This is a genomic window from Gimesia sp., assembly GCF_048262075.1.
Taxonomy (GTDB): Bacteria; Planctomycetota; Planctomycetia; order Planctomycetales; family Planctomycetaceae; genus Gimesia.
This window is the reverse complement of the sequence record NZ_JBLXFK010000018.1, coordinates 1-112,000: the sequence shown is the minus strand read 5'-3', so window position 1 is coordinate 112,000 and position 112,000 is coordinate 1. Positions and strand designations below refer to the sequence as shown.

At 51.2% G+C, this 112,000-nt stretch carries 98 protein-coding genes; 34 read left to right on the top strand and 64 right to left on the bottom strand.

Translation table 11 applies throughout. The annotated features are described in order from the left end of the window. Positions 1-127: 127 nt before the first annotated feature. The 6 genes from ACN0YH_RS25225 to ACN0YH_RS25200 all read right to left on the bottom strand — a co-directional run bounded on the left by ACN0YH_RS25225 (position 128) and on the right by ACN0YH_RS25200 (position 6,023). Positions 128-799, bottom strand: coding sequence for a PepSY-associated TM helix domain-containing protein (locus ACN0YH_RS25225; RefSeq protein WP_417382369.1), 672 nt, complete (start codon positions 797-799; stop codon positions 128-130). A gap of 15 nt (positions 800-814) precedes the next feature. After that, positions 815-2,338 (bottom strand): DUF2271 domain-containing protein, encoded by a 1,524-nt coding sequence (locus ACN0YH_RS25220; RefSeq protein ID WP_417382368.1) that lies wholly within the window; start codon positions 2,336-2,338, stop codon positions 815-817. A gap of 83 nt (positions 2,339-2,421) precedes the next feature. Further along, positions 2,422-4,704: a hypothetical protein gene (locus ACN0YH_RS25215; protein ID WP_417382367.1), complete on the bottom strand. Its 2,283-nt coding sequence runs from the start codon at positions 4,702-4,704 to the stop codon at positions 2,422-2,424. 116 nt (positions 4,705-4,820) lie between these two features. Next, positions 4,821-5,021 (bottom strand): hypothetical protein, encoded by a 201-nt coding sequence (locus tag ACN0YH_RS25210; RefSeq protein ID WP_417382366.1) that lies wholly within the window; start codon positions 5,019-5,021, stop codon positions 4,821-4,823. After that, complete coding sequence (locus ACN0YH_RS25205; protein WP_417382365.1) at positions 5,018-5,263, bottom strand: hypothetical protein; 246 nt, start codon at positions 5,261-5,263, stop codon at positions 5,018-5,020. Before ACN0YH_RS25205 ends, ACN0YH_RS25210 begins: the two co-directional genes overlap by 4 nt. Then, positions 5,250-6,023, bottom strand: coding sequence for a tetratricopeptide repeat protein (locus tag ACN0YH_RS25200; protein WP_417382364.1), 774 nt, complete (start codon positions 6,021-6,023; stop codon positions 5,250-5,252). The genes ACN0YH_RS25205 and ACN0YH_RS25200 overlap by 14 nt, the downstream gene beginning before the upstream one ends. 140 nt (positions 6,024-6,163) lie before the next feature. Here ACN0YH_RS25200 and ACN0YH_RS25195 point away from each other — a divergent pair, with 140 nt between their 5' ends. Continuing rightward, positions 6,164-6,379, top strand: a complete 216-nt coding sequence (locus ACN0YH_RS25195) for a hypothetical protein (RefSeq protein WP_417382363.1) — start codon at positions 6,164-6,166, stop codon at positions 6,377-6,379. Positions 6,380-6,584: 205 nt separating this feature from the next. Next, on the top strand, positions 6,585-6,929 hold the full coding sequence (locus tag ACN0YH_RS25190) for a hypothetical protein (RefSeq protein WP_417382362.1): 345 nt from the start codon (positions 6,585-6,587) through the stop codon (positions 6,927-6,929). 114 nt (positions 6,930-7,043) lie between these two features. On the opposite strand, the gene ACN0YH_RS25185 is transcribed toward ACN0YH_RS25190, so the two are convergent. Further along, positions 7,044-7,112 (bottom strand): DUF3470 domain-containing protein, encoded by a 69-nt coding sequence (locus ACN0YH_RS25185; protein WP_417382372.1) that lies wholly within the window; start codon positions 7,110-7,112, stop codon positions 7,044-7,046. A gap of 54 nt (positions 7,113-7,166) precedes the next feature. Here ACN0YH_RS25185 and ACN0YH_RS25180 point away from each other — a divergent pair, with 54 nt between their 5' ends. Continuing rightward, positions 7,167-7,487, top strand: a complete 321-nt coding sequence (locus ACN0YH_RS25180) for a protein kinase domain-containing protein (protein WP_417382361.1) — start codon at positions 7,167-7,169, stop codon at positions 7,485-7,487. Positions 7,488-7,572: 85 nt separating this feature from the next. Here ACN0YH_RS25180 and ACN0YH_RS25175 read toward each other — a convergent pair whose 3' ends face one another. Then, a complete protein-coding gene (locus ACN0YH_RS25175) occupies positions 7,573-8,613 on the bottom strand; it encodes a hypothetical protein (protein ID WP_417382360.1) in 1,041 nt (346 codons plus the stop codon). A 199-nt stretch (positions 8,614-8,812) separates the two neighbouring features. On the opposite strand from ACN0YH_RS25175, the gene ACN0YH_RS25170 reads away from it, so the two are divergent. Both ACN0YH_RS25170 and ACN0YH_RS25165 read left to right on the top strand, forming a co-directional pair. Then, positions 8,813-9,889: a hypothetical protein gene (locus ACN0YH_RS25170; protein ID WP_417382359.1), complete on the top strand. Its 1,077-nt coding sequence runs from the start codon at positions 8,813-8,815 to the stop codon at positions 9,887-9,889. Positions 9,890-10,046: 157 nt separating this feature from the next. Next, the gene (locus ACN0YH_RS25165) at positions 10,047-11,462 is read left to right on the top strand and encodes a sulfatase (RefSeq protein WP_417382358.1); all 1,416 of its coding nucleotides are present in this window, start codon (positions 10,047-10,049) and stop codon (positions 11,460-11,462) included. A 36-nt stretch (positions 11,463-11,498) separates the two neighbouring features. Here the strand turns inward: ACN0YH_RS25165 and ACN0YH_RS25160 are convergent, their stop codons facing one another. The 3 genes from ACN0YH_RS25160 to ACN0YH_RS25150 all read right to left on the bottom strand — a co-directional run bounded on the left by ACN0YH_RS25160 (position 11,499) and on the right by ACN0YH_RS25150 (position 15,281). Next, a complete protein-coding gene (locus tag ACN0YH_RS25160; RefSeq protein WP_417382357.1) occupies positions 11,499-12,626 on the bottom strand; it encodes a C45 family autoproteolytic acyltransferase/hydolase in 1,128 nt (375 codons plus the stop codon). A gap of 5 nt (positions 12,627-12,631) precedes the next feature. After that, entirely contained in the window at positions 12,632-13,666 is a 1,035-nt protein-coding gene (locus tag ACN0YH_RS25155) for a N(4)-(beta-N-acetylglucosaminyl)-L-asparaginase (RefSeq protein ID WP_417382356.1), read from the bottom strand. Between the two features lie 163 nt (positions 13,667-13,829). After that, positions 13,830-15,281, bottom strand: a complete 1,452-nt coding sequence (locus ACN0YH_RS25150) for a sulfatase-like hydrolase/transferase (protein WP_417382355.1) — start codon at positions 15,279-15,281, stop codon at positions 13,830-13,832. A gap of 195 nt (positions 15,282-15,476) precedes the next feature. Between ACN0YH_RS25150 and ACN0YH_RS25145 the strand changes: the two genes are divergently transcribed. The 3 genes from ACN0YH_RS25145 (at position 15,477) to ACN0YH_RS25135 (ending at position 18,772) form a co-directional block, all read left to right on the top strand. Beyond that, a complete protein-coding gene (locus tag ACN0YH_RS25145; RefSeq protein ID WP_417382354.1) occupies positions 15,477-16,967 on the top strand; it encodes a hypothetical protein in 1,491 nt (496 codons plus the stop codon). 76 nt (positions 16,968-17,043) lie between these two features. Beyond that, positions 17,044-17,652 (top strand): hypothetical protein, encoded by a 609-nt coding sequence (locus tag ACN0YH_RS25140; protein WP_417382353.1) that lies wholly within the window; start codon positions 17,044-17,046, stop codon positions 17,650-17,652. Between the two features lie 244 nt (positions 17,653-17,896). Further along, positions 17,897-18,772, top strand: a complete 876-nt coding sequence (locus ACN0YH_RS25135; RefSeq protein WP_417382352.1) for an endonuclease/exonuclease/phosphatase family protein — start codon at positions 17,897-17,899, stop codon at positions 18,770-18,772. A 102-nt stretch (positions 18,773-18,874) separates the two neighbouring features. Here ACN0YH_RS25135 and ACN0YH_RS25130 read toward each other — a convergent pair whose 3' ends face one another. The 6 genes from ACN0YH_RS25130 to ACN0YH_RS25105 form a co-directional block, all read right to left on the bottom strand. Then, positions 18,875-19,138 (bottom strand): hypothetical protein, encoded by a 264-nt coding sequence (locus ACN0YH_RS25130; RefSeq protein WP_417382351.1) that lies wholly within the window; start codon positions 19,136-19,138, stop codon positions 18,875-18,877. 95 nt (positions 19,139-19,233) lie between these two features. Beyond that, the gene (locus tag ACN0YH_RS25125) at positions 19,234-19,716 is read right to left on the bottom strand and encodes a DUF3592 domain-containing protein (protein ID WP_417382350.1); all 483 of its coding nucleotides are present in this window, start codon (positions 19,714-19,716) and stop codon (positions 19,234-19,236) included. Positions 19,717-19,804: 88 nt separating this feature from the next. Then, positions 19,805-20,194 (bottom strand): enhanced serine sensitivity protein SseB C-terminal domain-containing protein, encoded by a 390-nt coding sequence (locus ACN0YH_RS25120; RefSeq protein WP_417382349.1) that lies wholly within the window; start codon positions 20,192-20,194, stop codon positions 19,805-19,807. A gap of 321 nt (positions 20,195-20,515) precedes the next feature. After that, the gene (locus tag ACN0YH_RS25115; RefSeq protein ID WP_417382348.1) at positions 20,516-21,019 is read right to left on the bottom strand and encodes a Clp protease N-terminal domain-containing protein; all 504 of its coding nucleotides are present in this window, start codon (positions 21,017-21,019) and stop codon (positions 20,516-20,518) included. Between the two features lie 236 nt (positions 21,020-21,255). Further along, entirely contained in the window at positions 21,256-21,840 is a 585-nt protein-coding gene (locus tag ACN0YH_RS25110; RefSeq protein WP_417382347.1) for a hypothetical protein, read from the bottom strand. A 116-nt stretch (positions 21,841-21,956) separates the two neighbouring features. Continuing rightward, entirely contained in the window at positions 21,957-22,868 is a 912-nt protein-coding gene (locus tag ACN0YH_RS25105) for a phytoene/squalene synthase family protein (protein WP_417382346.1), read from the bottom strand. A 470-nt stretch (positions 22,869-23,338) separates the two neighbouring features. On the opposite strand from ACN0YH_RS25105, the gene ACN0YH_RS25100 reads away from it, so the two are divergent. Then, positions 23,339-24,241: a DUF1559 domain-containing protein gene (locus ACN0YH_RS25100; protein ID WP_417382345.1), complete on the top strand. Its 903-nt coding sequence runs from the start codon at positions 23,339-23,341 to the stop codon at positions 24,239-24,241. Between the two features lie 413 nt (positions 24,242-24,654). Further along, complete coding sequence (locus ACN0YH_RS25095) at positions 24,655-24,915, top strand: hypothetical protein (RefSeq protein WP_417382344.1); 261 nt, start codon at positions 24,655-24,657, stop codon at positions 24,913-24,915. Here ACN0YH_RS25095 and ACN0YH_RS25090 read toward each other — a convergent pair whose 3' ends face one another. After that, a complete protein-coding gene (locus ACN0YH_RS25090) occupies positions 24,916-27,444 on the bottom strand; it encodes a CehA/McbA family metallohydrolase (RefSeq protein ID WP_417382343.1) in 2,529 nt (842 codons plus the stop codon). 46 nt (positions 27,445-27,490) lie between these two features. After that, positions 27,491-28,540, bottom strand: coding sequence for an aldose epimerase family protein (locus tag ACN0YH_RS25085; RefSeq protein WP_417382342.1), 1,050 nt, complete (start codon positions 28,538-28,540; stop codon positions 27,491-27,493). 755 nt (positions 28,541-29,295) lie between these two features. Here ACN0YH_RS25085 and ACN0YH_RS25080 point away from each other — a divergent pair. From ACN0YH_RS25080 to dnaA, 4 genes are all read left to right on the top strand, one after another. Next, a complete protein-coding gene (locus ACN0YH_RS25080; RefSeq protein WP_417382341.1) occupies positions 29,296-29,928 on the top strand; it encodes an RNA polymerase sigma factor in 633 nt (210 codons plus the stop codon). 6 nt (positions 29,929-29,934) lie between these two features. Then, positions 29,935-30,498 carry an anti-sigma factor family protein gene (locus ACN0YH_RS25075; protein WP_417382340.1) on the top strand — a complete coding sequence of 188 codons (564 nt, stop codon included), beginning with the start codon at positions 29,935-29,937 and terminating at the stop codon, positions 30,496-30,498. A gap of 217 nt (positions 30,499-30,715) precedes the next feature. Further along, entirely contained in the window at positions 30,716-31,651 is a 936-nt protein-coding gene (locus tag ACN0YH_RS25070; RefSeq protein WP_417382339.1) for a GNAT family N-acetyltransferase, read from the top strand. 346 nt (positions 31,652-31,997) lie between these two features. Further along, entirely contained in the window at positions 31,998-33,515 is a 1,518-nt protein-coding gene (dnaA, locus tag ACN0YH_RS25065; RefSeq protein WP_417382338.1) for a chromosomal replication initiator protein DnaA, read from the top strand. A gap of 24 nt (positions 33,516-33,539) precedes the next feature. On the opposite strand, the gene ACN0YH_RS25060 is transcribed toward dnaA, so the two are convergent. The 4 genes from ACN0YH_RS25060 to ACN0YH_RS25045 form a co-directional block, all read right to left on the bottom strand. Next, positions 33,540-35,738: a tetratricopeptide repeat protein gene (locus tag ACN0YH_RS25060; protein ID WP_417382337.1), complete on the bottom strand. Its 2,199-nt coding sequence runs from the start codon at positions 35,736-35,738 to the stop codon at positions 33,540-33,542. Positions 35,739-36,208: 470 nt separating this feature from the next. After that, positions 36,209-36,802: a hypothetical protein gene (locus ACN0YH_RS25055; protein WP_417382336.1), complete on the bottom strand. Its 594-nt coding sequence runs from the start codon at positions 36,800-36,802 to the stop codon at positions 36,209-36,211. A 161-nt stretch (positions 36,803-36,963) separates the two neighbouring features. Then, a complete protein-coding gene (locus ACN0YH_RS25050) occupies positions 36,964-39,210 on the bottom strand; it encodes a pilus assembly protein N-terminal domain-containing protein (protein ID WP_417382335.1) in 2,247 nt (748 codons plus the stop codon). Between the two features lie 455 nt (positions 39,211-39,665). Further along, the gene (locus tag ACN0YH_RS25045; RefSeq protein WP_417382334.1) at positions 39,666-40,253 is read right to left on the bottom strand and encodes a hypothetical protein; all 588 of its coding nucleotides are present in this window, start codon (positions 40,251-40,253) and stop codon (positions 39,666-39,668) included. A gap of 500 nt (positions 40,254-40,753) precedes the next feature. On the opposite strand from ACN0YH_RS25045, the gene ACN0YH_RS25040 reads away from it, so the two are divergent. Next, complete coding sequence (locus ACN0YH_RS25040; protein WP_417382333.1) at positions 40,754-41,410, top strand: hypothetical protein; 657 nt, start codon at positions 40,754-40,756, stop codon at positions 41,408-41,410. A gap of 19 nt (positions 41,411-41,429) precedes the next feature. Here the strand turns inward: ACN0YH_RS25040 and mtnA are convergent, their stop codons facing one another. After that, a complete protein-coding gene (gene mtnA, locus ACN0YH_RS25035; RefSeq protein ID WP_417382332.1) occupies positions 41,430-42,512 on the bottom strand; it encodes an S-methyl-5-thioribose-1-phosphate isomerase in 1,083 nt (360 codons plus the stop codon). A 326-nt stretch (positions 42,513-42,838) separates the two neighbouring features. Here mtnA and ACN0YH_RS25030 point away from each other — a divergent pair, with 326 nt between their 5' ends. Together ACN0YH_RS25030 and ACN0YH_RS25025 are read left to right on the top strand one after the other, a co-directional pair. Continuing rightward, the gene (locus ACN0YH_RS25030) at positions 42,839-43,510 is read left to right on the top strand and encodes a 3-keto-disaccharide hydrolase (RefSeq protein WP_417382331.1); all 672 of its coding nucleotides are present in this window, start codon (positions 42,839-42,841) and stop codon (positions 43,508-43,510) included. A gap of 38 nt (positions 43,511-43,548) precedes the next feature. Beyond that, a complete protein-coding gene (locus ACN0YH_RS25025) occupies positions 43,549-44,838 on the top strand; it encodes a Gfo/Idh/MocA family protein (RefSeq protein ID WP_417382330.1) in 1,290 nt (429 codons plus the stop codon). A gap of 105 nt (positions 44,839-44,943) precedes the next feature. Here ACN0YH_RS25025 and ACN0YH_RS25020 read toward each other — a convergent pair whose 3' ends face one another. Beyond that, entirely contained in the window at positions 44,944-45,816 is an 873-nt protein-coding gene (locus ACN0YH_RS25020) for a sugar transferase (RefSeq protein WP_417382329.1), read from the bottom strand. Between the two features lie 296 nt (positions 45,817-46,112). Beyond that, the gene (gene glgP / locus ACN0YH_RS25015) at positions 46,113-48,266 is read right to left on the bottom strand and encodes an alpha-glucan family phosphorylase (protein ID WP_417382328.1); all 2,154 of its coding nucleotides are present in this window, start codon (positions 48,264-48,266) and stop codon (positions 46,113-46,115) included. Positions 48,267-48,683: 417 nt separating this feature from the next. On the opposite strand from glgP, the gene ACN0YH_RS25010 reads away from it, so the two are divergent. Next, positions 48,684-49,562, top strand: coding sequence for an NAD(P)H-hydrate dehydratase (locus ACN0YH_RS25010; protein ID WP_417382327.1), 879 nt, complete (start codon positions 48,684-48,686; stop codon positions 49,560-49,562). Positions 49,563-49,681: 119 nt separating this feature from the next. Here the strand turns inward: ACN0YH_RS25010 and ACN0YH_RS25005 are convergent, their stop codons facing one another. Beyond that, complete coding sequence (locus ACN0YH_RS25005; RefSeq protein ID WP_417382326.1) at positions 49,682-50,896, bottom strand: C45 family autoproteolytic acyltransferase/hydolase; 1,215 nt, start codon at positions 50,894-50,896, stop codon at positions 49,682-49,684. Between the two features lie 344 nt (positions 50,897-51,240). Here ACN0YH_RS25005 and ACN0YH_RS25000 point away from each other — a divergent pair, with 344 nt between their 5' ends. After that, positions 51,241-53,706: an MMPL family transporter gene (locus ACN0YH_RS25000; RefSeq protein WP_417382325.1), complete on the top strand. Its 2,466-nt coding sequence runs from the start codon at positions 51,241-51,243 to the stop codon at positions 53,704-53,706. A 292-nt stretch (positions 53,707-53,998) separates the two neighbouring features. Here the strand turns inward: ACN0YH_RS25000 and ACN0YH_RS24995 are convergent, their stop codons facing one another. From ACN0YH_RS24995 to ACN0YH_RS24900, 20 genes are all read right to left on the bottom strand, one after another. Beyond that, positions 53,999-54,796 carry a phytanoyl-CoA dioxygenase family protein gene (locus ACN0YH_RS24995; RefSeq protein ID WP_417382324.1) on the bottom strand — a complete coding sequence of 266 codons (798 nt, stop codon included), beginning with the start codon at positions 54,794-54,796 and terminating at the stop codon, positions 53,999-54,001. 165 nt (positions 54,797-54,961) lie between these two features. Continuing rightward, on the bottom strand, positions 54,962-55,672 hold the full coding sequence (locus tag ACN0YH_RS24990; protein ID WP_417382323.1) for a HEAT repeat domain-containing protein: 711 nt from the start codon (positions 55,670-55,672) through the stop codon (positions 54,962-54,964). Between the two features lie 43 nt (positions 55,673-55,715). Then, a complete protein-coding gene (locus tag ACN0YH_RS24985; protein ID WP_417382322.1) occupies positions 55,716-56,117 on the bottom strand; it encodes a hypothetical protein in 402 nt (133 codons plus the stop codon). 39 nt (positions 56,118-56,156) lie between these two features. Continuing rightward, positions 56,157-56,555 (bottom strand): hypothetical protein, encoded by a 399-nt coding sequence (locus tag ACN0YH_RS24980; protein WP_417382321.1) that lies wholly within the window; start codon positions 56,553-56,555, stop codon positions 56,157-56,159. A 40-nt stretch (positions 56,556-56,595) separates the two neighbouring features. Continuing rightward, positions 56,596-56,997 (bottom strand): hypothetical protein, encoded by a 402-nt coding sequence (locus ACN0YH_RS24975; protein WP_417382320.1) that lies wholly within the window; start codon positions 56,995-56,997, stop codon positions 56,596-56,598. Between the two features lie 103 nt (positions 56,998-57,100). Further along, entirely contained in the window at positions 57,101-57,559 is a 459-nt protein-coding gene (locus ACN0YH_RS24970) for an NUDIX hydrolase (RefSeq protein ID WP_417382319.1), read from the bottom strand. A gap of 89 nt (positions 57,560-57,648) precedes the next feature. Beyond that, positions 57,649-58,107 (bottom strand): NUDIX hydrolase, encoded by a 459-nt coding sequence (locus ACN0YH_RS24965; RefSeq protein WP_417382318.1) that lies wholly within the window; start codon positions 58,105-58,107, stop codon positions 57,649-57,651. A gap of 53 nt (positions 58,108-58,160) precedes the next feature. Continuing rightward, positions 58,161-58,559 carry a hypothetical protein gene (locus ACN0YH_RS24960; protein WP_417382317.1) on the bottom strand — a complete coding sequence of 133 codons (399 nt, stop codon included), beginning with the start codon at positions 58,557-58,559 and terminating at the stop codon, positions 58,161-58,163. Positions 58,560-58,631: 72 nt separating this feature from the next. After that, positions 58,632-59,108: an RDD family protein gene (locus tag ACN0YH_RS24955; RefSeq protein ID WP_417382316.1), complete on the bottom strand. Its 477-nt coding sequence runs from the start codon at positions 59,106-59,108 to the stop codon at positions 58,632-58,634. Between the two features lie 174 nt (positions 59,109-59,282). Continuing rightward, positions 59,283-60,029 (bottom strand): carbon-nitrogen hydrolase family protein, encoded by a 747-nt coding sequence (locus tag ACN0YH_RS24950; protein ID WP_417382315.1) that lies wholly within the window; start codon positions 60,027-60,029, stop codon positions 59,283-59,285. Between the two features lie 46 nt (positions 60,030-60,075). Then, entirely contained in the window at positions 60,076-60,792 is a 717-nt protein-coding gene (locus ACN0YH_RS24945; RefSeq protein WP_417382314.1) for a DUF4261 domain-containing protein, read from the bottom strand. Positions 60,793-60,919: 127 nt separating this feature from the next. After that, positions 60,920-61,585 (bottom strand): dual specificity protein phosphatase family protein, encoded by a 666-nt coding sequence (locus ACN0YH_RS24940; RefSeq protein WP_417382313.1) that lies wholly within the window; start codon positions 61,583-61,585, stop codon positions 60,920-60,922. Further along, on the bottom strand, positions 61,586-62,092 hold the full coding sequence (locus ACN0YH_RS24935) for a DUF5662 family protein (RefSeq protein WP_417382312.1): 507 nt from the start codon (positions 62,090-62,092) through the stop codon (positions 61,586-61,588). A 245-nt stretch (positions 62,093-62,337) separates the two neighbouring features. Beyond that, the gene (locus tag ACN0YH_RS24930; RefSeq protein ID WP_417382311.1) at positions 62,338-63,126 is read right to left on the bottom strand and encodes a macro domain-containing protein; all 789 of its coding nucleotides are present in this window, start codon (positions 63,124-63,126) and stop codon (positions 62,338-62,340) included. 13 nt (positions 63,127-63,139) lie between these two features. Further along, positions 63,140-63,622, bottom strand: a complete 483-nt coding sequence (locus ACN0YH_RS24925) for a hypothetical protein (RefSeq protein ID WP_417382310.1) — start codon at positions 63,620-63,622, stop codon at positions 63,140-63,142. A 70-nt stretch (positions 63,623-63,692) separates the two neighbouring features. Next, a complete protein-coding gene (locus ACN0YH_RS24920) occupies positions 63,693-64,082 on the bottom strand; it encodes a hypothetical protein (RefSeq protein WP_417382309.1) in 390 nt (129 codons plus the stop codon). Positions 64,083-64,238: 156 nt separating this feature from the next. Further along, positions 64,239-65,582 (bottom strand): restriction endonuclease, encoded by a 1,344-nt coding sequence (locus ACN0YH_RS24915; protein ID WP_417382308.1) that lies wholly within the window; start codon positions 65,580-65,582, stop codon positions 64,239-64,241. Between the two features lie 154 nt (positions 65,583-65,736). Continuing rightward, complete coding sequence (locus ACN0YH_RS24910; RefSeq protein WP_417382307.1) at positions 65,737-67,245, bottom strand: glutamate synthase subunit beta; 1,509 nt, start codon at positions 67,243-67,245, stop codon at positions 65,737-65,739. Positions 67,246-67,353: 108 nt separating this feature from the next. After that, on the bottom strand, positions 67,354-71,967 hold the full coding sequence (gene gltB, locus ACN0YH_RS24905; RefSeq protein ID WP_417382306.1) for a glutamate synthase large subunit: 4,614 nt from the start codon (positions 71,965-71,967) through the stop codon (positions 67,354-67,356). A gap of 262 nt (positions 71,968-72,229) precedes the next feature. Further along, the gene (locus tag ACN0YH_RS24900) at positions 72,230-73,219 is read right to left on the bottom strand and encodes a LysR family transcriptional regulator (protein ID WP_417382305.1); all 990 of its coding nucleotides are present in this window, start codon (positions 73,217-73,219) and stop codon (positions 72,230-72,232) included. Positions 73,220-73,815: 596 nt separating this feature from the next. Between ACN0YH_RS24900 and ACN0YH_RS24895 the strand changes: the two genes are divergently transcribed. After that, positions 73,816-75,036, top strand: a complete 1,221-nt coding sequence (locus ACN0YH_RS24895; RefSeq protein WP_417382304.1) for a hypothetical protein — start codon at positions 73,816-73,818, stop codon at positions 75,034-75,036. Between the two features lie 108 nt (positions 75,037-75,144). On the opposite strand, the gene ACN0YH_RS24890 is transcribed toward ACN0YH_RS24895, so the two are convergent. After that, positions 75,145-75,384 (bottom strand): hypothetical protein, encoded by a 240-nt coding sequence (locus ACN0YH_RS24890; protein ID WP_417382303.1) that lies wholly within the window; start codon positions 75,382-75,384, stop codon positions 75,145-75,147. Positions 75,385-75,567: 183 nt separating this feature from the next. Next, positions 75,568-75,723 carry a hypothetical protein gene (locus ACN0YH_RS24885; protein ID WP_417382302.1) on the bottom strand — a complete coding sequence of 52 codons (156 nt, stop codon included), beginning with the start codon at positions 75,721-75,723 and terminating at the stop codon, positions 75,568-75,570. Between the two features lie 170 nt (positions 75,724-75,893). Between ACN0YH_RS24885 and ACN0YH_RS24880 the strand changes: the two genes are divergently transcribed. Further along, entirely contained in the window at positions 75,894-76,217 is a 324-nt protein-coding gene (locus ACN0YH_RS24880) for an antibiotic biosynthesis monooxygenase family protein (protein ID WP_417382301.1), read from the top strand. A gap of 10 nt (positions 76,218-76,227) precedes the next feature. On the opposite strand, the gene ACN0YH_RS24875 is transcribed toward ACN0YH_RS24880, so the two are convergent. Together ACN0YH_RS24875 and ACN0YH_RS24870 are read right to left on the bottom strand one after the other, a co-directional pair. Beyond that, the gene (locus tag ACN0YH_RS24875) at positions 76,228-78,654 is read right to left on the bottom strand and encodes a M1 family metallopeptidase (protein ID WP_417382300.1); all 2,427 of its coding nucleotides are present in this window, start codon (positions 78,652-78,654) and stop codon (positions 76,228-76,230) included. A 155-nt stretch (positions 78,655-78,809) separates the two neighbouring features. Further along, complete coding sequence (locus ACN0YH_RS24870; RefSeq protein ID WP_417382299.1) at positions 78,810-79,817, bottom strand: glutamate cyclase domain-containing protein; 1,008 nt, start codon at positions 79,815-79,817, stop codon at positions 78,810-78,812. A 485-nt stretch (positions 79,818-80,302) separates the two neighbouring features. Between ACN0YH_RS24870 and ACN0YH_RS24865 the strand changes: the two genes are divergently transcribed. The 11 genes from ACN0YH_RS24865 (at position 80,303) to ACN0YH_RS24815 (ending at position 91,486) form a co-directional block, all read left to right on the top strand. Continuing rightward, positions 80,303-81,658 carry a c-type cytochrome gene (locus tag ACN0YH_RS24865; protein WP_417382298.1) on the top strand — a complete coding sequence of 452 codons (1,356 nt, stop codon included), beginning with the start codon at positions 80,303-80,305 and terminating at the stop codon, positions 81,656-81,658. Between the two features lie 93 nt (positions 81,659-81,751). After that, positions 81,752-82,588, top strand: coding sequence for a cytochrome c oxidase subunit II (coxB, locus tag ACN0YH_RS24860; RefSeq protein ID WP_417382297.1), 837 nt, complete (start codon positions 81,752-81,754; stop codon positions 82,586-82,588). Then, positions 82,585-84,405 carry a cytochrome c oxidase subunit I gene (locus tag ACN0YH_RS24855; protein ID WP_417382296.1) on the top strand — a complete coding sequence of 607 codons (1,821 nt, stop codon included), beginning with the start codon at positions 82,585-82,587 and terminating at the stop codon, positions 84,403-84,405. The genes coxB and ACN0YH_RS24855 overlap by 4 nt, the downstream gene beginning before the upstream one ends. Positions 84,406-84,435: 30 nt before the next feature. Continuing rightward, complete coding sequence (locus tag ACN0YH_RS24850; RefSeq protein WP_417382295.1) at positions 84,436-85,395, top strand: COX15/CtaA family protein; 960 nt, start codon at positions 84,436-84,438, stop codon at positions 85,393-85,395. Position 85,396: 1 nt separating this feature from the next. Then, entirely contained in the window at positions 85,397-86,329 is a 933-nt protein-coding gene (cyoE, locus tag ACN0YH_RS24845; protein WP_417382294.1) for a heme o synthase, read from the top strand. 75 nt (positions 86,330-86,404) lie between these two features. Continuing rightward, on the top strand, positions 86,405-87,418 hold the full coding sequence (locus tag ACN0YH_RS24840; protein ID WP_417382293.1) for a cytochrome c oxidase subunit 3: 1,014 nt from the start codon (positions 86,405-86,407) through the stop codon (positions 87,416-87,418). Between the two features lie 18 nt (positions 87,419-87,436). Then, a complete protein-coding gene (locus tag ACN0YH_RS24835) occupies positions 87,437-87,838 on the top strand; it encodes a cytochrome C oxidase subunit IV family protein (RefSeq protein WP_417382292.1) in 402 nt (133 codons plus the stop codon). Continuing rightward, positions 87,828-88,796 (top strand): ATP-binding cassette domain-containing protein, encoded by a 969-nt coding sequence (locus ACN0YH_RS24830; protein ID WP_417382291.1) that lies wholly within the window; start codon positions 87,828-87,830, stop codon positions 88,794-88,796. Before ACN0YH_RS24835 ends, ACN0YH_RS24830 begins: the two co-directional genes overlap by 11 nt. After that, positions 88,793-89,644: an ABC transporter permease gene (locus ACN0YH_RS24825; RefSeq protein WP_417382290.1), complete on the top strand. Its 852-nt coding sequence runs from the start codon at positions 88,793-88,795 to the stop codon at positions 89,642-89,644. The genes ACN0YH_RS24830 and ACN0YH_RS24825 overlap by 4 nt, the downstream gene beginning before the upstream one ends. Positions 89,645-89,711: 67 nt before the next feature. Further along, positions 89,712-91,085, top strand: a complete 1,374-nt coding sequence (locus tag ACN0YH_RS24820) for a DUF420 domain-containing protein (protein WP_417382289.1) — start codon at positions 89,712-89,714, stop codon at positions 91,083-91,085. Positions 91,086-91,171: 86 nt separating this feature from the next. Next, on the top strand, positions 91,172-91,486 hold the full coding sequence (locus ACN0YH_RS24815; protein WP_417382288.1) for a hypothetical protein: 315 nt from the start codon (positions 91,172-91,174) through the stop codon (positions 91,484-91,486). A gap of 19 nt (positions 91,487-91,505) precedes the next feature. Here ACN0YH_RS24815 and ACN0YH_RS24810 read toward each other — a convergent pair whose 3' ends face one another. After that, a complete protein-coding gene (locus tag ACN0YH_RS24810) occupies positions 91,506-92,435 on the bottom strand; it encodes a hypothetical protein (RefSeq protein ID WP_417382287.1) in 930 nt (309 codons plus the stop codon). Positions 92,436-92,755: 320 nt separating this feature from the next. Here ACN0YH_RS24810 and ACN0YH_RS24805 point away from each other — a divergent pair, with 320 nt between their 5' ends. Continuing rightward, the gene (locus ACN0YH_RS24805) at positions 92,756-93,076 is read left to right on the top strand and encodes a Dabb family protein (RefSeq protein WP_417382286.1); all 321 of its coding nucleotides are present in this window, start codon (positions 92,756-92,758) and stop codon (positions 93,074-93,076) included. A 19-nt stretch (positions 93,077-93,095) separates the two neighbouring features. On the opposite strand, the gene ACN0YH_RS24800 is transcribed toward ACN0YH_RS24805, so the two are convergent. The 12 genes from ACN0YH_RS24800 to hpnC form a co-directional block, all read right to left on the bottom strand. After that, a complete protein-coding gene (locus ACN0YH_RS24800; protein ID WP_417382285.1) occupies positions 93,096-93,872 on the bottom strand; it encodes an ABC transporter ATP-binding protein in 777 nt (258 codons plus the stop codon). Positions 93,873-93,886: 14 nt separating this feature from the next. Then, positions 93,887-94,924: a FecCD family ABC transporter permease gene (locus ACN0YH_RS24795; protein ID WP_417382284.1), complete on the bottom strand. Its 1,038-nt coding sequence runs from the start codon at positions 94,922-94,924 to the stop codon at positions 93,887-93,889. 24 nt (positions 94,925-94,948) lie between these two features. After that, positions 94,949-95,953, bottom strand: coding sequence for an ABC transporter substrate-binding protein (locus ACN0YH_RS24790; protein ID WP_417382283.1), 1,005 nt, complete (start codon positions 95,951-95,953; stop codon positions 94,949-94,951). Between the two features lie 130 nt (positions 95,954-96,083). Then, positions 96,084-98,408 carry a 5-methyltetrahydropteroyltriglutamate--homocysteine S-methyltransferase gene (gene metE, locus ACN0YH_RS24785; RefSeq protein ID WP_417382371.1) on the bottom strand — a complete coding sequence of 775 codons (2,325 nt, stop codon included), beginning with the start codon at positions 98,406-98,408 and terminating at the stop codon, positions 96,084-96,086. 689 nt (positions 98,409-99,097) lie between these two features. Continuing rightward, positions 99,098-99,442, bottom strand: coding sequence for a hypothetical protein (locus ACN0YH_RS24780; protein WP_417382282.1), 345 nt, complete (start codon positions 99,440-99,442; stop codon positions 99,098-99,100). A gap of 423 nt (positions 99,443-99,865) precedes the next feature. Further along, on the bottom strand, positions 99,866-100,378 hold the full coding sequence (locus ACN0YH_RS24775; RefSeq protein WP_417382281.1) for a hypothetical protein: 513 nt from the start codon (positions 100,376-100,378) through the stop codon (positions 99,866-99,868). Positions 100,379-100,490: 112 nt separating this feature from the next. Continuing rightward, positions 100,491-101,522 (bottom strand): DUF1559 domain-containing protein, encoded by a 1,032-nt coding sequence (locus ACN0YH_RS24770; protein ID WP_417382280.1) that lies wholly within the window; start codon positions 101,520-101,522, stop codon positions 100,491-100,493. Between the two features lie 511 nt (positions 101,523-102,033). After that, the gene (locus ACN0YH_RS24765) at positions 102,034-102,282 is read right to left on the bottom strand and encodes a PF20097 family protein (RefSeq protein ID WP_417382279.1); all 249 of its coding nucleotides are present in this window, start codon (positions 102,280-102,282) and stop codon (positions 102,034-102,036) included. Between the two features lie 188 nt (positions 102,283-102,470). Beyond that, on the bottom strand, positions 102,471-103,961 hold the full coding sequence (locus tag ACN0YH_RS24760; RefSeq protein WP_417382278.1) for a leucine-rich repeat domain-containing protein: 1,491 nt from the start codon (positions 103,959-103,961) through the stop codon (positions 102,471-102,473). 443 nt (positions 103,962-104,404) lie between these two features. Further along, entirely contained in the window at positions 104,405-105,484 is a 1,080-nt protein-coding gene (locus ACN0YH_RS24755) for a ribonucleotide-diphosphate reductase subunit beta (RefSeq protein ID WP_417382370.1), read from the bottom strand. 72 nt (positions 105,485-105,556) lie between these two features. Further along, entirely contained in the window at positions 105,557-108,406 is a 2,850-nt protein-coding gene (locus tag ACN0YH_RS24750) for a ribonucleoside-diphosphate reductase subunit alpha (RefSeq protein ID WP_417382277.1), read from the bottom strand. Positions 108,407-109,211: 805 nt separating this feature from the next. Then, complete coding sequence (gene hpnC / locus ACN0YH_RS24745) at positions 109,212-110,183, bottom strand: squalene synthase HpnC (protein WP_417382276.1); 972 nt, start codon at positions 110,181-110,183, stop codon at positions 109,212-109,214. A 321-nt stretch (positions 110,184-110,504) separates the two neighbouring features. Here hpnC and der point away from each other — a divergent pair, with 321 nt between their 5' ends. Continuing rightward, positions 110,505-111,911 (top strand): ribosome biogenesis GTPase Der, encoded by a 1,407-nt coding sequence (der, locus tag ACN0YH_RS24740; protein ID WP_417382275.1) that lies wholly within the window; start codon positions 110,505-110,507, stop codon positions 111,909-111,911. Positions 111,912-112,000 lie beyond the last annotated feature (89 nt).

The following is a 112,000-nucleotide window of genomic DNA, read 5'->3' as shown; positions in this document are numbered from 1 at the left end:
TGCGTGCAAATTGACCAATTTACAAACCACGAACGTCACGAAATACACGAAAATTATCTGTTCGCAGTGATTTTAAAAAGGTAGCATAAACTGTGCCGAACAGGATTGGACCTGCCCCCTTTTTTAATCAGGGCACCCAGAGTGCCCAGGCGGCTACCAGTAGAATTGTGCCGGCGAGGGCTGTCAGCAGCCCCTTAGTACGGCGTTTCTTCAGATAAAACAGCAGACCGAAACCGGAAACCGACATCAGGATTGTGACGATCGCAGACACGTCGATGACCCAACTCCACTGCAGTCCCGAGTCGCGGCCTTTATGCAGATCATTTAACACAGAAATCACGCCCGTTGTGGTCTCTGTCAACGTGTATTGGTTCGCAGTCGGATCGATAAAGATGTCCGCTGAATAGCCGGGGCCTTTAAAGACCACCATGATGTCATACTCATTGACTTCGAATTCGCGGACACGTCCTTTCAATCCATGCTCACTCCGTAACCATTCAGCGATGTTCAATTTGTCGACTTTGAATGGGGCGCTGGCTGACACTGATGCTTCTGCTTCGGCATTTGGTTGATGCGCAACAATGGCGAGTTCTTCCGGCAGCGTCCCTGAAGCATCTCGGACCGACTGCTCACTTGCGCCGAACCAGGTCGGGTGATTGAGTGTGATGCCGGTCACCGCAAAAAAGATCAGCATCGTAAATCCGAGCATGGAAATATAGATATGCAACCAGCGAAACAGAGCTGCGCTGGTTGCATACCACGATCGTTTACGCCGGGGCGGCGCGGAGGGATTACTCATCTGAGAGGTAAACTCTTACTTTGTCGACCAGGGGGTGTATTCAAATGACGCATTACCGATTTCGACATTACCCTGCAGCCCCTGTTTGCTGATCGGATCGGCCCGCAGTTCTACTGGCTTGCGGATGATCTGATAGGTTCCATGTTCCCGAGCTGCCTCGATGTATAATGTGTACTTCCCGTAAGGCAGAGGTTTGCCCTGGTTGTCGGTGCCGTCAAAGCGAGCCTGATATTGACCGGGTCCCCGGGTGGCAGCCGAGATGGTGCCGATCAGTTCTTTGTCTTCGGCCAGTTTACGAAAACGATCATTACGATACCAGCGTGTGAGATCACGATGCCAGCGGGGACCGGGCTGCTTGGTCTGCATCCAGAGCAGCGCAGTTTTGACCGGGAAACCATCTTCGTCTTCCAGCCAGACAGCCACATAGGGTCGACGATAGCGGCCTCCTTCGGGACGATTCAATGTGAAGTCCACATTCAGACCAGCGGTGGTCTTTTCATTTGCTTTACTCTTCACATCTGCCGCGACTAATGCTGCCTGCCATCCCGCATTGCCTGCTGGCCAGCCGGATGACGCCCGAACGGTTCCATTGTTCGTCAACAGCATGCACTCGAATCCGTCCAGCGATTCAATCAACGCCAGTCCCGCCGTGATGCCGAGTACCGAGACGGCCGTCGCAGCGGCATCCGCGTCCATTGCAGTGGGAGCGATTACAGAAGCACTTTGAATCTGTTCAGCGGGAAATCCCGTGCGAGGATCGATGAGATGCGAATACTTTCGACCGGCAATTACAAAATAACGCTGGTAACCCCCGCTGGTCGCCAAAGCGATTTCGCCAGCTTGCTGGAAAGACATGAAGGGGGCTGCATTCTCGGAAGTGTCAACCGGGTTGGCAATCGCGATCTCCAGGGGCACCGCTCCTACCTTGCGGAGATCGCCACCAATATTGATCACCAGTCCGCTTACCTGGGGACACTCTGCCTGAATCTTTTGACAGACAGCATCCAGAATATACCCCTTGCCCAAAGCATCCAGGCTGATGACCAGCTTATCATTTCGCTGAATTGATCCCGAAGCGTGAATGTTCCAGGGCGCTTTCGTCAGAGTCACCGCTATTTGACGTCGCTGTTCTTCCGCCGGCAGTTGCTGCAATTTAGCTGCCTGTTTCCAGAGTTCGGCAAACGCACCGGCACGGATATCAAATGCACCGCCGGTAAGCTGTCGCCATTTTTCTGCCCTGGTCAGAACAATCAGCAAGTCTTGAGAAACAGATTGTTGCGGTGTGCCGTTCTGCCACTGCATCAACTCACTGGTCGGATTGTGTCGACTGAGGATCTTCGCCAGTCGATCGATTTCTTTCAGCGCCGCTGTTTCGGCCTGTTCTGCCAGATCAGCAGAGTTCGTATGCACACGCAACTCGAGTGAAGTCCCCAGTACATGTTCGTGTTGAAAAAGGTATTCCCCTGCATTCGCCTGGCGCGCGAAGACCAGGCTGACAGGCATGACTACAGTCAGCAGTAGCAATCTTGAAACGTTCATTTATAGAAATCTTTCAATGTGTTAACACGTGTTATTGAATAAAGGATTGAATAAAGAATGATTAAAGGGGTCAGGTCTCTTAACTAAGGGACCTGACCCCTTTTTTTGTCCTGATTCTCTTTCTCGATGATGGTAGCCGCTTCTTCCACGGTTACAAAACCGTCAGTATTCTGATCTGCCTTCTTGACAAAGTCCGCCATACGTTCTCCCAGTTCGGCACTGCTGAGTTTGCCGTCTTTGTCGGCATCTTTTCGCATCAGGCTCATTGCTTCCTGTTTGGCCTGTTGCGCCGGATCACGGCGTCTGCTCCCAAAGCTCATGGAGGCAACCTGTTCCGGGGGCGTTTCAGGAGCAGGATCCAGCAGTACAAATCGCGCCAGGCCATCTTCTTTTTTATCAATGCCATAAAACAGCAGACGACCATTCATGGCAAACATTGACATGGAAGGATCAACGCCCGCCAGCTCAGCGGCGACCACGGTCCATTCATCCGCCTGGGAATCATACATTTCCAGTGATCCGGCAGGAGAAAAATGACCGTCGACATTGGTAAAGCCGCCAAACAGATACAGTTTGTCTCCCGCTGCTACCAGGCTGGGAAAGACACGCGGTGTTTTGGGAGCAGCTGTGGTTTTCCATGTTCGTTCTTTGAAGTCGAACACATCCACGGTCTCTGCGATTCCCGAAGAGTTTGTCAAACCTCCGACGAGATAGTATTGATCATTCAGGACTGCGCCTCCGAACGAACGACGAGGTGTCGGCAGACTGACGTCGGGCAAAGGAGCCGGTTTGGAATCATCGCCCCACCAGTGCACAACGGTTTTCAACAGTTCACGATCTTTGCCGACAATACTGCCTCCAAAGCACCAGATAGCGTTTTCGTATGTCGCCGCATGGAACATGGAGCGTGGCTCGGGAAGCTGTACCGGGCTCTTGCTCCAGGATTGGGACTCGGGTTCAAAGCGGAATATTTCTTTGAGTGAAGCGAACTCATTTCCCTTAAAGCCCATGCCTCCGGTTACAAATATTGATTCGTGCTCACTGGTCTGTGACAGGGAAACGGCACTGCCACTCTGAACTGCCTGGGGCAATGACGGAAGCTTCTCAACGGTTTGCCGGGCGATGTCAAACACAAACGCTTCATCGACCAGTGTTTCTTTGGTAAAGTTGTGTGGTGCGCGACTGTTATTCCCGCCGAAGGCGTAAAGTTTGAGTCCATTGAGCACCAGCATCTGACTCTGCTTTGCCTGTCCGTCAAACTTGACTGACCACGAAACCTGTTTGGAGAATTTGTCTTTGCCTGAATCCACGCGCAGCGATTCGACAATACCGATCCGCCCCGCATTCATCGAAGTTCCCCCCAAGGCGATCAGTCGCTGCTCTGACAGAGGCAGCAGTCGTAAAAACATGCGAGGAAACAGAAGACGGTCTGCCACTTCCCAATCGGTCTGATCAGCATTGAGGCGATAGACGATGCCCGAACCGCCGGTGTAATAGAGATGTCCGCCGGTGGCAAAGGAGCTGGTAGCAAAACCGGCGGTGGAACTGTCTGCTTTTAATTCGGGACCGTTTGACCAGCTGTCGGTCTGCGGATCGTAGACGGAGACTTTTCGTGAGATGCCCCGTTTCCCGATTCCTCCCAGCAGATAAATTTTTCCATCATATGCTGCCAGTGAGATTGCCCGCGTGTTATATCCGGGCCCTTTCATTGTCTGCCAGCCTGCTTCAGGATGATCCAGGTCAAATCGCAGAATATTTTCATGCCAGGGGGCATCCCGCGATGATTTCCCCTGCAGATTCCAGCCTCCCGCGACATAAACTGATCGACCGAGCACTGCAGCATCGAGCGAAGAACGTGGTTCCGGCAGCGGAGCCAGTTCCGTCCACTTGTCTTCATTAACATCATATCGAGAGAAAAACTGAGTCGAATTGAAGTTGGTCTCTTCCCCACTGGAGTTCAAAAAAGAAAGACCGCCGATTCGGTAAAGATATTTTCCATCGGTGACCAGCGCCGTACTTTGCGCCGGATGGTGCTTCGCCAGCTCTTCCCAGTTTGCCTCGGGATCGTCCACTTTGATTCTACGGAAGTGATCGGCCAGCAGATCGCGGCCTTCGCCGTGGGCGTCGCCGTCGTGACCACTGAAGACATATAAATAATCACCCAGCACAGCCGCTCCAAAACTGGTTAAGGGCTCCGGCAATGCTTGATGCAGGGCCACCCGTTTACTGTCTGTTTCAGACTGCGAAGCGGGTTTGGTTTCCTGCTTTGATTTCTTCTGCTGCGGCGTTCCTGCCTGCGTCAGAGGGGGCGCTGCCAGGAGCATAACCAGCGCCAGCATTCCCACGCTGATTCGATAAGTGCTCACTGCATTTCCGGAGTCAGTCATAGTTTTCAATGCCTTCCGTTAGTGTAGATTGAATTGATAATGAACCAGCGACTGGTTCTGCTGTTATTTTTAATTCCTGCGATCAGAGATGAAATTCAGTGGCTGGCGTGACTCCTGAACTGCCGAGGCATTTTTCCAGGCAGACTCTGAGGCAGACGCGGAACGACTGCTGAACGGCGCAACCAGGCACGTAGTCGTAACAGGATCTGATTCAAAGCCACTAAAACCGCCAGCAATAATCCAATCGCGATGAACAGTACAAAATGGATGACGAACAGTTGTATCAGACTCATCATTTTCCCCCTGCTGTTCCCTGCCCTGGCGGCAGACATTCTACAACCAGATAAGCATCCAGAAATACGCGGTTTTCAGCGCCGGAACAGGAGAAGTCCACTTCCAGAAATCCATCGGCACGGACAGAGCAAATGAGCCCGGTTTTTCCCTGACAGGATTCATAGCCGACCACTCCCTCCTGCAGTTTCACATAATAAGGTTTGCTGACCGGCTCCGACTTGATGGAACTTTCACTCTTCATCATTATTGATACACTTCCTATTTCTCTGTGCACGTTTTACTTCCTCGACTCGGTCCATGCAGGCCAGTAGACGTCTATGGTCGCCGCCGGCGTGAAATACTTTCACCAGCCGCTCCAGGCAACACTCACACTCCAGTCGAGAGATCTCCTGCAATGAAAGCCCGGCGACATACTGGTAACCTTCCTCGGCCCGATGTACCTGGCTGAGAAAACCTGCCAGACCAATGCGGTACTCCAGGCAATCCGGTGCCAGCTCAATCGCACGCAGGATTTCCTGTTCAACGCATTCCGGGGGATAACCCAGGTACCCCATCGAATGGGCCAGGTTGTAATGATGCTCGGCGGTCAGTTTGGGTCGCTGGAGTTCTGCCTGATCCCAATCTTCACCCTGATGCTCAGAGTCAGTAAGTTTCTGCAGCCGATCTTTGAGCTCGGAATGCAACTGCGGAGCGATCCCTTCTTTCTCATACAGGAACTGAAACATCTCCCCCGCCAACTGTCTCTGACCGAAGTGCAGATAACAGTCAGCCAGCGCCAACTGCGCCCGGTCTGAGAGGGGGATCAAAGTCGTGGCTGTCTCCAGCGCGTTCTGGGCCAGTTTAAAACTGGTCAGTTCGCGGAACAACATGCCGCTTAATTCCCACACGCGTCCATCGTGCGGAAACTGTTTCAGCAGCGATTGAGACAGGCAGAGCCCTTCGTCCCAGCGTTGTATTTCGTAACAACGCGTCAGTTTGTCCAATTCTTCATCTGTTGCATACATGATTCCGTTTCTCCTGATTATTTTTGCGATTGCAGGAGAGAGATCGATTGAAGCAGTAGCAGGCAAGCTATTCTGGAATCTACCCGGAATGTGTCTCTGGAAAAGGATCTCTGACATTGATCCATCGAAGGAGACATGGGGTGAAGAAAGCAAGTTACCATCAAAATACCTCTTTAAATACAGGTTGGGGTGAGGTGCTTGCTGGCAAAAAAGCTGGCGGGCGATACGGTTTAATTGAGACTGAGTCTCAGTATCTACATAGTCGGCCAAAATTGCAAATCAAATTGAAAGCAAAATTTGAATTTTTCCACATTTCGAAAATGGGCCGAAACCCAGGAAAACCCGTGACAAAATGACCTTCTAGTCACATATCACTGTCAATAAAACGAGATGCGGCGGTAGTCCTCCCGGCTCCCGATCGCATCCCCCTTGGTACTTTTGCCCAGATCACTTTAAAACCGGCCGGTTTTAAATTTCGTTATTAATTAAACACTTGACAAACCAGGAGCACCCCTAGAGCATCTGGACTTTTAGCCAGATGTGTACGCTTGGAGGCATAAAGTGCTCAACTCAGTAAAAGCGTTACTTTGCGTTGTGTTTCTTCTCGCTCTGATTTCAGTGCCATTGATGTGCGAAACCGACGCGCGTAGAACGGCCAGGTCAATCGAACTCATCAGGAAACATGCGCAAACTGCCGCGGAGCACAAAGATGCCATCGCAACAAATAAAAAGGAATATACTGATGCATGGAACCGGACCATTATTTATGAGTTTGGTCCCGATGTCATTGTTGGAACGTCATCCGGCTTTGATGGAAAAATCGGGACTGACGACGACATTGTTGTCGTGATCAATACCAGCAAATTAAAAAAGATGCCTCTGAAATTACCGCCGACTGAAAAGTAAAAGCCCCCTTTCCAGAGCGTCTCACATTTAACCAGAGCGTCTGTCGATCTGTTATACTCGGTCTAAATGGTCTTGGAGACGCGACCGTAAAACGGGACACCGTCTAACTCCGCCTCATTTTAAAGGGGCTTTCCTCTCAGTAATCGGGGGTGTCTTAGCCGCCATCTCTGCATTGATCTGGATATACTCCCTCCACTGGTCCGGGACATCGTCCTCGTAAAAAATGGCAATGTTCTGGTGACCGATTTCGGGTTCGCTTTCCTGATCGCCGATGGTACTACTGTGGAAAACAGCATTGGAGGCACAGCGGGATTTATCGCGCCAGAAATATTGAGCCGCCAGAGTCTGCCCACACCGGCAACAGACATTTACAGTCTGGGTGTACTCTTATGGACGCTGATCACCGGCAGGCTGCCCGAGAAACCGTTCACACACTGCAGTAGGGAAAAGGAGCTGAAATCCGTTTTCCGTGTGGTAAAACGCTGTCTCTCTGATGATCCCCGGAAACGCTATCAGACGATTGCCGAATTGCAGCAGGAACTGATGGCGTTACTATGACGGGAAGAGGACTCATTATCAGTAAACCCTGGCCCCTTTTAATCCCTGATACCTGCATTGATTTCTATTGATGCGGAAAGGCCCGTCACTTCTGCTCCTCACTCTTTTTATCCCCCACTGTAAACTCGCGGGCGTAGCCCAGGTTGCGGGTCTCTTTCAAATCTTTCACTTGCGCGGGGGTCAGTTGTGATAAATCGGTTACCTGTGTCCCGGGGGCGAATTCGAAATAGGTATCACGCGAAACATCCTGGTTGACTTTCGCTTCCAGCACCTTCATTGTCGTGCGGGTGATTAACTTGCCGTCCCGAAATGACTGTTCTTCCACTTCGTAAGGCAGCCAGATCTCTTTGGCGACCTCGCGAAAATCGCGACACTCGCAGGAGGAAATGAGCTGGTCCTGGGGCATCCGGTACCACTCCTCGCTTTTCACCCGAAAGCCGAATTTCTTACTGATCGTGAAAACCTGCCGGGCTTGCCTTCCGTTGGCTGGAATTTTCCTGGTCCAGCTGATGACGAATTCATCCGCGTCTTCTTTGAGCAGCTGGAAGTCGCGGAGTGTGAGAGCCTCGGGCAGTGATGACCATTTCGCATTGCTGATGTCCTCCTGCGAAGCCAGTGGATCTTCGACACAGAGGGCGATGGCACGCATGTAAGTCGATCGTTGAATCAGGTTGCGAAAGGGATAATAGTTTTTTCCATACTGCATTCCCACGTTGCCAGGCAGCGGGGCATTTCGATTGAGGCCCCCTTCCGTCGCGGTCACCCATTCGAGGCCACGAATCGTTTCCAGCGTGTAGTGACCCTGCTCATCTTTCTTCGCGTGCTCCTGTTCATCCCACTGGAATCGTTTGAGCTGACGCTCTGCATCAAAGGCAACAATTTCCGTTGCCTTCACAAAAGAAACCCGCCCCGTCATCCGGGCAAGTTCGGTTAACTCGTAAGGGGATGTGGTCTCATTGCGGATTTTGAGATACAGTGACTGGATCCGGTTCCGGGAGGCCTCCCAGGCTTTGATCAGCCGCTGGGGAACCGCGTCCTCACCGCGCGCTGTTCTCTGCCCCGACAACAGCAGCAACGAACAGGCACAACAGAAAACCAGTGGGATTCGTATGTGATTTTGTAGCATGGCGGCAGCCTTTCGCTGACAAACTGAGCTTCGGTATTTGACGCACATGAACAGAGACGCCATAATGTGCAATTGTACCAAGGCTACCTCTCTGCTGGAATAAATATATTTACCAGAATACAGTTTTGCTTTGAGTACAGACGTTTTTCATTCGAGAGTTGCTGTTCCTTTGCCTGTCCGATTCCCGAGGAGAAGAGTCATGAATTGCAACAATCACGTACCTCTGGCTGTGCTGGCAGTGATGCTGGGTGCTTCTCTGTCAGGTGTTTCTGTCTTGGCAGCCGATCCTTTGAAATGGCCCGAGAAACTGCCCGACTCGATACTCAAACTCAAACAGGCAAAACCCCCTGAGATTCCCAGGGATTCAAACGCCTCCCCAAAAGAGGGACTGGAGCGGCTCAAACAAGCGATGCGTCCCGACAGTCACCTCAAATCGGGAACCGTAGTCATTGAAACGGAAAAGTTTCTGCCACCGCGTTTACAACGGGGACGGGTACCGCAAATTCTGACCACGCTCACCTTTGATACACAGGTCAAACCATCGCTCTGGGCGCAGTGGACCAGCACCGCTGAAAAAAACTGTGCCTTTGTCCGATCAACAGAGGAGACGTTTCTGTCAGAGAGTTTCCCGACCTATCGTGGCAGACAAAGAATTTCGATCCGAAAGAAAGACTATATTCCCACTTCCAAATACTGCGACCTGTTTCCTGTTTTTTCATTAACCTACGTTCCCCATTTCCTGCTGGGCCGACCGCAGATGCATGAAGTGTTTGTCCAGAAATCAGTTTTTGAAGGGGGGCAGTTCTTTGTTGAAAAACAGGCAGACGAGCCCTGGATCATTCACAAGGTAATGGAGAACAGTAATCCCGAAAGTATGCATAAAAGATTTCATGCGATTTTCGAAGTCACCGCAGATGAACCCTGCTACCTGAGCCGAATGATTTTCTGGTCACAGCGAAGGGAATCGGGTGACTGGGAAGTGAATTTGGCGCTGAAGAACGATTTTGTTGAAGTCGATGGCGTTAAAGTTCCCGGGGAAACGCTGTCCTATTTGCTGTCCTATTTAAGGAGAACCAAGGGAAATGAGGATGAAGCACAGCGATTGACTCTCACCTGGAAAGATGTCAACAAACCCTGCGATCCGAAAACGTTCAACGAAAAACTACTGGAACCGACGCCAGAGACGGGAATCTTTGATCTTAGACAAATATCGGATGGCGTCGTAGGCGTTCCTTATAGCGAATTTCGAAAGACAAATGGAACTTCAGACGAGTAGCATTCATGCAGGAGTTTTTCTTTTCCAGTTCCGTTTGTGCCGTTCACGTTGCAATCGGCATGGTCTCTGCCAGATAATTGAGACTTCACATTGATCATTCAACAGATCAGTCCTGCCTGCACCGCGGGTACGACGAAATTTGCTAAGGACGCTCGCCATGCTGATTCGTATTTCTTTTTTCCTGTTACTCTGTTTGCTGATGACTCCCACCTGGGTTCAGGCGGAAAAGCAGCAGCCGAATATTTTATTCATTCTTACCGATCAATGGCGGGCCCAGTCGATCGGCTATGCGGGAAATGAGCAGGTCAAAACGCCGAATATTGATGAACTGGCGCGTGGCAGCGTCAACTTTAAGAACGCCGTTTCCGGCTGTCCCGTCTGCTGTCCTTTTCGAGCGACATTCATGACCGGACAGCGGCCCCTGACACATGGAGTATTTCTGAACGACGTGCAACTGCCAGCCAAATCCGTCACGATTGCCGAGGTGATGGACAAGGCCGGTTATGAAACCGGATTCATCGGGAAGTGGCACCTGGACGGGCGGGGGCGGACTGCTTTCACGCCGCCGGCGCGTCGACAGGGCTTTGAGTTCTGGCGGGCGCTGGAATGCACGCATAACTACAACAATTCCTTCTACTATGCCGACTCGCCCGAGCGACGGACGTGGGAAGGCTACGACGCGTTCGCCCAGACGCGGGTGGCCCGGCAGTTTATTCGCAACCAGTCGAAAGCGGGTCAGCCGTTTCTGCTGGTGATGTCATACGGATCGCCTCACAATCCCTATCACACGGCACCACCGGAATACCAGAGCATGTATGAGCCCGAGAAAATCAAGCTGCGTCCCAATGTACCAAAAGACCAGCAGGCCGCCGCGAAAAAAGAACTGGCAGGATACTATGCCCACTGCAGTGCGCTCGATGACTGCGTCGGCGATCTGCTGGCGACACTGAAAGAAACCGGCGTCGACGACAACACGATCATCGTCTTCACCTCTGATCACGGCGACATGCTGCATTCCCACGGACAGATCCGCAAACAGAAACCGTGGGATGAATCGCTGCGGGTGCCGATGCTGTTCCGGCTCAATGGAGCCGAGCACGCGAAAGGTCGCACCCTCGATACTCCCATCAATTCCGAAGACCTGATGCCGACACTGCTGGGTCTTTGCGAGCTCAAAATCCCTGCCAGCGTCGAAGGACTGGATTTCAGTGGTTATCTGCGTGGCGGTGATAATCCTTCCGACGGTGCGACGGTCATCATCTGCCCTTCCCCGTTCGGTGAATGGCAGCGAAGTCGAGGCGGCAAAGAATACCGGGGCCTGCGAACGACCCGATACACTTACGTCCGCGATCTCAAAGGCCCCTGGCTGCTGTACGACAACCAGGCGGATCCATTTCAACAGCGAAACCTCAACAACGATCCTGGTGTCGCACAAGTCCAGGCCGAACTCGATGCCCTGCTCAACAAAAAACTGGCTGCCCAGAATGACCAGTTTCTACCCGGTAGTAAGTACATTGCCAAGTTCGGCCACAAGGTCGATCCAAAAACAGGAACGGTACCTTATACGAATTGAGAGCAGCGGAGTGATTGCCGTTTATCGACGCTGCGTTTACTTCAGATAGTCTTTCAGTTTGAAGTGCACAAAGGGGCGTTGATAAGCTTCGGTCTGCTTCTCGGCATAGGAGACCCAGAACTCGAGCGCGGTGGCATCGTAAACCACGTCCAGTATATTTCCCCCTTTGATGGGAATCTGGCAGGCAATGTCAATCATTTCCGGGGCACCGATTTTGCCATACACTTTTTGCAGTGGCTGAAACGCCCCGCGACCTTCATCCTGGTACACCAGGTTTTTCATGACTTGCGGGGCCAGTTCATCTTTCGGGTCATTATCGTTCCAGATCACGAGATCAGGCGCATGGGCCAGCATCTTCACGGCTCGCAGGTTCGCACCGTCGCCGACCACATAGTGATACTTTTTCATCCGTTTCGCATTTTTAAAGATGTCAATCGCGGGTTCCAGACCATCTGCATCGTACATCACCTGACGAAACAGCGTGGTGAAATGCACGCCATTCATATTGAATGGATAATCTTTCCCGGGGGAATCCCCCATTTCCGACAGCACAATTCCTTTCGCATTCATGCCGGTATTGGCGCCGATGAATCCCGCGAACGTGATATTCACGTGGGGGATGCCTTCTGAGGGAATGTAAACCGTAATACAGGGATAATCCTGCGCCCCCAGTTCCATCGTCCAGTCCAGATTTCTCGTCTGATAAAGATGACCATCCTTCGTGGCTGATCCCCAGGCGGCGATACTGCTGCAGGAATAATCCATTACCACAGGCAGCGCATGCGCCCGCTGCAGCAAAGTTAACGACATCCCGGTGCCTTCCGCAAAACCACGCAGCTCTGCTTTAAAACGGGCATCCGTATGCGGTGCAATCGCTTTCCAGGCCGCATCCAGACTGGCATTCGAGCAACGCTCGGGCTCAGCGGTTTGAATCTTTTTCATCAGGGATTGAATCATTTCCGTCGCGTCGGCTTTGATCAACTCTCCCTGCTGTTTCCCCATTTCATAAGGCGTGCCTTTGACCACGACAACCGGGATCCGATCTGCGCCTTTGCCGATCGATGTCAGATAGCCTTCCGCCTGCACGACTCCGGAAAGACTCAAACAGGCGATGGCAAAAGTGAATATAAGCTGGCTGAATCTGAGCATGACGAATTTTTCCATATCAATTACCTGGTTTCGATCAGGTAGGAACCTTCGATGATTTCGATCCCCGAAGCAGTAATGATCGCTGCTTGAGGGGGCTTGGCTTTCGAGCCACGGATTGCTGCGCAGCCGGCTTCCCCGTTTTTATTGATGGCGACGATCTTGTCATTGAAGTCAACATTGTCTGCGCCGCCGTTGATCTTCACAATTCGCTGGCACAATGCCTCGCATGCTTCGCGGGGGCTCTTGCCTGCCCGCATCTGTTCGACGACGAAAAAACTGCCACAGGTCCGCAGAATTTCTTCGCCCCGCCCCGTCGCGCCTGCGGCTCCGACTTCGTTATCCACGTACAACCCCGCGCCGATGATAGGGGAATCGCCGATCCGGCCCGGTAGTTTGCCGAACAGGCCCGAGGTCGTCGTACAACCGGCCATGTCGCCCTGGCTGTCCAGCGCCAGAATATTGATGGTGCCCGTCGGTCGTTTATCGAGATCGTAGTTCCCGTCTTTGGGAGGCAGCCAGTCATCTTTGTCGCTCAGGTTCTCCTTCCAGCGGAGCCACATCTTTCGCGATTGATCGGTGAGTAGATTTTCTTCCTTGAATCCGTGTGCCCGGGCAAACTGCCGGGCGCCTTCGCCGACCAGGTGAATGTGATCGGTCCGCTCCATCACCAGCCGGGCCACGGAGGACGGTGTCTTAATATTCTCCAGCGCGCCAACCGAACCGCAATTATGCGTTCGGCCATCCATGAACGAAGCATCGAGCTGCACGACTCCGTTTTCGTTCGGAAGTCCACCGTAACCGACGGACTGATCTTCGGGATCCAGCTCCGTCACCTGGGCTGACTTCTCAACCGCATCGAGAATGTCGCCTCCGGCTTCCAGCACATCCCAGCCGGGACGGAGCACCTTCTCGGCCCACTCTTCTCCGCGACTGCAGAGGATCAGAGGTCGGCGGGGAGCAGATCTCTCCTGCGCACGCGCCTTGAAGGAAGCGAACAGTGAAAACGAAGCACCCAGCCCCGCTGCCGATTTGATAAAGGTTCTGCGATTTGTCATGGCTCGATTATACGGTCCTTTTTATTTGCAGAGCAAATACTTCCTGAATGAAACGCCCTGTTTCTACTGAGATTAAGAAGACAGGCTCGACAGTGTACCCGCCTCTTTTACTTTTCTTTCGTGCCGTTTCGTGCTTTTCGTAGTAGCATCAAATCAACGGCTGTTACCGCTTTGATTTCCCTTTCCCCTTTTGCTTTTTTTCCGCTCCCGGAATCCCTGGTTTCTGATCCCACTTTTGCGGCGGATTCTTCTTGTAAATCGGTGCACCGTCTTTCTCGGGAAATTGTGCTGCGATCGCGGTCAGTCGCTGCAGCGCGGCGGTGACTTTAGGAAGTTGCAAGTCAATCAGGTTCTGCTCTTCCCACTGGTCTCCGTTGATTTTAAACAGTTTGCTCGGTTTCCGGTTTGAGTCGATCCACAGTTTATAATCTTTGTCGCGGATCACGCGGTCGTCGTATTCCAGCGCCGGCTGCACGCGTCCGTCCCGCAGAGCCGCCGGGCCGCCTCCCATTGAGAGAATCCACTCGCGTGGTCCCTCTTGCGTTTCGCCCAGAACCAGCGGCGCGAATGACTTTCCATCCACCACGCGACCGGCCGGCAGCGTGCCGCCCCCCAGTTCTGCGAACGTGGGGAGAATATCGGTGAAGTCAATCAGCGCGTCGGTCTCCACGCCGCCGGGAACGGTCCCCGGGCAGTTGACGATCAAGGGCATTGCGGTCCCGTTGTGTTCCGTCATTTTTGTCTTGCCCCCCCGCACGAAGCGGCCGCGAAATTTAATGTTGCTCTGGCCGCCGGTACCGTTGTCTGTGGTGAAGACGATGATCGTGTTCTCGCGGAGGCCCGCTTCGTCCAGCGCTGTCATCAGTCGGCCCACCAGTTTGTCGGCATAGCGCACCATCACCGGAAACAGGCGTGTCTTGTCTGTTTCGTCCTTATTTAACGGCGTCGTAGTCAAAGGCGTGTGCGTCAAAACCATCGGGTAATACAGCAGCATCGGTTCGTCTTTGTGCTTGCCGATGAACTCGATCAGGTAGTCACAAAAAATATCGGGGCCGAACTGGCCGGGGTAGCTCCTGCTCCCCTTCCCTTTGATATTGATATAAGGGTCCCAGTAGCGATTCGCACTCGGCGGGTTCTGTGCTTCATAGCCGGTCCACATGCACCAGTCATCAAAGCCGGCTTCCTGCATCGCATTGGGTTCCACGCGGAAGTCATCAATCTGCCACTTCCCCGCGGCACACGTTTTGTAACCCGCATCGCGCAGCACATTCGCAAAGGTCGTATTCAACTGCGGATCGAAATGGGCGCCCGCGCCCCAGCGGGGGACATCCCAGTGATTAGTCCAGCCATGCCGAAACGGATACTGCCCGGTGAGCAGTGTCACCCGCGTCGGCGTGCATTGTGGCATGCACCACGCATTCTCGAATTTCATCCCGGTCGCCGCCAGTTCGTCGATCGCGGGAAGTTGTATCCACTCTTGACCGTAGCAGCCCATCCATTCCTTGCCCAGATCATCGACCAGAATGAACAGGATGTTCGGTTTTTTAAGCTCGGCAGAAACAGTCGGCTGCACCATCAGAAGGAACACGATCACAGACAGCAGGGCACGCAACATGGCAGAAACCTTCCAGCATCAGCGAGGTCATTGGTCAATCAGTCTTTTCTGATTTTAGTCCCTCTACTGTGTCATCACAACAACAAACAGGCATGCGATCGCATCACATGTTGCAATCTACCCGTGGTCAGGCTAACCTGAAGAGTGATCTCAATCCGTCATTCAAAGCCCTCAACACACCCGGAAACCAGACTGATGAATATGATGAGAGTATGCTTCCTGCTGATCCTGTCTGTTACTTTCTCCACCACTGCAGCTTTCGCAGCCGATGAGTGGGTCATCGATACACAAAAAGAATGGCAGGCTGCCGCAGCCGGAAAAGACAACATCGAAATCCAGGACGGCACGGCGATCCCCACCGACAAAGTCGCCACCTTCACCAGTAAAATCAAACGCTTTAACCAGAAACAAACAGCGAAATCAATCACCATCGAACAGTCACCCGTCTGGCAGAACTGGGAACCGGTTGCCAACCTGGGTCCGGTCAATCTGCAGGACGCCCCCGTCTTTCTGGCGATCGGACCGAACAACTACTGGGTCTTCGGTCGCTATGGCGGCGCTAAGAAAAAGAAAGGCTTCCAGGCAGAGCCTGCGACGCTCAACGGTTTCGATGTGAAACTGCAGACCACTCCCTGGAAACATCAGTTCGATGCGCCGGGTGGACTGGAAAAGGGGCTCGGCGGATATCATGGCTGGCAGAGCCGCGACATGGTCAACTGGGTGCATCACGGCCCCGTCACCGAAGATTTTTCCCGCTGGGTGACCAGTGCCGAGTATAAAGACGGCAAAGTTTATATCTACTACGATTACCCCAACGATCAGGACCCGCATGTCTACATCGACGAAGATCTCACCGATGGAAAACCCGGCAAAAACATGGGGCTGGCGGTCAAAGATCCCTCGCACGGTTCCGATGCCGGCTTCATCCGCGACAAACAGGGGTACTTCCATGTGATCCTCGAAGACTGGAGTCCCATCAATGCCAGCAAACGCTCCTGGGACTCCCCCCTCGCCGCGCATGCTGTCAGCGAAGATGGCGTCAAAGACTGGAAGTTCCTCGCGCCCCCGGTCGACAACCGTACGCAAGATACCGGCAAGGTCGCCGAGTACAAACACCCACACTGGCTGCAGCATCCGGACTGGAACACCAACATCGGCAAGTACAACGTGCACGAACCCGAACAGGAAGCGTACGGCGACTGGGCCCCGATCTGTGTCGGCTCACAATACTACCTGTTCGGCGATTACGATCCTGCCGGCGGGGGACACATGAGTGTCGGCTGGTTCACGAGTCCGAACATCGACGGACCTTACTCCTGGTGCGACAAGATCGGAGAAGGACACCCGGATCCCGACATCGGCTTCGCCGAAGGTCGTTTCTATCTGTTTACACAGCAGCAGACCGACTATGTCAGCCCTGGCCCGTGGGTGGAACAGGTGGAAGTCCGCGTTGGCGTCGATACCGACAACGACGGCAAACTCGACCAGTGGACCGACTGGACCGAAGTCAAAGAGACCTACGATTATACCCCGGGACTGTCGAAGCATGTTAAAAAAACACCGGCCAAGCTCGACCTGAAAGACCTGCCCGTCGGATATGGCTTCGGCTTTGAACTGCAACTGACGGACACGACCGCGAATAAGTCGAAGCCGATGATTGATCACGTGCAGGTGAAGTTCGAATGAGGATTTTAAAAGGGGCAGCGACGGTCTTGACTTTACTCCCCCCTTTTTATCATTCTTAACTTGAATCGGACCAGTTATGAAAACGCGTCACATTTATATCGTTCTGGGTCTGCTCACACTCTCCCTGGGCTATGTCGTGGCCTCGGCGATACAGGATACCCGGCAGGAAGTATTTATTTCCGTTGCCAAAAACAAACTCAAGCAACTGTCACTGGGGTTTCATAACTACGAATACTTAAAACAAAAATCGGTATTCAACGATGCCGTCGAACGCAACATGAGTTGGAGAGTTTTGTTATCGGAAACCTTTGCCGACGATTTTCTGGAGGGAAATTCAAACGACATCCTCAACCAGCCGACTCCGGAACACCTCCGCAATCCGCGAATGTCGGGCATCTTCAGAGGCTTTTCTGAAACTGATTCATCCACGTTAACCAGCTTCCGCGCCATCCACATGAAAGCAGGCTACGAAGATGTAAAGGACAAAGTCAGCGAGTGGGTCGTCGCTTTTCTACCGGCGAACCGAGAGCAATGGACCTCACAGGAAACTCTTTCGGAAGAGGACTTTAAAAAGCTACTCTCCCGTCAGGATGAGTCGAAGGCTCCCCCCGTCTTTATCGTTACTGAAGCAGGAAAGGTCATCAAAGCCGAACAGTTTATGACGGAATTCAGATCACTGAAATAAGACAACTAGATTCAAGGACAGGTAGAAATGTCAGACTCAGGGTCAAAAAGGTGTCCGGAACCGATTCCTGCCTGGTTATGCCTGTTCGCTTCGGCTGTTTTGAATTCTCTTTTCCTGAAATACCGGAACCATAATAGCTGTCCGGCTTCGAATTTGTCCCAGACAATAAATAGGGTGCGTTTTTATTTTGTCCTGTCGCTTTATATAATTTCTGCATTTTCCAAGAACATAAGGACGTACAACGATGACCATTTCACGACGCCAGTTCTGTGCTGCGCTGGGGGTAGCCGGGCTATCGGCAACTGCTTTTCCGGTATTTGCAACTGACAGTAAAACAGAACCGCTGCGGGTGATCACCTACAATGTCTATGGTTGCAGGGGGTGGCCTGCCAATCGGTCTCTGGCCAGAAAAGCGGTTGCGAAAGACCAGATGGTAGAACGGTTCTCAATGGAACTGGCCTTGTTCGATCCAGATATCATCAACTTTTCAGAGTCACCCGGTGAAGCAGTCACCAAAGCGATTGCTAAAAAACTGGGCATGAACCATGTCCGCTTTCCCAGCGGCGGCAACTGGCCGGGAACTCTGCTCAGTCGGTTCGAGATCACCGATTCAGAGAACGTTCCGCTCGGATATGCGCGTCCGCAGAATCTCTTCACACGTCACTGGGGACGCGGCACCATCAAGCTCCCTACCGGCGCACCACTCATCGTCCACTCCGCCCATCTGTATCCGGTTGTCGATCCCACAATTCGATTGAAAGAGATCAACGCGATGCTAACGTCAATGCAAGACGATTTCGATTCCGGCCAGTCAATGCTGTTGATCGGCGATCTGAACCACAGTCCAGAGACCGAGGAGTATCAACTCTGGAAAGATGCCGGCTGGATCGATACGTTCGCCAAAGTCGGCAAGGGGGAAGGGATCACGTTTCAGGCAGACGTGGAAAACGAGCGCATCGATTATGTTATGGCATACGGTCCGATTGCGAACCAGATCGTTGAATCGAGACCGCTGTTCGAGGGCGCGTTTCGATTGAACCTGGCAGACGAGAACGCGTTCGCACTCAGCGATCACCTGCCACAGTTGGCGATATTTGGTGAGCAGAAACGAGACGACTAGTGGAGTGTCATTTTTAATTTTGGGTTGATCGATATCCCGAGAGTGCGATCACGGAGCACATAAACAATTCCCCCAATCCTCAATTTCCAGCTTGACAAAGCACTAGATTGTGTCCTGTTTTATTGTCGCGTCTCCAGGGCTGTTTACTTTTCTCTGATAAGCATCGAAATAGATTAAAAATGCCGAAGTCATTATAAAGCTGATAACTGCTAAAATAACTTTCATGTACGTAGGCCAGGGATACATCGGGACCGTAAATGCCATTTCATTGGCGTCATAATACTTCAAATCAAAAGCAAGTAGCACTGCCAGATAGCTTTGTGGAAACACCAGCATGAACATCAGAAGATATTTCAACTTACTCATCAATTGAATTCCTTTTAGAAGTTAAAAGTCGATTTTGATCGACCAAGCTTCAAAATAACAGCTGATAGAAATTTCTGCTGACACTTTTGTTAACTCTATGACTTCTTCAATAACCAGTACTTGATTCGAAAAAACAAAGGACCAAGAATGCCAATTCCAATACCCAGGACCAGAAACAAATAGCCATGGCTTGCCGATCCGGGCTCAAGGACGGCATCTGCTGGATTGCCGGGATTGTAAGCGACCACGACATCCCCACCTTTCGGATATTGAGCTTGTTTCGCTTTGGTATTTGAAATTGAAGAATATTGCCCCTTTGCACCAAACCGATACACATCGGACGTGTATCCGATTTGATTGACAACAAATTCATAAGCGATGCGGAACGTCGCTGAGTTTTTGTCTTCAGCGCTGATGACCACCTCTGATTGCGTAATTTTCCCGGCGGTGGTCGGCCATGATGCACTCTGTTGGGCACGTATTACCAGATAACTGCCATAGGAAATCATAACGAGACTCAGGGCCAGTATGAGCAGGCTGAGGGCTTTCATATTGTCATACAGCTTATCGTCATACATCTTCGTAATGACTCCCCACAGCTATTGAATCATATTGCGTTTACGCCTGGCTTACCTATTGCCATGCAAAGCCTGGTTTGACAGACTTTCACCAGAACTTCCACCATGGTTTCTGTTCTCGTACCGGATTATTGTTCCCAAAGATCTGACATTCAGCGATGCGGGCCTCTGGCGGCAGCTCACGAGTGGAGAACGGAAGCATGTCAATACCCTGGTTGGCAGGCAAAACAAGTTGCAGCTTGCTCATGAGGTCCTGCATAATCCCGGGAATGCGGCTCTTGGATTCAACGCCGAGCACCAGCACCTGTTTCGCTTCTTCATCCCCTTCCAGGTAGCACTGTGGCAAATACGCTTCAACGATCCCTGGAACTTGAGCGACGACCTGACCGATGGCGTCTGCCATGATCTCCGACATGGGATTGGCGGGAACCCCAAAGTACAGGGTCGTGCCGGCTTGAAGCTTTCGCTCACGATTCATCTTCTCTTGTCCTGCCTCTGCATATGCGGAAAGCTTACAGATACGCTACCGTGATGACGTAACCTGCTGCGAGTCGTAAAAAATCGTACCAGACAGTCGTTGCCTGTCAACAGCGAGCCTGATGACCGCATTATTCTTAAACAACATTTCCTGTCTCCCGTTTTCCTGTAATGTCTCTCAAGAAATTGGACCGGATGTCATAGTACGCGCGACGATATACTAACATGGGGTGCGATCTTATTCGATCTGTCGCCGACCACTCCAGCGGTCCAGTCAATGAAAAACGGTGAGAACCGCGCTCTATTAGCGCCGGTACGATTGTCAGGGGACGGGCACTTCTGGTGAATCAAGCAGTTTGAAGATACTCGTGCGAAGCTGATGGAAATCCAGATCCAGGGCGGCAAGTGATTTTGCTGCGATTCCCTCTTCGACCATCAGCAGCCCGAGCAGAATATGCGCCCAGACGGCCACGGGATCGCGGCGCTTTATCACTTCTAAACTTCCTTTCCTGAAAGCTTGAGACGCCTGCTCTGTGCTGGGCTTCTGGTCTGCGAGGGCAGCCGTTTTCGATTCAGCGTCGGTTGAGCGTTTTTGTGTTTCACACACTCCTTCCGCCATGACCTGTTTGATCGCGGCTTCTGCTTTTTCGCGGGTGACTGCATACGAACTAAGAATACGAGCGGCGCTGTTTTCATAGTCGCCCAGGAAAGCAAGCAGAATGTGCTGGGTTCCTAATAATTCGCTTTGCGCGTCAGCAGCCTCCTGTCGGGATAATTCCGACAGGGTCACACGTATTGAAGAACTGTCTCTTGCGTGATCAGACATTTATTATCACAGCCATGCTGTTTGTCAGTAGTGATTTTAAGACGCTACGTTGCAGAAACTCTCTCGACTGTAAAATATTGTATCAGGTACTGGTCAATTAAATAGTCTGTGAGGGGACATTAATAAATGCAGTTGATTTACTCCAGGGGACTCCGCTTGATCTCATCCCTGAAATACTGATTTTGAAAATTCAGATTGCCGATAAAGGGGGCAGTGATGAGCGTTTCAAGCTGAGCTTATTCTCCAGGCGGGGCCTGTGGCTTCGGGGTTTCGCGATGCTGACTGGGATGCGGATCGACTGTCACGAGCAGGAATTGGTACCAGACATTATCTTCCGGCCTTCCCTCGGTGATGCGAAGATAACACCATTTCATTGGCATGAATTTCGGCTTTTGATCTTCTGCTGAAAGCTGGAGCAACACTACTTCGGTTTCAGGATCATAGATCCATTCACTCTTCTTGACCGTTTTGATGACCTCACCAATGTAGGCACCCCAGAGAGAACTGCGGGCCGCCGGAGTGAGAGAGCGTTTGGCGTCCGGATCCTGCAGATACCGTTCGCGAGATTTCGCAAGTATCTTTTCGACTTCCTGGACTGACTCCGGCGAATAATCTAAATCGACATCGTACAGATCATGAGCCAGTTCGACTGCCCGGTCTGCCTGTTTTTTCATGTGGCCAGACACCCCCAACCTCTGAATTTCCGGCAGGCGGACATAATAATGACTCAGTTGCACACAGCTGGCCACCCCAAGGATTATGAACAGGATCGTCACATAGATCTTGAGGTTACTTTTTCTGGGCGTGGCTGTATCATTCATGGATATGCTTTGTCTGTCATAGTAAAAGTGATCCCCGGTGATTACATTTTATGGTACAGGCCAGCCACGGAGAATGACAGATATTTCTTCAGACCGAACTAAAGGGGTCAGGTCTCTTATATATGAGACCTGACCCCTTTAGTTCCCCCCGAAAACCAGCGGGCGGCGACGATGGCTTCGCCGGCGATCAGCAGTTTGCGCCAGCGGGGCAGGCCGAAACGGGTGGTGTAGACGTTATAGTCCATGCGCTCCATTTCCGTGAGTATGCCGCCGTAAATGCGGTGCATGGCTTTCAGGATGCGTTGCCCTTCCGGTGAAAGATAATCAAACAGACATTCCGAACTCTGGTAATAACTTTTCGCACGCTCGACTTCGAACTGCATCAGGTCGCGAAACCGCTGGTCATAAATCTGTGACTGAATATCAGAACGGGTATATGCGAAGCGGTCTAAATCTTCCTGGGGTAAATAGACGCGGCCCATCTGAATGTCTTCCCCCAGATCGCGCAAAATGTTGGTCAGCTGAAACGCGAGGCCACATTCGACCCCGGCTGCAAAGGCCCGCTCATCATGAAAGCCCCAGATATGAATACAACACAATCCGACCACCCCTGCCACGTGGTAACAGTACTCCTGTAACTGCTCAAAGGTGGCGAACGCGACCGGCTGCAGATCAGACTCCACACCAGTGATCACCGCGAAAAAATAATCCCGAGGGATCCGATAACGTTCAATCACATCCCGCAGCGCGGGGAAACAGGGATGATAAGGCGGCGCGTCGGGATCACTTTGATGTTCGAGGACCTGCTGCAATTCCAGCCGCCAGTTTCGTAATGCATCTCCACGGTCGACCAGAGTCAGTTCCGACTGGTCGCCCAGGTCGTCTACCGTGCGCATGTACGCGTACAAAACACACATTGCCTGAAACTGCTCTTTCCGTAACGCCAGAAACGAATAGTAGAAGTTGCCCGCAGTCTGTTTTGCCAACTGCTGGCAATAGGCATAGGACTCGGACAGGCGTGTATTCATCGAATCTCTGGGAACGGTCACGAACAGGGAACAGGTGATTACGAACTACTATCTTAACTACACAAACTTCAATTTCAAATACGACCACCCGCTTCGCCAGAGTATCCCTTCATAAATATTTCATAATTCATACTCCCGGCACGCAATCCCGACTGGCCCGCCAGCGGTCTGCCCCGGAAAACCTGCTCTGCATGATTCCGCGGCTGAAAGATTCCCCTTGATTATGCCTGAAACCCTCGAAAAACAGACAAATCCTCCCCTGTTCTCTTTCTTTCCATCAGATCATTTTGTGACTACGTATAGTTAGATATTCCGGTCGCCTCTTGACGAAAATCGGGACGAATCGCGCACACAATACTCTTTTGCAATTTACTTGCATTAGACATTGACTTCTGCAATCGTTATGTAATAATGATTGCATTGTCATTTTTTGCTCAGATTATCTATTCGTTAAAACCTGGAGTCGCGTGATGAAGAAAATCAAGCCAACACGACGTGGATTTACCTTGATTGAACTTCTGGTAGTGATCGCCATTATTGCGATCCTGATTGCCTTACTGTTACCGGCTGTCCAGCAGGCACGCGAAGCCGCCCGGCGCAGTACCTGTAAAAATAATCTGAAACAGATCGGGCTGGCCTTGCATAATTATCATGAAACCCACAGTGTCCTTCCTTCCGGTTGGATTGGCGTGCAACCCGGCGTGGGCCCCAATGTGGAATATGGAAGTGGCTGGGGCTGGGGCACGATGATCCTCCCCTTCATGGACCAAAGTGCTTTATACAAACAGATCAACTTTAATCTCGACATCAACGATAGTGCACAGACCCCAGGCTTGATTGACATCGTCATGCCCGCCTATCGATGCCCTTCTGATCCTGCTGACAACACATTCGAACTGGAAGAAGAAGGCAGCCCGGGAACTGTCCTGGCCCGCCTGGCGACGGCCAACTATATCGGTGTGTTCGGCAGTGAAGAACTGGATGACTGCGAAACGGTAGCGCCGGGAACCAACTGTCAGAGTTCAGGCCTGTTTTATCAGAACAGCAATACCCGCTTCCGGGATATTACCGATGGTACTTCGCAGACCCTGTTTGTGGGAGAACGCAGAACCGATGCCACGGCCGGCTGGTACTCCACCTGGGTAGGTGCGGTCCCTGAAGGAGAAGAAACTTTCTCCCGCGTACTTGGCGCCACCGACCATGTTCCCAACGATCCTGCTGCTCATTTTGATGACTTCAGCAGCCATCATACGGGGGGTGCCCAGTTTCTGTTCGGCGATGGGCGCGTGCGGTTCATCTCAGAAAACATTGACAAGAATGTCTACCAGTCATTGTCGAGTATCCGTGGGGGCGAGTTGACCAACTTCGAATAATCTCACATCAAAGTTTGCTACGCGAACAGCAGGCTCTGCCAGCAACGACCAGTCATTTCATTCTATGACTGGTCGTTTTTTTGTTGCCGGAAAATGAACTCGCGCTTTGCTGTCGCACATTCCGCCGTTGATCTGCTTCGATAATTTTACTTTTTGCTGACTCAGGGTTCTCAGCCATAATCACTGTCAGGTTGGTGCCCTTTTATCTGAATCGACCAGATCCCTGTGTTTTCAGCGGTTGAGTGTGGCTATCTGTTTTGATTGATGCGATCCAGATATACACTCAACAATGAAAAACTGAGTCGTCAGATTGCACTTCGGCACTTGAGTCTGAGGCAGGATTCACCTAGAATGAGCAGCCGGGCAGTCACCGTGATAATACTGCCGCCTCTGTATTCAGAAAGAGTTTTGAAATGAACCGATTCAAACTGACACTGGTGATGCTGTTTACTCTGGTCCAGTGCCCCCAACTGTTTGCTCATCCGGGACACGGTACCCAGGAAGCCGCCAGTCCCCATGGTATTCTGCATTACCTGACAGAACCACTTCACCTGATCCCGTTCATCGGCGTCGCCGCATTTGTTGGTCTTTTGATTGCCGGAAAAAAGCTCGTGCAACGCTCACGCGATCAACGTCAGAAAGTGGCAGTTCGCGTACAGAATCGCCGCAGATAATCAGCGTCCCTGCGCAGCTGCTTCTTCCCCGCGCTGCAGGTAGGTCCGAATGGCTCGTTGATAAGTCTGCTCGGCAGCCTTGCGTTCCGGCTCTGCGATTTTCAGATGGCGATTTTTCCAGAGCAGCTTGATGGTCTCTGCACACCACAGCGCGCTGTCGAGTGAGGCGCGAATGGGTTGCTCCGCCACGATGACATTTACCGGATTGGTATGCAGTTGAGGAAACTGACGCAGGGCAATCCAGCTACTGGCTTCCACCGGCACTTCAAACTGCAGGGAATGGATTTTCCCATCCGCGGGTACCGTCTGCTCCGCGACGACTTCTCCATTCACCACGATTTCAACTAGACGCTTGCCCGTGGTCACATACTCGGCATTGCGCGGTGCATGCAGTACTCGGGTATCTCCCAATGCCCGGCGGCCCTCGGGCGGATCGAGCAGTCCATAGGCCACCGCCCGCGGGGTTTCAGGCGCGAACGCGACTTTCGCTGCGATCTTCACCTTGCCCGGCTGATTCAATTGAATGTCTGCAAAACCGGGCGCGACTTCATTGACCTGGAATTCCAAGGCATGCGCATAGCCGTCCGAAACATAGGAGCGCCCCTGTCGAATTCCCTGACACCACTGTGTAAAATCCACTTCCGTCTGCTGCCCGAGTTGCACGTAAACGCGTCCCTGTCCGACTCGACGGCTGCTCATGCAGGGGAAATCGGTTTCGCCACTGACCTTCAGCGGAAATCCGCAGTTTAAAATATGGTACCACGTATTCCATTCCGGTATGCGTTCGGTATCCATGGCACTGATGAAATCACAGACCCCTTCCGCGGTACTGACGCAGATTTCCATCGCACCGCCCCCGTTCATTTCGGGGACCGCCAGGTTCGGCAGTTGGTTGGCGGCCTGTTCCAACGCCTGCGTTAATTCAGCCAGCGACAACTGGCTGTTGCCATCTGTATCAATTGCTTGAAATGAACCGGGCAGGAGTCCTGTTGCTGCTTCTTCCGGATTGAGCGTTTTTGATTGGTCCTGATCCAGCTCCTGGATTAACCGTTGTGCCGCGAGGGGCGGATTGACGCGCAACGCCGAATGCGGAAATCCGGTTACGCCCCCCTGCTCTTTACACCACCGCAGTACAGGCACGGTCCAACTGGGCCAGCCTGTCGTAGTGCCTAAAGTGCCGGGATAAGTCTGATTCTGTAAATTCAACAGACACACATGCCCCAGAGCAGCAGAGCCGAAACCACTGATTTCGAGGTCATATTTGAGCAGAGTCAGGGGCTCACTGACCCGGTCTGCCGTCGAGGCAAAAAACTGGCGCTGGACATCAAAGCAGGGCCCCCAGGTCAGAACACAGCCCACATTCAAACCTTCTCCCTTGACCTGATTGAACATGTCCTGAGGCGTGACTCCCTTAGTCGGATTATCATAATGGGCACAGCCGGCGGCATGAATGTGATGATCGCCGGAATAAAATCCAAATGCGCGCGGGTTCACCCAGCGTTTCAAATGCACTTCCAATGTCTGCTCTGAACTTGCCGAGATTTTGATTTTTCGCGTCAGCCTCTGGTATTCCGGTCCACGACTGAATTCCATCTCCAGTTCGCCGGCCGGCAACATCACGGCTTCACCATCCAGCCGATAAATCTGGGGTTGAAAAAAGAAGTCAGGAGCCAGTCGCTTGGCCTGCAGTGGATAGACGCGCTCCTGCGCATCACGAAACAGGAGCCGCGCTGCGGTCGGCTTTCCGTCGTAGTCTGTAATGGAAAGTTTTACGGGAACTGCCGGTTGCACATTAAACAGGATCGGCACTTCGCCCCGAAAACCAAGGTCCTGCGTGCCCGCTCCCACATTGAACCCCAGAGTAGCTTCCCGTTTTCCTGACTCGTGGCAGTAGATGAGGGCGAGCACATATTCTACTTCCAGACCACTCAGCTGGACGGTCAGCGGACTTGCCTGAAACAGCTCGACTTCCAGAAAGCGATCTTTCGCGCCGGCTTTGTTTTCATTCCGATTCAATTCCGGTTGCGCCTGCCGCTTGAGTGAATTCAAGGCGGCTCCCGCATAGACGGGTCCTGCCTGGGGACTGGTGATCTGTAACTGCCGGGTGACCGTACTTCGATTCACCACTTTCACCACAAACGGCGTAAAGCCCCCCTGCTGTAAGACAGCGGCCGCGGGTCCCAGGGTTACTTTGGTCCGCACTTCCGGGTTCAGGGAAACGAGGCACAAGACTTCCGGGTCGAGCAACTTCTGAATCGCGGCAGCGTTTCGCTGCTCACAGGCGGTAGTAAGTTTCTGAATCAGCGGCGCGGGCAAGGGCGCACCCAGATAATCCAGCGCAGAAATAAGCCGCTTTACATTCGCTGCCAGCGGCTGTCCTTCCACCTCTTTCACAGCCATTTTTTGTACAGCCGATGATTCCGCCAGCAGAGGACTTGAAGTAAAGGACGACCACAGGCACACGATCATGATAATTACGCAAACCAAGCGTCCGGGTTTGCTGTCAGCAGCGGTACGTTCGGCGTTCATCACACTATTCCCGTCAGATGCACAGCATGGCAAGCCGCTGCTGTTTTTACTCTACTGAAAATTTATGGACGGTGGTCTGCTCGTAAACTTGCCCCGGCTTGAGGATTGTGCTCGGGAACTCCGGTTGATTGGGGGAGTTCGGGAAATGCTGGGCTTCCAGGCAGAGCCCGCCGTTTTTGGGGTAGCCGCCACTGGCCGGCGTTCCATCCAGAAAGTTCCCCGTATAAAACTGCACGCCAGGTTCGGTCGTCATCACTTCCATCACCCGGCCCGACTCGGGATCTTTCACCCGTGCACAGAAAGCGGGCTGCTGTTCGCTTTGATTGACGACCCAGCAATGATCATAGCCACCTTCCACCTGATCAATGCGTTCGCCTATCTTGTGAGCAGACGTGAAATCCATGGGCGTACCTTGAACCGACTTCAGTTCCCCGGTGGGAATCGCTTCCTCTGTCACCGGCAGATACTGGTCGCAGTTGAGTAGCAGTTCATGATCCAGGATCTTGCCTTTTCCGGCCAGATTCCAGTAACAGTGATTCGTCACGTTGAGCGGAGTTTCCTTGTCGCTGGTCGCGGTATAATCGATTTTCAATTCGTTACTGTTATTCAGCGAATAAACCACTTTCAAAGTCAGCTTACCCGGGTAACCTTCTTCACCGTCCGGGCTGATCAGACTCAAACGCACTCCAACTTCTTCTTTGGTACTGAAACTTTCTGCGGCCCAGACCTTTTTATCAAAGCCTGCTTCCCCGCCATGCAGATGATTGGGAGGAATATTCTGAGCCAGCTGATACTCATTCCCGTTCAGGGAGAATTTTCCATCCTTGATTCGATTGGCATAACGGCCGCAGATGGCACCAAAATACGGTCCTTTGTTCTCATAAGCGGCCAGGGAATCAAATCCCAGCGTAATATTTTCCGATTTTCCATCCCGATCGGGTAAGTATACCGCAGTGACAATTGCGCCGTAGTTGATAATGTTGACGCTCGTCCCTTTATCATTCGATAGCAGGAATTGTGTAATTTCCTGGCCATTGGCAGAAGTTCCATAGGGTTCACTTTGCACTGTCAACTGATATTCATTTCCGGTATTCATGTCTGCATCCTTCGCACTGGTTTGATCTGAAGCGGCCTTTCTGGAATCCGGAGAGGGAGACTTTTCCTCTGAACAGCCTGTAAGCAGAATCAAAGCACTTGTTATTCCACTCCAATATTTCCATTGCATCATCAAATGGTCCTTTCGCTTTGACGGGATATAAATGACAGGCTCAGCTCTCATGTCTCTGGAAACCAGAATAACAAATCCCCATGCAAATGTAATGCAGAAACGGATTCGCATGCTGACGTGATTCCCCCGAGAAAACAACAGGCTCCCGAGAATGAATTTCAGACACAAAGCCGGCGGCTGACAGGCAGCCCATGCCCCCAGTCCGAGAGCAGAACACCTGGCTGATATTCAGGATTGCGGTCAGTACGGGAAATTCCTCACATATTCTCAGAGAAAAAAATCCCTGCGTCGAAATAGAACAGAATTTATTTCCCTTTTCTGAATCCCGAAACAGCTGGGCCCCCATGTATTCGCACGGACACTAATTTTAGGTTAATATTTCAAGACATTGAGGTTAACATACCACATAACCAATTTATGAATAAGGATTTACGTCTTTATTAAACAGAATCCTTGAATCCTCCCCAAAACAAATGAGAGCAAGTTATAATTAAAGACAGGCGATTTGATTTGGAGAATGTATGATTCTATTCCAGAATCTTTACTTAATTCCCATCATTTCTCCTCTCTCTGGCGTAGTAATAAACAGAGCGTGTCAAATAACGCGGAGAGGGGAGGTAGACATGCAGTTAGAAATGGTCGATAAAAAAATTGAGGAACGAGGCTCTTTGCCATCGGGGGGTGTTACCAGTGATGCCCGTCTGGTCGAAGCAGCTCGCAAGGGTGACGACAGCGCATTTGGCGAATTAGTCCTGCGTTATGAGCGCAGATTAATCCGTGTGCTGATTCAGTTCGTCAAAAGCCCGGACCTGGCAGAAGATCTGGCACAGGATACATTCCTGAAAAGCTATGAGCGACTTGATCAATTCGATACATCCAGGAGATTTGGTCCCTGGCTGTTCCGGATCGGAGTCAATCAGGCTCTGGATTACCTGCGAAAACAGAAGCGAAGAGGCTGGTGGCTGTTGTTCAGTGACAGTCCTTCAGACACTCCTTTCGATCCTTCAGTCCCGGATCCAAGGAACAAAATTGATATCAAACAGGAAGTTCAGGCCATTCTGGAAGAAATTCCTGAGAAGTATCGGACCGTGCTCGTATTGCGTGACCTGGAAAACTTTTCCACTTCGGAAATCGCTGCGATCCTGGACCGCAAAGAAGCAACCATTCGCTGGCGACTGGCAGAAGCAAGAAACCGTTTCCAGAAGCTGTGGTCTAATCGTCAAAATGTTGAAAGCTCCATGTCGGGCAAGGAATAATAAGACATGTACTGCGCACAATGTAATGGTTTGAAATCAAGAGTCGCTCTGGCAGTCGGAAACGATCTGTCGGATGACGAGCTCAGACTTCTCGAAAAACAGCTCAAAAACTGTGAGCAATGTCGCTTACAATATGATCAGCTGCAAAAAAGCTACGAGGCCCTGCAAAATCAGTTTGACAGTGCCCCCGTACCTTCTTTGCAGGATAGTGTCTGGCCTCAGGTGTCTGCCAAAATTGCTGCCCGTCACCGGAAAAACAGACCAACCCGTTTTAACGCCCTGCTGCCGACACTGACAACGATTGCCTGCTGCCTGGCTTTAATGCTGGTCACGAACAACCCGCGATCAGAACTGCAGCCTTTTGCCCCCGCTACGGAATCGATTCATCCTGTCAATATTCAGGGGAATCATAATTTTACGAATGTGAATCTGCCTGATCTTTCTGATCAACAATGGGATTCGTCGCCAAAGCAACAACTGGAACATCAGATGAATCCTTATGGATACGAGTTACCTCGTCTCAGGCACGATTCTGTGAATACTCACCAGTTACATTCCGTTAAATTCTAAGTTCAACACTTCATTCCTGAACTCAGGCTGGTCAATCGACCAGCCTTTTTTTTATGATATCGATAGAATCACCTCCCCGCTTCGATTGTGTCCAGTTTTACTGTAGCGTCTCCAGGGCTGTTTGGCCCGAGTATATTAGATTGAGAGACGCTATACTTAAATGTGATGCGATCTAGAAGGGGTGACATAAATCTATCTCAGGAAATGAACTCTGCTTATGTCGATTACTGTCTCCCTGGCGTCACCCGAAGAGTGGCCTGAAGTATCTGCCTTCATTTTTGCTGATGCAGCAGCAGAGGACCAGGACCAGCAGATCAACGAATTTCTTGAAACAGTCAAGGCCGATCAGAATGGTCATAAACTGCTGCTGATAGCCCGCGAAAATAACGTGCTGCTGGGAGCGGGTGTCCTGATATTTACAGATGCGTCCACCGCATTTTTCTGGCCACCTTTTACCGCACGTACTGATTGTGCCGCTGCGTTACTGCAGGAAATGGCAACTCGAATTGATCAGTCTGAGGTGAGTATCGGCCAGGCGCTGCTGGACCCCAGACAACTGAACGTGAGACGGTTATTGACTCAAAATGGATTCCCCCACCTCACGAACCTGGTGTTTATGAGACACCCGCTGACCGACATCCGCTCTCAGGGACTGCTGGCAGACAAACACATTCAAAGCATCCCCTTTGATGAACAGATAAATCGTCATCGTTTTCTGGCTATGCTGGACCTGACTCATCAGTTCTCATTTGACTGCCCTGCTCTCAATCACTCCCGCACAGCAGAAGAATCTCTCGAATCCCATCGCAGTTCTGGGGACTCTGATCAGCAGTACTGGTATCTGTTTCAACACGAAAATACCGACCTGGGGGTCATTTTGTTATCTGAACATCGGTCCGAAAATCTCTGGGAAGTAGTCTACATGGGGGTCGCGCCGGAGCAGCGTGGCAAAGGTTATGGCGCTGCCTTGATCGAATTTGGCTTGCAGCAGGCATTGGCCCATAACCAATCTGCTTTGATGCTCGCTGTCGACTACAAAAATTCCTATGCGATAAAGATTTATGAAGAGTCAGGTTTTATCAGACAGAACACATTAAGCGTGCATGCGCGAATGCGTTCGCAATTCTCAGAAAAAAAACCGAAAATTCATTAACATGTTTTGAACAGGCAGAACTTCAGTCTGGTAAATATTTTTTTGATGAAAACTGTGATTTTCTGCTGGTAAAACAGCTTTTGATTTCGGTCTGAAAATTCTGAAAAATTTCCGCCGCGTTTCTGTTTGACTCTCTGACGATTCAAGCTAGTATCAGAACCACTGAATGAGTAAACGCAGTGTCGACCAGACCAATGCCTTAAATCTTTTCGGCACTGCAAACAATGGAGCTTTTTAGCGCATCATTTCTTAATATACCTCACAACCATGATCGATACGGAACGAGCAGGATTTCGCTCTTCCCGTATTATGGCCGGGAATGTTGCGCGCGGGGGGAGGGTGCAAGATGCAACCCACGTCTTTGGCAGTGGAGGGTGCGCTTAGTGCTGATTCAGCCAAGCGACCAACGGAAGCCAAGCTGGGGCCTGTTTTAACCGAATCGGACGAGCAAGCAGCATTTCAACTGCTTGCGCAGCAAGTCGGTCAGCGCAGTTTCCAGAACTGGTTCGCAGGGAAAGTCAGTCTGAAGTTGGAAGCAAATCTCCTCATCATGGGAGTTGCCAGCCCGTTCTTACTGACCTGGATGCAGAAGAAGTTTTCCTCCGAGATCTATGCAACAGCCATCGCCTGTATTGGCCCGGCAGCCGAATATCGCTTTGAGGTCGATCCGAAACTGACCGGCCAGGAGTTGAGTTCTAAAGAACAATCTACGTCTTCTCGAGCCAATACGGAAACCTCAGATCCCAAGCCGCTGCTGAATTCCGACCAGAAATCAGAACGCGTCGACAGTGGACACAAACCGGCTCAACCGTCCCCCTACAAGGGAAGACGTTTTGCAGATCTGTCGACTTTCATCACCGGAAAATCGAATCAACTTGCCTACATGGCAACACTGCAGTCGAGCGAACAGCCGGGGGCCTTATATAACCCGCTGTTCATCCATGGCGGAGTCGGACTGGGAAAGACACATCTACTGGAAGGGTTCTACCGGAAAATCCGTCAGCAGTACCCTTCTCTGCAGGTTGTATTTCTGACGGCAGAATCGTTTGGAAATTACTTTTCCAAAGCATTACAGGAACGGTCTCTGCCCAGTTTCCGTCAGCGGTTTCGAAACGTGGATGTCCTGATCATCGATGATATCGATTTTTTCGAATCCAAACGCATATTTCAGGAAGAACTGTTACATACGATTAAACACCTGGAAAGCCATGGCAGACAACTGATCTTTTCCTCCGACAGGCATCCCCGCCTGTTAACGAAAATGAGTGAAGAACTCACAACCCGTTTTCTGTCTGGTCTTGTCTGTCGAGTGGAATCCCCCGAAACAGAATTACGACTGCAAATCGCCCGCCAGCGGGCCTTACAGCTCAAAACTCCGATCACCGACGGTGCGTTGGAGTATGTTGCCAGACGTTTCTCGCATAATGTGCGGGAACTGGAAGGCGCCGTGAACTGTCTGCAGACCTGGCATGTGATGACAAAGCAGAAAATCACCACAACACTGGCGCGTCAGGTTCTGGCAGATCTGGAACGGGACTGTATCCGTATTATTAAAATGGATGACATCAAACAGATTGTCTGCTCAACGTTTGGCATTTCGGAAGCCGACTTGAAATCTTCGCGGCGGTCGAGAAATATCAGCCAGCCTCGCATGCTGGCGATGTTCCTTGCCAGGAAACTGACACAGGCTGCCTACAGTGAAATCGGAGATTTCTTTGGCGGCCGCAATCACAGTACTGTGATGTTCGCCGAGAAAAAAGTGCGTCAGTGGCTGGAAAATCAGGATTCCATCCGGGTCGCATTACAGGACTGGTCTACCGAAGAAATTATCGAATCTCTGGAACAGCAACTGCTGGCCAGTTAATCAATCGAGGATACGAATTGAGACTTAATACTGTCCCTGTGTTGTCGGGTATTGACCGGGAACCGGTGTAGACTGAGCCCCCCACTGGAATCGCGAGGGAGCAGGTTGCCCCTGATTCATGAGGGACTGCCGATTCTGGTCTGCCGCCTGTTGACTAGACTGATAAGCCCCCTGCTGTGCGCCCTGCTGCAGATTAGGATTTGCGGTACGAATATTGGCCGGAGCAAAAGCCGGATTCGTGGAATACATGGCCGATTGTGGAAGTTCCGAAGGAAACTGGGGAAATCCGCCCGCATTCTGGATGGGCTGCATTCCCTGCCCCTGAGATCCATTCTGCCTGCCAGGCTGATTCGTATATTGATAACCCGCCTGACGAACAGCGTTGGCTGGCTGCTGTTGATGTTGCTGATAAGCCGGCTGATCAAATTGCACCTGGCGAATATTCTGTCCGCCCGGTTGAAAGACATTCTGCTGCGGAACCTGGGCAGACGCCGGCATCAAGTTTCCGACCTGCATTTGAGAACTCATTAAGGGTGAATTACCGTCTGTATTCTGTTGCACTTCCGCGACCGGGAACATCTGGCCGGGGCCGGCGTTCATTCCCGTACGTGCCGCTTCCCGGATCTGTGCCTGATCCGCATTCTGCTGCAGGTTTTCTGAATATTGATTTTCACGATTCAGATTCTGCTGAGTCGAATTGATGCGATAATCGGGAAACTGTCCCGGTACCTGGTACTGATTGCCATACATGGGTTGTCCTGCCTGGGGCATATTGACCGGCATCTGTTGCTGATACTGGGGTGTGTTCCCCTGAGGCATATTCTGATACTGCCCCTGCTGCGTCTGAGGGAAACCCTGTCCTGCCTGATACTGCTGATTTTGATATCGACTTTGAGGTGCCTGCTGGACTGGTTGATTCTGCTGCTGTTCCTTCATGGCCCAGTAGTTGGATGCATCCACGGCCTGGCTGATTTCCGGATCTCCCGCTGGCGGCCAGGCCTGAATCTGTGCGTCCGGATCCACGTATTGAACAGGAGCAGGTGCAGGCTGAGGGGCATGAACCAGATGTTGACGATTTTCCTGATACGGTAAAGTGTTCTGTGGTACGCTGGCAGTTTGCCGCATCATCGATGGCTGAGGACTGATGGCAGGCAGTTCCTGTCCGGCATCGCGGGCCTGGACTGCTTTCTCGCGCTCGCGTCTCATCATTTCTGCAATCTGCAGTGTCGGATTCAGGTCTGCCTGGTTCGTGACTGGTGCTGTGGGCTGTACCTGATTTTGCACCACGCCGTTCTCTCCCGTCGCATACAGCACTGGCTGTTGTGGAGCTATCTGGACCTGTTCCACAGGTTGGATGTTGGATGCCAGATTCGCAGGCGCCACCCGCTGCACATTGTGTTGTCCCGTTCCTGACTGGGCAAGGCTCATCTCAGGATTGACGCCTGGGAACAACTGCGCAAATTTCTGCCGGGCCTGTGCCTCGCCGCCGGTCATGCGAAACAGCGCCAGCGCCTGGTCATACTGACCTGAACGGCCATAGTACCAACCCAGGTGATCCAGCGAACGCACGTGGCGCGGTTGATATTTAAGTGCTTCCCGCAGATATTTTTCACCATAGTCATCCCGTCCCTGCAGCATGTACGAATAGCCGATATCACTCAGCAGATCGGAATTGGCAGGATCCAGTTTCAAAGCTTTCAGATAATATGCTTCTGCCGCTGGAAAGTTTTTCTTTTTATCCTCGATGATTGCCAGACGATGCAAGGCTTCAAAATGACTGCCATCCATCGCCAGCACTCGTTGATAGTACCCCTGGGCTTTTTCCAGATTCCCCGCCCGATCCGCATCGTAAGCCAGGCTTAATTCCTGCTGTAACGTCGTTGCATCTACTTGTGCGGTCGCAGTCTGCGGAGTACTTATCGGCAGTGCCCTGGACTCTGTGGGCTTTGGGGAGGGATTTGTTTGTTGATCCAGAATCGGAACCTCTGCCAGCTGCTCTGAAGAATCCTCCAGGCCGTTCCGTCGCTGTCGGTCCTGTCGTCCTTTTTTTCGCTCTGCCGCCATGGCGACTCTCAGCTTCTTCTGGATGTCAGACTCTTTCTTTTTCGCTGATACATTTTCAGCCAGATCATCAGAGGATTGTGAACTCCGCGCAAAAGGTCCGGACTGACAGCCATTGAATAAGAGAATACAACAGGACAGGATCACTAGATGTTGAAACATTCGAGCTTTCATCGGGCATCAACCTTGATTCAGCGAGGGAGGATCGCTCAGTTTAATTCGACTCAATTTGAAATGAATTCAGAGCCCTCAATCATCACCAGAATTGGCTACGGGAATTTCAGAAGTCTGATTGAGAAAAATTCAGACGTATTTGGACTGAAACACCAGTGCGTAATATTCTGCAGTTCGACTGACAGCTGAGAAAAATGATAATGTGATTTGGTTGGATTAGATATGAGAGAGAAAGGTATCAGGCGCGGATTCTATGTCGATCTGCAATTCATGTCGATACGAATCTTGGAAACGAAGTTCAGACAGGCTGATCTCCGCAACCGCAGACATACTGGAGCACCTCGAATGCACGTAAACTACTACTGCAAAAACACTTAAAACGCCGCAGCACAAATCTTGCTGCGGCGTTTTTGTATCGGTTATTTAGTGTTCCCTGGTGCGAAGTGACTTAAAATTGATTAGAAACCAACGCCGCCGCCGCCACCACCGCCGCCGAAGCCGGCTCCTCCTCCGCCACCGCCGCCGCCGAAACCACCACCGAGACCACCTCGAGTCGAGATGAATCGATAGTAGTCGATCTCTGCTTCGCGTGAATTCAGCGATCGCCCATAGGGAGTCGAGACAATGGTCCGCTGATCGGCGTCCTGATTCCCCAGATCGGTCAGAATGCGGGCGATCAGCTGGCGTCGATAAGCGTCCAGTTCCGGAGCATAATTATTATCACTACGTTCGACGATCACAGGATAAGGGGCACTGCGCATGCGGGCCCCAATTTCGAGAATATGATCTTTTCCGTTTGTCGTCAGCTCGGCACTGTTCTCAATAAATTCGTTGCGATTAATTATAAAATCAACGGCTTCCGCATTGGATTCCATCGTATGGTAATGCGCCCGGTTCACGCTGCCCAGAGGATAAACATCGGGAATGGCAAAAGATCGTTTATGAACACCCCAGTTGCCTCCACCACCTCCCCAGCGGCAGCAACCGGCAACCAGCAGGATACAGCTGGATGTCAGAATCACTTTTTGAATTATTGAAAAACGGGCCATCATGTCCCTCAGTTATTTTACGACAACGTCGTTACTGTCTGAATATTGAAAGTACGAACACATCTCCCCTGAGAAGACCAGTCGTAGCTCTATTATTAAAATTCGTTTTTTACATCAGCACGCACTCTATCTGCTGATGTCAGCATTTATTCAAAGCTGAATTCTCATTCCCCACCAAACAGGGAAAAGCGGGAACGAGCAGGCTGCGGTTCCGCTGAGTCACGTCTCATTTTCGGATCGACGTATCCTGCAGGCTGGATAAATGAATTGCTCTGGCCTTCCGCTGAACCATTCTGGAATCGGTTTTTGATCATTTGTGTAAATCTGCCGGACCGTTGTGGTGCCTGAGCACCCTGATATTGTCCGGGAGCGTAAGCCTGTGGACCACTGGCCGCGGGTGCTGGTGGCGGAGGCAATGGATTATGTTGGTTCGGGTGTACTGGATTTCGTGGATTCACCGGTTGCCTCGGAAAGGAACTACGAGGCTGTGGAATCGGCTGGTTAACAGGCCCCTGCTGGAAGGTTCCGGTACTCGCTGGTGGATAATAAGGAGAAGCAGGAGCCGGATTGAACGGCTGGTAACCGACTTCGACTCCCTGACCTGCACCGCGACCGTAGGGCTGCAGCTGATAGACGGCTGTGTCCGGAGCCCCTTCAGTCATCGCATATTTATACAATTCTTTATCCTGAGGCACGGTCACTTCAAAACCGGGATAAGGAGGCACTTCATCCTCTTCCATCGGTCGTACCAGCTGGGGAGTTACTGTAATCAGTAATTCCGACTCTCCCTGGCTCGACTGCTTTGAACTGAACAGGTAGCTCCCCACCAGCGGAATTTCTCCCAGCCACGGAATTCGGGTTACCCCGGTAGAAGCATCATGTCCAAATAAACCGGCCAGAACAATGGTTTGCCCTTCACGCAGTTCGACAGTCGTCTGTGCCCGTCGCGAATTCAATCCGGGAATTCCCTGTACTGAGTTACTGTCGTTAATCTGGCTGTATTCCGGCACGATTCGCATACGAATCAAATCTTTATCAATCACAATCGGCGTCACGACAATGGATGTACCAAAACCGCGGAATGTCGTTGAGGTCCCCTGGGCACCACCGACACCAACAATCGTTGGAACGGCAAATTCCCCCCCCGCCAGGAAGCTGGCCGAGTGACCGCTTAAGACCGTTAAAGTCGGGCGCGCCATAATTTTTGTGGTACCATTCTGAGCCAGTGCGTTGATCAGTACATTCACTTCACCGGCTTCAAAGATACCCGTTAACGTGGAAGGCACTCCCCCCATTGTAGATCCGATAAACTGCCGACCTCCGTCAAACAGCACACTCAAATCCACACCCAGCTGCCTCATCATTGTACGGTTCATTTGCGCAATCGTCACATGGATCATCACCTGGAATTCTCCCGGGATATCTAACATGTTGACGATAAATGAAGAGGCGTAGGCATTGTTTCCTACCCCATCCAGTAAACCCCCTCCTCCATAACCGCCCCCATAGGCGGCGCCGGCTCCATTAGGCTGTGGTCCACCCAGGTTTCCTTCGTAGTTGATCACTTCACCGCGAATGACCGACAGAATGTTAGCCGCTTCGGTCGCATCAGAGGCCTCTCCTTTGACAATAATTTTCCGCGAGAGAGGAATCAGATACACTTTGCTGTTCGGAAAGAGAACCGCTATTTTTCGCTCCAGCTTCCCGTAATCAATCCGTCGCTGGCCTTCCAGACTGGGATCCTGAATTGTATGCACCAGATAAGTGATCGGTGTATCGTCACCTTCAAACCACAATGTTAAAGTCGTCGTTCCCAGTTCCAGACCCACAATTGAGATTTCCGTGGGAGAATAGGTCACGAATTCAATAATGGAAGGGTCGGCGATTGCATACCGCCGAATTCGCGAATTGGTGATGATCAGCTGACTGCGACGGATGATAATTTCCATCTCATCGAAAATGCCGGGGGTCGACCGAATTTGAGTCGGCAGAGGTTTCCGGGTAATGCGTCCCGTGTCCTGCACCATCTGAATTTTTGGTCCGTTCGATTGGTCAACTGCCTCCTGAATGGGAACCACACCTTGCGGCGCAGAACCATACTGTGCCTGGGGTTGATACTGTGTTTGTGGCAAATATTGAGGGGAGACTCGATGTTGAACTTGTGCAGGCGGTTGAGAGTATTGATGTGGTTGAGAGTATTGGCGTTGAATCTGAGAGGGGGGCGCTGCGGTTTGTGTCCCACGCTGAAGAGCGCGCGGAGGCATCTGCAGCATTGAAGGTCCCTGTGCGAGCGCAAGGTGAGCAAGCGACGATAGACTCGCGATGCTGATCGCGATTATTTTTATGGCATTTTGAAAACGAATCGTTTCAAAATTTCGAATTGCCGATCCATGGCAGTTCTGCTTGAACATCCGCTGTCGCTCCCCAATTGCCTGTCTTCAGGAAAATGGTAATTTGGCGTTATACTAAGGCTCGTACTCAGGGCTGATTAGCGCCCGATATTCTCTACGACATGATTCAGATTTAGTAATAACATGTATTTACTCATAACAGGTTATCCTTAACCTGTTATCTGTTCTTATTTGATTCACGTATCAGCTCACCACGTTCCTGTTAATAATGGGGGAAGACCCACCGACTTTTATTAAGGTACGAACGCATTTTGGGTAGATACACAACACTTTGTATTGTTTGTATCGGCTAATCATGAAATCAGGATTAGAATGGTTCGACTTATTTTTCCTCTTTCAGTCTTCAAGTTAAGGGGAAACACTTAGTTATGACAAAAATAAAACCCAGGCGCCGGGCCTGGGTTCATCACACAGATACATGCATATCAGTGTTAATTTATTTCAATTGCAGCATGTTACCAGCGATAATTTGTATCCCGGTTATAAGTCGGTGCACCAGGGTTGTACCAGGGACGTCGATAGCTATAGGAAGGGAAGCGGTAATGGCCATACTCATTCGAACGGTAGAAACCGGGGCCAAAGTGCTTGGTATAAGGGTCTTCCGATAACGCCTGCGTCTGCATGCCTGTATTCGCTTCATTATAACCTCCGAACCAGGTCTGCCCCGCCTGCATGCCCACCTGGGGACTGGTCATTCCATAAGTGCCGCCTGCCCCCTGGGTCGCACTATAATAATAAGGCGACCCGACCTGAGGCACGACATTATTGGGCAGCCAGTACTGATTTCCACCTTGAACATAGCCACCTCCCTGGTAACCGGGAACGGGGTGGGTCAGCGCATCACGGTTGGCAGCCCCGGGTTGCTGCTGCATCTGCTGTTGCTGCATCTGAGGCTGAACGTTGGCAGCAGGATCGGGCAACGGCCTGACTGAACTGGGAGGGGGCGGCAGTGTACCTGATTTTCCCAGATCCGCACCCGGTATGATCACATCATCTGCATACACGGCAGCACAGCTGACGGCCAGCAGCGCCGTCACTTGCATGAGTTTTCTATTTATTCCCATTGCTCTCTCACACCTCATGTTAGTATTCAAAAACATCATCTCTGATGTAAAGCAAAAAACATTCGCCGAAAAACGCAGTACGCCTGGCGCAGCTCTGTCAGATCTATATGAAATCGCGAGTACCTTCTCTCTTAAGGCTGCTGAAGCCACTCGCGTTGATACTTAAACCTACAACCTGTTTCTGGAGAGAGACCAGAATCCACACAAAACTTCATACTCCACACCCTCTTTCGGCAGTTCCTGCCGGTTCATTTTGACTGGTTATACTAACCCGATTTGAAAATATGCAGGTTGTATCGCGCTTATGTGATTTACATCCTGCGATTTTTATGATGAACCTGTAGGAAAGGCGCTTTGATATTCCGATAAATATGAAAGCGTGGGCCTGTCTCGCGCTGAGGACGCTGAGAAAATAGAACGTTTATTCAATTCATAAACAGATCTGCATTTCTGATTTATGATCAAGAGGGATTTCGGATATGACATCTACCTTAATTGCCATCGCCATCGCAGCATCCGTCGGCGGAGATCCGATGTATTCAGACGGAGCGTATGGTGCGGATGTACTTCCCTATGAATCCAGTTATCCCATGACCAGTTCCGGCGTCACAGGTGGAATCTACGGCGACCCCCGGTTCCCATTCGATTCACAATACCCCTGGCAGCACGGTTACTTTCAGGAAATTTCTCCGTACAGTGGATACCACTATTTTAAGCCTTACAACTATCGGCACGTGCTCTCGCAAACACAGACAGCCAATGGATGGGGAATCACTCCGCAACTGGCTTATTCACAGCATTTCTGGAACCGCTATCAAGAGCAGGCCACCTGGAAAAATTACGCACTCCCGCCGCGGGAAGAAGATATCGAAGAAATTCAGCAGCGTAAACGAGATTTCCAGGAACGACGCGCAGAAGAACAGAAGTCTTCGTACTATCAACCCCAGCAGACGATGGTGCCGGTTGACTATCAGCGACAGATTCCCTACCAGCAGCAACAGTATCAACAACCCCAATATCAACAGCAGCCGCGACAGCCCCAGTACCAGCAACCCTACCAGCAACCACAAACGCAGACCCCTTACCCCCGCAACTCTGTGGGTTATGAACAAAACCCGGTTTATATCAATCGCTGAAGAATGGGGCGTTCACAAGTTAATCCGGGTCTGTTGAAAGGACCCGCGCGACTTCTTCGGTTGTCACGGGTTGAATCAAACCCCGCTCCGTAATAATACCGGAAATATATTTCGCTGGCGTCACATCAAAAGCAGGATTATAAACATCCACTCCCACAGGCGCCGTCTGTTTTCCAAACCCATGTGTGATCTCTTCCGGCAGACGTTCTTCGATGGGAATCTGACTTCCGCTGGCCAGACTCAGATCAAATGTGCTGGACGGGGCCGCAATATAAAACGGAATATCATGCAGATGCGCCAGCAGCGCAACGGAATACGTTCCGATTTTATTCGCGGAATCCCCATTGGCGGCGATGCGATCGGCACCGGTCACCACAGCCTGAATTTTCTGTTCCTGCATCACCCAGCCCGCCATTGAATCGGTGATCAGCGTGACCGGAATACTACGCTGCATCAGTTCCCATGTCGTCAGCCGCGCTCCCTGCAAGAGGGGGCGTGTTTCGTCAGCATAGACGCGAATCTCTTTTCCCTGCCGCGCCGCCTCGAAGAACACGGACAAAGCAGTTCCCCCACCCGATGTAGCCAGTCCGCCTGCGTTACAATGTGTGAGTACGCCATCACCTTTGGAAAGCAGTTCGGCACCGACTTCGCCAATCTTGTGACACATCTCCAGATCTTCCTGTTCAATGCGTTTCGCCTCTTCCAGCAGGCGCGTATGCAATTCGGCATTGGAAAGCGTCGGTAAACTCGCTGCCAGATTCTGCAAGCGATCCAACGCCCAGAACAGATTCACGGCCGTCGGCCTGCTTTCTGCCAGAAAGGTTGCCGCTTCGGTCAATCGCTGATCAAAGTCGGGACGCTCAGAACCGGTTCCTGTCTGTAACGCAATCACCACGCCGTAGGCAGCGGCAATGCCAATCGCGGGAGCACCCCGCACGCGCAGTTTTTTAATCGCCTCCCAGACTGTCTCTACATCCCGGCATTCGATTTCGCGAAACTCCATCGGCAACAAAGTCTGATCGATCATCTGCAGATATCCATCTGTTCCACCAATCCAACGCATCGTTGCGACATCCGACGCCATTCGATTCTGTAGATTCATATTCGAGTCTCTTCCATCTTAAGAGGAGTGGGAAATTCGTTTTGCAAGCGAACTGTCGTTCAAGAGCGCATCATCTTTTACCATAACATCTCACATTTTATCGTAATCGATCCAATTGTCCTTGAGGACGCTACAATAAAACTGGATACAGTCTAGCCGAAATGGCCTCAAACAAAAAACCCAACGGTTTGACGGGGTTTTCCATTGATTCTGGTAATTACACTTTGGTATGCTCAAATCTGCACGCCTTATTAAAGATCCTTAAATATCACAGGATTTTCCTTCCTGATTAACCGTCAACTGCTGAATTTCAAGGAAACAAAGTTATGCTCCCCAAAACTGCCCGGAAATTATTCTCGCTTGGTCTGATCGCTGTTTTCGCTTTGTCTGCTCCCCTGCTCGCTGAAGAACATTGCGACAGCGACTTCAAAAGCATCTTCAATGGTAAAAACCTGGATGGCTGGCAAGGTGCCACCGACGGGTATTACGCGGAAGACGGAATGCTGGTCAGCAAGAAAGACAGTGGTGGAAACCTCTTCACCGATAAGGAATACAAAAACTTTGTGCTGCGGTTCGATTTTAAACTGGAACCAGGTGCCAACAACGGTATCGGATTTCACGTTCCGCTCAACCCTAAAACCAGTCCTGCTTATGCTGGCAAAGAAATTCAGATCCTGGATGACACTGCAGACAAGTATGCCAAACTGCAGAAATATCAGTATCACGGTTCTCTGTACGGAACAGCTCCTGCCAAACGCGGTCACCTGAAACCTGTCGGCGAGTGGAATACCCAGGAATTGCTGGTCGATGGCAATAAAGTGAAAGTCACATTGAATGGCACAACCATCGTCGATTTCGATATGACCGACGCCAAGAAAAACGGCACAATCGACGGCAAAGACCATCCCGGCCTGAAACGTGAATCCGGTCATCTCTGCCTGTGCGGGCATGGCGCCAAAATCGAGTTCAAACATCTGCGGATCAAAGAACTCGAGTAAGCTGCTCCCCAACGAATTGTTTAACAGGAAAAAGTCGTATGAATTCTGAACAGAAACCAGCTTCCTCTGAAGTGACGCGTCGCAGCTTCCTGCAGACCGGTAGTGCCGTCGCCGCCGGTCTTGCCTGGACGGCCAAAAGTTATGGTAATATTCTGGGCGCCAACGACCGGATCCGTGTCGGGTTTATCGGCGCGGGTGGCATGGCGAATGCTCACATGAATACGTATAACGCCATTCGTGAAAAGAATAACGTCGAAGCGATTGCCGTTGCTGATTGCTGGACCACACGCGCCAAAGAAGGAAAAGCCAAAATCGGCGCGAAGCACGCATTTTCAGATTACCAGAAGGTTCTGGAAATCAAAGATATCGACTACGTCACGATCGCGACGCCAGAACACAGGCACGCGCAGATGACCATCGATGCCCTTGATGCGGGCAAAGCCGTCTACTGTGAAAAACCGATGACCCACAGCATCCCGGAAGCACAGGCCGTCATCAAAAAACAGAAAGAGACGAAACTGCCGATCCAGGTAGGCGTGCAGGGCATGTCTGACGACTCCTATTCATCCGCTGCTAAAGCCATTGAAGAAGGGGTACTGGGACAAGTCGTGCAGGCCCAGATTGAATACGTACGTCGCTACGGCGAACAGGGCCCCTGGCGTCGTCCCGGTCTGAAAGACGATGATGCGAAACCAGCCGACCTGGACTGGAATGCCTGGCTCGGTCATGCTCCCAAAATCGACTGGGACCCGCATCACTATTTTGAATGGCGGAACTACTCACAATACTCGGGAGGCATCTGCACCGACCTGTTCATCCATCGTATCACCCGAATCATGAAAGCCTGTAATCTGCTTTACCCCCGTCGCGTCGTCGGCATGGGTGGGATCTGGCAGTGGAATGACGGACGCAATCTGCCTGACAATTTTGAAATGATCTGTGAATATCCCCGCGGCATGACAGTCTATGTTCTGGGAACCATGAGCAACCGCGTCGGCATCGATCATCTGATTCGCGGCTATCGAGGCACGATGTACTTCACCCGCGAAGGCTGGGTTGCCAAAGACAAAGATGGCAAGGTACTGGCCGAACATAAGAAGTCTGGCGCAGAAGACACCAAACTGCACCATACCAACCTGCATAATCATCTCCGAAATGGCGAAGCATTGAACTGCCCGACGGAACTGGGACTGGCTGGCGTGGTTGCCGTCAATATGGCCAACGAATCATGGCGATCCGGCCAGATGATGGGTTGGGATACCAAAAACGAAAAGATGGCTCCCGCCAATACCCTGGAATTGAGCCACTTTCCGGAAAGCAGTTCCTGAGTCCGATTGTTTGGTCATGGTAATTCAATATCAAAAACAGAAACGCCCTGGAGACAGGGCGTTTTTTCTTATGGTGTGAAAAGCGCATTGAGCCTGCAGCAGATCTTATAATGCGCCACTGCCGGTCAGAATGACGCGGATTGTTTTGAACAGAATTTTAATGTCGTTCCAGATACAGCAGTTCTGTAGATACATCAGGTCCAGCGAAACCTTGCGGCGGAAACTTTCTACATTGTTGTCGTAACCATTCACAATCTGTGCGACACCGGTCAAGCCCGGTTTTAATCCCAGGCGATTGATGTAATTGGGAATCTCTTTACTCAAACCTTCGATGAATTCCGGGCGTTCAGGTCGGGGGCCGACTAAAGTCATTTCGCCTTTAAGCACATTCCAGAGTTGAGGCAATTCATCCAGTCGTGTTTTTCGCATGAAGCGACCCAGCTTTGTCACCCGTGGATCTCCCTGTACGGCAAATTGCGCACCGTTCTTTTCCGCATCCACAGTCATCGTCCGAAATTTATACAGGGTGAACGGCATTCCATAGCCCGATTCATCACGGCGGTCAGAACCAGGTTGACGACGATCGGCTTCCAGATCCAGTTCGGCTAGATCCACCTGCAACTGACGACGGTCATGCTTCGTCTGATTTCTCAAGTTCAATCCCACGCGTGTCTGTTTGAAAATGGCCGGACCGGCAGAAGTGAGTTTCACCAGCACGAAGAGAAACAGTAATAACGGCGAGAGCAAAACCAGCATCGTAAACGAAACCGCGATATCCATCAGCCGCTTGAACAGCCGCGTACGTTCGGTCAGATTCCGGACATCCACCCGTGGTTCATCCAGATGCAGTCGCGTCAGCCAACCGGTTGAACGCCACAGCTCGACATCCATGTAACCTTTCACCAGGTCCGACAGCTCTCCTGGCGGAATCATGGCTTTACTTGCCTGACTGGTCTTTCCTTCGATCACTGAGCTCATGACAAACACTTTCTTCCGTTATTCGTAATCAGACGGAACCCTGGATTGTCAGACGAGAGGCACAGTCTGAAGCGTCGGCGATACAGGGTCTGCCTTTAGTTAAGTACTTACACTGTAAAGCTAGCTCGTAAATGACACCCCTGTTTCAGGAAGTCATTCAGATACTCACAGGTCAGTCGAGTCCCTGACGCTCTGATACAGGTCGTACAAACAAAAACGGTTACAGGAATCAGAACGAATCTGTTTCCTGTAACCGTCATAACGATTAACAGTACCGAGGCAGCGGTGATCAGATCCTACAAGGAGGAATCCCCTTTGATCTGGCTGGACAATCCACCAGCGGCGGGCAGATACATTTTCTCCGCATAATCCATGACCATCCGGTCAGCGTTAAACCGCCAACCCAATGTGCGGATTCCGTTTTTCATCCGGGAAATCCACTCCAAAGGCAAATCGTCGTAGTTCCGGTCGTAATACAGGGGAATCACTTCTTCCTTCAGAACCTTCATCAGGTTCAGACCATCGCGGTCATCCTGGATCTCCTGGTTCACATGGGTCCGGCCTTCACCAATGGCAAATCCGTTACTGCCATCAAAGGCTTCCGCCCACCAGCCATCCAGAATGGAACAGTTCAAGCCACCGTTCAACACCACCTTCTGACCACTGGTACCGGATGCTTCCAGGGGACGTCGGGGATTATTCAACCAGACATCCACACCCTGTACCAGATGTCGACCGAGATTGATGTCATAATCTTCCAGAATCACAATCTTGCCTCGGAACGGCGGTTCCTGGGTCAGTTTGAATATCCGCTGGATGATCTGCTTACCCCGTTCATCCGCGGGATGCGCTTTCCCGGCAAAAATAAACTGTACGGGCCGATCCGCATCTTCGATGATCTTGAGGAAAGTTTCCATGTCCTTCATCACGAGGTCGGCACGTTTGTAGGGAGCAAACCGGCGGGCAAAACCAATCAGCAGGGCATCCGGATTCAATGCTGTTTTCAAGTGGCCGATTTCAGTTTCAGAACTGCCACGACGCTTCGCCTGTTGCACCAGCAGATCTCGGGAGAAATGGATCAGGCGATTTTTGAGTGCCTGGTGGGTTTCCCACAAATCGCCGGGGGTGATCTCTTCAATCCCTGCCCAGACATCGGCCTGACCGGTTTTATAATACCACTTGGTTGGCAGGACGCGGTCATAAATCACACGCATGGGTGCCGCCAGCCAGGTCGGCATATGCACACCGTTGGTAATGTGACCGATGGGAATTTCTTCCTCACTTCGCCACGGCCAGAGCGAGGCCCACATCCGACGGCTGACCACGCCATGCAGGCTCGAGACCGCATTGGCCAGGCGACTCAGTTTGAATGCCAGCACGGTCATACAGAAGGTTTCACCTTCATTCTGGGGGTCAACCCGGCCCAGACCCATCAAGGCATGATGATCCAGACCCAACTGGTCGCCCAATGGCCCTACGTGTTCTTCCAGCAGACCCGCGTCAAAACGGTCATGCCCTGCGGGTACGGGAGTATGGGTGGTAAAGACACAAGACGCCGCAACCTCCCGTAAGGCGTCATCGAATGAAAAGCCGTCTTCATGCATCCGGTGGCGTACGCGTTCCAGGGGAGCGAATGCCGAGTGACCTTCATTCATATGAATCACACTCGGTTCAATGCCGATCGCCTCCAGCGCTTTAACGCCACCAATTCCCAGCATGATTTCCTGACGGATACGGGTTCGCTGATCGCCGCCATACAGTCGTGCGGTCAGATTCCGGTCTTCCTGACTGTTTTCCGGAACATCCGTGTCGAGCAGATACAAAGGCACGCGGCCCACGTTAATCCGCCAGACCTTGGCAAAAATTTCTCCCGATCGGGTCGAGACCGAAATCATCACCGGCTTTCCCTCGGGTGTGTAGGCTGGAATGATTGGCAGATTCTCTGTCTTGGCTTCCGTATAAGATTCCTGCTGCCAGCCTGCTTTATCGATATGCTGTGAGAAGTAACCTTCCCCGTAAAACAGACCGATGGCAACCAGAGGCAGCCCCAGGTCCGAAGAACTTTTCAGATGGTCGCCCGCCAGCACACCCAGGCCGCCGGAATAGATATGTAAGGATTCATGAATCCCGAATTCAGCTGAGAAGTACGCGGCACAGCGATGTCCCAGAATCGTCGCATTGGTCGAGCCCCAGGTATCAGAACGATCCATGTATTCCAACCAGCGACGATAAGCCACATTCACACGAGAGTGCAGGCTCAGGTTGCTTAATTTATCTTCCAGTTGGTCCGGAGTGTATTCTTTCAACAGCAAGACCGGGTTATGATTCAGTTCAGACCATTTATCGGGATCAATCAGATGAAAAATTTGAGTAACATCAGGCTGCCAACTCCACCAGAGGTTGCTGGCCAGTTCACAAAGTTTCTCATAAACAGTTTTTTTCTTAGCCATTTAAAGATCCATCCAATCCATTGCAGTTGTTTATCGTTCGGTCATTCCTCAGCATTCGTCTGAGGGTGATACTGATGTTGCTCTAGAACGTCTCTACCTGCCTGATCGCACAGAAGCGAAAGAAATGAGTTCTCAACGAAACAATTCGATTCAAATACAGGCATTTAAAGTATAATGAACTCAGAGATAAGTGGGAGTCTTAGCAGTCACACTTTCAACAGGATAAATTGAACTAACACACAAACAACAATTTTCCAGTCAACCTATTTACCCTAGATCAACTTCAAAAACCGCGTTGATTCTCAGCCCTGTCCAGTTGGAACACAAACATACAAATTCACTGCAGACCACTTACATATCTGCAGAATCGTTTTCACATTTTAGTGATCTCGAATTAAATTGAAAGAATTTTTAGCAATGAATTTGCAACGTATCTCAGACCTGCCTCCACTGCCCCAGCGCCCCGCGAATTCTCATAAAGGTACGTTTGGAAAAGTTCTGGTGATTGCCGGCAGTTCCGGAATGAGTGGAGCTGCCTGCCTCTCTGGAATGGGAGCCCTCAGGGGAGGCGCCGGTCTCGTTTTTCTAGCCGTACCCCAGGAAATTCAATCCATCGTCGCTGCCGTGAATCCCTGTTACCTTACCCTGCCGCTGCACGTCGAACCGTCAGGTCAATTGACGGGCCCGTCAGCAAAGACGCTGCTGCCTCAGATTCACGACTCCGCAGCCATCGCGATTGGTCCCGGACTCGGGAAACTTCCCTGGGTGCAGATGCTGATCTGGAAACTTTATGCAGAGCTCAAACAGCCTTTAATCATCGACGCGGATGCTTTAAACGTGATTGCAGCATCGGACCAGAATCTGCCTGCTGCCGCGGGACCACGTCTGTTTACACCCCACCCCGGTGAGTTCGCACGGCTCACCGGAAAAAGCATCGTAGAAATCAGTAAAGATCGAGAAAAGTATGCGAGTGAATATGCTCAACAACATCAGATCGTATTGCTGCTGAAAGGCGCAGACACAGTCATTACGGATGGCACCCGTATCGCCATCAACAAAACGGGCAACAGCGGCATGTCGACCGGCGGCACAGGTGATGTCCTCACCGGATTGCTGACCGCATTGTGTGGTCAGGGAATGCCCCCCTTTGCCGCAGCGCAACTGGCAGCACACCTGCATGGACTCGCCGGCGATCTGGCGGCAGAGGATCTTTCGCAACCCGCGCTCATCGCCTCGGATCTGCCCGACTACCTCCCCGATGCCTGGCTGCAGGTACAGAATGAAACCGAAGACTGAACTCAGAAGCCTGGTGGGATATCAATCCCGTTATGACACGTGATCCAATATCAGGCAATCACGCCAACGAGCGTGCGAACCATTTCGGAAAACGTGTCATCCCAGGTCTGAATGCGATACTATTTGGTTTTCTGAGAGACAGCCTGGCCTGTCGGCATGGGATAAACGGGTGCACTGGAATCCGGTTTGCGTTTCAGCAGTTCCGATAATTGAAAACCGTAATACTTCTGATTGGCTGCCGGCTTCCCATCGGGACTGGCATTCGCGACCCACAATTTCGTCGACTTGGGCTCGAACAGCACATTGTGCAGATTGGACTTCATCGCCACCGGGCGGCTCATCAGTTCAATCGCAGACTCGGCAGTGAACTTACCATAACCCTGTTTGACCCGTTTGGACAGTTCCTGGTAACGATCGCCGGCAGACAGCAGCGCGGCATCTTTTACCGGGTTCGGCAGCAGGGGATGCGATTCGCCTGGTTGAATCAGTTCCATCTTTTCCCAACTGGTCGCCATCCCTACAGAGCGGTTGGTTTTGCCATCCGCGATCACATAATAATATTCGCACGTGCGATAGTTATCGCGGAATACCGCGATCGCCTCATCCAGATCTTTTGCCGTCTCCAGTACTTCGCGAACCAGGAACGCCATCGGCACTCCCGACCAGTGCCCCAGTCCCCGGCCTCCCATTTCACCGATCGAAACGGACTCCATATTCATACCTGTGACCGAACCGATAAAACCGGCATAGGAGACATTCACAAACGGAATTCCCCCTTTCGGTTCGGCAACGACCAGCACTGCGTGATCCTGCAGACCCCAGTCGCAGGCATAGTCCAACACGCGACCATGATACAAGGTCCCGTCTTTGGTCGCAGAATTCGCAATCGAAAACCCACTACAGTGAAACATCTCTGGAATAAAATTGGTCGCGCGCACATCCTCGTACGCGATCTCGGCACCTGCCGCCAACCCCCGCATCTCATCTACATATTTCTGGGGCGTGTAAGGTTTTTGAATTTGAACCACTGTCTCAATGGCCTGTCGTGGTTTCAGTTTCACTGGACCCAGATCAATCAGGGTTGTATCCCCTTTTTCATTGAGCAGGTTGTACATGTTCTTCCGCACGTCTTCTTTCAGTAAGACTCCCTGCTGGTAACCCATCTCGTAATGAGTCCCCTTCAGATGCAGGACGTAATAGCCGTCAATCTTTTCCAGCCAGCCTGCCCCACAGCGGGCAATCGTCTGGGCAGATGCGACGACCGGACTGAAACAGACCACCGTCAAGAACAACAAAAAACATAAACCAGAGAAACGGCGAGGGTTACAAAGCATAAGAAGATCCTTTTCACTCATCAGAACGATTGGGAAACCGGGATGTGACATGTTTCCGATCAGACACACATTATGACAAATATCATGTGAGAAACAAAATTAATTTGATCACGTAGATCAAAAATGAACATAAACACACTTTTCAGTTTCACATTACAATTACAAGTCCCTTAGACTTGCATTCAGTCACTGTAATGTGTGAAGATTGACGGCGCGAAGACCTGAAGCTACTGTAGATACCTCACGCCTATGGATCCGGTTTCAAAGAACTGCTTTAGAAACTGTTTAGTGTCTTCCCAGATTGTATTTTACGTCTCTTCATTCGCTCTTTGTTAGCAATCTCTATGTTTCGAGTTTTAGGCAACACTGTAGTCCGTTACTGGCAAATCATTCTTGTATGCTGGGTTGTGGCAGTAGCAGGGATCTCCTACGTCGCACCAGAATGGTCTTCAGTTGTTCAAAACGGCGAATTTGCGTTTCTACCGGCTGACTCACCCAGTCTGCAGGGCGAGAAACTGTTCAAGCGCGCCTTCCCCGATGATCTGCTGGCCAGCAGCATTGTGATCGTGGTCCGGCGCGAACATGGCGACCAGGGACTCCGGCCGCAAGACCTCAAATTTATCGAGGACACCCTCAAACCACAGCTTGAAAATATTGTGGAAGAACAGGGAGGCTATGCCACCGAGAGCAAAGAGCACGGCATCGATTCCAATAAGTCGAATATTTCGCGCATTCGAACTTATACCGATAAATCCATCGGGGACCTGCTGCAGAGCGAGGATAACAAAGCCTCACTGGTCATCGTTGAACTCTCTACAGAATTTCTTGATCAGAGTAACGCGAAAACCGTTGAAAGTATTGAGACCCTCCTCGATAAGGATGAATTCAAAAAAACGATAGAGCCCGGACTCGATATCACCCTCAGCGGCATCGCTACGGTGGGCCGCGATATGATCCGGGCGGCGAACCAGAGCGCAGAAGCTACCGAACTCTGGACGGTGCTCCTGGTCATCCTGCTGCTGATCATCATTTATCGCGCGCCGATTCTAGCATTAATCCCTCTCTTCACCGTATTCGTCTCAGTCAAAATCGCACTTTCCGTCCTGGCGATTCTGGGCGACTGGGGCTGGGTGGGCCTGTTCTCCGGCATCGAAATCTACGTGACTGTCATTCTCTACGGCGCGGGTGTCGACTACTGTCTGTTCCTGATCGCCCGACATCGGGAGGAACTGGACAGGGAATGCACCTTTAAAGAAGCCGTATCCAACTCCATCGCTACCGTCGGCTCCGCCCTGGCTGCCAGTGCAGGCACCACCATGTGCGGCATCGGAATGATGTATTTTGCTGAATTCGGCAAGTTCCAGCAGGCCGGCATCGCCATGGCACTCAGCCTGTTCTTCGTACTGATCGCCTCCCTCACACTGTCACCAGCTCTGCTCTGTCTGGCTGGTCGTTTTGCTTACTGGCCGCAGACATTCAATGAACGCGTCGCGATTTCCGCCGGCTGGCTGACCCCTTCCAGCGTCATGGCACGCCTGATGCAACGCAACTGGGCCGGTTCCCTCTGGGAATCTGTTTCGCTGGCACTACTCAAAAAACCGGGAAAGATCTGGCTCTCCACCTTCCTGATTCTCTTCCCCTTTGCCTTGATCACCCTGGCCTGTTATGGAAACTTAAGTTACGGACTCTTATCCGAACTCCCCAGTGAAGACCCCAGTGTGGTTGGCACGAAAGCCGTTCAGGGACACTACCCCGCGGGAGCAACGGGCCCCCTGACCCTGCTGTTTGAAAATCCCGACGTCAATTTTTCCGATTCCAAAGGTCGCGAAGCCATCGAAAAACTGACCGATGACCTCTTAAATAATAAAGAGGAACTGGGCATCGCCGATATCCGCAATATGACCAAACCATTCGGGATCGGTGCCGCGGATGAGATGGAAAAGGCAAAAGACCTGCGCGGCCTGGCAAAATTACGCGCCATCAGTCGCATTAAAGTCATCAAGAATTATTACGTCAGCTCCGAGCCCGAACTGGAAAATCATGTCACCCGCATGGATCTGATCCTCGAAAAAGATCCCTTCTCGCATGACAGTATGATACAACTGGAACGAGTCAAAAAAGCAGTCAGTAAATCGCTGCCCGCACATCTGCGTGACAACACGCAACTCTATTACATCGGCGCGACGGCCAGCATTACCGACCTTAAAAATGTAACCGACCAGGATCAGGCCCGTATTGATATCCTGGTACTCGCCAGCGTCTTTATCATCCTGGTGATCCTGCTGCGTAGACCTGCGATCTCGGCTTACCTGATCTTGAGTGTCTTCTTCAGCTATCTGGTGACACTGGGAGTGACCTTTACCGTCTTCTGGGCCCTCGATCCACACAACTTTACCGGCCTCGACTGGAAAGTCCCCATGTTCCTCTTCACCATCCTGATTGCCGTCGGCGAAGACTATAATATCTACCTGATTACACGCATCGATGAAGAACAGAAAACCAGAGATCCCGTTGACGGTGTGATCTCGGCTCTGAAAAGTACCGGCGGCATCATCTCCAGCTGTGGGATCATCATGGCCGGCACCTTTTCCTCGCTGATGGCGGGCACCCTGGTTGGCATGCAGCAGCTGGGCTTTGCCCTCGCATTCGGCGTGCTGCTCGACACCTTTATCATCCGCCCCATTATCGTGCCCGCTTACCTGATCATGCTCTATCGTGGCTACTTCGGCTCCTGGGGAAAATACCTCGGTGCCGCTCAATTCCTCGATACCAAACCGCAGCCCGAACTCGATTCCAGCCACGTTAAGTAACACAGGGTCCTCATCTAAAAGCAGGGAGAGACCCCAGTGTCCGCCTGCCAGCTCACAGCCAGAGCTTATTTGACCGGGAGAAATCAAAAACAATCGGGTGGCCTCGAATGCAATTCGAGGTTGTCGCAGGGTACACGTTGACTCGTGAGAAATCGCACTGCAGAAACTCTGACTGATCGCACGGTAGACGCTGCATCAACTCGCACGATCATACCACAACCTCCTGCTCGCTCCGCTCGGCCCGAATACTATGCGGACCCACCCACGGATGAGGAAAAGTCAAACGCGTGAACTACGGATTCGAATGAATCACCAGTTCCGGTAGACTGGCTGACCGCGTTCCACTGATCGGCGGATTATCCGCAGGTCGAAACGTGAAGACCACCGAGAACTTGGCCTGGTCGGTAAAATTGCGGGTCGCTGCGTGAAACGTCCGGCAGTGAAACAACAGGATGTCCCCCGGATGCAGTTCCGCGGACACACTGGTCTGAATCAATTCCTGGTTTTCCGGCTGGTCGGGACGCAGGAAGATCCGCTCGTCCAGGCGATGCGGTTCGAAATTCATACGATGTGTGCCCGGTATCACTTTCAGGCAGCCGTTATCCGTGTTCTCTTCGCCCAGCGCCACCCAGACGCTGATCAGCTCTCTCCGCTCAAAGGACCAGAACCGGATATCCTGATGCCACATCGTGTCGCTGCTGAACTCGGGCTGCTTGGTCATGATGCAGTTATGATGTGCCAGCGGCATCACGTAATCGGGTCCCAGCAACTGTGACAACCGATTCACCAGCGCCGGATGGTTCACCAGTTGCGTGAAGCTCATCCCGCGGCTGTGCGACTGCAGCAGACGCCGCACGGTTTCACCGCCGGCCACATTCCGCGAACTGGGAGAACCGGGATATTCCACGTCCGCTTCATACTCGACCGGCTCCACGACCCGCGACAGTCCGTCCAGTGTCGCCGCCAGCATCTCCTGCCGCAACGCTTCGGGACAGAGATTACGTAAAATCAGGTAGCCGTCCTGCTCGAATTTTTCAACTTCTTCTGCAGACAGCCGCTCCTGGGACACGGACTGTGGTGATGATGACATAGTTCTCAACTCTGATCATAAAGACACACGCCGACAACGAAGCTCAAAACACAAGCCCCGCTCCGGCAGACACGCCTATCATACAATTCCAGTTCTGAAAATTAAAGTAGTGAATTTGTGTAATCTCCTATTCTGTTGCCCGACCAGGCAAGCAATCGGCAGCGATCACTGCAGGTACTTTTCAAGCTCTGGGCTGTTCTCAAGCAGTTGATCAATTTGTGTCTGTATTTCAACTGGTAATGGCTCCATTTTACGCAGTGCATCAATCGCTTCTACCTGATAACCCAGGGAGGTATCCCCCAGTAACGCTGCGATATCACCGGCTGACTCTCTGGCCCGCAAATTGCCGAGTGCCCGCGCTGCCATAAAACCCATCCGCTGATCTGGAAGGCACTTGACCAGAGCCGGTATAGCCTGTTTGCTCTTAAATCTTCTTTCGCTGATGGAATAAGCAGCAGATAAACGCACGGAGCAGTTTTTATGAGACAGGGCACGCACCAAAGCATCTGATATCTCTAACTGTGAAACAGAATTACTGCCAGAAAGACCTGTTCTCTTAACGCTGCCCAGTGCCCTTGCTGATTCTGACGCGACTCTTGGAACGTCTGAATTCAGCTTTTCAATTAAAGCTGATACGACAGATGTATTTGCCTGCCCAATCCTGCCCAACCCTCTTGCGGCAGCAGCGCGCAAGTGGGGGTCATCTGAATTAAGGTACTGCATCGCCCATGGAATTGAACTTATTTCCCGGGACTCAAGCCGATGCAGAGTCCACACGCGATACTGAATCTGTACCAGATTGAAAAAGCCCATCATCTGCAATCCGATAAAAACACAGAAGGCAATCAGTAACGCCAGAACATAACGTGTCACCATCAGGCACCTGTTTCATTAAAAGCCAGTTAAAGAACATCATATCTTACCGAGCTTTCTTGAGCGAATCAGTAGAAGTGGTCCCGGCCCACTTCTCCCTATAGCGAGCATTCGATTTGATCATCAGAAAAATCGGTCCGTAAAATATCACATAAGGCACCCAGCCCAGGGTAATTACCAGCCCCGACAACATATTATCGACCTGCCCCGGCTGCATGCTCAACTGCTCCCACACGATCGGCGCGCCCCAGAAAAATATGAACCCGATCAAAAATCCGCGATCATGCCAGGCCCCGATTAGAATCACAGGGACAGTCAGAAAAACAATCAGAAATGGCAAACGGGCCTCTACCAGCAGCCAGAGTACCAACGGAACTACCAGGGCGATCAGCAGTAGCAAGAGCCCGGTTCGCGTTGAGATATTCCTTTCAAGAGAAGTCTTCAACATATCATGTCCCGATTTTTCGAGGTTCGAAGATATGAAGGTTCAGCGATTGTTTGAAAGAATATAAAACCAACCTTCGTGATTTTTGAAGAAACCAACTTTCGATTTACTGCAATAACCAAGCACCTCAGCAGTGTGCCATAATTGTGCCTTTATAAATGGTTCCAGAGACTGCTCTGTACCATCATAATCGTCATCATCACTTATGATATAGACTACGTTTTTAACTCCAAGATTTTTGAGCCGATCTATAATCGTCGCTGGACTTTTATCCTGACTCGTTAATTCTTTACATGACTCCTCATCAAAATAACGTGTGTCACGCAGGTCATCAAAAATTTTATTTCGTCGTTTAGGCGACTCCAGCATCCAAAGAAATCGATCCACCTTCTCTTTACGGAGAAAGCGTTGAAATAGTTCTCTTTCGAGTTGCAGGTTCATATCGTCAAGCACTAGCAGAACATCTTAACACATGAAGTGGTTAAATACGCGTTTCAGTTTCCGTTGGGTCATTCACTTCAGTACAACGGTATTCATCGATCAGTCGGAAAAATTCCAGTACCGCTTCCTTGTGCAGTTCCGGAGTGACTCCCTGATTGTAATTTTCCCATGTTACATCCTGGGGATTCAGCCCCATTGTTTTCGCCAGGATTAGATTTGGCCAACCCATTGAGGAGCCTGGGAATTGAAATTTATCTCTGACAAATTCATGAAATCCCGAGAAGTCCGGCGTAGATTCATCACGGACTCCCTGTTCCATCATCGCATGTCGATAACCAGCCAGATACAAAATAATTCGTTCCAGCTCAAAAGAGCCAACATACATGGCAGGTCGTTTTTGAATTTGCTCCAAAAGATCATAGATACTATAAGACTCTTTCATCCAGCATCGTTCTCCCGACTTAGCTCTGTATATGGATATTACAGCCAATCCACTTCAATAACTGCACACCAAATCAACCCGCATTAGCAATCATGAATTTTGTCTAGACTGTGTCCCGTTTTACTGTAGCGTCTCCAAGTCCACTTGGACCGGGTATATTAGATTGACAGACGCTATGGTTAAATGTGATGCGCTCTAGATACAACCCGTCGGCACCATTCAAGGATACCTTCCCGCGAAGTGGAACCCAATACAATTCAAACAGAATCGGCTGCAAACTTCCATCACCGGGCGTCTGCTCTGCATGCCGCCAGCGTTTTTTCCGTTCTCCCTCATACTGCAAATGGTAAAACCAGGCATCAATGACTTCCTGTTTTCCGAACGGTTCCAGATCCATTTTCTGGCGTGCGATCAATGCAGGCGACGAAAAATCACTCAGCCCTGTCTCCTCGCGTGCTTCCCGCAGCGCCGCGGCTTCCGGTGTTTCGCCCGGCTCAATGGTGCCTCCCGGGATCTGTGGTGCCTCCCGGGATCTGTGTCCCCGCGTCCGGGAAATCAACATGGTCAAATACCAGTAGGTGATCCCCGTTCGTGATATAGATAAACACGCGGTTGCGATAGGTCATGCGAACCTGCTTTGTCTGCTGAAATTCATTTGTTCTCTCGATTCACAATCAGTTCCAGTTCCGTTTGCGGATTCAAAATCCGCTGTTTGATCAAATCAGGCTTGAGTACTACATCCCTCAATTCCGCCAGTGAGAACCAGTCGAACTCTTCCTGCACATCATCCACTGTCGCCGCAATCAAACCGCCGTGCCAGGTGACTTCGTAAACCGTACAGATTTCGTGAAACCGTCGATCTTCCAGATCAAAGAAGTTCTCTACGATCACTGTCGGTTTCCGCACTTCAAAGCCCGGCCCGATTTCTTCGGTCAGTTCCCGCCGCATCGCGGTCAGCGAATCTTCGTTGACCTTGATCCGCCCGCCCGGCAGAAACCACCAGTCATGTCCAGGCGGACGGCACAACAGCACCGCGTCCCCCCGCCGCACAATCGCCGCCACCCGCAGGTTCACACGGTACTCATTCATATCGAGGCAGATGTCAGTCATGAGCTGTTTCATCACAGGTATTTGGTGACTCTTAAATTTACGTCGTGAAGAAATCACATGAACCGGAAGCGCTGATCCGAGTCATCGTCCAGCAGGGAACTGAACGCACAGGGATCCGGAAGTTCCAGCGCACAAGCCAGGCGGAAGCCCAGCGGGATTACCCAGAACGGCGCATCACTGTAATAAGGCGAAGCCGGTTTCGACATATTATAGAGTGTTTTTGCACAACTCTCTTCGAACGCATATTGTGCCAACGCGCGGCTCTCATTCTTTTTACGGGCGATGACCGTCTTTTGTCTGATCCGCTCATACAGCGCATCTGCCTCATCCCAGGGTTCCAGGCACTCACTCATCCTGAGCAATATCTGCAGCGTGATTTTGTCATCACAGTAAGGCAGGAAAAAAGCGATCATCTCGCGAATCGAGTCGGACGTTTCATAGTGTCTCATCATCAATCCTCCAGTTTAGAGAGAGCTCACTGAAGTCAAGCTACCACGACTTTCCCAAACCAGCACAGTCCAGTATTACTCAAAGTGTTCCTGCAGTCGGGATTCTCCATGAACCACATCGGTCTTGGCCAGTATGTCATGCCAGCCATGCTTCTGCCGGGAACCGGCAACCCAGAAAAAACCCATCAGAAAAGGGATGTAAGAGGTAATCTTCGACAGGTTTCGAATCATTGAACAGCCAAAGGAAATCCGGTTTCCCATCCGGTCCACCACACGAATCCCCACCAGCCGTTTCCCCAGCGTTCCCTGAAAAGAGGAACCTTCCATTAACCCACAATAGACCAGCCAGACGCCAAACGAAATTTCCCAGATCCAGTTCCGTTCGGTCATGAACTGCACGCGTGCATCCACGTTCGCACGATCCGCCTGATAGGCAATCCACGTCTGCCCGAAATCCGTATAGAGAAAAAAGAGCGTCACCACGACGATACTGATCGGAACGATATCAATCACGTACGCGGCCGTCCGGATCCAGAACCCTGCGTATTTCATCCCTGTCAACTCCCTGCTGCCTGTTCCCGCGTGGTATTTTGTTGTTGTCTATTTATAGAACTTCTTCTGTTGAGAATACCCGGACTCGGGCCGTAAGTTCAACTCGAATCTGGACTTATTCAACTATTTCCGTTGAACACAGCAGCCAATGCAGCGTAAAAAAGCCCTTATGATTTATAAACTTTCATACCGGATTTCCTGCAGGAGTAACCCTTCTTCCATCAGGGGGACTTGCGCCACGACGGTTCCACACGGGTCAATCACCGCCGTCGGACCATAAGCAATCTGTCCGTCGCGCGTGCCGGTCACATCCGCAGAAAGCAGCCAGAGTCCGGTTTCCCGCGTTCGTTCGGCCCGAATCGCATTGTGGCGATGCTTCCACCATTCGGCATTCTCCGGGTGCAGCATATTGTAACAGGGGCAGACCATCAGTTGTGCCTGTTGAGAGGCAATCGTCGCTGCACACTCGGGAAGATTCAGCTCATAACAGATATTCACACCAAACCGCAGTCCCTCAACTTCAAACGTCGGCGTCTCGGTCCCCGGATCAAACAATCGTTCCCCGGGCGCCAGCCGGGTCTTGCGGTAACAGCCCAGCAACGTTCCCTGCCTGACAACGGCCGCGGAAATAAACAGTTGCGCCCCGGCTTTCTCAATAAAACCAATCACCAGGGTCGGCTGCAGCGACTCCAGCCGTTTCAATATGTCAGCAAACTGGGGGGAAGAAATATCCAGCGCCCGCTCTCGCGCGGGTGTTTCCTTTGTCGTGTAACCCTGCAGATACGATTCGGGAAAGCAGACCAGCGCCGCGCCCTGCTCACTGGCCTGCGTTGCATACTCTTTGATCTTTGCCAGCGACTGCTCCAGATCATCCTGTACATCAAACAACTGACACGCCGCGATCGTGATTCTGTTTGTCATCGACTCAACACTCCTGCCTCAGAACAGAGCGAAATTCTGAATCACGCTAAAGCGGTTCGAGCAGAAATCGTCCATACGGGTTGACGAAACATTCCTGACCCGCATTGATTTCGTCCTCTTTTAGATGCAGGCGGAAGTGAGGTGTATCTGCTGCAAGCGAGAAGGTCTGACCATCTTTGATCTGCGCCGCTTCAAAAATGCGGTAATGATTGAACTCAGTCAACAGTCGCGCCGCAGCCTGATTTTCGATTGTCGCAGGCACCGTCGCGTCAGGCAGACCAAAGATATGCATACCCGTGCTGTAGAAACAGTGTTCATCGCCGGCCAGCATCACATGCGACTGCAACAGGTCCAGGTTGTTTTCACAGAATCTCTTCTGCTGCCAGGAACCAAGGCTGTGTGCGACGCCCGAATTTTCAAACTTCACTCCCAGTCCGCCACATTCCAGCGTGACATCAATGAAGGTGTGTAACTGATGCAGTTCGGTCAAACCGGTGCGATCCGCAATCAGATACATCACCGAGCGATGACCGGCAATCACAGCGAGATCATTCTCGGAAATCGTCCCCTGCCCACCAAGCTCAAACGCCAGCGTCATGTTGGGATCTGCTTCATACAGCTCACACTTCACCGCGGCACTGTTTTCCGTCGACATGAGAATCTGCCCGGCGAACAGAAACCGGTCGCGCGCGACCGACAGCACCTGATCGCGAAACGCCTCATAACTGTCCAGAACAAGAGGGATACCGACAACTACTTCCACGGTGCGACTTTCTGATAGAGCAACTGAAATGCATCGAGCCGACACTCGTCATAGGCTCTTGATCCGCTGGCGGTTTACTCATCATGCAGCATGCCATTTCATTTTGCAACCAGTAACAGGTTACCACTCAATGCCCATTCGAAAAATCTTCTAAGATTTGTTTTTGCTCTCGACTCAATCGCACGCGAGGTCTCTGTCTCTGAATCAACTGCAATGCTTCTGCGACTGTCTCTGCCTGCCCGGAATCAAGTAATAATGCAGCTGTGAACAACCCCGTCCGACCATGACCTTCTGCACAGTGAACCAGAACCGTTCCTTCAAGTGATGCCGTTTTCTCGATCCAGGTTCGCAGTTCAACTTGAGATGGAACTGAGCGGTCCAGTATGGGAAAGCAGAAATAGCCTACCGACCGCAGCGCCTGTGATTCATTGAATTCACAGGTCAGATCGATCACATGCGCAACCTGACCCGGCAACTCTTTCGATAACAACCGTCGACTGATTAGTAGAGTATCAGTAAGCTGATGAATAGCCTGTTCCTGCCTGATCAGCCTCGACAGATGCCAGATTCCAATCAAATATAACAGGTAAGGCAGCAGCAAGAACTGATTTCGTAGCGGGATCAGCCCCTGTTCCGATTTACCGAACACACAAGGACCGAGATAAAAATACCCCGCCGCTACCAGTGCAAAACTGAATGCCGGCCAAAGCAGCAGCCACCACCAACCCTGATGTATCCCGGCAGCCAGCACCAGTAGAAATGCAATGATCAGAAGTAGAAGTCCGATTTTCACTTAACCATCATCCTTACCAGCCCGCAACCAGTCCAGCTGCTCAATCACCGAAAACACAAACCGCGCCTTCTCGTCATTGAATGCCACGCGATGTCCAATCGTTCTCTCGGCCCAGCCTCGGGCGCTGCCTTCATCCTGGTTGAATTCCTGTGACATGGCCGTCCAGTCACAGACCATCTCTATCAGATCGATGTCGGTCATCTCATTGGGATCGTTGTGAAACTCAGGGTGATGTCGATTGCTGGTGACATGATGGTGAATCGCAGACTGTACCCGCTCTTCCATTCCCGGCGGATATTGAAAGGGAATCTTCCGCCAGCGACAGCGATGAAATTCGGTCAACCAGATATAAGGCACCCGCTCTTCTGGACCAAACTTGGAGGCATCATGTACTTGCGCCCGTTCCAGGAGTTCCGCCCCACACTCGGACTCAGCGGCCAGCAAAGTCAGACAGCTGCGAACACGCTCAATATGAGCCTGCGTGCGGCGTTCATAAAACGCAATCATTTCTGGCGTTGGTTCCTGCAATGTGCTTACCTCACTCTGTCAGTATTATTTGCTTCTGTTCTCGTTCGACTACAATAATACTGGCTGACTCACATCCAGCATACACGAAGAGGTAAAAAATGGGTGGGCCCGAATGCAATTCGGGCCGAGCGCAGCGAGCAGGAAACTGAGATTAGAGTTCACGGAGTAAATTAACAGAAGACGACACAAGCAGGCATATAGATTCACCAGGAAAATAAATTTCCTCACTTCCCCAGTAACCGATCATGCCGTTTACGGATCTGTGACGTACTGTCGGGAAACTGAAATCGATCCAGCAGGACATCCTCAATCGCAGCACGTACCTGCTTTGCACATTGCACCGGCGACATACGACCCACGCCGGTTGCCAGACCGGGTACCGTGATGCTTTTCACATACTCGCGCACCGGCTGCCCCGCGTTCTCTCCGGAGGAGATAACGCCATTACGAATCAACAGGAAGATCGCACGGGCGGCGAGGAACGCATTGATTGACGACTCCACCGGCATGGGTACCCGCATCGTGGGTGCGGCGATCAGAAACGGGAATTCAGGATCTTCTGTCTTAACAATCGTTGCTGCACCGACCAGGAGTTCGCCCCCATGATCTTCTCTGATCTGATTTTGAACCCGGTCCTGCAATGACTGTCCAAACCGTTCCAGGTAGAGTCGATCAATGCCGCCATCCATGAATCCAAAACTGTTGGCCGGGCTGATAATCGCATCCGCCGACCCATTGAAGATCGAATCCTGGTGCACTTCCACAAACGGCAGATCGCCGCACCACCGCTGCCATGACTGGTAAAGTGGTTCATCGATGGCAGTCAAGCGGATTTGCAGCCGAAGTTTTTTCTGTAAAGGATCGGGGGACATGGCGACGGTCCGTTTCAATGGGTCAGTTCTGATCTGGAAAACCGTTTGTGACAATTCAGAACTGACACCAGCAGGACGTTTCAGGTTCGAATCAGATCGTTGTCCTGCCTGAAGCCCTGCAATAGAGAGTGAGGTGGTCATCACGTCGATACTATCAAGTCCGTGTTTGATGATAGAAAACACCAAGGTCATTGGGATTATATTGTTCCCAACTGGCATTCTCGTATCGTACAAAAACCTCGCGCGCCTGCAGCGTGTCCCACCAGAGGTTTAACTTCGATAGAAACTGTTCGATTTTAAAATCTGGTTGTAAGTCATCCGGGAAAAATGAGAGCTCGACAGCACACAGACCTTCTTCCTCCCAATCTAAAAACAGCTTTATTTTTCTAAAAAGAGCCGTTTCTGATTCTAAATCTCCATATACAAAAACCGCCCCTCTATCAAGTGAGCTGCATATTGCCTGGGAATCAAATTCAATTTGCACACCGTCCTGGTTAAAGAAAATCCCCTGCTGGTAGTCAGCCATAAGCAAACGGATCAATGGCCCCACGTTTGCTAATACTGCGGGAGTAAAAGTGATATCTCTTGTAGTGCTGTCATTGTCTAAGAGATATTCTGTGATTTTCTGAAGATCCATTTTACTTTTGCCCTGGCTCGCGCACACTGCATCTCTTTGTTGTTCAACATTGATGTAGCACTCGAACCAGCTAACCCTCAAGCCGTTCCAGCCAGTTAGAAAACCACTCAGCGGGTAACCGGACCTTTGAGAAATCCAGGTTCTGCAGCTCTTCGCGGGTATAGGTATGGTCCAGATGCATCTGCCATTGCAGATGGAGATCGAGGGCGACGTCGGCGACCGTTTCATCAATGGGGTTCTCAAAGTCGAACTGCGCCTGATGAAAATTGTCGGCCCACCAGGCGATTTCCTGATGGGTATATTGTGACTGCTCTGCATCCAGTGCGCTGCGCAGGACCAGAACCAGGGATTCTTTTGTCAGCGGCAGCTCAATGACCTGACAGTTCGTTTCCGTCCAGAAACCTGTCTGCTCATTGCGGCCCGGCTGTTCTGGATCGGGTTGAAACTCATTATTTGACACTTCAGAACACCTTTTCTTTTTTTCAGAATGCCTTCAAAAACAGTCCCAAATACGATTCAAGCCAAGTGCAATTAGGGGGAGATAGTTAGGTAAGGCGTATGTAATAAAAAATAACGCTCCCAGGCATGTCAAGTAAGTTCGAGCATACCTATTAATTTATCGAATTTTCACACGAACTATACAGCTTTTTCGCTCCTGATCTTCGTGATAGTAAAGATGAAAAATGTATTCATCATTACCAATAACAGCAAAGTCACCAACCGAGCCGCCAAGTCGAAATGATGCGATCTCATGCAAATCTTTTCCATGAAAGTCTACCGATTTAAGTCGTACACCATTTTCCAGGAAAAGGATTCTATTTCTATCAACATTGATAGCGGAACAATTTATTGAGTCGACATGCCATACTTCTTGATTATTTCGGTAAAGTCTGACTCCGCTTGAACCGCATATTACATATTCATTTTCATTTACGATTGCTGCATCACTCCCGGTCGACACTTTATAATCACAACAGACCTCTGATTGCTTCCCATCAACAAACTTCAAAATCCGTGGAGGAGAATCAAATAACTCCCAGCCATTCGAAAACAGATGAATATTTTTTCCAGATTGAAAAAGTTGAATAGAACCTGGATATGCTTTTGTCAAAGGTTTAAGTGTTCCATCCTGACATGCTTCTAAAACACTGCCTGGATAAATAAATAAAAGCGAATTGCGTGATTCACTGAAAAAAGCTCGGTTATAAGCCAAATCATTATCAATAATCTTTTTGAGATCATTCTGTTCGAGCAGGTAAACACCATCATCAAGTGTCAAATAACATTTTGAATTACAGGCACTTATGCCGCACTTTTTGGCAGGGAGGTTACTAAAGATAACATCATACTCTGAAATATTTCCATCAGGTCTGAGTGCTTCGATCAACTCTGAAGAAGGGTTTTGACAAAAAGAGCTCGGATCTATTCGAAGAGCTTTCTTCGATGTCAAAAAATGCATCCGAAATATATCCTGCAATGTTGGGCAAAACAATCCTTCAAATGAAGCCAGGTCAACTAAAGAATCAAATATCTTTTCAGCATCTATTGTCCCGAGTAACAGGGCCTCAAAAATATCCGCCCCCAATAAAATGATATTCCCCATACTAGAATATTTTACTAGTTCCCGGGCATCTCTTGTAAATCCACTCATCGAAAGCACAAAACCATAGTTACCAGGAACCCGCAGATTTATTCTTCCAGCAAGTTTATCTACTGGATCATTATTAATGGGTGAACTTTCCCACTTAGCTTCCAAAAGGTAACGCTTATCCTCTATTCGAAAACTAACGTCGATTTCTCCTATAGATCGATGATTCGCGAATGCAAGCACATTATGCGCCTGTAGTACATCTGCAATAAGCTGATTAAATTTTTGACCTCTTGATTGAGGCGTATCATTTTCCAACTTCTTGAGTGATTCATACCGTTTAATACAGGATGCTTGTGCCTTGTAATCCATTAGAGGAAACCTCTTTTTTGAGACTGATCTACAATTACCTTCAATTACAGTGTAAGCACCGATTATGGTAACATGAATCACACTCGGCGCAATAAAAAAAGCACCCCCACTATAACAGGGATGCTTTCTTTGTTTTCACTTCAGCCCCGCCCAATTATGGCAGTTCTGTCGCTCCCATCAGGTAGCGGTCGCATTCGCGTGCGGCGCCGCGGCCTTCGTTGATCGCCCAGACAATCAGGCTCTGTCCACGTCGGCAGTCACCAGCAGCGAAGACACCTTCCAGACTGGTCGTGTACTGCTCATGCTCGGCTTTGAAGTTCGAGCGGCCATCCAGGTCGAGACTCAGCTGTTCGCTGATGATATGCTCGGGACCTAAGAACCCCAGTGCCAGGAAGACCAGATCACATTCCAGTTCCTGTTCGGAACCTTCAACGAGAGTGAACGGTGCGCCGTTGGCGGCGGGTTTGGACCAGTCAACTTCGCAGATTTTGATCCCTTTCAGGTTGCCGTCATCATCGCCGACAAATTCGACAGTCGACATCTGGAACATCCGCGGATCTTTACCGAAGGCGGCAGCCGCTTCTTCGTGGCCGTAATCGACGCGGAAGATTTTCGGCCATTGAGGCCAGGGGTTATTCGCAGCCCGCTCGTTCGGAGGTTGCGGCACGATTTCCAGGTTGATCACGCTTTCACATTTCTGCCGCATCGCGGTACCCAGGCAGTCGTTCCCGGTATCACCACCGCCGATGACCACGACTTTTTTGCCTTCGGCATTGATGAAGTTTTCGACAGGAGAGTTCTGGTAGTGTGAGCTTTCTAATCCAGACTCCAGCAGGCTCTTCGTATTCTTCGACAGGTATTCCATCGCGAAATGCACACCGTTCAGCTCGCGGCCGGGAATCGGCAAATCGCGGGGTTTGGTCGCACCCGTGCAGAGTACCACCGCGTCGAAGTCTTTCATCAACTGGTCGGCTGTGATGTCGACGCCGATGGAGGTGTTCGTGATAAATTCGACCCCTTCATCAGCCAGTAGATCGACGCGACGCTGCACGATCCACTTTTCCAGCTTCATGTTGGGAATGCCATACATCAGCAGACCACCAATGCGGTCATCGCGTTCGTACACAGTCACACTGTGACCGGCATTATTCAACTGTGCGGCCGCAGCCAGGCCGGCAGGACCGGAACCGACGATCGCGACTTTTTTGCCCGTGCGGACTTCTGGCGGATTGGCGACGACCCAGCCTTGATCGAAGGCGTGATCGATGATGGAGTTCTCGATGTTTTTGATCGTGACCGGGGGTTCGTGAATCCCCAGCACGCAGGCACCTTCACAGGGAGCCGGGCAGACACGACCGGTGAACTCGGGAAAGTTGTTGGTCTTATGCAGACTGTCCAACGCATCCTGCCAGCGACCGTGGTAGATGTGGTCGTTCCATTCCGGGATCAGGTTATTGATCGGACAACCCGAGGCCATGCCGGCCAGCGTTTTGCCGGTGTGGCAGAAGGGAATTCCACAATCCATACAACGGGCACCCTGGTTGCCCAGTTCTTCGTCTGTCAGGTGATCGTGAAATTCGTTCCAGTCCAGAATGCGCAATTCGGGTTTACGGTCTGCACCCAGTTCTCGGGGAAATTCCATGAAGCCGGTTGGCTTGCCCATAATTCTATCTCACTCTAAATAAATGTTAGCTCTGTTATTCGCTGATGAAATGGACTCGTGAAGCGTTCCTCTCACCCGATTTGAAGTTCGAGGAACGCCCGATGAGTCTTAAACGACGACCTCGGCTTCTTCAGCCGCCATTTCCTGTAAGGCCCGTTTATAATCGACGGGCATTACTTTCTTGAAGGAATCAAGTTCCGATTCCCAGTGATCCAAAATCTTCCGGGCGATCGTTGAGCCGGTGAATTTACGATGATTATCGATCAACGCTTTCAGCTCTGCGATATCATCGGCTTCTTCCACCGGTTCCAGTTCCACTGTTTCCAGGTTGCTGTTCTGCAGCAGCAGCCCTTCGGGATCGTAAACATAAGCCACACCTCCGGACATCCCGGCAGCAAAGTTTCTGCCGGTCTCACCCAGAATGACTGCCCGACCACCGGTCATGTATTCACAACCATGATCGCCAATCCCTTCGACGACTGCGGAGGCACCAGAGTTGCGTACACAGAAGCGTTCGGCTGCCTGGCCGCGGATATAAACTTCACCCTGGGTGGCACCGTACAGGTTCACGTTACCCACGATGATATTGTCTTCCGGAGCAAATGTGGAACCTTCCGGCGGATAGATAATGATTCTACCACCACTCAAGCCTTTGCCCACATAGTCATTGGCATCGCCTTCGTGCTCAATGGTAATCCCATGTGCCAGCCAGGCCCCCAGACTCTGTCCGGCGGAACCTTTACTGTTGATGTGAATCGTTTCATCGGGCAGTCCGTCTGCACCATGAGCTTTGGAAACTTCATGGCTCAACATGGTTCCAAAGGTACGGTCGGTGTTTTTGAGTTTGACGTCAATCGTCACCGGCTCCCCTTTTTGAATCGCAGGTTGGGCTTCGCTGATGAGCACATTGTCCAGCACGATTTCCAGACCATGTTGTTGATCCATCGTGCAATAAGTACCCACATTCGGATGTGGTTTTTCAGCCAGTCGCAGGATCGGAGTCAGGTCCAGATGCTTCGCTTTCCAGTGCGCGACTTCTTCATCCAGTTGCAGCACATCGCTGCGACCGACCATTTCATCCATCGTACGGAAACCGAGTTCGGCCATCAGTTCACGGGCTTCTTCTGCCAACAGGAAGAAGTAATTCACCACGTGTTCCGGCTGACCGGCAAATTTCTTGCGGAGTTCGGGGTTCTGTGTCGCAATCCCGACCGGGCAGGTATTGAGGTGACACTTCCGCATCATAATACAACCCATGGTGATCAGCGGGCCGGTGGAGAAACCGAATTCTTCGGCCCCCAGCAGGCTGGCAATCACAATATCGCGACCGGTTTTCAACTGACCATCGGTCTGCAGACGCACGCGGCTGCGGAGGTCGTTGAGAACCAGGGTCTGGTGGGTTTCGGAAATCCCGAGTTCCCAGGGCAGACCGGCATGCTTGACGCTGGTCAGCGGAGAAGCCCCCGTTCCGCCGGAAGCACCGGAGATCAGAATATTGTCGGCGTGACCTTTGGCTACACCGGAAGCAATTGTACCGACGCCGACTTCCGAAACCAGCTTCACGCTGATCCGTGCTTTCGGATTGGTATTCTTCAGGTCGTAGATCAACTGCGACAGGTCTTCGATCGAATAAATATCATGATGGGGCGGAGGACTGATCAACCCCACACCCGGAGTTGAGTGACGTACCGAAGCAATGATCTTATTGACCTTATGCCCGGGCAGTTCGCCCCCTTCTCCCGGCTTTGCACCTTGAGAAATCTTGATCTGCAGCTCGTCCGCATTCGTCAGATACCAGCTGGTGACACCAAAGCGACCAGAGGCAATCTGCTTAATCGCAGAGCGTTTGGAATCGCCGTTCTCCATGGGCTTGAAGCGGGCAGAATCTTCGCCCCCTTCACCGGTATTACTCTTACCACCCAGACGATTCATGGCGATCGCCAGTGCTTCGTGTGATTCCGCAGAGATCGAGCCGTAGCTCATCGCTCCCGTGCAGAACCGCTTGACGATTTCCGTAACCGGTTCGACTTCTTCCAGCGGAATCGAATCCCGCTTTTTGAACTTCAACAGACCACGCAGATGACACTCGCGGGTTGTCTGCTCGTTGACGGCTTTGGCAAATTGCTGGTAGGCTTCTTTGTTGCCGGTTGTAGCAGCAGCCTGGATGTTCGCGATATTCTCGGGAGACCAGGAATGCTTTTCTCCGTTGGCACGCCAGTGGTACACACCGGGGTTTGGCAGCACGGGCAGGCGATGCTGTTCCCGATGCGGATAACCGATATCATGACGCATTTCGCATTCTTTCGCGACTACGTCGAAACCAATCCCCTTGATGCGGCTGGCAGTTCCGGCGAAGCAGGTGTCAATGACTTCCTTGTTCAGACCAACGGCTTCAAAGATCTGGGCTCCCTTATAACTCTGCAGAGTCGAGATCCCCATCTTGGCCATGACTTTCAGCATGCCTTTGCTGACACCTTTACGGTAGGCAGCGACAATGGACTCGCGGTTCCATTTGGCCGCATCCAGTTCGCCGGCTTCCAGGGAATGCCAGAGCGCTTCGAATGCCATGTAAGGATTGATCGCGTCAGCACCGTAACCAAACAGTAGACAGTGATGATGGACTTCGCGGGCTTCGCCGGTTTCCAGAACGATCCCGATCTGTGTACGCTGTTCGTTGCGGACCAGGTGATGGTGAATGGCACCACAGGAAACCATGGTCGGCAGACCAATCCGCTCGCGCCCTACGGCCCGGTCGGAAAGAGTGATCAGGCTGAAGCCATCGGCTATCGCCTGTGACGCTTCTTCCCGGATGCGATCCAGGGCCGCACGGAAACCGGCTTCCCCTTCCGACTTGGGATAAGTCACGTCAATGGTTTTATTCTTCCAGCCACGATAGTCCATGACTTTGATGGCTGCCATTTCCTCGTTGCTGATAATCGGTTCCGGAATCAGCAGGCGATGACACTGCTCTTCGGTCGAGTCCAGCAGGTTCCCTTCCGGGCCGATATAGCACTCAAGGGACATGATGACTTCTTCGCGGATCGAATCGATAGCGGGGTTCGTCACCTGGGCAAACAACTGGTGGAAGTAATCGTAGAGCAGGCGTGACTGATCACTCAGGCAGGCCAGGGCGGCATCGTTCCCCATCGAACCAATCGGATCTTTTTTCGCTTTGATCAGCGGGATCAGCATGAACTTCAGCGTTTCAAAAGTGAAGCCGAAGGCCTGCATCCGTGAGAGCAGTTCTTTTGGGGGAACTTTTTCCACTTCCCCTTCCAGGGGCAGATCACTCAACTGAATCCGCTGCTCCTGCAGCCATTCCTGGTAGGGTCGTTTGGTCGCGTATTTTTCCTTGATCTCTTCGTCGGGGATCAGGCGGCCTTCTTCAAAGTCGACCAGGAACATTTTCCCGGGCTGCAGGCGGCCTTTTTCCTTGACGATTTTCGGATCGACTTCCAGGACGCCTACTTCACTGGCCATGATCACCCGGTCATCGTGGGTGACGTAATAACGACTGGGTCTCAGGCCGTTCCGGTCGAGTACCGCGCCGATACATTGACCATCGGTGAAGGAAACGGAAGCGGGTCCGTCCCAGGGTTCCTGCAGAGCAGAGTGGTATTCATAGAAGGCCCGTTTGGCGACGGAGATGGAATGGTGATTCTGCCAGGCTTCGGGAATCATCATCATCATGACTTCCGGCAGCGGACGGCCGGACATCAGCAACAGTTCGAGTGCATTATCAAAGTTCCCGGAATCGGAACAGTGAGGCTCGATGATCGGGAACAGCTTTTTCAGGTCATCCCCGAACAGGTCACTGGACATCATTCCCTGCCGGGCATACATCCAGTTCGCGTTCCCCCGCAGTGTGTTGATCTCGCCGTTATGAGCCATGAAACGACAGGGCTGGGCGCGATCCCAACTGGGGAACGTGTTCGTGGAGAAGCGGGAGTGAACCATGGCCAGGTGACTGGTAAAATCATCAGCCTGCAGGTCGGGATAGAAGGGCATGACCTGATCGGGAGTCAACATCCCTTTATAGACGAGCACCTTACTTGAGAGTGAGCAGTAGTAGAACATGAGCCCCTGGGGCAGATTGCTGCCTTCCCGCAGCAGTCGGCTGGAGGCTTTCAGAATGATGTAAAGCTGGCGTTCCAGATGATCCTGATCAGCGACTTTGCCGTTGGAGGTCGAAATAATGACCTGCTCCATATGTGGCAGAGCCCGCAGCGCGGAAGGACCGATGTCGGCGACATCAGGACAGACCGGCAGCGGACGCCAGCCTTGCACGACGAGCCCCTGCTGATGGGCAATTTCCTCAACTGCCTTTTTGCAATGTTCCCGCTGGGAGGCATCGGTCGGCAGGAAGACATTACCCAGACCATAGTTACCCTGTGCAGGCAGCGTCAGGTTTAGATCTTCCTTGACGACGCGCGACAGGAAATCGTGAGGCATGGAGATCAGAATCCCGGCACCATCGCCTGTATTTTCTTCGCAGCCACAGGCACCACGGTGAGTCATGTGACGCAGCATTTCGTCGGCGTCCAGCACTATCTGATGCGAACGTTCGCCTTTAATATGGGCGACAAACCCGACACCACAACTGTCATGCTCGAATTCCGGATCGTAGAGCCCGTGCGCTTCCGGAAGTTGCCCCACCTGAAAAATGGAGCTTCGTGCTTTGTTCTCGGAATCAGTTCCACGCCGAACGGTTCGACTTGTCATCTTACTTCACCATTCAAACTAATGTTTAACAAAATCAATGCCTACCAGGCATCCTGTTATTGCGAACAGACGTCGCACTCTTGTTTCTTCATGGCACCTCGTCCTGGAGAGACGAATACCTGATTGTGACCGGTTGAACACCGGAAAGTTTTCTGTCAAAGATCAACCATCAATCTGTTGGAGCCATTTTCAGGGAGAGTCCTCTCCTGACTCGAACCGGGTGGATCCATCCCAACAAGAAAAATGCAGACAATCAAACTGCTTATTCACGCGCTATCAAAGGACCGAACGAAAACGCATCCATGCTGGGAGGTTTATCACTCCCCGATGCTGATACCTCGGTCGATTCTCTGCGAGCGGTAGAGAAATTCGCGGGGTCTTCATGCAAGACTTCTATGAATCTGGACACCATATCAGGTGTCGATTTCTGTTTTCTCTGAATGATTCCGATCGGGCGGGACCATTCGACTTCTTCCAGACGTACCACTTTCAGTGACTGGTTATGAACTTCTTTGGAGACGGTCGGTAAAGGCAGGACAGAAATACCAGCCCCGGCTTCGACAGCCCGTTTCATATTCTCGATGTTATCAAATTCATGAATCAACTGGACGTGGACGCCAGCTTTTCTCAGCCAGCGATCGATCTTTTGCCGAACGACTAATTCTGATGTGAACGCCACAAAAGGTTCATCTTCGAGGGCATCCACCGGACAGCTTTCGCGTTCTGCCAGCGGGTGACCGGGATGAACGACCAGTACCATCGGCTGTTCCTGCCAGAGGATCCTCGTCAGATCTTTTTCTTCCTTGGGGAAGGAAACCAGCCCCAGATCCGCCTGGTTTTCGCAAATTCGCTGATAGACTTCATCCGGGTGCAGATAATCCAGGGTCACCATCACGTCCGGGTACAACTGCTGAAAATGCTCGACATAATCATGCATCTGAGCCAGTCCGACCGAATAGATGGCGGCGATTCGCACGCGACTGCGAGTCTGACCGACGGCCCGGCGGACCTGCTCTTCGACCTGTTCGAACGACTTCAGCAACTGTTGGCATCCATCAAAATAAATCGCACCGGCGGGAGTCAGTTCAAAAGGTCGCTTGGAGCGATCAATCAACTGGGCCCCCAGACGCTTCTCTAACGCATGCACCGCCTGACTGGCAGCAGACTGGGACACACGACGAACCTCAGCAGCTTTGGAGAAGCTGCCTTGCACGACGACATCACAGAAAAGTTCAGCATTACGCAGATGCATGGAAGTGAAACCTGCCCTATTTATAAGGAATACTAATAATAGCCGGTCCTCAGTATTTAAATTTCGAATACGGCACAGTGTAGGGTTCAAAGAGTCATGAAGTCAAGCGCACGACTTTTCGAAAAAGACAGTCCTTTAACTTAGGATTATTTCGTTATTCCCAAGGCATTTCTATATTTACACTTATGGACCGACCTCTGAACGGACCTCAAAAACGGATTCACTCACGCCCAGAGAAGCAGTCTGGCCAATAGCTCCCGTCACTTTGAATTAAACACGCGAAATTCGAAATAGTTTCATCCTGACACTTATATCTCGCGTTGGTTCTATTCAATTTGCTTATAGTAGCAAGAAATGCAGACGGACCGCTTATTTTGATCTATGTTCTACAGTAGATGCCCTGTTGAAAACACCGCGCCTGCTGAAAACACCGCGCCGCAACCGCCGCTCATCTCGTCAGCGAATTTATGAATCTGAAACGACAAAGCGACCTGCAAACCTACTCATCTCCCTCGAGCAGAGATATGATCATTTGTAATGAATTGCAGCGGCACATGCTTTCACATCCCTATTTTCTCTCACTTAAAGGAATCCTCATGAAGAAACTGATCCCGCTTTTTGCCCTTCTCTTTATAGTCGGCACGCTTCCCCTGCTCTCTGGATGTGGAAAACCCGCTGAAACGGCGCAGAATTTGGGCCCGGATGAGTCCATTCTGGCCATGCTGAATGGTGTCAACAATCAGGAAATGGAAGCCGTCTGGAATTTCCTGCCTGCCAGTTATCAGCAGGACGTGAATAGCATTGCCCACGATTTCGCATCCAAAATGGATCCGGAAATGTATAACGGCACATTCCAGACCGGACAACGTCTGGCCAAAATCCTGAAAGATAAAAAAGAATACATCCTCAAAAACCAGATGATTCAGAGATTGCCTGTGCCTCCGGAAAAAATCGATGAGTTCTGGGGTCCGACGACCAATATCATTTCGGCCCTGGTCAACAGTGATCTTTCCAGCCTGGATAAACTAAAGAGCTTTGACGGAGGCAAATTCCTTTCGATAACCGGCAACCAGCTGGCGAAGAACGTTGTCGAGATTTCCGATCTGGTGCCGCAAAAAGCAGGCGAACCCAGTTTTTCAGAGAAACTGAAACAGACCAAAGTCACCGTTTTAACAACTGAAGGCGATACCGCAACCATCAAAATTGAAGCACCGGGTGAAGAGCCTAAGGAAGAAGAGATGGTCAAAGTGGAAGGAAAATGGATCCCCAAAAATCTGGCAGACAACTGGCAAACGAAAATGGACGATGTCCGTAAACAACTGGCAGAGCTGACACCGGAAAAAGTGACTGCTCAAAAAGAACAGACCCTGGCCGGCCTCAAACAGGTTAATGAAACACTGGCCAAACTGGAAAACGCCAAATCGGAAGAAGAATTCAATAACACCCTGTCACCAATTATTGCACCGGTAGCGATGTTTGCGCCGATGCTGATGATGCAGTTGGGACAGCCAATGATGGGCGGGCCTGCCAATCCCAGCCTGGGGGAAAACAAGCCTGCTGACCCGAATGAGATCGTCACCATCGTGATTGAAAAGAAACTGAGCAATGCAGAACAGGACCCGATTATTGAACAGATCCTGCTTTCCGTTGATGACTCCGAACAGGTCAACATCGTCCCCATGGCGGAGGGAGAAACGACCATTTTCAAGATTTCTCCCGTGACCGATGTCGAGGCGTTCGCCAAAAAAATCAAATTTGGCAAACCTGCCAAAGTCGATGCTAAAACACGGTCAATCACAGTGGAACTCGATAAATAAAGATTGAGTCCCTTCTGAAAAACGAAAAAAGGCCACTTCTCGTGAACAGGAGAAGTGGCCTTAAGTTTTGCTGGTTTGCGCAGCAATCAATGATCTTGCAGGGAAGGATCAGGCAGCTTCAGACAGATCTTCTTCGCCTTCGCCGCAGGCTTCCACTTCGGAATCCAACTCTTCTTCGCCTTCCTCATATACGAGATAGTAAATCTCGTTCATCGCTTCTTCCAGAAAAGAGCGAATGTTTTCGCTATCGGTTGATTCGATCAGTGCTTCCAGTCGTGCGACAACGCGGTCGACTTCTTCACTGGTGATCTCTTCATATTCTTCCTGGCTGTTTTCTTCTGACATCATTACCTCCATGTCCTGAGTTTGACTACAATAAGCAGGAAAACCACGAATTTATTTATCGGTCTTCCGGGCTTAAAGCATTAGCACGGCCCTGTGCAAAAATAACCAGGCGAAACGACAGAACATCCTTTTCTGAATTTCGCCTTCCGGATCTATTTTCAACTGACTCTGTCGGAAAAAGAACGACTATTTTTTCTTCTTTTTCGATTCTTTCTTAGCGGTGGTTTTCTTTTTGGCTTTCTTTTGTTTCTTCTCTTTTTTGACGGTTTTCTCACCAAAAATGCGGTCCCATCCGTTAGAGAAATCTTCGGTTGAACCTGTGTGGACCGTATAACCCGTCACTTGCACTGCCTCCTCATGAAATAAACATCGAAATAGAATTGATCACTGGATAAATTATTTATGAAAGCAGATTCTGTAGCAAGGCTGAAATCGCCCGACTCCCCACCAATTCCCTGTTTTCAGACGAAATAACTCCCCGGTAATCAGCCGGTTGAAAGCAGGCTTCTGACATGAAACAGCCCCGAATAATACCCTGTTATGCGGTCATTTTCACATCGACCCTGTCCGATTTTCAACAGGGATATGACATCATGTCAGACCGCATGCGGGAACTGGCTGCCCAACAGCCAGGCTACCTGGGCATAGAGTCTTTTCGTTCACCAGACGGAAAAGGGGTGACCATCTCCTATTGGGAGGATCTGGCAGCGATCCAGGCCTGGAAACAGAATCCAGAACATCAGACAGCGCAGGAACTTGGGAAAAATCTGTGGTATCAGAACTATTCCATTGAAATCGCCCGGATCGAGTCCGGTTACTCCTTCGATCGGCCCTGAAAACTCCCGTTTACTCCTTCTTCTCTGCAGGCTTCTGGGGTTGCTCCGCTGTCTTTTTGGGCTTGGATTTATCCGCTTCCGCTTTCTTCTCCTGCTGTTGTTTCTGCATTTCGTTCTTTGACTTTTTCGATTTTTCCAGCTGGAAATAAGATTTACTGATTTTCCGGGGATACTCATTATTCGACAATTGAGTGTCCGCTGTTTCTCGATGGGGATCCAATATAAGACTTTTCAGAGGTTTCTCCGTTAAGATCAGTTTGGACACACTTTTATTATTCAGCCTCCAGATTTCCGCAGGTATCCGCAACATCTCTGAGCTATCATCATCAAAAGTCAGTTTCAGGATCACAGGCATCACCAGCCCCCCCTGATTTTTGAGATCGATGAGATAAAAGTACTTCTGTGTTTCCAAGAGTTTTTTCTCATGTGCCTTCAGCTCTTTGAGATGATCTTCAAATTTCTTTCGATCTGCGTCGGTCACGTCCAGATCGTCATACTCGTTATAGAAATCTTTGAGCTCCGGATATTTATGAGTCCGTTTCGGCAGACTTTTATTGCGGATATCAGACAGGGATTCTGGTTCGGCCTCCCGCTCTTTTTTGCGGCGGACTTTGTCGACATAGGGGTCACCGGTTTCCAGCAGATACTGTCTGACATTCTCTACAGCCAGATCGGTGTGGTCGGTCGTATAGAACCAGCCACGCCAGAACCAGTCCAGATCGACGCCCGAAGCGTCTTCCATCGTGCGGAAAAAATCTGCCGGTGTCGGGCGTTTGAACATCCAGCGCCGGGAATATTCTTTGAATGCATAATCAAACAGTTCCCGCCCAAGTACGGTTTCCCGCAGAACATTCAAGGCCGTCGCCGGCTTGCCGTAGGCGTTGTTGCCAAACTGCAGAATCGATTCCGAGTTGGTCATGATGGGAACCTGGTAGTCCCCCTTCATGTAACTCACGATGTCCCGAGGCTCTCCCCGCCGCGACGGGTAATCGGGCTCCCATTCCTGCTCCGTTAAAAACTGCAGAAACGTGGTAATCCCTTCATCCATCCAGGTCCACTGGCGTTCGTCACTGTTGACGATCATTGGAAAGTAATTATGCCCCACTTCGTGAATGATCACGGAAATCAGCCCATACTTGGTCCGTTTGGAATAAGTCCCATCTTTTTCGGGCCGAGGTCCGTTAAAGCAGATCATCGGGTATTCCATGCCACCCACCGGTCCATTGACTGAAATCGCCACCGGGTAAGGATAGGGAAAGGTGTACTTCGAGAAGACATCCAGGGTATGAATGATGGCATGCGTCGAATACCTGCTCCAGAGAGGCTCCCCTTCATTCGGATAATACGACATCGCCATCACCGGTTTCTCTTTGCCTTTCAACTGATGTCCCTGGGCATCCCAGATGAATTTTCGAGAACTGGCGAAAGCAAAGTCACGGACGAACGGCGCCATGAAGACCCAGGTCTTCTTTCCTTTCGAACGGGACGCTTCATTTTTCTTTGCTTCTTCCGGCGTGATGATAAACATCGGTTTCTTCGCCGTCTTCGCCTGTTCCAATCGTGTCTGCTGCGTTTCGGTCAGGACTTTTTCCGGGTTCTGCAGTTCGCCGGTTGCTGCCACAACATGATCCGCGGGTGCCGTAATCTTCACCAGAAAAGACCCGAATTCCAGAGTAAATTCGCCGCGTCCCAGAAACTGCTTGTGCTGCCAGCCGGTGTTATCCGTATAAGCCGCCATGCGAGGGTACCAGTGGGCAATTTCGTACAGAAAATTCTTATCTTCCTCGAAATACTCGTAGCCGGTTCGCGCGGGGCGGCTTTGGGAATCGTTGATCAGATAACTCCAGTCAACCGAAAAAGACATGCTTTGACCACTGCTCAACGCCCCGTTCAAATCAATCCGCATCATGGTTTTGATGATCTGAAAAGGGAGAGGATCCCCCCGTTCATCACGGACCGCCGAGATCTTCATTCTGCCGTCAAACGTCTCTTTCGCCATCAGTTGCTGCATCGTTTTATAACCGACTTTTCCCAGATGAGAGCTGGTATCAGTCAGATGGGCATCGGAATCAAACGACAGAATATTGGTATCCAGTTGCATCCAGAGATAATTCAACTTGTCGGGTGACTTATTGGTGTAAGTAACTTTTTCCGTCCCGACAATCTTCTGCAGCTTGTCATCCAACTCCACATCAATTTCGTAATCGACTTCCTGCTGCCAGTATTTTTCTCCCGGCGCGCCGGAAGCCGTGCGAAACTCATTCGGTGTAGGCAGCGCTTCTTCCAGTTGCCGGAATTTATCTTCCTGTTTGAACTTATCGTTACTGACGACCTGGGCATGCAGCAGGGAAGTCGAACACAAAAACAGAGTCAGGCACAACAATCTCAGAACAGGCTTTTCGTCTGAATGGAACACGCTGGTTTTCAGGAAGTTCATCAAAGTACGTTTCTGTTGAGGACACGAGTAGGTCGGCGAGCGGTATGGTAAACAGTCATAAAAACCATTTTAACCGCTGAAACAAGTCAAATTGCAAGTCATTTCGAGACCGCGGAAGGGAGTTTCCCCGGATGTCTTACGCAAAAAACGGGAATTCAGCGAGTCAGAATTGACAGGATTCCTTCCCAGGGCTGCATATACGTGAGGAACGGCAGTCCATCTACGGTCGGTTCGCGCTGTTTGGTCACCCCATCGACGGCGTTTGCTTCTCGAACCATGAATTCGAGAACTTTCAACTGCTCATCGCGCTGCCAGTCAAACAGAACTTCCGTCTGATCATGTAATAACGCGACCGCAGCCGCCAGCGCGCCAGCCCCCCAGTTGCTGGTTCCCGCGACAATATTCCAGTCAGTAGCGATACGGCAGGGAATCAGGCCGGAAAATTCGGAAGCAATGCGACGGTCCAGTTCTTCCCAGGTGATGGCCCCCATTCCGATTTCATTTCCACCATCGCCGATGCCAATAGTAATCGCAGCCGGAAAAAACTCAGACAGACGTTCAAATAACTGATGCAGGGGCGCCGTATAGGAATCGATGATTTCCCCACGCATATTGTGACAGCGGTCAAAATGCACTTCCGGTACACGCTGCTGAAACATGCTCCTATCCGCACTGTGATCGGAAAACTGAGACAACCAGGAATCTGTCGTGTGGCTCGGCCCTACCCGCTCGATCGAAATCAGATGACTGATTTTTTGTCGACTGAAAAATGTCTCAATCCAGCCCGGCTGATCGGGATCCAGAACAACAAGCTGTGATCGATCATAACCGCAGGCATCCACCGTTGCACTCAGAACGGGGGCACACAATGCATCAGTCACCACTAATGTTTCGACTCCACAGGCCTCCAGAATCAGGGCCAGCAGGACAGCACCGGGAGGTCCATCCGTTTCCGCGGCAGGAATAGAAGCCCCCGGAACATAAAATCCTGTAGTAATCACAACTTGTGACGCGCTGGTCCCGATGGCATGGGCGGCCTGCAGCAGGTGATCCTGACAGAGCGGCCCAAACTGGCTTTCTGAATCAATCAGCCCCCGTTTTCCCGGATCCCTGCGAATCAGGCGGTCAAATTCCCGGATCATGTCTGTTTGTGAGGTGCCCATTCAAGCCTGTTCGCACTGGAGCTGTAAAAACAGAGAGTTCGCCTCTGCAGAAACAGTTTACTCAGGATTGTAACGAAACGACAGCCTGTGCTGATTGAAAAAGAGAGTCAAAGAAAATACGATACTATTAAGTGTGATTCCCGCGATTGGGACCTCACCGAGGGGGACCTTCCTGCTTGTGAGAAAAGGCTTTCTAAAGGGAAACGCTGGTTGTCAGAACGCCTGAGCATTGCCAGAATTACTTGAGTATTCAGGCTGTTAAGCCTCCCACCCCGCACAAGCAAACCTGTCAGAAAACGATTGCAGACATGAACAGATCAATCTCAGAATTTTTCCAGTGAATTGAAATACCAGCGTCACTGCATCGCTTAAGGCATAAGGAAAATGGAAACTCCCGGGATCATTTCGATCTCCCGGGGAGAACGGACTCGACAGACTGCGATCGATCAACTGTCAGAATATGTATAAAGTGAGGATTCACTTCCGTGAGATTTGGGTATCGTCATTTCATTTTGTTGCTGTTATTCCCGGTATTAACCATCTCGGGATGTGAACAGCCTAAGGTCGAGTTTATCTTCTCAAAGAAGACCAATGAACTTATGCCTGCCGCCGCCAAACCTGTCAAAGAAGCACTGGTTGAACAGTTCGGCAATCCGCTGGCCCTCACTCAATTTGAAGGTCTGCCTACAAAATTCGGCGACGTGGAAGGCAAAGTCAAATCAGTAGAAACCGCGGCAGCCGACTCACCGCTGATCCACTTTCAGGCAACCGGCCTGGAAAATGCGTACGACAAACTTCAGGGGCTGCCTCTGGAGTGGACCTCTGGTAAAGCCCAGGGACAGATCTCACGCATCAAAGAATACGATTTTGAGACCGGCACGATCGCGGTCGAAAAAACAGCAGAGATCTCGCCACAGGCTGGTGATACCTTTCTAGTTGAATGCACGCGGCTGCAGTTTGGTCGCGATCTTTACAATCGGCATTGCATGCACTGTCACGGCATGTCGGGAGAAGGCACTGGCCCGACGTCCCGCTATCTGAATCCTCCGCCGCGCGATTTCCGTTTAGGAATTTATAAATACACGTCCACCAAATCGACTGACAAAGCACAGGTACACGACCTGGAACGAACCGTGAAAGAAGGAATCGCGGGGACGTATATGCCTTCCTTCAAACTGCTGACCGAAGACGAAGTCTCTGCCATTGTGAACTATGTCATCTGGCTCTCCATTCGTGGCGAAACAGAGAAAAAACTGGTCGACGAACTGTTCCTCGATTTTTCCAAAGAGACCTTCGCAGAACGCACCAGTGAAGAAGGTGGAGAAACGCCGGAAGAAATTGATGAAGAACTCAAAGAGTACATGGAACTGGATTTTCCGGACACGCTTGACTTTGCCACATCCAGCGTCGCAGAAGCCTGGGAAGAAGCAAACCTGGAAGACGCGCTGGTAATCCCTGAGACTCCCCGCGTGCCTGACTCTCCGGAATCCCGCGAACGGGGACGTAAACTATACCTTAGCGATAAAACCAAGTGTGCGACCTGCCATGGTCCCCAGGGACGCGGCAACGGGTCTGCCACACAGGATTTCTGGACGAACCCGGTTACCAATGAAAAATATCCCCATCGCGGTCTGCATGATATCTGGGGGAATCAATTACCTCCCCGGGATCTGCATCGCGGGATTTATCGAGGCGGACGCCGACCGATTGACATTTATCGACGGATCTTTGCAGGCATCAAGGGAACACCGATGCCCGCTTTTGGCTCCTCTGCTTTGACGGACGAAGAACGCTGGGACCTGGTCAACTATGTGATGAGCCTGCCTTACAGCAGCAACTAATCGCTTCGAGCTGTTTCACTGAATATTTTGTTTCTGAACTCATTTAAGACAACCAATTGAATCCTCAATCAAAGACCAAACGGGAGACCTTTCGTGGGTAAAGGATGGTGTTTATTTTTTCTGTTCTGGCCTGTTGCCGCAGTCGTGTCCTGCGCAGCTGCTCCTTTCATTGGCTGGTCTTTTCCATACGACAACGCGCAAGCCGCCAGTAACCTGGGGATCCGCATCGATAGCCTGTTTTATTTAATTCTGGCCATTACGGCAGCGGTCTTTATCGGCACACAGGCGGTCCTCGTCTATGCTCTCTGGCGCAGTGCCAACAATCGTGACGAACGCGCCCTGCATACACACGGCAATCATAAACTGGAACTGATCTGGAGCATCATCCCGGGGATCATTTTGTTATTCCTGGCCCTCTATCAGATGAACCTCTGGGCGGACTTTCGCTTTAAGAATCATTACCCGGAAGCAGCCGTCAAAGATCCCCTGGCAGAAGTCACCGCCCGCCAGTTCGAATGGCGGTTCCGTTATCCTGCGATGGGAAAAAAACTTCAGCCCAAACCGCAGCCCGATGACCTCTATACCGTCAATGAACTGCATGTTCCCTTTGGCAAACCGGTGTTGATCCAGCTTCGCAGTGACGATGTGCAACACTCGTTTTTCCTGCCCGCACTGCGGATCAAACAGGATGCCCTGCCCGGCCTGCAGATTCCCGTCTGGTTTGAGGCCAACAAACCCGGCGTGTACGATCTGGTCTGTGCCGAGCTGTGTGGCTGGGGCCATTACAAAATGAAAGCCCACGTGATTGTGGAACCCGAAGAAGAATACCAGGCTTATCTGAAAAACCTGACCCAGCAGCAATCCTATGATGGACTGGGAAAAATTGCCGCCAACGAAAACGGCTCAGAGAGTGAGGCCGCTGAGAAATGAGTGTTTTGAATCCTTCACCCACCGGACTGCAACCCATTACGACTCACCAGTCGCATGAGGGTCCGGGCAACTTCATCACGAAGTATATCTTTTCGACCGATCATAAAATCATCGCGATCCAGTTTCTGTTTACGACCTTGCTGATGATGATTGTCGGCGGTGCACTTGCCCTGGCAGTCCGCTGGCAACTGGCCTTCCCCTGGGAATCGATGCCGATCGTCGGGCCATGGCTGTTTGCCGCGGAAGGCGGACAGATCTCACCTGAATTTTACACGATGTTATTTACCATGCATGCCACCGTGATGATCTTTCTGGTGATCATCCCGATCCTGGCGGGAACCTTCGGAAACTTTCTGATCCCACTGATGATTGGTGCGGACGACATGGCATTTCCCAAGCTGAACATGTTGAGCTACTGGTTCATGTGGCCTGCGATCGCCTGCTTCGGGATCAGCTTCAAATACGCCGGTGGGCCGGCAGCGGGCTGGACTTCTTACCCGGTACTCGCTGATCTGGCGCAGGCAGCCCCTGGGTCCGGAACCGCGCAGACGTACTGGTTGCTGGGAGTCACCTTTGTCGGTTTCTCATCCATGATGGGCTCCATCAACTATATGACGACCATCATCAACATGCGTGCTCCCGGCATGACGTTCTTCCGGTTGCCCATGACCATCTGGGGACTGTTTATCACGGCCATTCTCCAGGCGTTCGCTCTCCCCGTGCTAACCGCCGGCGGATTCATGCAGGTTGCCGACCGATTATTTGGAACCTGTTTCTTCTATCCCTCCGGACTGGTCATCAACAATGCGGCAGCGACAGTGGGTGGCGGACAGCCTTTACTCTGGCAGCACCTGTTCTGGTTCTACTCGCATCCCGCGGTCTACATCATGCTGCTCCCGATTATGGGCATGGTGTCCGACATGCTGAGCTGTATGTGCCGAAAACCACTGTTCGGATATAAGCCGATGGTCTTCTCCATGTCAGCCATCGCCAGCCTCGGGTTCATCGTCTGGGGACACCACATGTTTACCAGTGGAATGAATCCCGCCGTCGGGATGGCATTCATGGTTTCCACCATGATGATCGCGCTCCCGTCCGCGATCAAAACGTTCAACTGGACTGCAACGATCTGGGGTGGGAAACTGGAATTCAATACGGTCACGCTGAACTGCATCGCCTTCCTCTCGATGTTTATCGTCGGCGGGCTCAGCGGAATCTTCATGGCGGCTGTCCCCGTAGACGTCTATTTTCACGACACCTACTTCATTGTCGCCCACTTCCATTACATCCTGTTCGGTGCCACCCTGTTTGGCGTGTTTGCCGGAATCCAGTTCTGGTTCCCGAAAATGTTCGGCCGGATGATGAATGAAAAGCTGGGCAAAACGCATTTCGTGCTGACCTTCATCGGTGCCAACGGCACATTCTTTCCAATGCACTTCCTGGGAATGCAGGGTATGCCCCGCCGTTATGCAGATCCTTATCTGCACGGTTACCTCGAACACCTGTTGCCGATGAACCAGTTCATGACCCTCTCAGCAATCCTGATGGGTGCAGCCCAGATTCTGCTGTTCATCAATATCTTTTACAGTATGTTCTTTGGACCTAAAGCAGGCCGAAATCCCTGGAATGCCACCACCCTGGAATGGGCGGCACCTTCACCCCCGGGGCATGGAAACTTTGACTTTGTTCCGATGGTCTATCATGGACCCAATGAATATGCCGTCGTCAACGGCGATCGTGATTTCCTGATGCAGAATGAACGGGAATGTCAGCCGGCAAAAACGACCAGCTCTTCCGATACCGAAACCTCAGCCTAAGTTGAAACGTAAGTAATAAAGTTATCCCTTATGAACCAGCAACAATATCATCCCTGGCTTTTCAGACTGGCACTGGCGACCGCAGTCACCACGCTACCGCTGATGATTGTAGGCGGTCATGTCACGACCGAAGGGTATGGCATGGCTTTCCCCGACTGGCCAACCTCCGATGGGCAGAATATGCTGACCTACTCCTGGTTCCACCGGGCCGCTGATAAATATTACGAGCATGGACATCGCCTGCTGGGAATGCTGGTCGGCTTTTTATCGATCGCACTGGTCATTGTCGCCTGCAAAGTTGCTGATCGAAAATGGATCCGTAATGTCTGTATTGCTGTCCTGGCCTGTGTGATCATTCAGGGAATACTCGGTGGCACCCGGGTGACAGAGAACAGTAAAGGTCTGGCGATGGCCCATGGCCTGTTCGGCGCCTGTGTTTTTACACTGATGTGTTTTCTGACCATGGTTACGGGGAAACGCTGGATTGCCATCAGCAACGATCCCCCGGTTTTACCGGCTGGCTATGGTCGTCGGCTGGCAATCGCGGTCCCGCTGGTCGTACTGTTTCAATATTTTCTGGGCGGGTTTCTCCGACATTTCCAGGTGGGTCTGCATCCACACATGAGCTTTGCGTTTGTCGCCTTGATCTTTGTAATCATTGAATTTCGTAGTGCGCGTAAATCAGGGATTAAATGGTTAAAACGTCCCGCCATGGGCATGCTGCATATCGGCATCTTTCAGGTACTGCTGGGCTTCGCCGCCTGGATCACCAAATACGGACTACCTGCTGCCGGTTTTGTTGCCACCGCCGGTTCCTGGCAACAGTCAGTCTCCCGCACCGCGCACCTGATTACCGGAATCCTGTTCCTGATGACCACGGTCCTGTATTCGGTCCGTGTCTTTCGACTCCATCAATTAAATAAAAACAGATCGTCAGAGCAATCTCTCTCTGCTACTGATTCCTTACCGAATGCCGAAGGTAACGTTTGACATGTCTACAACCCAACAATCCTATATCGCTGTCGAAGAATCGAAAACTGCCGCCAAACCTGTCAGTCTGGCCCGGTTAAGCGATTATCTCGAACTCATCAAACCGAGAATTTCGACGATGGCCCTGATCTCGGTGGCTTTAGGATATACGCTGGCCAGCGCCCATTCCTGGTCACTGCTGCCTTTAATTCATGCCCTGTTGGGAATCGGCCTGGTTGCCGTCGGCTGTAACTCGCTGAATCAGATGCTGGAAATGAAGAGTGATGCCCTGATGCCTCGCACGGCCAATCGCCCGCTACCCGCCGGTAAAATCTCATTGCCTGAAGTTCTGGTTTTCGGAATTGGTGCCGCTCTGACTGGTATTTTTTACCTGGCAACAATGGTCAACCTGCTGACTGCATTTCTAGCGATGATGACCCTGGTGCTCTACGTGCTGGTTTACACGCCCCTCAAACGGGTGACCTCCCTCTGCACCACCATCGGTGCCATCCCCGGTGCCATGCCTCCCATCCTGGGCTGGACGGCTGCGGGAGGCAACCTGAATACCTCTTCGTTTGCGATTTTTGCCATCATGTTCTTCTGGCAGTTCCCACATTTTCTGGCGATTGCCTGGCTGTACCGGCATCAATACCACCAGGCGGGATTGAAAATGCTGCCAGCCCCAGACCCGGCTCCGCGCATGATCGGCTGGATGTGTGTGATTTATGCAATAGCGCTGATCCCCGTCAGCCTGCTGCCTCAATATGTTTCCCTGACGGGGACGTTTTACTCTGTTGTCGCACTGGTCCTGGGAATCGGCTACCTCGCCTTTTCTATTCGTTTCCTGAGAAACGAAACACGCCAGACCGCCCGTGAGTTAATCTGGTTCTCACTGATTTATCTCCCACTGCTGTTACTCACCCTGACCTGGGACCGGCTGCAGCTGTTTATCTGATCAAGCAAAATAAGAGTACGTATTTCAGAATTCAACAACTGTTTGATTGTCTGCAATGTAAAGTGAAAGATTGCAATGAGTCACGAAAGTAATTCGCCACAATATCGAATGGGGCTTCCCATACCACACTCCAAACTGGGGATGTGGCTCTTCCTGGCGACAGAAATCATGTTTTTTTCTGCCTTTATCGGAGCCTATATCGTGCTCCGTGCCGGTTCGCCTGGCTGGCCTGACGATCCGGAAATCACGCATCTGCGTATCTGGGCGGGTGGTTTGAATACGTTCGTACTGATTCTTTCCAGCTACTTTGTAGTACTGGCCTTGGAAGGCATGAAAGTGGAAAACTTCGCCAAAGCGCGGCTCTATCTGTGCCTGACGCTGCTGCTGGCCTGTCTGTTCCTGGGCATCAAGGCCTATGAATATTCGGGTAAGTTCAAATATGACATCCTGCCCGGACACATTCCGGAAACCCCGCGGATGGCGATTGATAAATCCATGCGGGAAATGAAACAGGTCGTGGATCAGCGGGCCATCGCGTTAGCAAATGAAAAGCTGCCGGAAAAAACGGAGCCTACCGATCCCGAAGAAACAGTCGAAATCGCCGGCGTCGCTGATGAAAAAACAGAAGCAGTCGAAACACCCGTCGAAGAAATCCGGCAGCAACTGCAGACAGAACTGGCGGCCGAGGACACCCCTGCTGCCCGTAAAAAAGAACTGCAGGCCTATTTTGATCTCGGCGACAAATACCGGGAATTAAATGAACGGGCGCTGGAGGAATCCATCAGTATGCAGCAGATGAATAAAGAGCTGGAAACGCTGAAGGAGAACCCCGAGTATGGGTCATTCCTGGCACCGGTACATCACCTGCAACCGATTATTTTCGGGAACCTGTTTGCCTCGGTTTACTTTCTGCTGACCGGCTTTCATGCCTTGCATGTCCTGATCGGCATGCTGCTATTCATCATTGTACTGCTGCAAGGTAGACGGCTGAGTAAAAAATGGAACGATTACGTCGAAAACATCGGCCTGTACTGGCACTTCGTCGACCTGGTCTGGATCTTCCTGTTCCCACTGATTTATATCATTTAATTGAGAGACGCTAATCAGATGTCAGATCAACACGCTTACGTCAAATATTCCACCATCTTCTATGCACTCTGTGTCTGCACGGGGCTGTCGATCGTTTTTGACTTCATTGATTTAAAAGGAACAAACATCATCGGCATGAATGGTGTTGTGCTGCTGTCACTGCTGGTTCTGTCCGTCGCCTGCGCCAAAGCACTGTTCGTACTGATTTACTTTATGCATCTGAAATTTGAAGGCAAATGGAAGTACGTGCTACTCAGCCCGACGATCATTCTCGCGATGGGACTGACAATCGCCATGACTCCCGACATCGGCATTCATTATTACACGAATGAAGCACCTCAAATCGACTACCTGGAGCAGGCCCGGCAGACTGCCACCAAAACGGATGCCTTAACCCCCGAAAAAAGTCATGTTGAGTAACCCCCTCACCCAGGAATCAACGACGGCCTCCCGCATCTGTGTCAATGATATTTCACACCGATACGGTGAACGGCTGGCTTTGAATCATCTAAGCTTTGACGTCCGTCCCGCAGAGATCTTTGGCCTACTGGGACCGAATGGCGGCGGAAAAACGACCCTCTTTCGCCTGCTTTCCACACTCCTGCCTCTGCAGTCCGGTAACGCCACGATCGCTGGCCTGAACCTCTCAACACAGGCCCGGGAAATCCGCACACTCATTGGCGTCACTTTCCAGTCACCCAGCCTGGATGGCAAACTGACCGTCCAGGAAAATCTGAAACACCAGGCGCACCTGTATGGTATTTCGGGCAGATTGATGCGGGAACGGATCACCTCCGTGCTACTGCACCTGGGACTCACAGATCGCAAAGCCGATCTCGCGGAATCACTATCAGGCGGCCTGAAACGCCGCGTCGAAATTGCCAAGGGCCTGCTGCATGCTCCACAGGTCCTGCTGCTGGATGAGCCGAGTACCGGTCTCGACCCGGGTGCGCGTCATGATCTCTGGAAATACCTGAAACAACTCCAATGCGAACAGGGTGTGACGATCCTGATCACCACTCACTTGATGGAAGAAGCGGAACACTGTGACCGGCTCGGAATTCTGCATCAGGGAGAACTGATTTCACTGGGTACCCCGGATGAATTACGTGCTTCGGTCGGCGGAGACTGCCTGACCATTCAAGCGGAGCACCTGGAAATACTGCAGCAACAGATTATCGAGAAATTCGGCGTCACGCCTCAACAGATCAATCACAGTCTGCGCCTGGAACATTCCCGGGGTCATGAATTTTTGAAAGACCTGATCGATGCCTTCCCGGAACAGGTCACTTCGGTTTCACTCGGAAAGCCAACGCTCGAAGATGTGTTCATTCATAAAACCGGACATCAGTTCTGGCAGGCGGAGGAAGTCGAATGAATCAGCCTGCTACAGTCACCCCCGCTACGCCTTTTCTGCTGCCGATCATAACGCTCGCGCAACGTGAAGTGGTCCGCTTTGCCAGGCAACGCACCCGCGTCATTGGTGCCCTGATCCAGCCGATCCTGTTCTGGATTCTGTTTGGAGCAGGACTGCGAGGTTCGTTCAAAGCCCCCGAATGGGCGACGGCAGGCATGACCTACCAGGAATATTTTTTCCCGGGCGTGGCGGTCATGATTTTGATGTTTACCGCGATCTTCTCCACGATCTCCATCATCGAAGACCGTAAGGAAGGTTTCCTGCAGGGAGTGCTGGTCTCGCCGGTGCCCCGTTCTTCGATTGTATTGGGCAAACTGCTGGGGGGAACGATTCTCGCCGTTTTACAAGCTGTCCTGTTTCTTCTGCTGGGTCCGCTCTTAAAAATTGTCGGATTGGCGCCTGATTTCGATACCGGAATCACACTGGCAGGTTTTATCCCCCTGTTTCTGTTTCTGTTTCTGCTGGGCTTCAGCCTGACGGCGCTTGGCTACCTGATTGCCTGGCCAATGGAATCGACACAAGGGTTTCACGCCATCATGTCAGTCTTTCTGATGCCGATGTGGCTGCTCTCCGGTTCGTTTTTCCCGGCGGGAGATTCCGGCTGGCTGTCCTGGATCATCCGCGCCAATCCCCTGACTTATGGCGTGACCGGTTTGCGGCGTCTGCTCGCTTCAGGTCCTGCTTTACCCAGCGCACCGGGCAATCCTTCCCTGATGATCTGCCTGACCATCACCGCGGTGGTCTGTATAATTTATGTAACGATTGCCATCTGGATGACCCGTCAGCGGGCTACCAGAAATGCCAGATAAATAGATGCCAGATTAACAGATGACTGACAAATACGTTCTTATTTTAGTGTAATCAAAAGAATTAAACATGACTGAGACAAAATCAAGCCGCCGCATCCCTTTGATCCTGATCATCCTGCTCTGGGTGCTCGTCGCCGTAAGTGCATTCGCAACCTGGAAACTGAAAACTCAGCGCGACATCGCGGTGGAACAGATGAAAGCCAGTGAAGCCGCTGAGAAGAAAGCGGCGGAAGAGTCTGAGACCGAAGCAGTCAAAATCAATGCCCCGATCTGGCCGGAAGCAGGCATCGAAGACTTTTCCCTCACCGAGCGCAGTGGAAAAACCATAACGAAAGAAGACCTGCTGGGAAAACCCTGGGTGGCCTGCTTCGTCTTCACCCGCTGTGCCGGCCCCTGCCCGCGCGTCTCCGGTCAGTTTTATCAGTTGCAGAAAGATCTGAAAGACCTGGACTTCCGCCTGGTGACCTTTACCGTAGATCCGAAAAATGACACCCCCGAAGTTTTATCCCGCTATGCGGAATCCGTCGGCGCGGATCCGGAAAAGTGGCTGTTTCTCACCGGGGATCAAGGTGAGATCTTTCATCTGATTGAGAAAAGTTTTCTGATGCCGGTTCAGGAAAACAAAGGGCCCGCCCGCAAGCCGGGCTTTGAAGTGATCCATACCACCAACGTCATGCTGGTAGATAAAACAGGACGCGTCCTGGGAAAATATAACGCCGTCGACGATGTCGAACTGGCAGAGCTCAGACGCGAAGTTCGCAAGCTGGTCAAAGAAGAGAAACAGAATCCGGACAAAAATAAATCGGAGGAAAAACAACAGGATTCTCCCGAGAACACGAAGCAAGACGAAGCAGCCAAACCCAAAACGCCCGCCAAAGCAGGCATGATCTCTCTGAGTACCACATTGTTTCCAGTCGTGGCAAATCTGCTCGCTCAGACCGAAGCAGCTTCACCTGCAGCAGAACCAGGCACTACTGAAACCGTCAAAACAGCACCGGACTGGGTGTATCAGTTACCTGCCGTCAACGCCACCCTGAACGGGCTGGCTACCATTCTGCTGATGGTTGGTTACTGGTTCATCCGCCATGGGGAACAGCAGAAACACAAAAAAACAATGCTGACGGCATTCGGAACTTCCGTTTTGTTTCTGGTCTTCTACCTGCTGTATCACTTCGCATTACAAAGCTATACGGGAACGGCCTCTCGCAAATTTGGAGGTGAAGGCGCAATACGGACGATTTACTATTTCATTCTGATCACACATGTCGTGCTCGCCGCGGCTGTCCCTGTCCTGGCCTGGGTGACAATCCGACGCGGATTGAAACAACAGTGGGAAGCCCATCGTAAAATCGCCAAAATCACGTTTCCAATCTGGCTGTATGTCTCCATCACCGGCGTCGTGATCTATTTTATGCTCTATCACCTACCCGGTGCCGCCTGAGAATCAGCGAAAAATCGGCTGGAACCGGGATCTTCATCTGTTACAATGGAAGCATCTCAAGTTGTTAATCTAAAGTGGTTCGTATCATGTTAAAGCGATTTTCATTCCTTCGATCCTGTGTTCTGACAGCTGCATTGCTGGGGCTCTTCTCCACGCCTGCTGTCATCAGTCAGGCTGCGGCCTGTCCCATGTGTAAACAGTTGAACGAAACGGATGATTCCAAGCCCCGCGCTTACATGTATAGCATCGCATTTATGCTGGCGATGCCGGCAATGCTGATCTCTGGCTTTGGTGTTGCCTTCTTCAAGATGATCAAACGCGAAGAGAACACGGTCCAGCATTACGAAAACAACCGGAACCCGCATCAGAGTGATGCCGATTCCGGTATGCTTGATTCGTAATAATTGATCTCGTTGCTGCTTAATTCAAGCGTTGGCGACGAGGTGTATTCCAGACAGTTGCTGCCGAGGGTGCTGGCACAAATGCCCCTCTGGCGGATGCAGTGCGTGACAGGGAATCATCATAGGTCGCCTGGTTGGATACCGCAGGCTGTGTCTGAAGATAAGAGTTCTGAGAAGGAATCGTCTGCCACTCTGAATTCCCCTGCAGATCAGGAACCTGTAAGACTGCGGGACTGGGTGGCAATGCTGGCCCCATGCTCGCGAAGGAAGGGCCACTGTTTCCACCCCAGCCTGCCGCCGGTTGTGCACTGATCGTGGGAGCAAGAGTCGGGTAGGCGCCCATGTCCAGCGATGTGGAATTCATCGGCGTAGGAACAGGGGCACTGGATGGAACCGGCGTTGAAGGCACTCCATAAGGCTGCATGGATGGTGAAGGACTCATCATGGAAGGTTGTCCGTTCATGCAATCAGTGCACGTTGACTGTGGCACTGTCACCTGAATCCGTTTTCTAACCTGAATCGGAGTTTTGACATAGCTGGTCTGCTTCTGGTACTGGGTACATTGAATCTGTTTGGTCACCATCTTGGGAACCCAGACTCGCTGCCAGCATCCTTCGTCAACGGTAATCTGCTTGTAAGTGGTAACGGGAACATTGGTTGTGCGTGGTACCATACGGTATTCGGTACAAATAATGTCCTGGTAGCAGATTTGTGGCGGAGGAGGAGTACACACGCCCGGGCAGCAGGAAGTCACAGGAGCACAACGCCGGAAGTAACGGCGGGCCAGTTTTTTACAACGGTGACCACAGCGGCCATGTTGCGGATAACTGCAACTCGCGCCACCTCGGTTGAATAACCGTTTAAAGATATGAGCTTCCGCAGAATTATCATTTGTCGTAATCAGAAACAGAGAAGCAACAACAATACTATTTCGAATCCAGGGGGACATCGAAAAACTCCTTTTTTTACTAAGTGTGCTGAATGGCACTCCTTGATTTCGTTCCCGTTTCAGTCAAACTGAGACACTGGCTCTACAGGATCAGCCGGAACGAAGAACCCACCTTTCTCATTTATCGGCATAATCGTTAAAGTCGCTTTATCTTATATTTCACAATTTACAAAATTCATTCCCCCCCGGGTGTCGTGACATTGAGGCCACTTTTTGAGAAGATAGGGAAGCGAGAAGCGGGCTCCCAACTGACCTTGGATCCACTAAACTATATAATACCAATCACTTAAATCATTGCAGCGAGATTAAAGGACATGAACATGGCAGAAGCATCACTGGCACATATGGTTTATTTCACCCTCAAAGATGGCTCCCCCGAAGCCAGCGAAGCGATGGTGAAGGCCTGTCACCTGTATCTGAAGGATCATCCGGGCGTACTTTATTTTTCCGCCGGGATCCGAGGCACCGAGTTTCAGCGACCAGTGAACAATCAGGAATATCATGTCGCGTTGAATGTGGTCTTCGACAATAAAGACTCACACGATAAATATCAGGAAGCCGCCGACCACCTGACCTTCATCTCAGAAAACAAAGACAAATGGGCCAACGTCCAGGTCTTTGACAGTTATGTCACCAGCTGATCGAGCAGAGCAATCCGATTCAAAGCACGGGGATAATCAACGGCGTCTGGTACTCAGGATGGGGCAGCACTTTGACGGGGGTCTGATAGACTTCTGTCACGCGGGCTTCCGTCAGGACTTCCGCCCCCGTGCCAATTGCCGCGATCTCTCCTTTGTCCAATAACACAATCTGGTCAGCAAAGCTGCTGGCCAGATTCAGATCGTGGATGGTCAGGATGACGGTCAAATTCCGCTCGTGCGCCAGATTGCGAATGAGTGTTAAAATCTCGACCTGGTATTTCAGATCGAGTCCCGTAGTCGGTTCATCCAGACACAGCACGCTGGTGTGTTGTACCAGGGCGCGGGCAATCAAAGTCCGCCGCCATTCCCCGCCGGATATCTCTGTGATCTTCCGCTGACGTAATTCCGTAAGTCCCGTCTGCTGCAATGCTGCTTCGACCTGGCTTGTATCTTCGTTCTGAAAAGGTTGCACCCAGCCTCGATGAGCGCTGCGGCCCAGTTGCACCGTTTCTTCGACCGTCATCGGCCACTGGGGTGATTCCAGCTGCGGTGCCAGCGCCAGTTTCTGTGCCACCTGTTTGCGTGACATCTGGGTCAGCGAGTCCCCTTCAATCAGCACGCTGCCCTCGCGGATTTCCACCAGGTGAAACAACGCGCGCAGCAATGTTGTCTTACCGGAGCCATTCGGGCCCAGTAAGACCAGTACGGTTCCCGGCTCAATGCCCAGCGAGATCTGTTTTAAGACATCCTGTCGGTTATATCCACAGGAGACGTTTTCCAGTTGGATCGGATTCATGCTCGTTCCCCTTCTTAACCGGATTGCTGACCGCGACTGAGCAGCAGAAACAGAAAAAACGGACAGCCCATTAACGCCGTCACAATGCCGACGGGAATTTCCGCCGGCGCGATCACAGTCCGGGCCAGCGTATCGGCAATCACCATCAAAGTAGCACCTAACAGACAGCTACCGGGAATCAGCAGACCGTGCCGGGGACCTAACAGAATGCGTGTCATATGGGGCGCCATCAATCCTAAAAAACCGATCACTCCTGAAACAGCAACACAGGCCGCCGTACAGAACGTGGCAGCGACCAGGATGATCATCCGAAATTTGGCGATCGATAATCCCAGCGTCTGGGCTGCCTCATCACCAAAGGAAAGCAGGTCGAGCGGTCGTGATAATAACCACAACAATCCGCCACTACACAGGATGACAGGCCCCGCCATCATAATTTCATTCCAGTGTCTGCCGGAGAAACTGCCCAGCAGCCAGCTGAAGATGGTAGTCAGCATTTCATGATTCAGAAACATGATCAGAGAAACCAGTGCCCCGGTAAAACTGCTGAGCGCCATGCCCGCCAGTATCAATGTCAGCAGCGGTGCACTTCGACCAATATTGCTCAAAGAGGCGATCACAAATACCCCACCGACGACGAGCAGCGCGCCCGCAAACGCCGCCAGAATCAACCACGGAATCTGCCAGGTCGCCGTGATGACAGTAATACTCCCCGCGATCAGGAGCAGTGCAAGGGTCGCGCCCAAAGCAGCACCACTTGAGGCTCCGATCACAAACGGATCCGCCAGTGGATTGCGAAACACGCCCTGAAAAGCAGCGCCGGCAACCGCCAGTCCTCCTCCCACGCAAGCCGCCAGAATCACGCGCGGCAGACGAATCTGCCAGAGAATCGTATTGATGTACGATTCCTCTGCCGGATGCCAGAGTCCCTGCCAGACCTGTTCCAGCGAAAGCGCAACCGCCCCGAAATGAATTCCCACCAGTAACGCAAGCAGCAGGCCCGCCAGTAAAGGCAGGAAACGCCAGGCCAGAAATTGATTGCGAGGTTGCATGAACGGCAGCGTCCACTCAAGAGGTCAGGGTTTCGAAAAAGCTTCAGGGTACAAGGCCTGCGCCACTTGTTGCAGTCCCTGCACCACGCGCGGACCGGGACGTGAAATCAGATCATCCTCAATGATATAAATCCGCTGATTCTTCACGGCCTTCATTTTTTTCCAGCCAGGCCGCTGTTTCAAAGTGGCAATCGCTTCCCGCGCATCAGCCGGCTGATTATTTTTGAGCCCGGGCAGCAGAATCACTTCGGGATTGCGCACGACCAGCGTTTCCTCACTGACCTGGGGATAGGCTATTTTCACATCACTGAAAATATTCTCCCCACCGACCAGCGTAATCAGCTCACCAATGAACGACTCAGGGCCCGCTGTCATCAAAGGCTGATCCCAGACCTGGTAAAACACACGCGGGCGCCCCTGCTCCTGAAACGGTTTGACCTGCTCCTGAATTGCCTGGATGTCCTCATTAATTTTATGGATGATTTGCTTGCCGCGATCAGTGTGTCCGGTCGCTTTGGCAATTCCCCGAATCGATTTCTCAATATCAGCCAGCGACTGGGACTCAAAAGAGAGGACCGGTACTTTAATTTTCTCCAACTGCTCTGCCAGTAGCCGATGATAATCACCGCCCAGAATAATCAGATCGGGCTGTAGTTCTACCAGTGCTTCCAGACTGATACTGCCCGGGTTGGCAAATGCGATCTTTTTCAAATCGCTGGTTGCCGGAGGATAATCACACAGAGACGTGCACCCCACCATCTGCTCTCCCGCACCGATCGCAAACAGAATTTCCGTGTGGGCTGGCATCAGCGAAATAATTCGTTGTGGCTGTTTCTGTATCGTGACATCCTGCCCCCGATAATCGTTGACCTTCACAGGATACGCCATTGAATGGGCTGGTTGCTGTGTCACTTCCCCTGCTGACGGTACCGCCTGCGCAGGACGCGGGCTGGTCGCTTCAGGTTGGCAGCCTGCCGTCATTCCCCAGAGGAACAACAGCAGGAACAGTCTGTCTAAATGGATATTCATAATCTCGTTGGTATCGAATCCTTTCTCAAATTGGAAGTGGCAGACGCTCATTCAATCAAAATCAGCCCGGAATGACCGTTTCCAGGCATTCCAGGGCTGAACACAAAATGCTTCTCTACTCCCGACAGCATCAATCCGTCAGGTTCACTTTCGCACGCAGCGTCTTCGCTGCAGCAACCATGTTCTGTAAGGCGGGCCTGACTTCATCCCATTTGCGGGTCTTCAGACCACAGTCCGGGTTAACCCATAACTGTCGCGGCCCCAGCACGTTTAATGCTTTTTCCAGCAGATCAACCATCCATTCCACCGTCGGCACCCGCGGCGAATGAATGTCGTACACGCCCGGTCCGATTTCATTGGGATAGTGAAATTGAACGAATGCATCCAGCAGTTCCATGTTACTGCGCGACGTTTCAATGGAAATCACATCGGCGTCCAAGGCAGCAATCGCTTCGATGATATCATTGAATTCGGAATAACACATGTGCGTGTGAATCTGGGTTTCATCTTCCACACCAGCGGCCGCCAACCGAAAACAATCGACGGCCCACTTGAGATAAGCACGCCAGTCGGAACGACAAAGCGGCAACCCTTCGCGAACTGCCGGCTCGTCAATCTGAATAATTCGGATGCCGCTGGCTTCCAGGTCCAGCACTTCATCGCGAATCGCCAGCCCAATCTGCTGGCAGGTCTCACTGCGAGGCTGGTCATCGCGGACGAACGACCATTGCAGAATCGTCACCGGCCCGGTCAGCATGCCTTTCATCAGTTTCTTTGTGCAGGACTGCGCGTACTTTGTCCATTTCACCGTCATCGGTCCCTTACGGAGAATGTCTCCGAAGATGATCGGCGGCTTCACACAGCGGGAACCATAACTTTGCACCCAGCCGTTTTTCGTCGCAATGAATCCTTCCAGTTGTTCGCCAAAATATTCCACCATATCATTGCGTTCCGCTTCGCCATGCACGAGTACATCCAGGTCGACTTCTTCCTGGTACTCAATATCACTGGCGATACATGTCTTTAGAAACTGTTCGTAAGCCGCTTCCGTCAATTCCCCCTTTTTAAATGCGGCTCGTGCCTTGCGAATTTCATCCGTCTGCGGAAACGAACCAATGGTCGTTGTGGGAAACAGCGGCAACTGCAACACCTCTTGCTGCAACAGCTGCCGCTCTGCATAGGGCCTTTTGCGGGTTCGCATCGGTTCCGTCACGGCGGCACTACGTTCTTTTACTTCCGGACGATGCACGCGCGGCGAATTACGGCGGGCATTCATTGCATCCCGATTCACAGTCAATGCTTCTGTAACACTCTCTCTGCCTGCATTGATGCATCGAGTCAGTACCGCGATTTCTTCCAGCTTCTGCCGGGCATAAGCCAGCCACTGCCGGAGCTCAGGGTCCAGATCCGTTTCGTTTTCCAGATCGACGGGCGTATGTAACAACGAGCAGGAGGGCCCAATCAGTATGCGATCCGCGCCAATCCGGTCGACCGCTTTTTCAATCAACGTCAGCGACTGTTCGAAATCATTCTTCCAGATATTACGACCGTCGATGACGCCCAGTGACAGAGCCACCTCATCAGGCAGTTGTTCCAGCACGTCATCCAACTGCTCGGGAGCGCGGACCAGATCGATGTGCAACGCAGCAATCGGCAGTGAAACAGCGGTCGGGAGATTCTCTGCAAGCGGACCAAAATAGGTCGTTAACGCGATCTTGATTCCGCCGGGGATGATCGAAAGCTGATCATAGGCTCGCTGAAAGGCGACGCGTTGCTCCGCCGTCAGATCAAGGACGAGACAGGGTTCGTCGATCTGAATCCAGGTTGCACCGGCGGCTGACAGGCGGGTCAATACTTCCACATACACGGGCAGCAGGCGTTCCAGCAGACTTAAGCAGTCAAAGTCAGCGGTTCCCGACTTCCCCAGCAGCAGAAAGGAGACCGGCCCCAGAATGACCGGCCTGGTAGCGATGCCCAGGGCTTTCGCTTCCAGGAATTCGTCAATCACTTTGGTCGACGCCAGTTGGAACTGCTGAGCGGGTTCGAACTCGGGAACGAGGTAATGATAGTTGGTATCAAACCATTTCGTCATCTCCAGCGCGGCGACACCGGCAGTGGTCGCGTCGACCGATTTGCCCCCCTTACCGCCTCGCGCCATTGCGAAATAGGTTGACAGGTCAACGGCACCCCCGGTCCATTGAAATCGGGCCGGGATCGCACCGACCAGCGCCGTCGTATCCAGCACCTGATCATAGAAAGAGAAATCATTCGACGGAATCTGTTCGATCCCTGCTGCCTGTTGCAGTTTCCAGTTTGTTTCGCGCAGGTCGCGACCGATCTGCTGCAGTTCTGCTTCGCTGATTTTTTCTGACCAGAATTTTTCGACCGCTCTTTTCAGTTCACGGTGAGCGCCGATACGGGGGAATCCAAGGTTAGTAGCAATAGCCATTCGCAGGCTCCTTTTATGATTAAATGTAATTGATGGTGAAACAGTTTGTGGTGCGCACCTTCTTTAGAGTGTGTGCGCACCGGTAGCGTTATCGGGTCTGTGAAGTGTTCCGCGACTCAGGCGCAGGCTGCGCGCAGACCGGGAGTGTGTTCACAAACCGTATTGAAAAACGATGAGTGGGTCGATGAGTTTAATGGTCCGAAACGGGACACGGCGTTGAGACAGAGCCAACTGGTAGCGCGCAGGCGGAGACGTTCTTCCAATCAAAGAACGCAGCAGGGCAGGCATCTGCGCAGAGGGACTCTGATAGTGCTCGCGCAGTGAAAGACGCATGCATCACAGCAGGCGCGCAACGGCAGTGTCCGTTTCAGACCCGGGGCATGTCAGATTCGTCGGCGTCTCCCACCCGTCTGTATTCGGGCGAGACATACAGCCGGTCACACCAGTGCACACGCTGCATATAAAGGGTCATACCTGTTTTCCTGTGAAAACGAAAAGGACACTGGAAGAAAACCCGCAAGCAAGGCGTGTTCTCAATTCCAAGGTTCGGAGCTTAACAGCCGCCTGTCATTGCGTCAACTTGAAAATCAGTCAAAACAGTCATTGGGCTAACGGTTCTAATCCAGTGATTAATCCTTATGAGGTTGTACAGTTTCCAAGTGGCAGGGTTGATCTTTAGACTGTTCTGCTAAATTTCATAGATCCAGCCCACTATCAAAAAGCTCTAACTGATTCTCACTTATCTCGAATCCCGCTGCTGCAATAAAATGCCGACTTCCGTTAGAGACTAAAATTGTAATATCATCTTTCGTAATTTCTCTCTTAAAGAGTTTTTGGATAGACTGATATTCTTCTCGAGTAGCACTATCAATTTCCAGTTTATCTAAATGTTTTGGAACTGAAATATAATCGACGGCTGTAAAGATTAAATCAATATTATAGTCATGACTGAGTGTTGGCTGACTTCGAATCAATAATCTCGAATGATGAACACTGAAATCCCATATTCGAAAGTCTCTGCCATTAAAGGTACGATTCATCTTTTAATACCTCTATCGCCAACCTGCAAAAACATTACACCATTCCAAACATCCGTCATTTGAGTATTAAAGGTGAACTGCCATTAATAACATCGAGATCGATTTTGAGTACATTGCGTTAAAACCTTTCAATGTATTTCACAGGGGAAGCCGATCAGAGGCCAGATTTATCTAACCGTGGCAAGTCTGCATTCACAACGACTCACCCTTTCAGTCTACCACGTCCCTTTCCGAACAACAGCAGCGATCTGGCAGAGCCCGTTATTTTATCACAGCTCATACCGCGCATAAAAAAGGGACCACCAATCGGTGATCCCTGCGAGGGTGCCTTGTTTTCTTATCGCGGACGAATCAGTCCCAGGTGAGTGAACCGGATTGGTCCTGCCCCTTTACTGTCTCCAAACACACCTTAAGACTCGATGATTACTCCCGGTAAAACGATTGCGGGGGTTTGAATTTTGAGTCGATCTTAAACTCGAATTTCGATTCCGGCGCATTGACTGTGGCAGCCTGGACGATCGCATGCGGCTTGAACAGGTTATAGGCAGGGGGAATCTGTTCTTTCATCCCGACCCCACCTTGTTGGGAATCGGGAGGGATCGGAGACCCGTCCGGCAGTGTGATCTTCGAGAAGGTCACGCCGTACTCGCCCGGAGGGCATCCCGGATTGGAATGGAAATCAGTCAAAGTAAACGTGCCTGCCTCATCGGTCAGGCCAAATCCTCCGTTCCCTTTTGTTCCGCCAGTGGGATGAAATTCCACCATCGCACCGACGAGCGGTTGACCATCCATCGCCACGGATCCCGAAACAGGAATCATATCAATGTCGGGACCGGAATCCGAACCCCCACAACCGGAAAGCGAAGTAAGCATGACTGTGAAAAGTATCGCAGTTCCTCGAGTCAATTGACGCGTCGTATCTAAGCAAGCACTCATGTTGTTCCACCAGAGATAAAAGAAGCAGGATTGATTAAGAGGAGAAGAGTCCGCCGCTCACGGGTTTCTAACTTCGTGAGTGAGGGAACATCCCGGAAAAATAATTCCCTAATCAGAACTCACCGATCACCTGGCCATCTTTGATACGGGAGAGATTGGTGCGGATCGAAGCATCGATGTTCTCGTTGAGAAAACGCACTGCACCATCGGCGAGCAGGATCATACAACCTCCGACATGGGCACTTCCGGGCATACTGTAAGATCCCAGTACGCCGGGCCGTTCCGTCATCGGAGGAGTCCAGGAGCAACAGAGCCAGTAGTTGATTCCGCGGCTGTGGCCAAGGTTGACGCCATTTCCCGCGTAGACGCTACATCCCCAGTAGTTACCGGTTCCATCCCGCACCTGACGAGTCGTTTCACAGACCATGACGGTATTACTGGTGCCATCCTTGATCTTCGCAATATCGGAGTTGGAATTCTCCCCGAAGAGCGCTCTCGTGGTACTTCCTTCATTTTGCCACAGCGCCCAGGGCCCTGTGCCGGAGGTGACACTGAATCCGTAGTTGGTCATGGCACTTCCCGAGACACCACAGCCGTAGTTGGGAGACACTGAATTGTAGGTCTGGTTGTTGTCATCACTCGGACAATTGAAAACGGCGATGACTTTTTTTGTCAGTTCCATATTCGCGGTAATATCTGCAGACGCCCCCATCACGGTTCCCGCACTCGTCGAAGACCACCCACTGAACGAACTGTTGCGTTGGGCTGCGGTGAAGTTGAACTGATTATAAAGAGCAGACTGTTCCAGATAAGGCAGCAGCAGCGTCCAGCCGGATGTATTCAGAATCGGATCGCCGGCCTGCGTCCAGACCATGGCATTGTTGGCACTCGAGTAGGGAAACTTGGTGTGCGCATCGTGATAATTGTGCAGAGCCAGACCAAGCTGCTTCATATTATTCTTGCAGGAGGAACGGCGAGCCGCTTCGCGCGCCTGCTGCACGGCAGGGAGCAGCAATGCGATTAAAATGGCAATAATGGCGATGACTACCAGCAGCTCTATCAGCGTGAAGCCTCGTGAGCGTCTCACAGTAGTTTTGGGCTTTTCGGAATGGCAACAGGAATTGATTTCCAATAAGTAACTCATGTTCTTGTCCTGATGTAGTGATGTAGTGATGTAGTAGTGAATGATATGAAGCAAGAGGACTTTCAACGTGAGGCTCGTCTAGCGGTCTTCAACAGAGGAGGGACAGAGTACAGTGCTCCAACACACCGTTGTGCAAAGAACATGCCGCCGGGAGTGTCAAAAGGGTCGAAAAATATATTCCCAGCTCACCGAACACCGGTCATCGAGACACAACGTGTTTAATATGCTTCACTTATGGGAACTACTGTTTCGTCGTCTCAGAATATTCGGACAATGAGACGTCGGACGATCACTTCCTGAGTGCCATAAATTTTTGAAGATTGCCAATTAATTTCGCACCAGATATCACCAGGATCACACGACGGTGAACTCTCCCGGTATTAAAGCTGTCAGCGACGAATGATACTGTCGAGTCAGGAACCGTTTTCTGCTTCATTTGAAAACAGTACAGAGGGCAGTAACTCTTTTACCTCCCCCTGACTGGTGTTCTGGCCACTTGAATGTTATTCAGTTACTCCGCAAACGATCGCAGCAGACCACATGCGGGGCAGCGATAAGTAGTGATCTTTCTTGTTCCGGATTCGTTCACATGGACCGTCTGGGTGCTGTTCTTCACCTTCATCCCGAAAAACGTGCCGCCAGCACTTTCCGGATCGCCTGGATGCCACACCGTTTGCAGAGCTCCCAGGAAAGTATTATCGGGGACGAATCCTTTTTCCATCTCTTTTTCACAGTCAGAGCAATACGGTGTTGTCCTCATCAGAATCTCCAGTAAGTCATGTTTCAGAAAAGCCGACTAAAGCTTAACGCATGATGCCCCCCACTGGATCATCAAAATTTTTGAACAGCGGACAAAAAAGACAAGTGCCCCCTGACAGTATTCCGACTGCTTAATTTTTCCGCCCGTATCATAGTCTCTCGCACGGAAATCAATCCCACACTTAATCCTCAGCATAAACACCAGAACTCGCCTAACGCGCATGCGCACGATGGAAACATCCTGATCTGACACTGCGGTAGTGCGAGACGCAGCCTGGCCAGCGCCATGGGAGAAAAATGGTTGCCACAGAGCAGCAAAAACTTAAGCTGGTCCAGTTCCCTCAATGGTGACAGGTCGGTAATGGAATCGTCTATCAGTAATACCTCCAGCCGCTCCAGCTTCGTCAGCGGCTGCCAGTTTGTCACATTGCAGTTCCAGATCGCCAGATGTTGCAGAGAATTGTGAAGCGCCAGAGTGCTCAAGCCGACATTGTCAATTCTGGGATTCAGCGATAGCGTTTCCAGGGAGAGGGGCAGCAAAAATTCGATTCCCGCATTTGAGATTTCTGTATTTTCCAGCCGCAGCTCTTTCAGGTTTGTCGCGGAACTCAAAAACCGCAGTCCTTTGTCTGTGAGCGATGTCCCCTGCAGGTCCAGGCTTTCCAGAGCAGGGAATTCAATCAAGGCGGGAATCCCTGCGTCGGTAATTGATGTGTAGCCGAGCCCCAGATCTTCGATTCCGGAATCCGAGAGCCACACCAGACTGGTATCAGTGACCTTCGTTTTAAATAGTCCAAGACTCCGCAAATGCTCACAATTCGCCAGGTGGCGCACCCCGTCATCAGTAATGTCTGTGAAATCCAGGTGGAGATCTGTAAGCCAGGAACATTCGACGCATTCCTGGCAGGCAGCATCCGTGATACCGGTATCGATCAACTCCAGCTTTTTGAGTTGGGAACCCGGCAGACACTCTGCCAGCGCCTGATCGTTGACCACCGTATTAGAAAGATTCAACCGACGCAGCGAAAACGCCTTCCCGATCACTAGATCCACAATGGCGTCGTTTGAGATCGCCGTGTGACTCAGGTTGATGCTTTCGAGCCAGGCCAGGCTTTCAAGTGCTAACAGCGATGCGTCCGTGATGTCGAGAAACGCGAGCGACAATTTCTGCAACCGGGACAACTCGGGGAGATACCGCGATAAACCCGTGTCGGTAACACGCGTTGCCTGCAGGTCCAAGCTGCGCAGCGAAGTTAACTCCGTCAGGTAGCCCAGTCCCCGGTCTGTGATCTGGTTTCGCCTCACATTGGCAGCCGGTACCGGTCGCAGTCCAGGTGGGAAGCAACCAGGAGCACAGGCAATATTAAGTTTTTCAAGCTTAGAGAGCTTCAGCAGAGATTTCAGCCCGGTATCAGAAACGAGTGCGTCGTACAGTCCCACACGTTCGAGGTTACTCATTTCGCCAATGAAGCTCAGCCCCGCATCCGAAATGTTGGTATAGTCCAGAATCAGCGCATCGAAGCCTGGATAGAAGATCAGATGACGCAGGTCTTCATTCGCGACTTCCGCATGCGTGAGGTTAATCAGACCCTTGGGCTCGTTTGCCGTGTATTCGATTTGGCTCCCAAACCGAGCAAGCATTTGACTTGCCGCATCCGGGAGAGGTGGCTCGTAATTCATATCTGTCTCTCGCCTCCCCAAAACATACGAGTTTAAGGTAACGTCTTTTTTACGTCATCTACAGGCCAGAATATTCCAGGCTCATCAGCTGTTTGCATTTTTATCCCCTCGAAATCGATTGAGGAAAAACAAAAGACTTCGAGGACTTCAATTCGAATCAGAGATATCTTGCACTCCCCTCCAACACGCCCTGCAAAACATACCACCCATCAGTATACCATCTCTCCTCGGCGACAGCAGCAATAATTAATTCAAGCTAGAGCGCATCACATTTAACCATAGCGTCTCTCAAACTATTATACTCGGTTCAAATAGCCCTGGAGACGCTACAGTAAAACTGGACACAGTCCAGCCATTTTCTCCCAGACCGTCTCGCGCGTAAAAAAAGGGACCACCGGTTGGTGGTCCCTGCGAGGGTGCCTTGTCTTTTTATTGCGGACGAATCAGTCCCAGTTTAATGAACCGGAGCTCTGGTATTCGGTCACGCGGGTTTCGAAGAAGTTCTTTTCCTTCGAGAGGTCCATGGTTTCGCTCATCCAGGGGAATGGATTGGAAGAACCGTACTGGGCGGGCAGGCCGATGCGTTCCAGGCGACGGTCAGCGATGTGCTGCACGTATTCGCGGAACAGGTCGCCGTTCAATCCGAGGATACCGGTCGGCAGACAATCTTTGGCGTACTCAATTTCCAGCTCGGCTGCATACTTCATACGGTCGATAATGAGCTGCTGGAATTCGGGAGTCCAGAGATCGGGGTTTTCCTGCTTGATGCCGTTGATCAGGTCGATGCCGAAGTTCAGGTGAATCGTTTCGTCCCGCAGGATGTACTGGAACTGTTCGCCGATCCCGGTCATCATGTTCCGACGATGGAAGGAAAGCACCATCACGAAACCGGTGTAGAAGAAGAGTCCTTCCATGATCAGGTAGTAACCGATCAGGTTTTTCAGGAAGGCCTGTGCCCCTTCGAAGGTATCGGTCGTGAAATCGGGATCCAGAATTTCCGAGGTCAGCTCCATTTCCAGCTGATCTTTTTTCGCAATCGCGGGAACTTCGTGATACATGTTGAAGACTTCCGACTCATTGAGCCCGAGGCTTTCGACAATGTACAGGAAGGTATGCGAATGCACGGCTTCTTCAAATGCCTGACGCAACAGGTACTGACGGCATTCCGCATTGGTCACATGCTTGAAAATGGCCAATACGATGTTGTTGGCCACCAGGCTCTCTGCGGTCGCAAAGAAACCCAGGTTCCGCATGATCACGAAACGTTCGCCATCACTGAGTTTGCTGGAACGCCAGGTTTCAATATCTTTGGTCATGCCGACTTCAGTAGGCATCCAGTGGTTGGCACAACCATTCAGATAATGTTCCCAGGCCCAGTGATACTTGAGTGGCATCAACTGGTTGACGTCGACCTGAGAGCAGTTTATCAGGCGTTTTTTATCTGCTTTGAAACGGCCCGTAGGAGTATCGCCTACTGGAGAAACCGGAGTCTTGGAATTTGTATTTGCATTTAGGATTGTCATCATAACACCTTTTTGAAATCCATTTATTAAATGAAACTGAACGCGATAGAGAGCGGGACGAAAAGACTGTGTTTACTGGCAGGCCTCGCAATCACCGTCCAGATTACAGCTTTCGCCAGGAGTCACCATCGTAGCGGCAGGCTCCCGATCGACCTGAATATCACCCGAGGCACTGGCGTTCTTCATCCAGCGAGGCTGAATTCCAAACTTATTGACGTCCACGGTTGATTTCTCAACCTGCGTGGCTGCCAGTGTCCGCAGATAGTAAGTGGTCTTCAAACCGCGTTCCCAGGCCAGCATATACATATCATGTAATTTTTTGCCGGAAGGTTCTGCTAAATACAGGTTGAGTGACTGTCCCATATCAATCCATTTCTGGCGATGGGCGGCACACTCGATGGTCCACTTGGGTTCTACTTCAAACGCCGTCAGATAACGGGCCTTCAGTTCATCGGGAATACGATCAATCTCGGTGACCGAACCATCATAATACTTGAGGGCTTCCAGCATGTCCGCATCCCACAACCCCAGGGCTTTCAAATCATCCACCAGTAAGCGGTTGACCTGGGTAAACTCGCCGGACAGGTTGCTCTTCACATACAGATGCTTATAGGAAGGCTCAATCGACTGAGACACACCAATGATGGTCGAAATCGTTGCCGTGGGAGCAATCGCCATCACGTTACTGTTACGCATACCATTCTGTGCAATCGAATCCCGAACGACCTGCCAGTTAAGGCGGGTCTGCCGATCCACTTCAATCGGAACATCCCGTTCTTTTTCATGCAGATCCAGAGTATCGATCGGCAGTAAGCCACGATCCCACTTGGAACCAGTATAAGACTCATAACGTCCACGCTCACCAGCCAGTTCTGATGAAGCCAGAATCGCGAAATACGAAATCGCTTCCATGCTGGCATCAGCAAATTCTACAGCCTGCATGCTGGCATAGCTGATTCCCTGAGCCAGGAGAGCATCCTGAAAACCCATCAGGCCTAAACCAACGGGACGATGACGGGTGTTCGAATTACGGGCTTCTGCAGTGGGGTAGTAATTGATATCAATTACGTTATCCAGCATTCGCATTGCAGTCCGCACTGTCTCTTCCAGCATTCCCAGATCAAGCTGACCATCAACAATGTGCAGCTTAAGGTTGACGGAACCCAGGTTGCAGACAGCCGTCTCATTCCGCGAAGTATTCAACAGAATTTCGGTACACAGATTACTGCTGTGCACAACGCCGGTATGGTCCTGGGGTGAACGCAGATTGGAAGGATCTTTCCAGGTAATCCAGGGATGACCGGTTTCAAACAGACGAGTCAACATCTTACGCCACAATTCGACAGCCGAAATACGACGGAAGAGTTTGAGCTCACCGGTTTCGGTCATCTTTTCGTATTCGGTATAACGCTGTTCGAATGCCTGACCGTAAAGATCATGCAGATCGGGAACATCATTCGGGCTGAATAAAGTCCACTCGGCATCTTCGCGAACCCGACGCATAAACAGGTCGGGAATCCAGTTCGCCGTATGCATGTCATGGGTCCGTCGTCGGTCATCGCCTGTGTTTTTACGCAGGTCGAGGAACTCTTCGACATCCATGTGCCACGTCTCAAGGTACGAACAGACGGCGCCTTTGCGTTTACCACCCTGGTTCACAGCAACAGCAGTATCGTTGACCACTTTCAGGAACGGAATCACGCCCTGGCTTTGTCCGTTGGTACCACTGATGTGCGAATTCGTTGCCCGGATTTGAGTCCAGTCATTACCCAGTCCGCCGGCCCACTTGGAAAGCTTGGCGTTGTCGGCAACACATTTGAAGATGTGGTCCAGATCGTCGTCGACTGTCGAGAGATAACAGGAACTCAACTGCGGATGCAAGGTGGCCGAGTTAAACAGGGTCGGTGTTGCCGATGTAAATCGGAACGTGGAAAGAATGTTATAGAACTCAATCGCCCGTCCGGTTACATCACCGGCTTCCTGAATTGCCAGTCCCATGGAAACACGCATCCAGAAATACTGAGGTGTTTCAATGCGGCGGCCATCAATGTGCAACAGATAACGATCGAAAATGGCCTGCAATCCCAGATACTGGAACAGGTGATCCCGCTCTGGTTTGAGAGCCAGAGCAATCCGATTCAAATCGTATTTATGCAGATCAGGAGTCAATCGTTTGGCTTCAATTCCATCATTGAGGAACTGTGGAAAACGATCCACATACAGTTGATTCAATTCATTGACATCAGAGGGAGCATTTCCCAAAGCGTCGTTATAGATAATTTTGAGCATCAAACGTGAAGCAACCGTATCGTAGGCAGGGTCACGTTCAATACGGGTCCGGGCTGCCAGAATCATGGCACGATACAATTCTTCGACAGAAATACCATCGAAGATAGAACGCATGACCTCTTCCAGCAGCGCTTCAGCGGAACAGTCGCCTTCCAGTCCGCGACAGGCATCGGAAAGTCGTGCCAGAATGCGGGCTTCATCGAAGGGTGTCTTCGTCCCATCTGTCAGAATCACATGAAACCGGGGAGTCTTCGATTTGATCTCATCAGACTCATCCACCAGATCAGTCGAAGCGCGTAAAGCACGAAGCTTGGCACGATCTGCCCGGTAGACAATATAACGACGTGCAATACGGTAGTGACCGCGACGCATCAGCATCATCTCGACAACGTCTTGAATTTTTTCCACTTCAATACCAGCGTCACTACTGGCTGCGGAAGCAATTTCATTGGCGACCGACTCGACCATCTCCGGGATTTCCATCCGGATTTCGTCATCGAGTGGTTGATTATCCGCAAGGTTCAGTTCCGCGCGGAAAGCGTTGGAAATTGCCCGACCGATCAGCGAAGCATCAAAAGGAGCTGTCCGCCCCCCGCGCTTCGTGACGACCCATTCTGTTTGCGCTCGAATCATTCGATTGCCTCCTTAAAATGGAATGCTAAAAATCCGGCTGTGTCCATGCCGACAGCAGCTTGTGTATCAATTAGAAACGTTGTGATGAGACCGCAATTACACGCACAGTGCTCCACAATTAGTGAGCTCACATGAGAGGGCCAGAAATGTAACAACAAACAAGATAGGAAACATAAAGAGATGGGAGCAGGCAGGCAGCATTAATATGATGCATGGACTGGCAACTCCGTTTGCTCTTACGAAACCCTCACTGATCTGAAATTCGATTTCTAAAACCATCTGAATGTGAGAGCTGAGGATCCACCAAACCTCTCAATAACAGGTTTTCTGAGCAGGTCGCAGGCATTTTGTGCCGTCTTGAGAGAGACAAGAGCACAACCCGGAACTATTCAAATAAACACTGCCAAAAGACTTGGTAAAACCACCTTTTTCTTGACTCACAACAAAACACTTGTTTAGTATTTTGTGTAAGTCACTCACTCATAACACCCAATATAGTGTGTGCATTTCAGTAGTCAATACTAAATGTTGGACATCGTCCAAAGATGTCAAGAATCATTAGCGAGACTCTGCAAAACACTGTATTTGTAGAAACTACACACAAATTTCATTCAAATCCAATCTTCAGATCACCGAAAAACGCAAAAGTTTTTTTTCTGAACCGGCTGACCGTCAAACTTCCAAATGCCCCCTCATCTTGCAAAATACAACCAGCTTGAAAGAGGGCAAAACATCAGATTGCGTGATTCTTCATCAGAATTTCATACGGACTGTATCTGAAACAAAATGCTGACGGCACCACAAATCAACGATTCCTGCCAGAGAACCGCCGCACCAGGCTCCGCACCAGCAGCAGGCCGAACTCGAAACGGGACACTTGGGGACGTTCTTTCCAGACATTGAACTGCAGCTGTTCGATGTGATCAAGAATTTTCAATCCGCCCTGAATAAACAGATCGATGTCGACCTGCAGACGACCGGGAAGCTGTGCAACCAAAGGCACTCCTTCCAGCAGGTACTGCCGCGCACGCTGGACTTCAAACGCCATTAACTTCTGAAATGACGCGTTGAATTCGCCGCGCTCAAATTGCTCTCGGGTATAGCCGAACTGCTCACAATCTTCCCTGGGGATGTAGATGCGGCCAATCGCAAAATCGCGGGCTACGTCCTGCCAGAAATTGGCCAGTTGCAGACCCGTGCAAATCGAATCAGACCACGCCAGCGTTTCCTCAGTAACAGACTCGCAGAGATGCAGCACCAGCCGCCCTACCGGATTGGCACTTCTCTGACAGTACGAAAGCAGTTCTGCAAAGGTTTGATATTCGCTGACACGCTGATCCTGTTCGAACGCCTGGATCAGATCATCGAAGGCGGTTTGAGGCAAGTCATATTGGACAATGGTGGGAGTCAGCGCAACAAATACCGGATGCAGCCGCGGCATCAATGACGACTGTTGGGGCGCTGCGTCATTCTGAATGCCCTGATAGCATTCCACCAGTTGAGACCGCCACCAGGCCAGCAGGCGGAGCGACTGGTCTGTCCCTGCGATTTCATCCCCGAGATCGTCGGCCCAGCGGCAGAAGGCATAAACGTTATAAAAGTGCTGACGCAGTTCCCGAGGCAGCGCCCAGGAGACGACCGGGAAATTCTCGTAATGTCCGAGAGCGATTTTGCGGCAATATGCGTGTGCCTCGTCCAGGGAGACTGGAGCATCCGTTCCCTGAAAACAGGGGGAATCGGGCCCCCAGGCCGCCAATTCATGCTCAAATGCCGTCATTTAGCCGGAACTTCCCAAACGCATAGCGCCAGTTGATTAACAATCGTCTCCCAACTGGATAATCTATAAGAAATATGACTCAACCGCTTACTATGCCAGAAGCCGTCATAGACGGCTTGTCGAGTTCTGTTTCATAACCGCCCGGCATCAGCACGCTCTGAATGCCAGCAGAAAATAAATATTTCGAATCGGCGGGCGCTCAACAGATTCTGATACCAGCAGACTAAAGGGATACAGGTCCCACCGCTGGAAATCAAGAGAGCCAACCCAATCCTGTTCGATTCACTCTGAAAACGATTTCAAAAGAAAAACGTAAAAACCATGGCCATTCCCAAAATTGCTATCGTGGGGCGCCCCAATGTTGGCAAAAGTTCCATTTTCAACTGGCTCGCCGGACACCGTGTGGCGATTGTCGACCCGACCGCTGGTGTTACCCGCGATCGTGTGACCTACCTGGTCCATGAAAAAGACCGCTATTTTGAACTGGTGGATACCGGCGGAATCGGCATCACTGACAGCGACGATTTGTCTGAAGACATTGAGCGCCAGATCCAGGTGGGCATTGATGAAGCCGACCTGATTCTGTTTGTCGTCGATGGCTCCCTGGGCGTGGCACACCTGGATGAAGAAGTCGCCACGCGACTACGGTTGATTGAGAAACCCAAAATCCTGTGTATCAACAAATGCGATTCCACCAAAACCGATGATGAAGCAGCGCAGTTCTTTCGCCTGACCAATTCCCCCGTCGTGCTCACAAGTGTGAAAGGGAACCGGAACCGGAATCAATTACTCGATGAGATCATGGATCACCTCCCCCCGGCAGAAAAGCTGGAAGAATCGGAAGGGGACACGCTGTCTGCAGATCCTGAATTGAAAATTGCGATTGTCGGTCGAAGAAATGTAGGCAAAAGTACTTTCATCAACGCACTGGCTGAGTCGGAACGGATGATCGTGAGTGAAGTCGCCGGCACGACCCGCGACAGTGTCGATATTCGTTTTGAATTCGACGACAAATCATTTCTTGCCATCGATACTCCGGGGGTAAGAAAGCGGAAAAGCCTGGCGAATGACATTGAATTCTATGGCTTAACCCGGGCGAAACGCAGTATCCGTCGCGCCAATGTCGTGCTGATGTTTTTTGATTCGCAGCAGACGATTTCCAAGGTCGACAAACAACTGGTCGCCGAAATCGATGAAAACTACAAACCCTGTATTTTTGTGATTAACAAATGGGATCTGGGCCGCGAAAGTAAAATGACCTCGGAAAAATGGGATGAATATCTGACGTCCCAGTTCCGTACCATGCGACATGCCCCCGTGGCGTTTGTCACCGCGAAGGACTCCCGCAACATCAAGCAGGTCATCAATCTGGCACAGACGATTTACAAACAGTCGCGGATTCGTGTCTCAACGGGGCGTCTGAATAAGATCGTTCGAGCTGCGATCCAAAACAATCAGCCCCCCTACTCCAAAAACCACCGTCCCAAAATTTACTACGCGACGCAGGTAGCCACCGAGCCGCCCACGATCGTTTTGAAATGTAACGACCAGAAACTGTTTAGCGAATCCTGGAAGCGTTACCTGAGCGGCGTACTGCGGGAAGCACTCCCCTTCAAAGAGATTCCGATTAAAATCTATTACCGCCCGAAAGATGCAAAAGACGAATCAAGCCCCAGCCTGGACATGGTCGAGCAGGATGATTTCGAAGCATTTGAACCCGGACGCTGATAGAAATCACTCAAAAAGGTGTCAGGAACCTTAAATTTAAGGTTCCTAGTATCTCGGGTACGAGCAGCATTGAACCGGACAGACAGGTT

Coding starts and splice junctions, on each gene's coding strand:
- ACN0YH_RS25175 (WP_417382360.1), bottom strand. CDS start 8,613: ATGCTACAAAATCACATACGAATCCCACTGGTTTTCTGTTGTGCCTGT.
- ACN0YH_RS24980 (WP_417382321.1), bottom strand. CDS start 56,555: ATGAACCTGCAACTCGAAAGAGAACTATTTCAACGCTTTCTCCGTAAA.
- ACN0YH_RS24950 (WP_417382315.1), bottom strand. CDS start 60,029: ATGACAAACAGAATCACGATCGCGGCGTGTCAGTTGTTTGATGTACAG.
- ACN0YH_RS24855 (WP_417382296.1), top strand. CDS start 82,585: ATGAGTGTTTTGAATCCTTCACCCACCGGACTGCAACCCATTACGACT.
- cyoE (WP_417382294.1), top strand. CDS start 85,397: ATGTCTACAACCCAACAATCCTATATCGCTGTCGAAGAATCGAAAACT.
- ACN0YH_RS24970 (WP_417382319.1), bottom strand. CDS start 57,559: ATGTTGATTTCCCGGACGCGGGGACACAGATCCCGGGAGGCACCACAG.
- ACN0YH_RS25050 (WP_417382335.1), bottom strand. CDS start 39,210: ATGTTCAAGCAGAACTGCCATGGATCGGCAATTCGAAATTTTGAAACG.
- ACN0YH_RS25205 (WP_417382365.1), bottom strand. CDS start 5,263: ATGATGAAGAGTGAAAGTTCCATCAAGTCGGAGCCGGTCAGCAAACCT.
- ACN0YH_RS24975 (WP_417382320.1), bottom strand. CDS start 56,997: ATGAAAGAGTCTTATAGTATCTATGATCTTTTGGAGCAAATTCAAAAA.
- ACN0YH_RS25095 (WP_417382344.1), top strand. CDS start 24,655: ATGAACCGATTCAAACTGACACTGGTGATGCTGTTTACTCTGGTCCAG.
- ACN0YH_RS25160 (WP_417382357.1), bottom strand. CDS start 12,626: ATGGAAAAATTCGTCATGCTCAGATTCAGCCAGCTTATATTCACTTTT.
- mtnA (WP_417382332.1), bottom strand. CDS start 42,512: ATGAATCTACAGAATCGAATGGCGTCGGATGTCGCAACGATGCGTTGG.
- ACN0YH_RS24750 (WP_417382277.1), bottom strand. CDS start 108,406: ATGATTCGAGCGCAAACAGAATGGGTCGTCACGAAGCGCGGGGGGCGG.
- ACN0YH_RS24990 (WP_417382323.1), bottom strand. CDS start 55,672: ATGGTGACACGTTATGTTCTGGCGTTACTGATTGCCTTCTGTGTTTTT.
- ACN0YH_RS25155 (WP_417382356.1), bottom strand. CDS start 13,666: ATGACAAATCGCAGAACCTTTATCAAATCGGCAGCGGGGCTGGGTGCT.
- ACN0YH_RS24960 (WP_417382317.1), bottom strand. CDS start 58,559: ATGATGAGACACTATGAAACGTCCGACTCGATTCGCGAGATGATCGCT.
- hpnC (WP_417382276.1), bottom strand. CDS start 110,183: ATGACGGCATTTGAGCATGAATTGGCGGCCTGGGGGCCCGATTCCCCC.
- ACN0YH_RS25010 (WP_417382327.1), top strand. CDS start 48,684: ATGAATTTGCAACGTATCTCAGACCTGCCTCCACTGCCCCAGCGCCCC.
- ACN0YH_RS24895 (WP_417382304.1), top strand. CDS start 73,816: ATGAAGAAACTGATCCCGCTTTTTGCCCTTCTCTTTATAGTCGGCACG.
- ACN0YH_RS25145 (WP_417382354.1), top strand. CDS start 15,477: ATGAATATGATGAGAGTATGCTTCCTGCTGATCCTGTCTGTTACTTTC.
- ACN0YH_RS24955 (WP_417382316.1), bottom strand. CDS start 59,108: ATGAAATACGCAGGGTTCTGGATCCGGACGGCCGCGTACGTGATTGAT.
- ACN0YH_RS25085 (WP_417382342.1), bottom strand. CDS start 28,540: ATGAATACCGGAAATGAATATCAGTTGACAGTGCAAAGTGAACCCTAT.
- ACN0YH_RS25110 (WP_417382347.1), bottom strand. CDS start 21,840: ATGAATGATACAGCCACGCCCAGAAAAAGTAACCTCAAGATCTATGTG.
- ACN0YH_RS24930 (WP_417382311.1), bottom strand. CDS start 63,126: ATGACCACCTCACTCTCTATTGCAGGGCTTCAGGCAGGACAACGATCT.
- ACN0YH_RS24985 (WP_417382322.1), bottom strand. CDS start 56,117: ATGTTGAAGACTTCTCTTGAAAGGAATATCTCAACGCGAACCGGGCTC.
- ACN0YH_RS25210 (WP_417382366.1), bottom strand. CDS start 5,021: ATGATGAGTCTGATACAACTGTTCGTCATCCATTTTGTACTGTTCATC.
- ACN0YH_RS25030 (WP_417382331.1), top strand. CDS start 42,839: ATGCTCCCCAAAACTGCCCGGAAATTATTCTCGCTTGGTCTGATCGCT.
- glgP (WP_417382328.1), bottom strand. CDS start 48,266: ATGGCTAAGAAAAAAACTGTTTATGAGAAACTTTGTGAACTGGCCAGC.
- ACN0YH_RS25055 (WP_417382336.1), bottom strand. CDS start 36,802: ATGATGGCCCGTTTTTCAATAATTCAAAAAGTGATTCTGACATCCAGC.
- ACN0YH_RS24770 (WP_417382280.1), bottom strand. CDS start 101,522: ATGAGTTACTTATTGGAAATCAATTCCTGTTGCCATTCCGAAAAGCCC.
- ACN0YH_RS25090 (WP_417382343.1), bottom strand. CDS start 27,444: ATGAACGCCGAACGTACCGCTGCTGACAGCAAACCCGGACGCTTGGTT.
- ACN0YH_RS24910 (WP_417382307.1), bottom strand. CDS start 67,245: ATGGGCAAGCCAACCGGCTTCATGGAATTTCCCCGAGAACTGGGTGCA.
- ACN0YH_RS25005 (WP_417382326.1), bottom strand. CDS start 50,896: ATGCTTTGTAACCCTCGCCGTTTCTCTGGTTTATGTTTTTTGTTGTTC.
- ACN0YH_RS24995 (WP_417382324.1), bottom strand. CDS start 54,796: ATGTCATCATCACCACAGTCCGTGTCCCAGGAGCGGCTGTCTGCAGAA.
- ACN0YH_RS24825 (WP_417382290.1), top strand. CDS start 88,793: ATGAATCAGCCTGCTACAGTCACCCCCGCTACGCCTTTTCTGCTGCCG.
- ACN0YH_RS24765 (WP_417382279.1), bottom strand. CDS start 102,282: ATGAGGACAACACCGTATTGCTCTGACTGTGAAAAAGAGATGGAAAAA.
- ACN0YH_RS25025 (WP_417382330.1), top strand. CDS start 43,549: ATGAATTCTGAACAGAAACCAGCTTCCTCTGAAGTGACGCGTCGCAGC.
- ACN0YH_RS25000 (WP_417382325.1), top strand. CDS start 51,241: ATGTTTCGAGTTTTAGGCAACACTGTAGTCCGTTACTGGCAAATCATT.
- ACN0YH_RS25150 (WP_417382355.1), bottom strand. CDS start 15,281: ATGTTGCGTGCCCTGCTGTCTGTGATCGTGTTCCTTCTGATGGTGCAG.
- ACN0YH_RS24835 (WP_417382292.1), top strand. CDS start 87,437: ATGTCAGATCAACACGCTTACGTCAAATATTCCACCATCTTCTATGCA.
- gltB (WP_417382306.1), bottom strand. CDS start 71,967: ATGACAAGTCGAACCGTTCGGCGTGGAACTGATTCCGAGAACAAAGCA.
- ACN0YH_RS24805 (WP_417382286.1), top strand. CDS start 92,756: ATGGCAGAAGCATCACTGGCACATATGGTTTATTTCACCCTCAAAGAT.
- ACN0YH_RS25020 (WP_417382329.1), bottom strand. CDS start 45,816: ATGAGCTCAGTGATCGAAGGAAAGACCAGTCAGGCAAGTAAAGCCATG.
- ACN0YH_RS24965 (WP_417382318.1), bottom strand. CDS start 58,107: ATGACTGACATCTGCCTCGATATGAATGAGTACCGTGTGAACCTGCGG.
- ACN0YH_RS24875 (WP_417382300.1), bottom strand. CDS start 78,654: ATGAACTTCCTGAAAACCAGCGTGTTCCATTCAGACGAAAAGCCTGTT.
- ACN0YH_RS25220 (WP_417382368.1), bottom strand. CDS start 2,338: ATGAACGTTTCAAGATTGCTACTGCTGACTGTAGTCATGCCTGTCAGC.
- ACN0YH_RS25125 (WP_417382350.1), bottom strand. CDS start 19,716: ATGTATGACGATAAGCTGTATGACAATATGAAAGCCCTCAGCCTGCTC.
- ACN0YH_RS24870 (WP_417382299.1), bottom strand. CDS start 79,817: ATGGGCACCTCACAAACAGACATGATCCGGGAATTTGACCGCCTGATT.
- der (WP_417382275.1), top strand. CDS start 110,505: ATGGCCATTCCCAAAATTGCTATCGTGGGGCGCCCCAATGTTGGCAAA.
- ACN0YH_RS24790 (WP_417382283.1), bottom strand. CDS start 95,953: ATGAATATCCATTTAGACAGACTGTTCCTGCTGTTGTTCCTCTGGGGA.
- ACN0YH_RS25100 (WP_417382345.1), top strand. CDS start 23,339: ATGAAGAAAATCAAGCCAACACGACGTGGATTTACCTTGATTGAACTT.
- ACN0YH_RS24850 (WP_417382295.1), top strand. CDS start 84,436: ATGAACCAGCAACAATATCATCCCTGGCTTTTCAGACTGGCACTGGCG.
- ACN0YH_RS25040 (WP_417382333.1), top strand. CDS start 40,754: ATGACATCTACCTTAATTGCCATCGCCATCGCAGCATCCGTCGGCGGA.
- ACN0YH_RS25200 (WP_417382364.1), bottom strand. CDS start 6,023: ATGTATGCAACAGATGAAGAATTGGACAAACTGACGCGTTGTTACGAA.
- ACN0YH_RS25165 (WP_417382358.1), top strand. CDS start 10,047: ATGCTGATTCGTATTTCTTTTTTCCTGTTACTCTGTTTGCTGATGACT.
- ACN0YH_RS24755 (WP_417382370.1), bottom strand. CDS start 105,484: ATGACAATCCTAAATGCAAATACAAATTCCAAGACTCCGGTTTCTCCA.
- ACN0YH_RS25070 (WP_417382339.1), top strand. CDS start 30,716: ATGTCGATTACTGTCTCCCTGGCGTCACCCGAAGAGTGGCCTGAAGTA.
- ACN0YH_RS25060 (WP_417382337.1), bottom strand. CDS start 35,738: ATGTTTCAACATCTAGTGATCCTGTCCTGTTGTATTCTCTTATTCAAT.
- ACN0YH_RS25135 (WP_417382352.1), top strand. CDS start 17,897: ATGACCATTTCACGACGCCAGTTCTGTGCTGCGCTGGGGGTAGCCGGG.
- ACN0YH_RS24890 (WP_417382303.1), bottom strand. CDS start 75,384: ATGATGTCAGAAGAAAACAGCCAGGAAGAATATGAAGAGATCACCAGT.
- dnaA (WP_417382338.1), top strand. CDS start 31,998: ATGCAACCCACGTCTTTGGCAGTGGAGGGTGCGCTTAGTGCTGATTCA.
- ACN0YH_RS25115 (WP_417382348.1), bottom strand. CDS start 21,019: ATGTCTGATCACGCAAGAGACAGTTCTTCAATACGTGTGACCCTGTCG.
- ACN0YH_RS25105 (WP_417382346.1), bottom strand. CDS start 22,868: ATGAATACACGCCTGTCCGAGTCCTATGCCTATTGCCAGCAGTTGGCA.
- ACN0YH_RS25130 (WP_417382351.1), bottom strand. CDS start 19,138: ATGAGTAAGTTGAAATATCTTCTGATGTTCATGCTGGTGTTTCCACAA.
- ACN0YH_RS24780 (WP_417382282.1), bottom strand. CDS start 99,442: ATGAATCGTACCTTTAATGGCAGAGACTTTCGAATATGGGATTTCAGT.
- ACN0YH_RS24830 (WP_417382291.1), top strand. CDS start 87,828: ATGTTGAGTAACCCCCTCACCCAGGAATCAACGACGGCCTCCCGCATC.
- ACN0YH_RS24915 (WP_417382308.1), bottom strand. CDS start 65,582: ATGGATTACAAGGCACAAGCATCCTGTATTAAACGGTATGAATCACTC.
- ACN0YH_RS25075 (WP_417382340.1), top strand. CDS start 29,935: ATGTACTGCGCACAATGTAATGGTTTGAAATCAAGAGTCGCTCTGGCA.
- ACN0YH_RS24820 (WP_417382289.1), top strand. CDS start 89,712: ATGACTGAGACAAAATCAAGCCGCCGCATCCCTTTGATCCTGATCATC.
- ACN0YH_RS24900 (WP_417382305.1), bottom strand. CDS start 73,219: ATGCATCTGCGTAATGCTGAACTTTTCTGTGATGTCGTCGTGCAAGGC.
- ACN0YH_RS24925 (WP_417382310.1), bottom strand. CDS start 63,622: ATGGATCTTCAGAAAATCACAGAATATCTCTTAGACAATGACAGCACT.
- ACN0YH_RS24760 (WP_417382278.1), bottom strand. CDS start 103,961: ATGAATTACGAGCCACCTCTCCCGGATGCGGCAAGTCAAATGCTTGCT.
- ACN0YH_RS24800 (WP_417382285.1), bottom strand. CDS start 93,872: ATGAATCCGATCCAACTGGAAAACGTCTCCTGTGGATATAACCGACAG.
- ACN0YH_RS24880 (WP_417382301.1), top strand. CDS start 75,894: ATGAAACAGCCCCGAATAATACCCTGTTATGCGGTCATTTTCACATCG.
- ACN0YH_RS24815 (WP_417382288.1), top strand. CDS start 91,172: ATGTTAAAGCGATTTTCATTCCTTCGATCCTGTGTTCTGACAGCTGCA.
- ACN0YH_RS25045 (WP_417382334.1), bottom strand. CDS start 40,253: ATGCAAGTGACGGCGCTGCTGGCCGTCAGCTGTGCTGCCGTGTATGCA.
- ACN0YH_RS25225 (WP_417382369.1), bottom strand. CDS start 799: ATGAGTAATCCCTCCGCGCCGCCCCGGCGTAAACGATCGTGGTATGCA.
- ACN0YH_RS24810 (WP_417382287.1), bottom strand. CDS start 92,435: ATGTCCCCCTGGATTCGAAATAGTATTGTTGTTGCTTCTCTGTTTCTG.
- ACN0YH_RS25140 (WP_417382353.1), top strand. CDS start 17,044: ATGAAAACGCGTCACATTTATATCGTTCTGGGTCTGCTCACACTCTCC.
- ACN0YH_RS24795 (WP_417382284.1), bottom strand. CDS start 94,924: ATGCAACCTCGCAATCAATTTCTGGCCTGGCGTTTCCTGCCTTTACTG.
- ACN0YH_RS25080 (WP_417382341.1), top strand. CDS start 29,296: ATGCAGTTAGAAATGGTCGATAAAAAAATTGAGGAACGAGGCTCTTTG.
- ACN0YH_RS24935 (WP_417382312.1), bottom strand. CDS start 62,092: ATGATTGCGTTTTATGAACGCCGCACGCAGGCTCATATTGAGCGTGTT.
- ACN0YH_RS24775 (WP_417382281.1), bottom strand. CDS start 100,378: ATGAGTGCTTGCTTAGATACGACGCGTCAATTGACTCGAGGAACTGCG.
- ACN0YH_RS25120 (WP_417382349.1), bottom strand. CDS start 20,194: ATGAATCGTGAGCGAAAGCTTCAAGCCGGCACGACCCTGTACTTTGGG.
- ACN0YH_RS25170 (WP_417382359.1), top strand. CDS start 8,813: ATGAATTGCAACAATCACGTACCTCTGGCTGTGCTGGCAGTGATGCTG.
- ACN0YH_RS24840 (WP_417382293.1), top strand. CDS start 86,405: ATGAGTCACGAAAGTAATTCGCCACAATATCGAATGGGGCTTCCCATA.